The sequence below is a fragment of the Actinomadura sp. NTSP31 genome (genome assembly GCF_041951385.1).
Classification (GTDB): Bacteria; Actinomycetota; Actinomycetes; order Streptosporangiales; family Streptosporangiaceae; genus Spirillospora; species Spirillospora napierensis.
On the sequence record NZ_JBGNUT010000025.1, the window covers coordinates 57,275 to 148,080 of the forward strand.

At 73.5% G+C, this 90,806-nt stretch carries 76 protein-coding genes, 2 tRNA genes and 1 pseudogene (1 of these 79 cut by a window edge); 41 read left to right on the forward strand and 38 right to left on the reverse strand.

All coding sequences use genetic code 11. The features are described 5' to 3' along the window. Together ACA514_RS34080 and ACA514_RS34085 are read right to left on the reverse strand one after the other, a co-directional pair. Window positions 1-1,321 carry the 5' portion of a tetratricopeptide repeat protein gene (locus tag ACA514_RS34080; protein ID WP_375045373.1) on the reverse strand. Its footprint begins 1,238 nt before the window's first position, so 1,321 of the gene's 2,559 nt are visible here — the first part of the coding sequence; the start codon lies at window positions 1,319-1,321; the stop codon falls past the left edge of the window. 90 nt (window positions 1,322-1,411) lie between these two features. Then, the gene (locus ACA514_RS34085; RefSeq protein WP_375045374.1) at window positions 1,412-1,990 is read right to left on the reverse strand and encodes a YceI family protein; all 579 of its coding nucleotides are present in this window, start codon (window positions 1,988-1,990) and stop codon (window positions 1,412-1,414) included. A 121-nt stretch (window positions 1,991-2,111) separates the two neighbouring features. Between ACA514_RS34085 and ACA514_RS34090 the strand changes: the two genes are divergently transcribed. Together ACA514_RS34090 and alaS are read left to right on the forward strand one after the other, a co-directional pair. Further along, window positions 2,112-2,498: a winged helix-turn-helix transcriptional regulator gene (locus ACA514_RS34090; protein WP_375045375.1), complete on the forward strand. Its 387-nt coding sequence runs from the start codon at window positions 2,112-2,114 to the stop codon at window positions 2,496-2,498. A 229-nt stretch (window positions 2,499-2,727) separates the two neighbouring features. Beyond that, window positions 2,728-5,346, forward strand: a complete 2,619-nt coding sequence (gene alaS / locus ACA514_RS34095; protein ID WP_375045376.1) for an alanine--tRNA ligase — start codon at window positions 2,728-2,730, stop codon at window positions 5,344-5,346. Window positions 5,347-5,388: 42 nt separating this feature from the next. Here the strand turns inward: alaS and ACA514_RS34100 are convergent, their stop codons facing one another. Together ACA514_RS34100 and ACA514_RS34105 are read right to left on the reverse strand one after the other, a co-directional pair. Then, window positions 5,389-6,429 (reverse strand): NAD(P)-dependent alcohol dehydrogenase, encoded by a 1,041-nt coding sequence (locus tag ACA514_RS34100; RefSeq protein ID WP_375045377.1) that lies wholly within the window; start codon window positions 6,427-6,429, stop codon window positions 5,389-5,391. Between the two features lie 407 nt (window positions 6,430-6,836). Then, window positions 6,837-6,907: transfer RNA gene (locus tag ACA514_RS34105), tRNA-Gly, on the reverse strand. Between the two features lie 161 nt (window positions 6,908-7,068). Here ACA514_RS34105 and ACA514_RS34110 point away from each other — a divergent pair. Then, window positions 7,069-7,142, forward strand: a tRNA-Pro gene (locus ACA514_RS34110). Between the two features lie 284 nt (window positions 7,143-7,426). Here ACA514_RS34110 and ACA514_RS34115 read toward each other — a convergent pair. After that, window positions 7,427-7,705, reverse strand: coding sequence for a hypothetical protein (locus ACA514_RS34115; protein WP_375045378.1), 279 nt, complete (start codon window positions 7,703-7,705; stop codon window positions 7,427-7,429). Window positions 7,706-8,016: 311 nt separating this feature from the next. Continuing rightward, window positions 8,017-9,372, reverse strand: coding sequence for a cytochrome P450 (locus ACA514_RS34120; RefSeq protein WP_375045379.1), 1,356 nt, complete (start codon window positions 9,370-9,372; stop codon window positions 8,017-8,019). A 377-nt stretch (window positions 9,373-9,749) separates the two neighbouring features. Here ACA514_RS34120 and ACA514_RS34125 point away from each other — a divergent pair, with 377 nt between their 5' ends. Both ACA514_RS34125 and ACA514_RS34130 read left to right on the forward strand, forming a co-directional pair. Then, window positions 9,750-11,045 carry an amidohydrolase family protein gene (locus ACA514_RS34125; RefSeq protein ID WP_375045380.1) on the forward strand — a complete coding sequence of 432 codons (1,296 nt, stop codon included), beginning with the start codon at window positions 9,750-9,752 and terminating at the stop codon, window positions 11,043-11,045. Window positions 11,046-11,189: 144 nt separating this feature from the next. Beyond that, window positions 11,190-11,771, forward strand: coding sequence for a TetR/AcrR family transcriptional regulator (locus tag ACA514_RS34130; RefSeq protein WP_375045381.1), 582 nt, complete (start codon window positions 11,190-11,192; stop codon window positions 11,769-11,771). Window positions 11,772-11,787: 16 nt separating this feature from the next. Here ACA514_RS34130 and ACA514_RS34135 read toward each other — a convergent pair whose 3' ends face one another. After that, a complete protein-coding gene (locus tag ACA514_RS34135) occupies window positions 11,788-12,984 on the reverse strand; it encodes a cytochrome P450 (RefSeq protein WP_375045382.1) in 1,197 nt (398 codons plus the stop codon). Window positions 12,985-13,094: 110 nt separating this feature from the next. On the opposite strand from ACA514_RS34135, the gene ACA514_RS34140 reads away from it, so the two are divergent. From ACA514_RS34140 to ACA514_RS34165, 6 genes are all read left to right on the forward strand, one after another. Further along, complete coding sequence (locus ACA514_RS34140; protein ID WP_375045383.1) at window positions 13,095-13,838, forward strand: SDR family NAD(P)-dependent oxidoreductase; 744 nt, start codon at window positions 13,095-13,097, stop codon at window positions 13,836-13,838. After that, entirely contained in the window at window positions 13,835-14,605 is a 771-nt protein-coding gene (locus tag ACA514_RS34145) for an SDR family NAD(P)-dependent oxidoreductase (RefSeq protein ID WP_375045384.1), read from the forward strand. Before ACA514_RS34140 ends, ACA514_RS34145 begins: the two co-directional genes overlap by 4 nt. A 68-nt stretch (window positions 14,606-14,673) precedes the next feature. Further along, window positions 14,674-15,507, forward strand: a complete 834-nt coding sequence (locus tag ACA514_RS34150) for a TauD/TfdA dioxygenase family protein (protein ID WP_375045385.1) — start codon at window positions 14,674-14,676, stop codon at window positions 15,505-15,507. After that, window positions 15,507-16,088, forward strand: a complete 582-nt coding sequence (locus tag ACA514_RS34155; RefSeq protein WP_375045386.1) for a nuclear transport factor 2 family protein — start codon at window positions 15,507-15,509, stop codon at window positions 16,086-16,088. Before ACA514_RS34150 ends, ACA514_RS34155 begins: the two co-directional genes overlap by 1 nt. Further along, complete coding sequence (locus ACA514_RS34160) at window positions 16,085-18,094, forward strand: PKD domain-containing protein (RefSeq protein WP_375045387.1); 2,010 nt, start codon at window positions 16,085-16,087, stop codon at window positions 18,092-18,094. The genes ACA514_RS34155 and ACA514_RS34160 overlap by 4 nt, the downstream gene beginning before the upstream one ends. Before the next feature lie 92 nt (window positions 18,095-18,186). Beyond that, a complete protein-coding gene (locus ACA514_RS34165; RefSeq protein WP_375045388.1) occupies window positions 18,187-19,113 on the forward strand; it encodes a TIGR03564 family F420-dependent LLM class oxidoreductase in 927 nt (308 codons plus the stop codon). Window positions 19,114-19,194: 81 nt separating this feature from the next. Here the strand turns inward: ACA514_RS34165 and ACA514_RS34170 are convergent, their stop codons facing one another. Continuing rightward, the gene (locus tag ACA514_RS34170) at window positions 19,195-20,109 is read right to left on the reverse strand and encodes an alpha/beta hydrolase (RefSeq protein ID WP_375045389.1); all 915 of its coding nucleotides are present in this window, start codon (window positions 20,107-20,109) and stop codon (window positions 19,195-19,197) included. A gap of 112 nt (window positions 20,110-20,221) precedes the next feature. Between ACA514_RS34170 and ACA514_RS34175 the strand changes: the two genes are divergently transcribed. After that, entirely contained in the window at window positions 20,222-20,884 is a 663-nt protein-coding gene (locus ACA514_RS34175; protein WP_375045390.1) for a TetR/AcrR family transcriptional regulator, read from the forward strand. Here ACA514_RS34175 and ACA514_RS34180 read toward each other — a convergent pair. The 3 genes from ACA514_RS34180 to ACA514_RS34190 are packed head-to-tail and all read right to left on the reverse strand — an operon-like array spanning window position 20,881 to window position 24,346. Next, a complete protein-coding gene (locus tag ACA514_RS34180; protein WP_375045391.1) occupies window positions 20,881-21,567 on the reverse strand; it encodes a nitroreductase family protein in 687 nt (228 codons plus the stop codon). The genes ACA514_RS34175 and ACA514_RS34180 overlap by 4 nt on opposite strands. After that, the gene (locus ACA514_RS34185) at window positions 21,564-23,000 is read right to left on the reverse strand and encodes an acyl-CoA reductase (RefSeq protein WP_375045392.1); all 1,437 of its coding nucleotides are present in this window, start codon (window positions 22,998-23,000) and stop codon (window positions 21,564-21,566) included. The genes ACA514_RS34180 and ACA514_RS34185 overlap by 4 nt, the downstream gene beginning before the upstream one ends. Further along, on the reverse strand, window positions 22,997-24,346 hold the full coding sequence (locus ACA514_RS34190) for a hypothetical protein (RefSeq protein WP_375045393.1): 1,350 nt from the start codon (window positions 24,344-24,346) through the stop codon (window positions 22,997-22,999). The genes ACA514_RS34185 and ACA514_RS34190 overlap by 4 nt, the downstream gene beginning before the upstream one ends. Window positions 24,347-24,455: 109 nt before the next feature. Here ACA514_RS34190 and ACA514_RS34195 point away from each other — a divergent pair, with 109 nt between their 5' ends. The 3 genes from ACA514_RS34195 to ACA514_RS34205 all read left to right on the forward strand — a co-directional run bounded on the left by ACA514_RS34195 (window position 24,456) and on the right by ACA514_RS34205 (window position 27,158). Then, window positions 24,456-25,103 carry a TetR/AcrR family transcriptional regulator gene (locus ACA514_RS34195; RefSeq protein WP_375045394.1) on the forward strand — a complete coding sequence of 216 codons (648 nt, stop codon included), beginning with the start codon at window positions 24,456-24,458 and terminating at the stop codon, window positions 25,101-25,103. Between the two features lie 22 nt (window positions 25,104-25,125). Beyond that, window positions 25,126-25,998: an SDR family NAD(P)-dependent oxidoreductase gene (locus tag ACA514_RS34200; protein ID WP_375045395.1), complete on the forward strand. Its 873-nt coding sequence runs from the start codon at window positions 25,126-25,128 to the stop codon at window positions 25,996-25,998. An 80-nt stretch (window positions 25,999-26,078) separates the two neighbouring features. After that, window positions 26,079-27,158 (forward strand): hypothetical protein, encoded by a 1,080-nt coding sequence (locus ACA514_RS34205; RefSeq protein ID WP_375045396.1) that lies wholly within the window; start codon window positions 26,079-26,081, stop codon window positions 27,156-27,158. Window positions 27,159-27,199: 41 nt separating this feature from the next. On the opposite strand, the gene ACA514_RS34210 is transcribed toward ACA514_RS34205, so the two are convergent. The 11 genes from ACA514_RS34210 to ACA514_RS34260 form a co-directional block, all read right to left on the reverse strand. After that, a complete protein-coding gene (locus tag ACA514_RS34210) occupies window positions 27,200-27,685 on the reverse strand; it encodes a hypothetical protein (RefSeq protein WP_375045397.1) in 486 nt (161 codons plus the stop codon). 114 nt (window positions 27,686-27,799) lie between these two features. Beyond that, window positions 27,800-28,666: an SMP-30/gluconolactonase/LRE family protein gene (locus tag ACA514_RS34215; protein WP_375045398.1), complete on the reverse strand. Its 867-nt coding sequence runs from the start codon at window positions 28,664-28,666 to the stop codon at window positions 27,800-27,802. Continuing rightward, entirely contained in the window at window positions 28,663-29,601 is a 939-nt protein-coding gene (locus tag ACA514_RS34220; protein ID WP_375045399.1) for a sugar kinase, read from the reverse strand. Before ACA514_RS34220 ends, ACA514_RS34215 begins: the two co-directional genes overlap by 4 nt. Then, entirely contained in the window at window positions 29,598-30,236 is a 639-nt protein-coding gene (locus ACA514_RS34225; protein ID WP_375045400.1) for a bifunctional 4-hydroxy-2-oxoglutarate aldolase/2-dehydro-3-deoxy-phosphogluconate aldolase, read from the reverse strand. The genes ACA514_RS34220 and ACA514_RS34225 overlap by 4 nt, the downstream gene beginning before the upstream one ends. Next, window positions 30,230-31,375, reverse strand: a complete 1,146-nt coding sequence (gene dgoD, locus ACA514_RS34230) for a galactonate dehydratase (protein WP_375045401.1) — start codon at window positions 31,373-31,375, stop codon at window positions 30,230-30,232. The genes ACA514_RS34225 and dgoD overlap by 7 nt, the downstream gene beginning before the upstream one ends. Continuing rightward, a complete protein-coding gene (locus tag ACA514_RS34235) occupies window positions 31,372-32,121 on the reverse strand; it encodes an SDR family NAD(P)-dependent oxidoreductase (RefSeq protein ID WP_375045402.1) in 750 nt (249 codons plus the stop codon). Before ACA514_RS34235 ends, dgoD begins: the two co-directional genes overlap by 4 nt. Beyond that, window positions 32,118-33,092 (reverse strand): DUF4380 domain-containing protein, encoded by a 975-nt coding sequence (locus ACA514_RS34240; RefSeq protein ID WP_375045403.1) that lies wholly within the window; start codon window positions 33,090-33,092, stop codon window positions 32,118-32,120. The genes ACA514_RS34235 and ACA514_RS34240 overlap by 4 nt, the downstream gene beginning before the upstream one ends. Continuing rightward, on the reverse strand, window positions 33,089-34,189 hold the full coding sequence (locus ACA514_RS34245; RefSeq protein WP_375045404.1) for a zinc-binding dehydrogenase: 1,101 nt from the start codon (window positions 34,187-34,189) through the stop codon (window positions 33,089-33,091). The genes ACA514_RS34240 and ACA514_RS34245 overlap by 4 nt, the downstream gene beginning before the upstream one ends. Window positions 34,190-34,207: 18 nt before the next feature. Continuing rightward, window positions 34,208-35,230, reverse strand: a complete 1,023-nt coding sequence (locus ACA514_RS34250; protein ID WP_375045405.1) for an ABC transporter permease — start codon at window positions 35,228-35,230, stop codon at window positions 34,208-34,210. A gap of 16 nt (window positions 35,231-35,246) precedes the next feature. After that, window positions 35,247-36,743 (reverse strand): sugar ABC transporter ATP-binding protein, encoded by a 1,497-nt coding sequence (locus tag ACA514_RS34255; protein ID WP_375045406.1) that lies wholly within the window; start codon window positions 36,741-36,743, stop codon window positions 35,247-35,249. Window positions 36,744-36,762: 19 nt separating this feature from the next. Then, entirely contained in the window at window positions 36,763-37,749 is a 987-nt protein-coding gene (locus tag ACA514_RS34260; protein WP_375045407.1) for a substrate-binding domain-containing protein, read from the reverse strand. A 135-nt stretch (window positions 37,750-37,884) separates the two neighbouring features. Between ACA514_RS34260 and ACA514_RS34265 the strand changes: the two genes are divergently transcribed. Continuing rightward, a complete protein-coding gene (locus ACA514_RS34265; RefSeq protein ID WP_375045408.1) occupies window positions 37,885-38,583 on the forward strand; it encodes a FadR/GntR family transcriptional regulator in 699 nt (232 codons plus the stop codon). Between the two features lie 10 nt (window positions 38,584-38,593). On the opposite strand, the gene ACA514_RS34270 is transcribed toward ACA514_RS34265, so the two are convergent. Together ACA514_RS34270 and ACA514_RS34275 are read right to left on the reverse strand one after the other, a co-directional pair. Further along, a complete protein-coding gene (locus ACA514_RS34270; RefSeq protein WP_375045409.1) occupies window positions 38,594-39,364 on the reverse strand; it encodes a class I SAM-dependent methyltransferase in 771 nt (256 codons plus the stop codon). A 245-nt stretch (window positions 39,365-39,609) separates the two neighbouring features. Continuing rightward, window positions 39,610-40,092, reverse strand: a complete 483-nt coding sequence (locus tag ACA514_RS34275; RefSeq protein ID WP_375045410.1) for a DUF3237 domain-containing protein — start codon at window positions 40,090-40,092, stop codon at window positions 39,610-39,612. Between the two features lie 144 nt (window positions 40,093-40,236). On the opposite strand from ACA514_RS34275, the gene mftR reads away from it, so the two are divergent. Then, window positions 40,237-40,878: a mycofactocin system transcriptional regulator gene (mftR, locus tag ACA514_RS34280; protein ID WP_375045411.1), complete on the forward strand. Its 642-nt coding sequence runs from the start codon at window positions 40,237-40,239 to the stop codon at window positions 40,876-40,878. Here the strand turns inward: mftR and mftG are convergent, their stop codons facing one another. After that, window positions 40,879-42,420, reverse strand: coding sequence for a mycofactocin system GMC family oxidoreductase MftG (mftG, locus tag ACA514_RS34285; protein ID WP_375045412.1), 1,542 nt, complete (start codon window positions 42,418-42,420; stop codon window positions 40,879-40,881). 114 nt (window positions 42,421-42,534) lie between these two features. On the opposite strand from mftG, the gene mftA reads away from it, so the two are divergent. The 6 genes from mftA to mftF are packed head-to-tail and all read left to right on the forward strand — an operon-like array spanning window position 42,535 to window position 47,673. Further along, entirely contained in the window at window positions 42,535-42,657 is a 123-nt protein-coding gene (mftA, locus tag ACA514_RS34290; RefSeq protein WP_375045413.1) for a mycofactocin precursor MftA, read from the forward strand. A 10-nt stretch (window positions 42,658-42,667) separates the two neighbouring features. Further along, a complete protein-coding gene (gene mftB, locus ACA514_RS34295) occupies window positions 42,668-42,955 on the forward strand; it encodes a mycofactocin biosynthesis chaperone MftB (RefSeq protein WP_375045414.1) in 288 nt (95 codons plus the stop codon). After that, window positions 42,952-44,205 (forward strand): mycofactocin radical SAM maturase, encoded by a 1,254-nt coding sequence (gene mftC, locus ACA514_RS34300; protein WP_375045415.1) that lies wholly within the window; start codon window positions 42,952-42,954, stop codon window positions 44,203-44,205. Before mftB ends, mftC begins: the two co-directional genes overlap by 4 nt. A gap of 27 nt (window positions 44,206-44,232) precedes the next feature. Then, the gene (mftD, locus tag ACA514_RS34305; RefSeq protein WP_375045416.1) at window positions 44,233-45,435 is read left to right on the forward strand and encodes a pre-mycofactocin synthase MftD; all 1,203 of its coding nucleotides are present in this window, start codon (window positions 44,233-44,235) and stop codon (window positions 45,433-45,435) included. Between the two features lies 1 nt (window position 45,436). After that, window positions 45,437-46,174 carry a mycofactocin biosynthesis peptidyl-dipeptidase MftE gene (gene mftE, locus ACA514_RS34310; protein WP_375045417.1) on the forward strand — a complete coding sequence of 246 codons (738 nt, stop codon included), beginning with the start codon at window positions 45,437-45,439 and terminating at the stop codon, window positions 46,172-46,174. After that, the gene (gene mftF, locus ACA514_RS34315; RefSeq protein ID WP_375045418.1) at window positions 46,171-47,673 is read left to right on the forward strand and encodes a mycofactocin biosynthesis glycosyltransferase MftF; all 1,503 of its coding nucleotides are present in this window, start codon (window positions 46,171-46,173) and stop codon (window positions 47,671-47,673) included. Before mftE ends, mftF begins: the two co-directional genes overlap by 4 nt. A gap of 2 nt (window positions 47,674-47,675) precedes the next feature. Here mftF and ACA514_RS34320 read toward each other — a convergent pair whose 3' ends face one another. After that, window positions 47,676-48,482, reverse strand: coding sequence for a mycofactocin-coupled SDR family oxidoreductase (locus tag ACA514_RS34320; protein WP_375045419.1), 807 nt, complete (start codon window positions 48,480-48,482; stop codon window positions 47,676-47,678). Between the two features lie 487 nt (window positions 48,483-48,969). Here ACA514_RS34320 and ACA514_RS34325 point away from each other — a divergent pair, with 487 nt between their 5' ends. After that, window positions 48,970-51,285: a LuxR C-terminal-related transcriptional regulator gene (locus ACA514_RS34325; protein WP_375045420.1), complete on the forward strand. Its 2,316-nt coding sequence runs from the start codon at window positions 48,970-48,972 to the stop codon at window positions 51,283-51,285. A gap of 88 nt (window positions 51,286-51,373) precedes the next feature. Then, the gene (locus tag ACA514_RS34330) at window positions 51,374-52,822 is read left to right on the forward strand and encodes a sugar porter family MFS transporter (RefSeq protein WP_375045421.1); all 1,449 of its coding nucleotides are present in this window, start codon (window positions 51,374-51,376) and stop codon (window positions 52,820-52,822) included. Window positions 52,823-52,827: 5 nt separating this feature from the next. Here ACA514_RS34330 and ACA514_RS34335 read toward each other — a convergent pair whose 3' ends face one another. The 3 genes from ACA514_RS34335 to ACA514_RS34345 are packed head-to-tail and all read right to left on the reverse strand — an operon-like array spanning window position 52,828 to window position 54,674. Next, complete coding sequence (locus tag ACA514_RS34335; protein ID WP_375045422.1) at window positions 52,828-53,412, reverse strand: N-acetylmuramoyl-L-alanine amidase; 585 nt, start codon at window positions 53,410-53,412, stop codon at window positions 52,828-52,830. Between the two features lie 23 nt (window positions 53,413-53,435). Further along, window positions 53,436-53,675, reverse strand: coding sequence for a hypothetical protein (locus tag ACA514_RS34340; protein WP_375045423.1), 240 nt, complete (start codon window positions 53,673-53,675; stop codon window positions 53,436-53,438). 6 nt (window positions 53,676-53,681) lie between these two features. Further along, the gene (locus tag ACA514_RS34345; RefSeq protein WP_375045424.1) at window positions 53,682-54,674 is read right to left on the reverse strand and encodes a hypothetical protein; all 993 of its coding nucleotides are present in this window, start codon (window positions 54,672-54,674) and stop codon (window positions 53,682-53,684) included. A 310-nt stretch (window positions 54,675-54,984) separates the two neighbouring features. Between ACA514_RS34345 and ACA514_RS34350 the strand changes: the two genes are divergently transcribed. The 5 genes from ACA514_RS34350 (at window position 54,985) to fdh (ending at window position 62,969) form a co-directional block, all read left to right on the forward strand. Continuing rightward, window positions 54,985-55,521, forward strand: a complete 537-nt coding sequence (locus ACA514_RS34350; protein ID WP_375045425.1) for a MarR family winged helix-turn-helix transcriptional regulator — start codon at window positions 54,985-54,987, stop codon at window positions 55,519-55,521. Window positions 55,522-55,719: 198 nt separating this feature from the next. Continuing rightward, window positions 55,720-56,928: a PP2C family protein-serine/threonine phosphatase gene (locus ACA514_RS34355; RefSeq protein ID WP_375045426.1), complete on the forward strand. Its 1,209-nt coding sequence runs from the start codon at window positions 55,720-55,722 to the stop codon at window positions 56,926-56,928. A 32-nt stretch (window positions 56,929-56,960) separates the two neighbouring features. Next, the gene (locus ACA514_RS34360; RefSeq protein WP_375045427.1) at window positions 56,961-57,707 is read left to right on the forward strand and encodes a hypothetical protein; all 747 of its coding nucleotides are present in this window, start codon (window positions 56,961-56,963) and stop codon (window positions 57,705-57,707) included. A 174-nt stretch (window positions 57,708-57,881) separates the two neighbouring features. Continuing rightward, window positions 57,882-59,639, forward strand: a complete 1,758-nt coding sequence (locus ACA514_RS34365) for a hypothetical protein (RefSeq protein WP_375045428.1) — start codon at window positions 57,882-57,884, stop codon at window positions 59,637-59,639. An 81-nt stretch (window positions 59,640-59,720) separates the two neighbouring features. Next, the gene (gene fdh / locus ACA514_RS34370; RefSeq protein ID WP_375045429.1) at window positions 59,721-62,969 is read left to right on the forward strand and encodes a formate dehydrogenase; all 3,249 of its coding nucleotides are present in this window, start codon (window positions 59,721-59,723) and stop codon (window positions 62,967-62,969) included. Window positions 62,970-62,981: 12 nt separating this feature from the next. Here the strand turns inward: fdh and selD are convergent, their stop codons facing one another. From selD to selA, 3 genes are read right to left on the reverse strand one after another with little or no spacing between them, the layout of a single operon-like run. Then, the gene (gene selD / locus ACA514_RS34375) at window positions 62,982-63,995 is read right to left on the reverse strand and encodes a selenide, water dikinase SelD (RefSeq protein ID WP_375045430.1); all 1,014 of its coding nucleotides are present in this window, start codon (window positions 63,993-63,995) and stop codon (window positions 62,982-62,984) included. After that, complete coding sequence (locus ACA514_RS34380) at window positions 63,992-65,752, reverse strand: SelB C-terminal domain-containing protein (protein ID WP_375045431.1); 1,761 nt, start codon at window positions 65,750-65,752, stop codon at window positions 63,992-63,994. Before ACA514_RS34380 ends, selD begins: the two co-directional genes overlap by 4 nt. 2 nt (window positions 65,753-65,754) lie before the next feature. After that, window positions 65,755-67,095: an L-seryl-tRNA(Sec) selenium transferase gene (selA, locus tag ACA514_RS34385; protein WP_375045432.1), complete on the reverse strand. Its 1,341-nt coding sequence runs from the start codon at window positions 67,093-67,095 to the stop codon at window positions 65,755-65,757. 159 nt (window positions 67,096-67,254) lie between these two features. Between selA and ACA514_RS34390 the strand changes: the two genes are divergently transcribed. The 3 genes from ACA514_RS34390 to ACA514_RS34400 all read left to right on the forward strand — a co-directional run bounded on the left by ACA514_RS34390 (window position 67,255) and on the right by ACA514_RS34400 (window position 70,214). After that, window positions 67,255-67,806, forward strand: coding sequence for a MarR family winged helix-turn-helix transcriptional regulator (locus tag ACA514_RS34390; RefSeq protein WP_375045433.1), 552 nt, complete (start codon window positions 67,255-67,257; stop codon window positions 67,804-67,806). Beyond that, window positions 67,803-68,645: an EamA family transporter gene (locus ACA514_RS34395; RefSeq protein WP_375045434.1), complete on the forward strand. Its 843-nt coding sequence runs from the start codon at window positions 67,803-67,805 to the stop codon at window positions 68,643-68,645. The genes ACA514_RS34390 and ACA514_RS34395 overlap by 4 nt, the downstream gene beginning before the upstream one ends. 270 nt (window positions 68,646-68,915) lie before the next feature. Continuing rightward, the gene (locus ACA514_RS34400; RefSeq protein WP_375045435.1) at window positions 68,916-70,214 is read left to right on the forward strand and encodes a helix-turn-helix domain-containing protein; all 1,299 of its coding nucleotides are present in this window, start codon (window positions 68,916-68,918) and stop codon (window positions 70,212-70,214) included. A 22-nt stretch (window positions 70,215-70,236) separates the two neighbouring features. Here the strand turns inward: ACA514_RS34400 and ACA514_RS34405 are convergent, their stop codons facing one another. The 3 genes from ACA514_RS34405 to ACA514_RS34415 form a co-directional block, all read right to left on the reverse strand. Continuing rightward, window positions 70,237-72,000, reverse strand: a complete 1,764-nt coding sequence (locus tag ACA514_RS34405) for a fatty acyl-AMP ligase (RefSeq protein WP_375045436.1) — start codon at window positions 71,998-72,000, stop codon at window positions 70,237-70,239. Window positions 72,001-72,032: 32 nt separating this feature from the next. After that, window positions 72,033-73,049 (reverse strand): acyl-CoA desaturase, encoded by a 1,017-nt coding sequence (locus ACA514_RS34410; RefSeq protein ID WP_375045437.1) that lies wholly within the window; start codon window positions 73,047-73,049, stop codon window positions 72,033-72,035. Window positions 73,050-73,145: 96 nt separating this feature from the next. After that, window positions 73,146-74,420 carry a lipase family protein gene (locus ACA514_RS34415; protein ID WP_375045438.1) on the reverse strand — a complete coding sequence of 425 codons (1,275 nt, stop codon included), beginning with the start codon at window positions 74,418-74,420 and terminating at the stop codon, window positions 73,146-73,148. Window positions 74,421-74,682: 262 nt separating this feature from the next. Between ACA514_RS34415 and ACA514_RS34420 the strand changes: the two genes are divergently transcribed. The 3 genes from ACA514_RS34420 (at window position 74,683) to ACA514_RS34430 (ending at window position 77,826) form a co-directional block, all read left to right on the forward strand. Continuing rightward, the gene (locus tag ACA514_RS34420; protein WP_375045439.1) at window positions 74,683-76,386 is read left to right on the forward strand and encodes an ExeM/NucH family extracellular endonuclease; all 1,704 of its coding nucleotides are present in this window, start codon (window positions 74,683-74,685) and stop codon (window positions 76,384-76,386) included. 114 nt (window positions 76,387-76,500) lie between these two features. Next, a complete protein-coding gene (locus ACA514_RS34425; protein ID WP_375045440.1) occupies window positions 76,501-76,779 on the forward strand; it encodes a hypothetical protein in 279 nt (92 codons plus the stop codon). Window positions 76,780-76,818: 39 nt separating this feature from the next. After that, a complete protein-coding gene (locus ACA514_RS34430) occupies window positions 76,819-77,826 on the forward strand; it encodes an LLM class flavin-dependent oxidoreductase (RefSeq protein ID WP_375045441.1) in 1,008 nt (335 codons plus the stop codon). A 79-nt stretch (window positions 77,827-77,905) separates the two neighbouring features. Here the strand turns inward: ACA514_RS34430 and gabT are convergent, their stop codons facing one another. After that, window positions 77,906-79,276, reverse strand: a complete 1,371-nt coding sequence (gene gabT / locus ACA514_RS34435; RefSeq protein WP_375045442.1) for a 4-aminobutyrate--2-oxoglutarate transaminase — start codon at window positions 79,274-79,276, stop codon at window positions 77,906-77,908. A gap of 95 nt (window positions 79,277-79,371) precedes the next feature. On the opposite strand from gabT, the gene ACA514_RS34440 reads away from it, so the two are divergent. Together ACA514_RS34440 and ACA514_RS34445 are read left to right on the forward strand one after the other, a co-directional pair. Then, a complete protein-coding gene (locus ACA514_RS34440; protein WP_375045443.1) occupies window positions 79,372-80,868 on the forward strand; it encodes a PucR family transcriptional regulator in 1,497 nt (498 codons plus the stop codon). Between the two features lie 4 nt (window positions 80,869-80,872). Continuing rightward, the gene (locus tag ACA514_RS34445; RefSeq protein ID WP_375045444.1) at window positions 80,873-82,300 is read left to right on the forward strand and encodes an aldehyde dehydrogenase family protein; all 1,428 of its coding nucleotides are present in this window, start codon (window positions 80,873-80,875) and stop codon (window positions 82,298-82,300) included. Window positions 82,301-82,339: 39 nt separating this feature from the next. On the opposite strand, the gene ACA514_RS34450 is transcribed toward ACA514_RS34445, so the two are convergent. Next, complete coding sequence (locus tag ACA514_RS34450; RefSeq protein WP_375045445.1) at window positions 82,340-83,422, reverse strand: alpha/beta hydrolase; 1,083 nt, start codon at window positions 83,420-83,422, stop codon at window positions 82,340-82,342. Between the two features lie 122 nt (window positions 83,423-83,544). Then, entirely contained in the window at window positions 83,545-88,179 is a 4,635-nt protein-coding gene (locus ACA514_RS34455; protein ID WP_375045446.1) for a hypothetical protein, read from the reverse strand. A 571-nt stretch (window positions 88,180-88,750) separates the two neighbouring features. Between ACA514_RS34455 and ACA514_RS34460 the strand changes: the two are divergent. The 3 genes and pseudogenes from ACA514_RS34460 to ACA514_RS34470 all read left to right on the forward strand — a co-directional run. Further along, window positions 88,751-88,861: pseudogene (locus tag ACA514_RS34460) on the forward strand (acetoacetate decarboxylase); the annotation flags it as partial. A gap of 85 nt (window positions 88,862-88,946) precedes the next feature. Continuing rightward, window positions 88,947-89,132 (forward strand): acetoacetate decarboxylase family protein, encoded by a 186-nt coding sequence (locus ACA514_RS34465; protein ID WP_375045447.1) that lies wholly within the window; start codon window positions 88,947-88,949, stop codon window positions 89,130-89,132. A 514-nt stretch (window positions 89,133-89,646) separates the two neighbouring features. Beyond that, the gene (locus ACA514_RS34470) at window positions 89,647-90,567 is read left to right on the forward strand and encodes a LysR family transcriptional regulator (RefSeq protein ID WP_375045448.1); all 921 of its coding nucleotides are present in this window, start codon (window positions 89,647-89,649) and stop codon (window positions 90,565-90,567) included. The last annotated feature ends 239 nt before the right edge of the window (window positions 90,568-90,806 follow it).

Consider the following 90,806-nt stretch of genomic DNA (forward strand, 5'->3'; position numbering starts at 1 on the left):
CGACGGCCGCGTCCCGCTCCTCCTCGGCGTCCTCCCGCTCGGCCCGCTCCTGCGCGTACAGCCGGACGAGGTCGTGCAGCCGGTAGCGCATCCGGCCCGTCGCGTCCGTCCCCGAGCACTCGGCGAGCTGCGCGTCCACGAGGGCCTCCAGCAGGTCCTCGCCCTCCAGGTCCGACAGGCCGAGCAGCGCGCCCGCCGTCCACGCCTGCACGTCCGGGGCCGCCTGGACGCCGAGGGTCCGCAGCAGCCGGCGCTGCGTCGGGCTGCAGTCGTCGTAGCTGAGCGCCAGGCTCGCCCGGACGCCGTGGTCGATGCCGTGCTCCAGCTCGCCGAGCCGGCGCCGCTCGTCGCGCAGCCGGCCGGCCAGCACCCGCGGCGTCCAGCTCTCGCGCGCCGCGAGCCGGCCGCCGCAGATGCCGATCGCCAGCGGCAGCCGGCCGCACAGCTCGGCGATCTCGGCCGCGGCGTCCGGGTCCGCGCGGATCCGGTCCCGCCCGGCGAGGCGGCCGAGCAGTTCCACCGCGTGCTCCGCGGTGAACTCGCGCAGCCGCCGGTCCACGTCGTTGAGCAGGCCGAGCGGCTGCCGCGAGGTGACCAGCACCGCGCAGCCGCCGCCCGGCGGCAGCAGCGCCCGCACCTGCCCGGCGTCGCGGGCGTTGTCGAGCAGCACCAGCAGCCGCCGCCCGCGCGTCCACGTCCACCACAGCTTCTGCAGCTCGGGCAGCCCGCCGGGGTCGGTCGCCAGCCGCACCCCCAGCGCCTGCAGGAACGCCGGCAGCACGTCCTCCGGGCGGACCCGCGCCCCGGCCGCGCCGCGCAGGTCGAAGTACAGCGCGCCGTCCGGATACGCGTCGGCGATCTCGTGCGCGAACCGCGCCGCGAGCGCCGACTTGCCGACGCCCGCCGGGCCGTGCACCGACACGACCAGCGGCGACGCCGGCGACCCGGACCCCGCGGCGACGGCGCGGCGCAGCTCGGCCAGCGACGCGTCCCGGCCGGTGAAGTGCGCGATCACCGGCGGCAGCTGCGCCGGCGCCACCCCGCCCGCGGCCGGCTCCGGCGCGTCCCGCCCCGCCGGCCCCTGCGCCTGCTGCGCGCCCCACGCCGCGACCCCGGCCAGCAGGGCGACGCCGCCGGTCAGGGCGATCTGCGCCGGGGCGGGCAGGCTGAGCGCGTCCAGCGACGTCGTCACCGCCGTGATCACCGCGGTCAGCCCGCCGACGAGCCAGGGCGCCGCCAGCCGCGCCCGCCGGTCCCCCGGAGCCGGGGCGGCCTCGTCCGGGGCCCGCCGCGTGCGGGCCCCGGACGTCCCGTTCGGCATCCGCGCCCCCTCCGTCCTGTCCCCTCCGATCATGGGACGCCGGGCGCGCGCGGCGGCGGAACCGGCGGGGAACAGGCGGTTAACAGCGGGTTAGTCCGTGCGCAGCACGGCCTCGATCTCCAGGACGATCTCGATCTTCTCGCCGAGGCCGAGCTTGCCGCCCGGCACGGTGGCGGCGTCCCCGACGCCGAACTCCAGCCGGCTGATCTCGCCGGTCGCGGTGAACCCGGCGCGGGCGCCCTTGAACGGGTCGTCCTGCCGGAACACGTCCGGGCCGAACCCCTCGACCACCAGATCCAGCGAGACCGGCTTCGTGACACCGTGCAGGGACAGCTCGCCGTCCAGCACGAACCCGTCGCCGGCGGCGCGCACGCCGGTGGAGCGGAACGTCATCTGCGGGTACTTCTCGACGTCGAGGAAGTCGGCGGACCGGACGTGCTCGTCGCGCTGCGCGTTGCCGGTGTCGACGGACGCCACGTCGATCGTCGCGGTCACCTCCGACCGCAGCGGATCGTCGCCGGTCACGACCGTCCCCTCGAAGGTTCCGAAGCGGCCCCGCACCTTGCTCACCATCAGGTGCCGGACCGTGAACCCGACGCCGGAGTGGAGGGGGTCGATCGTCCAGGTGCCGGCGATGTAGTCCGGGATCTCGACAAGCTCCGCGGTCATCGTGTCTCCTTGGTTATGACCAGTAAGGCGGTTCCTCATCGGAACCGTCTCCATGGTGCGGATCTCCGCGCCACCGGCACAAGAAGGCACTTTTTCCTGCCTCGGTTCCCTGGAGATAACCATGAACGTCAACGAGCACACCGCCGCCGGCTGCCGGGGCCGCGAGATCCTCGAGCGGATCGGCGACAAGTGGTCGCTCCAGGTGATCGCGGTGCTCGGCGGGCGGACCCGCCGGTTCACCGAGCTCAAGCGCGAGATCGAGGGCATCAGCCAGCGCATGCTGACCGTCACGCTGCGCGGCCTGGAGCGCGACGGCATCGTCACCCGGACCGTGTACCCGGTGGTGCCGCCCCGCGTCGACTACACGCTCACCCCGATGGGCGCGACGCTTCTGGACGCCGCCATCACCATGGTCTCCTGGGCCGAGAACCACCTCCGCGAGATCGACGACGCCCGCGCCGCCTACGACGCCCGCAGCGCCGAAACCGAAGCCCTCAAATCCCCCTGAGCCCGCGTGGCGTTCGCTGCGGCGGGGGGCTCAGCGGGATTTGCGGGTGCGGGGCGGGGGGCGGCTCGGTTAGCGTTATAAGGCAGGTGTCCGCGAACGGGAAAGCGTCCGATGGTCTTTCACGAGGTGGGGCGGCGAGCTAGCCGCGCCGAGCTGGGGAACGAGCAGTCGTGCCCGGCCCGGCTCGGCGGTGTGCGCCGTCATCCCATCGACCTCGTGAGGCCGTCCCATGCGCTCTTCTGAGATCCGTTCCACCTTCCTGGACTTCTTCCGGGAACGCGACCACCGCGTCGTCCCGTCCAGCTCGCTGATCCCATCGGATCCGACGCTGCTGCTGACGAACGCGGGCATGAACCAGTTCAAGCCGTACTTCCTCGGCGAGACCGCGCCCGAGCATCCGCGCGCGATGTCCGTGCAGAAATGCGCGCGGACGTCCGACATCGAGAACGTGGGCCGGACGACCCGGCATTCGACGTTCTTCGAGATGCTCGGCAACTTCTCGTTCGGCGACTACTTCAAGGCGGAGGCCGTCGCCTGGGCGTGGGAGCTGTTCACCCGCCATTACGGCCTCGACCCGGAACGCCTCTGGGTCACCGTCTACCTCGACGACGCGGAGGCGGAGGACCTCTGGCGCCGGGTCGGCGTCCCGGCAGAGCGCATCCAGCGGCTCGGAATGGCGGACAACTACTGGTCGATGGGCGTTCCGGGCCCCTGCGGGCCCTCGTCCGAACTGCACTACGACCGCGGCCCGGCGTTCGGGCGCGAGGGCGGGCCCGCCGTGGACGGCGAGCGCTACCAGGAACTCTGGAACCTCGTGTTCATGCAGAACCTGCGCGGCGAAGGGACCGGTAAGGGCGATTACCCGATCCTCGGCGAGCTGCCCGCGAAGAACATCGACACCGGCCTCGGCCTCGACCGGCTCGCGGCGGTCCTCCAGGACGCGGACACCGTTTGCGAGACCGATCTCCTGTCCCCGACGCTCCGGCTCGTCCAGGAACTCGCGGGACGCGAATACCCCGGACGCGACGGCGGCGAGGAGTCCATGTCGTTCCGCGTCGTCACCGAGCACGCGCGGTCCATCGCGTTCCTCATCGCGGACGGCGTCCTGCCCGCGCGCGACGGGCACGGCTACGTGCTGCGCCGCCTCATGCGCCGCGCGATCCGGCACGCGCGCCGGCTCGGCATCGACGATCCCGTCCTGGCGTCCCTGACCGGCAGCGTCATCGGCAACCTCGGCGCGGCGTGGCCGGAGCTGGAACGGCAGTCGGAGCTGATCGAACGGGTCGTCGCGGCGGAGGAGGACGGATTCGAGCGGACGCTGCGGCAGGGCACCCGGCTGCTGGAGTCCGCGATCTCCCGGGCGGACTCCACCCTTTCCGGACAGACCGCCTTCGAGCTGCACGACACCTACGGCTTCCCGATCGACCTGACCCTCGACGCGGCGAAGTCCGCGGGGCTGACCGTCGACGAGGACGCGTTCGCCGAACTGCTGGAGGACCAGCGACGCCGGGCGCAGCAGGCGGGCCGGGACCGCAAGGGCGACGCCGTCGCGCGGCAGGACCTCTACCGGCGCGTCGTGGCCGAACACGGCCGGACCGGCTTCCTCGGCTACTCCTCCACCACCGCGGACACGCGGGTGATCGCGCTCCTCGACGGCACCGGCCTCGTCCCCGTCGCGGGCGAAGGCGACGAACTGGACGTGATCCTCGACCGCAGCCCGTTCTACGCGGAGGGCGGCGGCCAGGTCGGCGACACCGGCACGATCCGCACGCCGGGAGCCGTCATGCAGGTCCTGGACACCCGCTCCGGCATCGACGGCCTGCACGTGCACACCGTCCGGATGGTGGACGGCGAGGTCCGTCCCGGTGACGAGGCGGAGGCGGTCGTGGACGCGGACCGGCGCGCCGCGACCGCCCGGTCGCACAGCGCCACGCACGTCCTGCACGCGATGCTCCGCCGCGTCCTCGGCGACCACGCGGCCCAGCGCGGCTCCCGCGTCGAACCCGGCCGCCTGCGGTTCGACTTCGCGCACTTCTCCGCCGTGCCGGAGATCGGGACCGTCCAGACGCTCGTCAACGAGTACCTGGCGGACGACCCCGAGGTGCGCGTGTGGGAGGCGTCCCGCGCCGGCGCGGAGGCGGCGGGCGCGCTGGCGCTGTTCGGCGAGAAGTACGGCGAGGACGTCCGCATCGTGGACATCGGCGACGCGTCCCGCGAGCTGTGCGGCGGCACCCACGTCGGGCACGGCTCCGCGGCGGGCCCCGTGCACATCGTCGGCGAGTCGTCCATCGGCACCGGGCTGCGCCGCATCGAGGCGCTCACCGGCCTGGACGCCCTGCGGCACTTCGACCACGAACGGGCGCTGCTCGCGGAGCTCGCCGCGCTGCTGAACGTCCGTCCCGACCAGGCGCCCGACCGGCTGCGGCAGCGCCTCGACCTGCTCGCCGACACCCGGCGGGAGCTGGACGCGCTGCGCCGCGCCGACCTCGACGCGCGGGCGCGGACCCTGGCGTCGCAGGCGGAACCGGTGCCCGCCGGCTGGCTCGTCGCGCGGCAGGTCGACGCGATGCCCGCCGCGGACCTGCGCACCCTCGCGTCGGCGGTCGCCTCCTCCGGCGACGGCCGCGGACTGGCCGTCCTTGGCACCGCGTCCGGCGGAAAGGCCCAGCTCGCCGCGGCCGCCGGACCCCGGACCGGCGTGCGGGCGCGCGACCTGCTCACCGACGCGGCGCGCGAGGTCGGCGGCGGCGCGGGCGGCAAGGGCGCCGTCGCGAACGCGGGCGGCCGCCGCCCGGAGCGCCTGGCCGCGGCGATCGCGGTCGCGGCGGCGCACGCCCGGACCCTCTGAGGATCCCCGGGCGCACCGGCGTCCCCGCCGGTGCGCCCGGGTTCACCCGTTCGGCAGGATCACCGCGCGGCCGTTGACCCGGCCCGCGTGCAGCCGCTCGTACGCCTCCGGCGCCTCGTCGATCGAGTACGTCTCGACGTGCACGTCCACGACCCCCGCCCGCGCCAGCTCCAGCACCTCGACCAGCTCGGCGCGGCTCCCCCAGTACGGCGCCCGGACGGACGCGTCGTACGGGAAGATCCCGAACCCCACCTGCGCGACGCCGCCGCCGATCCCGACGATCACCACGTCCGCCTCCACCGCCGCGACCCCGGTCGCCGTCGCCACCGTCGGCCCCACCCCGACGAAGTCGAACACCGCCTGCGCCCCGAGGCCGCCCGTCAGCTCCCGCACCCGCGCGGTCGCCCGCTCGTCCGACAGCACCGTCTCGTGCGCGCCGACCGTCCGGGCCAGCTCCAGCTTGTCCTCCGACACGTCCAGCGCGATCACCCGCGCCGGGCTCAGCGCCCGCAGCACCTGGATCGCCACGTGCCCGAGCCCGCCCGTCCCGATCACCACCGCGGCGCTGCCCGGCACCAGCTTCGGCAGCGACCCCTTGATCGCGTGGTACGGCGTCAGCCCCGCGTCCGTCAGCGGGACGTTGCGCACCGGATCGAGACCGTCCAGCGGCACCAGGTGCCGCGGATCGTCGACCAGCAGGTATTCGGCGATCGCGCCCGGCGCGCCCAGCCCCGGCGGCCGGATGCCCAGCTCGTCCGCCCGCAGGCAGTAGTTCTCCTTGCCCTGCGCGCACATCACGCAGGCCCCGCACCCCCACGGCCCGTACACCGCGACCGACTCCCCGACCGCCACCCCCTCGACGCCGTCCCCGAGCGCCTCCACGATCCCGGCGCCCTCGTGGCCCAGCGTCAGCGGCAGCGGGTACCCCAACTGCTCCGCCGGCCAGCTCATGACCGCGATGTCGGAATGGCACACCCCCGCCGCGGTGACCTTCAGCAGCACCTGCCCCGGACCCGGTTCGGGATCCGGCACGGTCACCACCTCCGGCGCCCCGCCCACCTCGCGATACTGCACCGCTTTCATGCTTCCCCCTCAACGACGGCCGCCGCCCCACGCCGCAGGCATGCCCCGAACGCCCCCGCCCCATCCATCCCACACAAACGCCTCCGGCCCACCGTCCTCGAACGGCCATCACGCCGCTGCGCGGCTGACCCGCCGCGCTGTCCCACACGGCCACCACCCGCAGAGCCCGAGCGGCACAGGCCCCGCCAGCCCGAGCCGGTTCCGCCCGAGCACCAGGCACACCGGCCGAGCACCAAGATCGGAACAGGGCGATCGCAGCGGCACTGGGGGCGTTCAAGGTGGCTCGGGCCAGTGACAAGGGTGACAAGAGCACCCCGAAACGATCGGGCACGAAGGCGAAAGCGATCTTGAGAAAAACCAAGGCCCAGGTGGGGAAACAGGGTTCCTGCCTGGGCCTTCTCAGTGGGAGCGGGCGACGGGAATCGAACCCGCGTAGCCAGTTTGGAAGACTGGGGCTCTACCATTGAGCTACGCCCGCGAGATGGAGGGTGCGGGGCCCTCGATCGCCAACCGTAGCTTACAGGGTGGCAAGGGGCGAACGGGTTTGCGGGCGGTCCGCGGGCGGAATGCCGGGTCGGGCGAGGCGGACGGGCCTGATCGGCACTAGACTTCACGGGTCGCCGGGGACGGCGGCGGTCGCGGGCTGTAGCGCAGTTTGGTAGCGCACTGGCTTTGGGTGCCAGGGGTCGTGGGTTCGAATCCCGCCAGCCCGACCGAATGAGGCCGGCAGATGACGGTTCGCTGGCGCGGAATGTCGTCACGCACGGCGGGCACCATGCGATCGCCCATGACGAGCTCGTCGCACTTTGTTCCAGATGCGCCGGAAGCCCGAGCGCCAGAGCTGACCGCCCCGAGGGACGACGAACACCCGGCCGTCCGGCTCCTCCTCGGCGAACTCGTCCAGGTGCGGGACGATCTCCAGCGGGATGGACGCCACGCGCCGACCGGCCCGGTGCTTGGGCGTGTCCTCCAGGAGCTTGCGCCCGCCGCCACTACTTCACAGGTCGGCCGTGTCTGCCCGCCGGCGGAAGAGGCATACAACGCCTACCCGCTCGCCGGTCATCGCCTTGGCCTCGCAAGCCGACATCCGGTCCATGAGCCACCCTTCGGACTCGATGGCTTCGATCTGCTCTGCGACCCGGCCCATCGGACCCGAGACTCCGCTGTTCGTGATCTGCTCCATCAACTTGGCCACGTAGACCGTGTGGCCTTCGCTGAAGGCTCGAGCGGCATGCTGGGTAGCCTGATCGGCTACCTGCTTCTTGATGAACCCCATGATTCATCCCCCCAGACCAGGCTACGACCGTCACTGGTGGCACGACAGAGGCGGTGAGCAGGCGCTCCAGCCTTCTGATCGGTTACAAGCCTGCTCCGGTACAGGAGTGGTGCAACTTGGCCTGGAAGGGGGCGGGGCTCCCTCGACCCCGGGCGGTTGAGGATGGCGGCGAACGGAATCTGTCAGGGGGCTACGCCGCTCCTGTCGCCTCCAGCAGTTCGTCTCAACCGTCCGCTCTCAGGTTGTTCCAACTCGCGATGCGATCAAGGGCGGCTTGCGGTAGCCGAAAGCGGCTTGAGCCGCTCCGGGGTTCACAGTTGTGCTCTTGCTTTGCGTTTGGTGACGGGGTCGGCCAGGCGCTGTTCGTCGCAGGCGCGCTGCAAGGTGTCGAGGGTTTCGTCGAGGCCCGGGCCGAGTCTGGGGCCCGGGGTGAAGGTCGCCGGTAGGTTGCGCATGCCGTTGATGACGCCGATCGTCTCGTAGTGCACCGCACCATTGGGGTCGCAGACGAAGTCGGGCATGCGGTCGAGCACCTGCGTGAGCATTCGCTTGAAGACGGTGCGGGCGACGTTGGAGCCGATGCAGCGGTGGATGCCGAGGCCGAAGCTGGCGTGTCTGTTGCCCGTGCGGGCCAGGTGGATCGTGTCCGGATCGGGGAACGCGGCCGGGTCGCGGTTCGCCATGGCCCACGACAGCCACAGGCGGTCTCCTTCTTTGAAGCGGGTGCCGGCGACCTCGCAGTCGGCGGAGATCGTGCGCCCGTCCCCGGGAGCGGGGGTGTAGAAGCGGAGGAACTCTTCGGTCGCCGAGTCCAGGAGGGTGTCCCGTTCGTCGTTCAGGCGCTGTCGTTCGGCCGGGTTCTCCGACAGCCATTCCAGTGCGTGGGCCGTCAAGGCGGTGGTGGTGTCGAAGCCGCCGCCGATGAGCAGGGTGAGGACGCCGACGAGTTCGTCGTCGGGCGGGTTCTTGCCGTTGATGTCGGCGTTGATGAGCGCGTCCACCAGCCCGGGGCGTGGGTCGCTGCGGATTTCCGCGAGGGTGGCCATCAGATCCCCGTGCATCTCGATGAGCATCTCCAGGACCCGATGCATCGCGGGTGAGTCCGGCGGGGTGTAGATGGACGCGTGCGCCGGCTCGTTGTACAGGGCCCATTTCTTGAGCGGGATCCCCATCATGGCGAGGGTGAACACGGCGGGGACCACGTTGGCCAGGTCCTCGACGAAGTCGATCCGGCCGTCCTCGATCTTCTCGTCGATGCAGGCGCGGACGACCTCGTCGATCAGCGGGATCCAGCGCTGGACCGCCGCCGGGGACAGGTAGGGGTTGAGGGCCTGCCGGTAGTGGCGCTGCTCGGGCGGGTCCATCTCCAGGAAGCCGCCCTGAGCCGAGAACTCGGAGGTGGGGATGGTGATCCCCTTGTATCCGCGCCGTTCGTTGCGGACGTCGTGGTCGTTGGACAGGTACTCGACCGACCGCGCGGCCAGTTCGAACACCTCGCGGTTGCCGGCGGCCACCCAGTGCCCGCCGTAGGTGTCCGACCAGGCGACGGGACACCGGCCGTGCATCTCCTGGGTGATCGCCTCGAACCGCTGCCGGTACTCGGGCGCGTGCCTGTCGAAGTCGTACCGGTGCTTCATTGAGTCGTCGTCAGGGACCTTCGTGCTCACGTGGGTCTTCTCCTCGATGCCGATCGACGTCCGGTTCAGATCTGGTGGGCCCCGGCGTCCACGCATGCTCTGCTGGAAGGCCGTGGTGCCCTTCGTGGTCCTCGACCGCGATGATGCCGGCCGCCCCTCCTGCACCAGCCGTAGCGCGTGGCCCCCATGCGCGCCGCCCTCTCCGCTACGGGAATGATCGTTCTCAAGCTGGAAGGATGACGCGCCAAGACCTCCTGTACAGGCGTATAGTGCTGGGCCTTGATTTTCGCATAAGAGGCTGATTCTCTCTAGTGAGACGAGGGTTCCGATCGCGATCAGGGGACGGCCATGTCGGCTGGGGCGTCCCGGCGCGCCGCGACCTGCTCGGCTGAGGAAAGGGAGGCGTCATGGACCGGGAGGACATGATCCTCATCAGCGTCGACGACCACATCGTCGAGCCGCCCGACATGTTCGTGAACCACCTGCCGAAGAAGTACCAGGAAGAGGCCCCTCGGCTGGTCCACCAGGACGATGGCAGCGATGTGTGGAAGTTCCGGGAGACCGTCATCCCCAACGTCGCGTTGAATGCGGTGGCGGGGCGTCCGAAGGAGGAGTACGGGCTGGAGCCGCAGGGGCTGGATGAGATCCGGCCGGGTTGTTATGACGTGAACGAGCGGGTCAAGGACATGAACGCCGGGGGGATCCTGGCGTCGATGAACTTTCCGTCGTTCCCGGGGTTCGCGGCGCGGTTGTTCGCCACCGAGGACGCCGACTTCTCCCTGGCCCTGGTGCGGGCCTACAACGACTGGCATATCGATGAGTGGTGCGCGGCGCATCCGGGCCGGTTCATCCCGATGGCGCTGCCGGTGATCTGGGACCCGCAGGCCTGCGCGGCGGAGGTGCGGCGGGTGGCGGCCAAGGGCTGCCACTCGCTGACCTTCAGCGAGAACCCGGCCGCGATGGGCTACCCCAGCTTCCACAGCGACCACTGGGACCCGCTGTGGCAGGCGCTGGTGGACACCGGCACCATCCTGAACGTGCACATCGGCTCCTCGGGCCGGCTGTCGATCCCGGCGGTGGACTCCCCACCCGATGTGATGATCACGCTGCAGCCGATGAACATCGTCCAGGCCGCCGCCGACCTGCTGTGGTCGCGCGTCATCAAGCAGTACCCCGACATCAAGATCGCGCTGTCCGAAGGCGGCACCGGCTGGATCCCCTACTTCATGGAGCGGGTCGACCGGACCTTTGAGATGCACGCGACCTGGACGCTGCAGGACTTCGGCGGCAAACTGCCCAGCGAGGTGTTCCGCGAGCACTTTTTGACCTGCTTCATCAGCGACCCCCTCGGTGTGCGGCTGCGGCACGACATCGGCATCGACAACATCTGCTGGGAAGCCGACTACCCGCACAGCGACTCGATGTGGCCCGGCGCCCCCGAAGAACTCCACACCGTCCTGCAACGCTGCGAGGTACCCGACGACGAGATCAACAAGATGACCCACCAGAACGCCATGCGCTGGTACAACTTCGACCCCTTCCTCCACATCCCCCGCGAACAGGCCACCGTCGGCGCACTCCGCAAAGCCGCAGAAGGACACGACGTCTCCATCCAGTCCCGCAGCCACCGCATCGTCTCTCCGGAGAAGAAGCTGGAGGCCTTCCACTCCCCCTCGACATGGGGCGCGGCCCCTACGCGCTGAGCGTTTTCCCAGGGCGCGGGCGCAGGCAGTTCCGGGACCTGTGCCCGTCGTCTTACTCGCCCGCTCACCGGACGTGACCGGCCGGTCTGCAACAATGCCCATGCAGCGTGAGAGCGAGGTTCGTGCATGGCATCCCCCCGGCGCGTGGGCACCGAGACATCCAAGACGCGGGATCTCATCCTCAACTGCGTCGAACGGTTGATGCTGGAGGCGGGCTACGCCAGCGTCACCTACCGCGCCATCGCCGCCAAGGCGGGGGTCACTCCCGGCCTGGTCCAGTACTACTTCCCGACGCTGGACGAGGTGTTCGTCGCGGCCGTCCGGCGGCGGTCGCAGCAGAACCTGGAGAAGCTGGCCGAGGCGCTGCGCACCCGCGCCGACCAGCCGCTGCACGTCCTGTGGGACTACAGCCGCGAGGAGTCCGCGGCGGCGCTCACCACCGAGTTCCTCGCTCTCGGCAACCACCGCAAGTCGATCCGCGCGGAGATCACCGAGTGGACCGAGCGGGTACGGCGGCTCCAGGTCGAGGCGCTCGACGAGGCGGTCCGCAAGCGGCCCGTCACCCTCGGGCCCCTGTCGCAGGGGACGCTGCTGTTCCTGGTGACCGGCATACCGAAGCTGATCCGGCTGGAGGAGGGCGTGGGCATCGCGTCCGCGCACGCCGAGGTGGTGAAGGAGTTCGAGGAGTTCCTCGACTCGGCGGAGCCGGAGGGCGGGCGCGGCTGAGCGCGCCCACACGGGGTCACCTCTGGCCGATGATCGCGGGCATCGTGTCCCAGCCCCGCACGGTCGTGGTGGGCGAGCGGCGAGCGCCGGCCATGTCGATCTCCCAGTCGGGGAAGCGGTTCAGGATCTCGTCGAGGGCGACGCGTGCTTCCATGCGGGCCAGCGCGGCCCCCAGGCAGTAGTGCGCGCCGTGCCCGAACGTGACGTACGTGCCGATGGTGCGGTGGATGTCGTAGCGGTCGGGGCTCTCGAAGCGGCGCTCGTCGTGGTTGGCCGAGGCGACCATGAGCAGCATCGCCGACCCCGCCGGGACCTTGGTGCCGTGGTACTCCACGTCCTCGGCGACGTAGCGCGCGACGTGCGGGCCGGGTGGTTCGTAGCGCAGTAGCTCCTCGATCGCGTTGGGGATGAGTGACCGGTCGGCGGCCAGTTCGCGGCGCTGGCCGGGGTGCTCGGCCAGGACCTTGCCCATCCAGCCGAACAGGCGCCCGGTGGTCTCGACGCCGGCGCCGGCGATCACCGTCAGGAACGTCACGATCTCGTCCTTCGACAGCTTGCGGACGGTGCCGTCGACGTCCTCGAACTCGACGCCGAGCAGTTCGGTGATGAGGTCGTCGGAGGGGTTCTTCTCCCGCCACGCCACGTATTCGGCGTACATGCCGCCGTCGAAGTACTGCTCCTTGTTGATCGGCAGCGGCCGGCCGGGTTCGTTGCGCAGGTTGCGCTGGGCGTGGTCGCGGACCTTCGGCTGCTCGGCGTCGGGAATGCCGACCAGCATGCCGATGGCCCGCATGGGCAGCTCGTCCCCGAGATCGGTCACGAAGTCAAATCTGTCCGAGCCGGTGAACGGTTCGAGGCATGCGACGCAGAATGCGCGCACCTTCTCCTCCACCATTCTCATCCGCCGCGGTGTGAAAGCTCGCGAGACCAGGGCGCGGTGGACGGTGTGCTGCGGCGGGTCCTCGTGGATGAACACCCCGGGCGGCATGACCGGATCGGCCTTGACGACCTCGAGGATGTCGCCCTTGGCCGAGCTGAGCCGCTTGACGTCCTTCAGGGCGGCGTCGACGTCCGCGAAGCGGCTCAGTCCCCAGAAGTCGTGGCGTTCGTTGTAGTACAGCGGCGCCTCGTCCCGCAGCCGCCGGTAGGTGGGGTACGGGTCGCGGTCGATGTCGACGTCGTAGGGGTCGTAGTACAGGCCGTCGTCGCTCACTGTTTCTCCCTCGAGCCGGTGTTGTACGGTCGTATAGTCTCTTGCTATACATTCGTATAGCACACGCGTTTCGGCTCGGAAAGGGCCGGCCGTGGAAACGGAGGAACGACGTGAGTCGTACAGCGGTGGTGACCGGCGGCGCCTCCGGGCTGGGGCGGGCGATCTGCCAGCACCTCGCCCGCCAGGACCGGCCCGTCGCCGTCCTCGACCTCGACGGCGACGCCGCCGAACGCCTGGCCGGCGAACTGCGCGGGAAGAAGCACCGGGCGGTCGCCGTCCAGGTCGACGTGGCGGACCGGGTCGCGGTCGACAAGGCCTTCGACGAGGTGCGCGCCGCGCTGGGATCGGTCGGGATCCTGGTCACCAGCGCGGCCGTCTCCGGATTCCTGCCCTTCGAGCAGGTCACCTCCGGCGACTGGACCCGCACGATCGCCGTCAATCTCACCGGGACCTTCAACTGCCTGCAGTCGGCGATCCCCGACATGACGGCCGAGAGCTGGGGCCGGATCGTCACCATCTCCTCGGCGGCGGGCCAGACCGGCTCGCTGCGCCAGGCGCACTACGCGGCGTCCAAGGGCGGCGTTATCGCCCTGACCAAGACGGTCGCGCTGGAGTACGCAGCCAAAGGGATCACCGCGAACACGATCCCGCCGTTCACGGTCGACACGCCGCTGCTGCGCGCCGCGCAGAAGTCCAAGCTGCTGCCGGGCTCCGAGGTGCTGGCCCGCATGATCCCGGCGCGGCGGCTCGGCACCGGCGACGACATCGCGGCGATGTGCGCGTTCCTGTGCTCGGACGAGGCCGGTTACATCACCGGCCAGGTCATCGGGGTCAACGGAGGTGCAGTGACATGAGCGACCGGTTCTCCCTGGACGGCCGGGTGGCCGTCATCACCGGCGGCGGCACCGGGATCGGCCGCGGCACGGCGCTGGTGCTCGCCGAGCACGGCGCCGACGTCGTGCTGGCGGCGCGCCGTCCGGAACCGTTGGAAACCACCGCGAAGGAGATCCGGGCGCTGGGGAGGCGTGCCCTCGCCGTGCCGACCGACGTCAGCGACCCCGACCAATGCCGGCGGCTCGTCGACATCACCCTTCGCGAGATGGGTCGGCTCGACATCCTCGTCAACAACGCGGGCGGCGCAAAGACCAAGTCGCCGATGAAATGGACCGACGAGGAGTGGCAGCACGTCCTGGCGCTCAACCTCGGCAGCGTGTTCTTCCTGTCGCGGGCCGCCGCCGAGCCGATGCTCGCCCAGGGCAAGGGCGCGATCGTGAACATTTCCTCAGGAGCGAGCCTGCTCGCCATGCCCCAGGCCGCGCCGTACGGCGCGGCGAAGGCAGGGGTGAACAACCTCACCGGCTCGCTGGCTGCGGCCTGGACCCGCAAGGGCGTCCGCGTGAACGCCATCGCCGTGGGAGCCGTCCGGGCGGCGACGCTGCTGGACGAGGCGGAACGGCACGGCCTGGACCCCGAGGCCATCGCGATGACCAACGGCTCGGGCCGCCTCGGCGAACCCGACGAGATCGGCTACGGCGTCCTGTTCCTCGCCTCCGACGCCTCCAGCTTCTGCTCGGGCCAGACCCTTTACGTCCATGGGGGCCCGGGCATGGCCGGCGTCTGACGAGAGGCTTGCTCTCTTGAACGGCGGAATACATTCTTATACGGTCGTACAACAACCTTGGAGGTGCGATGACCGCTGCGTTCGCCCCGCTCAACCCGTTCGGCATGGAGATCACCGGCGCGTCCGGCGAGGCGCTGGTACATCGGAAGGCCGCGGACCGGTGCCTGGAGCTGCTCGCCGAGCACGGTGTGGTGATCTACCGCGAGCTCGACATCGGCGACGACGACCTCGTCGCGTTCACCCGCCTCCTCGGCGAACCCGAGGTCGCCAGGACCAGCGAGCACCGCCGTCCCGAGATCGACACGATCACCCTCGACCCGGCGAAGACCAACGCCACCCTCGCGGGCTACCGGCGCGGGAACTTCCACTGGCACATCGACGGCGCCACCATCCAGATCCCGCAGAAGGCCACGCTGCTCACCGCCCGCGAGGTCGATCCGGCCGGCGGCGACACCGAGTTCGCCAGCACCTTCCTCGCCTACCAGGCCCTGCCCGAGGCGGAGAAGGCACGCCTCGACGGGCTCACGGTGGTGCACAGCTTCGCCGCCGCGCAACTGCGCGCCAACCCCGACCCCTCCGAGAAGGAACGCGCCGCCTGGGACCGCGTGCCGTCCCGCACCCACCCGCTGGTCTGGACGCGCGGCAACGGACGCAAGTCCTTGCTCGTCGGCGCCACCGCAGGCGAGGTCGTGGAGCTGCCAGGCGAAGAAGGCCGGGCACTGCTGGAACGCCTGCTGGAATGGGCGACCCAGCCGCAGTTCGTCATACGCCACCAGTGGCGGCGCGGCGACCTGGTCATCTGGGACAACACCGGAATGCTGCACCGCGCCCTGCCGTTCGAGCCCACATCCCGGCGGCTGATGCACCGCACCACCCTCGTCGGCGAAGAGGCGGTGGCCTGATGACCGACGACTTGGAAGCGCTGCGGCGCGACGTGCGGTACCTCAAGGACCGCGCCGAGATCCTCGACTGCATCGCCCGCCACGCGCGCGGCTGCGACCGCCACGACGACGCCCTCATCACCAGCGCCTACCACCCCGACGCCACCGACGAGCACGGCTTCACCACCAACTCCGGCACCGACTATGCCGAGTGGGCCAACCCCGCGCACGCCGCGACCTCGCACGCCCACCTGCACAACATCACCACGCACTCGTGTGACATCGACGGCGACACCGCCCACTGCGAGAGCTACTCGCTCGTCGTCCTGCTCGGCAAGGACGGGCGCACCGCCCAGATCATCAACGGCCGCTACCTCGACCGCCTCGAACGCCGCGACGGCCGCTGGCGCATCGCGCTGCGCCGCTCCACCGTCGAAGCCATGTTCACCGCGGACGCCTCCGTCCTGAAATCCCCCTTCTTCACCGACCAGGGCTACCTGAAGGGGACGCGCGACACCGGCGACCTGTCCTACCAGCGCCCGCTGACCCTGGAGCAGACCGGATCCCGCTGGTCGTCCACGGCCCCGGCGAGCTCCCGATGATCGGGCTTCGCGCGCTCGCCGTAGGCGGTTCCGTCCTGCTCAGCGCGGTGATGGTGCCGGGCACGCCGGCATCGGCCGCGCCGTCTCCGCAGTGCGCCCAGCCGCAGCCCAACGGCCCGATGCAGGTCACCGCCGACTGCGTCGACCCGCTCTACGGCCATCCCGTCATCGACGGCGAGAAGGACCTGACCACCCCGGTGCCGCATCACCAGGTGTCCGGGCATTTCGGGGGCACCAGCGTCAAGTTCAACCTCTACCTCCCGCAGGCGAGCCGCTGGGACGGCAGGTTCTTCCAGCTCGTCTATCCGCTGCAGAACGAGAACGCCGACCCCCCGTCCATCGCCTTCGGGGCCGACAGCGGCGCCTACACCGTGCAGACCTCGGGCACCTCGGGCTACCGCGCCGACGCTGCCGCCGCCAAGTTCTCCCGCACGGTCGCCGCGAAGTACTACCGCTCGTCCCGCCGGATCCACGGCTACATCTACGGCGGCAGCGGCGGCTCGTACATGACGATCGGCGCGATGGAGAACACCACCGGCGTGTGGGACGGCGCGGTGCCGTTCATCCCCGGGGTCCCGACGTCGATCCCGAACAACTTCTTCGTCCGCGCCTTCGCCCGGCTGGTGCTGCTCGGCAAGGCACCGCGGATCGCCGACGCGGTGCGCCCCGGCGGATCCGGCGACCCGTACGCCGGTCTCACCGGCGCAGAGAAGGCGGTGCTGCGCGAGGTCACCCGGATGGGCATCCCGCTGCGGGCCTGGGAGAACTACTCCTACGTGCTCGGGCTGGACGATGCGCAAGGACTGCTCGGCTTCGCCGGCACCGTCCGCGCCATGGACCCGACCTACGCCGACGACTTCTGGAGCAAGCCCGGCTACCTCGGCACCGAGCGGTCACCGCTGGGCGACCTGGTCCGCGCCGCCCGGATCGACCAGACCGCCGCCATCACCCGAGTAGAGCGCGACGCCCACAACGTCCCGACCAAGATCACCCTCGACCGCGCAGCCGCGGACCCGAAGAAGACCGGCTTCGACTTCACCGCCTACCGCGCCGACGGCACCGCGATCGGCGCACTCACCGGCTCACTCGACCCCGCCACCAAGACCTTCACCATCGGCACGGGCAACTCGTCCGAGACGCTCGACGCCATCAGCGCGGGCGGCAAGCTGCGCATCGACAACCGCTGGAACCTGGCGCTGCTGACCTACCACCGCCACCAGGTCCCCGCACGGCCCGGCTTCGCCGCCTGGGACCAGTTCCGCGACCCCGCCGGCGAACCGATCTATCCGCAGCGCGCCCTCGAGGTCGGCCCCGTCATCTCCGGCCAGGTCAGCGGCGGCGGCACCCACACCGGAAAGATCACCGGCAAGGTCATCGAGGTCGCGAACCTCCTCGACACCGACGCCTTCCCCTGGGACGCCGACTGGTACGCCCAGCAGGTGAAGCAGGCCCTGGGAAGCCGCTACGACGACGGCTTCCGCGTCTGGTACAACGACAACGCCGACCACATCGGCGCCCACGAGACCAATCTGCTCGACTACACCGGCATCCTCCAGCAGGCCCTCCGCGACGTCAGCGCCTGGGCCGAAAAGGGCGTGCCGCCCCCGCGCTCGACCCGCTACGACGTCACCGGCGGCCAGGTCACCGTGCCCGCGACCGCGGCCCGACGGCACGGCGTCCAACCCGTCGTCACCCTGACCGCCGACGGCCGTCACCGGATCGACGTCCCCGCCGGAAGGCCGGTCACCTTCACCGCCACCATCCAGACCCCGCCCGGCACCGGGAAGATCGTCTCCACCGGATGGGACTTCACCGGCGCCGGGACGTTCACGTCCTCGGCCTTCGGGCCTCCCCGCGCCGACGTGCGCGTCCGCCAGACCCACACCTACCGCGAACCCGGCACCTACTACCCGGCCCTGCGCGCGACCGCCCAGCGCGACGGCGACACCGCCACCCCCTTCGCCACGATCCCCGACCTCGGACGCGTCCGCGTCGTCGTCCACTGACCGAGGCGTCCCGAACCCGCGATGACCACGAGTGCCTCGCCCCGCCCGGCCGAAACCTTCCGCGCGGGGCGCACCGGCAAGGAGGGACCCCCATGCGCATCGGCCTGACCGGCGGCGCGTCGACCCCCGACAAGATCGTCCAGCAGGCGCGGCGGGCCGAGGCCGACGGCTTCTCCTCGCTCTGGTACGCGAGCATCGTGACCGGCGACCCGCTGACCCCCATGGCCCTCGCCGGACGCGAGACCTCGACGATCGAACTCGGCACCGCCGTCCTGCAGACCTACCCCTGCCATCCGCTGCTGCAGGCGAACCGCGCCGCCTCGGCCGCCGCCACGATGGGCCGCCCGGGCCTGACGCTCGGCATCGGCCCCTCCCACGAGTCCGTTGTCCGCGGCGTGTACGGCATGTCCTACGACCGTCCGGGCCGAAATGCCGAGGAGTACACCCGGATCCTCACGGCACTTTTTCGCGGCCAGGTCGTGGACTTCGACGGCGAGGACTGGACGGCCCACAGCGCCGGCAGCATGGTCGCCCTCCCCCACCCCGTCCCCGTCCTGCTGTCGGCCCTGTCGCCCAGGCTGCTGCGCGTCGCGGGCCAGTACGCCGACGGCGCCGTGCTGTGGATGGCGCCGGCCAAGGCGATCGACGGCCACATCGCGCCCCGCATCCGCGCCGCGGCCGCCGATGCGGGGCGGCCCGCGCCCCGCATCGTCGCCGGGCTCCCCGTCGCCGTCCACGACGACGTCACCGAAGCCCGCAACGCGGTCGCCGCGACGGCCGGCGCCTACGCCGGCATGCCCAACTACCAGCGCATCCTCGAACTCGGCGGCGCCGCGTCCCCCGCCGACGCCGCCATCGTCGGCAACGAGTCCTCGGTACGCGCCCAACTGCAATCCCTCCTGGACGCCGGAGCCACCGACATCTGGGCCAACATCGTCCGCGCCGGCACCGACCCCGCCGCCTCGGCCCGCCGCACCCGAGCCCTCCTCAGCGAACTCGCCACCGAGCCCAACGCATAAGGCTCAGGCCGGGGCGTCCGCTCGGGTCGCGTGAGGGTCGCGCTCGACCGGGAGCGGCGGAGACGCGGCGGCCGCCATGCCTCAGGAATCGGCCGGCGGCTGATCCAGCAGGTGGCGGCGCAGGAAGGACAGTTCGGCCGCGACGGCCTGCTCGTGTCCGCTCAGGAACGGCTGGTAGTGCCCGCCCGGCACCGTGACGAGCTCGCCGCGGGGGGCGCTGCCGGCCGCGGCGACGGACGGCGCGACGAGCGCCGACCGGTCCTGGTCGCAGACCAGGACCAGCAGCGGGCAGGTGATCCGGGACGCGCGGCGGCCGGGCCGGTAGAAGCCGAGGCTCAGCGCGAAGCGGGCGGCGGCCGCCTGGTGCCAGTCCGGGTACCGGTTGTCGGGGTTGAGCGCCTTGTCGGTATCAAGCGCGTCGGGCGTGGTGAGGAACGCGACGGTACCCGGCTCGCCGTTGAGGGGAACCAGCAGCGGCGGCCGGCCGACCAGACCGCCGAGGGCGTCGAGGACGCCCCGGCCCGTCAGGCGCAGCATGGCCGGCGGCGTCTGGTGTCGCGCGGCGTTGCGGACGATGGCCTGGCAATCGGCGTTCGGCGTCTGCGCGATCGCCGCGGCGACCCGCCGGTCGCGCGCCGCCATGTGCAGGACGTGACCGCCCGACAGCGAGAATCCCCAGAGCGCCACCTTGCCCGGATCGACTCCCGGCAGCGTCGCCGCGAACCCGATCGCGGCCTGCCAGTCGGCGAGCTCGTCCTTGATGCGCACCACCTGACGCGGCCTGCCGCCGCTGTCCCCGAGACGGCGATGGTCGAAGGCGAGGACGGTGAACCCCGCATCGGCGAAGCGCTTCGCGAACGGATCGGTGCCCGGCCCCTTGGTCACCGCGAACCCGCCCGCCATGACCACGCAGCCGCCGTTCGTGCCCGGATAGTGCCAGGCGCCGCACTCGACGTCGCCACTGGCGAAGCGGATCTTCTCTCGATTCACGGACATCTGCGTGCTCCCGTCTCCGGTGGTCGGGCGACCCCTATGGTGAGGCACCCCTCCGGTTCATTCCGACGGTACCACGAACATGAGGCATGCCTCACGTAGGTATTCTCGAAGCATGCCGCCGCCCGCCGAATCCTCCGGTGCTCCCGCCCGACCGCGGCGCCGCGACGCACAGCGCAACCGCGAGCGCTTCATCGCCGCCGCCCAGGCCGCGTTCGCCGAGCACGGCGCCGACGCCTCGCTCGAACGGATCGCCCGCGACGCCGGCCTGGCGATCGGCACGCTCTACCGGCACTTCCCGACCCGCCTCGACCTGCTGACGGCCGCCTTCGAACCCAAGGTCCAGGAGCTGGTCGCCACCGCCGAACGCGCCCTGGCCATGGACGATCCGTGGGAGGGCTTCTGCGCCTTCCTCGAATCGCTGTTCGGGATGCAGGCCGGCGACCGCGGGTTCAACGACCTCGTCTCGATGCGCTTCCCGGCCAGCGAGCGCACCGAGGCGCTGCACGAGCGGCTGTACCAGCTCATCGAGGCGAACCTGCGCCGAGCCCAGCAGCACGGCCACGTGCGCACGGACGTCACCGAGGCCGACATCATCACCCTGGTCTGGGCGAACGGCCGCATCCTCGAAGCCACCAGCCACACCGCACCGCACGCCTGGCGGCGCAACCTGCACCTCATGATCGACGCGTTCCGGGCCGCCAACCGGCACGAACTGCCGGAACCCCCGCTGACCGGCGAACAGCTCTACGCGGCCATGGTCCGCCTGAGCGCCTAGCGTTCCGGCCGCGGACCGGGAGCCGGCGCACGGGACTCGGTCGCGACGGCGGAGTCCGTCGGCTCTCCCCACCGGTCCATGTAGACGACCTCTGCCATGGGGCGGCGACGCACCGGGCCGTGCTTGCCCCGAGGCCAGCCGACGACGATGTGCCCGGCGAGCATCCAGTCGTCGGGCACTCCGACGGCCTCGCGCAGGAGCGGCTCGCCTCCGTACGCGGCCCAGCTGGTCATGCAGGCGCCCAGCCCTTGCGCGCGCGCCGCCAGCAGGAAGTTCTGCATCGCCGGAAAGATCGACCCGCCGAGCAGCAACTCGGACGCCGTGGGAAAGCGCTTCTGGCTGAACAGCACCGACGTGAACTCGCCCGCACGGTCGTGCAGCTCGTACGTCGCCCGGGCGGTTCGTGCGCGGCGGCTGTGGTCATGGTCATCGGGACGGGTCATCCCGTAGACCGGTTCGATCACGCGCAACGACTGCTCCGCCGCCTTCGCGACCGCGGCGCGCGACTCCGGCGACCGGAGCACGATGAACCGCCGTTCCTGCGCGTTCGCACCGGATGGCGCCCATGCCGCCGCTTGCAGGCAGCGGTTCAACGTCGTTTCGTCGACCGGCTCGTCGGTGAAGCGGCGGATCGTCCGCGCCGTCGACATCACCGTCCACACATCAGTGGCCGTTCGCGTCATTCCTGCTCCCGTTCTCCCGCCCCACCGTCCTCATGGGCCATCCAGTGGACGAAACGGTGCAGTGGATACATGGCGTCGTGCGGGTTGCCGATGGTGCTGGGGCCGGCTTCGCCCAGGCGGACGACGCGTTGCGCGCCGCCGCTGGCGAGGCGGTCCCGATAGTCGGCCATTCTTGCGAAAGGGTAGAAGCCGATCGTCTGCGTCGCCACGTTGACGTACTTCACGGCTTGGTCGAGCGAGTCGACGCGGACCACGTTGGCGGTCTTGTTGACCGGATGGAAGCCCACGGGCTCGTCGGAGCGGATCACCAGGCCCCTGCCGTCGGTCCTCCCCCAGACCCGGAACTCGTCGTCGAGCATCCTCAGCGTGTCGATCTCCTCGCGCAGGTCCCGGTCGAGCGGCCGGGCATCGCCGGACGCCGCCGCCTTCGCCGAGATGTGGCCGTGCAGCCGCGCGCAGAAGCGGTCGGCGTCCGCCTCGTCCGCCTCGACGTAGACGAAGCGGCTCGCGACGCATGCCTCCTGGTTGAGGACCATGACGTCGGACGCGGTGAGCGCGGCGGCCAAGTCGAGGGTCTCCGCAGACGCGAACGCCTCCCGGCCGACCATCGAGATCGAGGTCTTGGGGTCGAAGGAGACCAGCTGCAAGCCGGGCCCGAGGTACTTGACCACGTTGTCGATGGCGTCACCGCCGCCCCATGCGACGATCTTGTCGAAGTACTGGGGCCGGTACAGGACGCGCTCGACCGCGTCGTCGCCGCCGCGCCAGTAGACCGCCGACATCGACCGGACGATGGGGTGGCCGGGGTCGATCTCGGCCATGGTCCGCAGGATCGCGACCGTGGTGAACGGGTCGCTGGACGACATCTTGAACAGGTTGACGGCCTTGACCATCGCGCCCTGGGCAATGGACTTCACGGCCACGCCCGGGGAGTTGCCCGGCAGCACGTGGACGAGCCGGGGCGCGAACGCCCGCACGTAGCTCTTGCGGCCGGTGAAGTCCTGCTTCGGGATCCACTCGTCCAATGCCCTCGGGTCGGGGAAGTTCTGCTCGACCACGGTCCGCAGCAGCCGCCGGTCGAGGTACGCGGCAGCGCCGGTGACCTGCGACTCCAGCACCGCGCGCGGCAGTACGTGGGTGGCCGACATGCGGTCGACGCACTCGCGCATGAGGGGGTTGCGGGGGTCGCGGATCCGCTCGCCGGTCTCGACGAGGAAGTCGATGATCTCCGTGAGCGGGACGTTCAGCAGCGGCGGCACCTCGCCGCGCGGCTGCACCACCCGGTCCAGGTCGAGGCGCGGCGTCGCGAAGGTGACGCCCAGGTCCCGCGACCTGTGGGTGGTGTCGGCGCCCGCGGCGAGCTCGCCGCGCTGGAAGAACGGCGCGGACACGACCGCGTCGGTGCTCTCGGGGCGGGCAGGGGTCACGGTCATGACAGGCCTCGCACGTAGGCGTCCACGGTGCCGGCGCAACCGATCTTGTCGTCGCCGGCGAGGTCCGCGTAGCGGACGATGTCGTTGCGCACCGACGGGCCCTTGTTCCCGCAGGCGCAGGGGCCGAAGTCGAGCGCGATCCTGTCTCCGGTGATGACCCCGCCCCAGCGTCCGTCGAGGGAGAGGTCGAAGAAGGCGGCGCGGCCCTCGACCTCGCCGTCCTCGTGCGGCAGCAGGGTGTCGCCCGTCTCGTCCAGGACGAAGGGGACGATCCACGGCGGCACGTGGTACCGGTCTCCCTTCTGGCACTTGGGCATACCGGAATTGAGCTCCTGCATGGAGTAGTTCTGGAAGTCCCTGTCGGCCGGGATGTTGAACGTCCGGTGGACGAATTCCTGGTAGTCCGCCGGCAGCTTCGCGCGTTTGAGTCCGCCGCCGACATAGAGGCAGTTGTCGGGATGGAAGTCCTTCGCCGAGTAGCCCATCTCGCGGACGGCCTCGGCCACCTGGTACAGCGAGTTCCACATTCCGGCGATGTAGAGCTTGTCCGCGCGGTACTCGACGAGGGCTTCGGCCACGGCGCCGACCGACCGCCGCATCAGGTCCTGCCGCTCCTGCGAGGTCCGCTCGAATTCGGCGAGCTCCTCTGGCAGCGCGCTTCCGTCGGCGATCTTCTTGCGCAGCACCACCATCGCGGTCAGCGAGCCGACGGTGATCGGCGGGACCGGCGGGCGGAAGGCTTCCTTGGCCGGGTCGCCGAAGGCCTCGCGCTGGGCCTCGGCGGTGATGAGGTTCTTGGGGACGGCGGCGGCGGCACCGGTGCCGATGATCCGGCGGTCCCGTGCGGGCCGCACGCCCGAGCCCCAGGAGAAGACGTTGACGGTGTCCTTGCGCGTCCAGTCCATGTCCCGGCCCGAGGCCAGCAGCATCGCCGACTTTCCGGTCGTTCCGCTGGAGCACGACACATGGTGGCCCTCGGCCTGCAGCCGCGTGATCCAGTCGTCGATGCCGGCGATGCCGGCGGTCTCGATGGGAGCGATCGGGTACGGCGAGACGGTGCCCAGCCACTTGGCGAGCCGGTCCCACCTCTCCTCCAGCAGGAAGCTCTCCGGGTAGCTCTTGTAGGCGGTGTGCGGGAACAGCAGCGGCACCACGTCCGCGCGACCGCGGATCTCGGTGACTCCGGACTCCTCGGCCCGGTGGCCGAGCAGCTTGATGCGCCCCTTGCGTTCCTGGAACCGCTCGTCGAGGGCGGCCGTCTGCGTCTCGCGCAGCTCGGCGTGGGAGTGGTCGAAGCGGTCCGGCGCGTCGGCCAGCCGCGTGAGCCTTTCTGTCGCGGAACCCACCAGGGCATCCTTCCCTGTGTCGTCGCCAGGCTCGCCGAAATGGCACCTGGTGCGTATCATTATGTCCGAGGGGAGCGAGGATGCAAGAGATGGTCTCCGGGAGGCCGGCATGACCGGCGCCGGCCCGTCGGTCCGCCGGGGAGCCGGGCGGCCCACCCGCGAGCAGGCGGAGGCGCGCAACGAAGAGCTGCTCGACACCGCGCTGGACCTCTTCCTGGAGCACGGCTACGAGGCGGTGACGATCGAGATGATCGCCGCCCGGGTCGGCATGACCAAGCGGACGATCTACGCCCGCCACTCCGACAAGGCCTCGCTGTTCCTCACCGCCGTGCTGCGCGCCATCGAACGGCAGGCCCTGCCGCGGGAGGCGCTGGAAGAGCTCGACGGCGGCGACCTCGCCGGCACGCTGGAGGCGGTCGCACGGCTGCGGATCGGCCAGGTCATGACCCCGGACGGCCTCCGCCTGCAACGGATCATCAACACCGAGGGCTACCGCTTCCCGGAGATCTTCGTCGCCGGATACGAGCTGAGCACCGCGCGGGTGGTCGAGTTCGTCGCCGACGTCCTCGACCGCGCCGCCGCGCAGGGCCGCATCGCGCCGACCGACTCGGACCAGGCCGCGCGCGCCTTCATGAGCATGGTGGTCGGCGGTCAGGTGCGCGCCATCGTGGCCGGCCGCCCGCCGACACCGGAACAGATCGAGAAACGGGTCGGGTTCACCGTCCGCCTGCTGCTGGACGGCCTCCGGCCGCGCTGAACACGACAGAAAGGCGGAGGCGTTGACCTTCGACGCGAACCGGCCCGTCGCGGTCGTCACCGGGGCCAGCTCCGGGATCGGCAGATCGACCGCCCGCAAGCTGATGGAGCGCGGCTGGCAGGTGGTCGGCGTCGGCCGGGACCCGCGACGCTGCGCCGAAGCCGAAAGGGAACTCGCGGCCGCCGGAGGCGGTGGCGGCTTCGCCGTGCTGCGCGGAGACTTCACCCTGATGGCCGAGGTCAAGCGCGTGGCCGACGCGATCGGAGACCGGATCCCGCGCCTCGACGTGCTCATCAACAACGCGGGCGGCGTGCGGGACCGCCGGATCGTCACCGCGGAGGGCACCGAGGCGACCTTCGCCGCCAACCACCTCGCCCCGTTCCTGCTGACCCGGGAACTGCTGCCGGCGCTGCGGACGAGCGCGGCCGCCCTGCCGCCCGGATCGGCGCGCGTGATCGCCGTCTCCTCCAGTGCCCACCGGATGGGCAAGGGACTGCGGTGGGACGACCTCCAGAGCCTCCGCGATTTCCACCCGGCGGGGGCCTACGGCCAGGCGAAGCTCGCCAACATCCTCTTCACCCGCGAGCTGGCCCGGCGGACGGCTCCGGACGGGATCACCGCGCACGCCATGCATCCCGGCAAGGTGGCCACCAACTTCGCCTCCCACGGAGACGCCGCCATGCGGGAGCACATGGCGGCGGCCGACACCGTCCCGCCCGACGAGCCGGCCGAGACGCTGGTCTGGCTGGCCGCCGATCCCGAAGGCGGCCGCGACGGCGGCCGCTACTTCCACGGGAAGGCCGAGGAGACACCCGCCGAGGCCGCCCGCGACGACGCGGCCGCCGCACGCCTCTGGACCGAAAGCGAACGTCTTCTCGCCGGGCTCGGCTTCTGACGCACGAAGCCGCGCCGCACCCCGCGTGCCGCCATCATGGCGTGTGGCCGGTAGCGGGTGCCGCCAAGGAAGGGGGAGCTGTGACCACATACGCCTTCGACGAGGACCGTCGCGCGATCGTCGCGTTCTGGGAGACCGGCTCGAGCTGGACTGCCTCGACCGTGGCCGATGTACCCGGTGACGTCCCCGCAGACGCGGTCCAGCACCTCGCTCAGGCTCTGACCCGGTTGTCCGCCCAGGCGTGGCGCACCTACACCCACCCGGCCTCCGCCGCGGACGAGCAGGAGGTGAACACCGAGGGCTGGCGGCGGGCACAACACCGAGAGGCGTTCGCGACGGTGGCGGAGGCTATGACCAGGCCGAACCTGCCCTCTGACGGCATGCTGGCGGTGTCGTACAACCCCGTCGAGGAGTGCGCCCACCAAGTGGGCCGTGCCCTGCACGGCATCGACAGTCCGGACTTGAGCAGGCGGGTCGGCGCCGAAGCGCAGGCCGAACTGGGCGCCATCGAACAGGCGGAACTCGGCGATCTCACCGGCCGCGCCCGCCAAGCCCTGGCTCTCACGCGCGCCGACGCGTCACCCGTCCAGGTGCAGGCCGCCGATCAGATTCTCAACAGGGACCCGCTCGGCAGCCCGGGGCTGTTCACGGAGATCGAACCCGTGGCCGCCGCCATCGCGGCGGCGCACTGGCTCCAGGCCGCCGCCGACGTCACGGCCGAGACGACCGGCTACGCGCCCACCGAGATCATCCAGGAAGCGGACGACATCGAGGCCCTCGCACACGAGACCCCGACCCTCGTGCTCGAACGGCTCGAACTCGGCCTCAGCCCCTACGAAACGGTCACCGCCCTGATCCGCGGCGCGATGACCGTCGCCGAGGGCCGGATCCCCGACCTCGACGAACTCCTTGAGCACGTCACCGAGGTCGAAGAACTCGCCCGTCAACAGCAGGATCCACGACTGCGCAGCGCATTGCTCAAGGAACTCCGCAGCACTCCGCTCGACCCCAAACGCCCCGCCCAGGACCTCCTGGAGGACATCCTCGACGGCATCCGGGGCTGCTGGCTCATCTACCAGGAAGACGCCTCAGAAGACGACAACGACTTCGCCGACGAAGTCCGCGCGGAAGCCAACGCCAATCGAGACCGGCTCACCTGACCAGCGCCCCGCCCCCCGCTCCTGTGGACTCAGCCGGAAGGTCACAGATTTCGCTGGATGTACGGATCCAGCGCCAGCCGTAGTGCATCGCGTGCCTTATCGGTCGAACCGCGTCCGATTCGCGCTTGCCGGGAGATCACGAAGCACCAGAGGGTCGTCGTCTCGACCGTTCCGTCCTCGCGTCTCCACAGCAAGCTCGGAACATCGCCCGCGAGCAGGGCGAACCTAGAGCGATCGCGCTGGAAACCGAGGAGTTGCGACAGCGGAATCGTGCGGGTGCCGACGATCCCCCTGTAACGCACCGAGTCAAAAGTGACGACAACCTGAGCGAGCATGGCGCGGACGCCGAAAAGCATGCACGCCGCAGCCCCTGCCCCGGCGAGGGCTATCAGCACCGGACCAGGCGAAGGCCGATCGAGCGCGACCCCGAGAACCAACATCGCTCCAACGGACGCCGCAACCAAGTTCATCGCCCGCAGATACCACGGCTGGGCGAAAACATCGGGTTCGTTCTGGGCGGCCGACATCCCGGTCGATCCTACGCCAATCCGAAATCGGTCAGCTTGGCCGTGCCGTCGCGGATGAGCAGCACGTTGGAGCGCTACGACACCGGACGCCGCGCCACCTTGTCCGCTGCTACGTCAGGCTTCGCCGGGGGCGTTCGGGGTCGGGCGGAAGGGGGCTGCCGGGTAGCCGGCGACGGTCGTCTCGGCGGTCAGGACGCGGCCGTCGGCCGGGGCGGGGGCTTTCAGGCCGTGAGTGGCGGTGGTCACCAGGACCCGGTAGGGCGGTTCCGGCGAGAGGCACACGCTGGTGGGCTGGCTTGCGGGAAGGGCGAACACCTTCAGGAGGTCGCCGGACGGGGCGTAGCGGTGCACGGCGGACGCGCCCCAGACCGCCGACCACAGGCACCCCTCGGTGTCGACGGCCATGCCGTCGGGCGAACCGTCCGGCACGCGGGCGAAGACCTCGCGGTCGCCCAGATCCCCGGACGACGGTTCGACGGCGATGCGGTAGATGACGCCGCGGGCGCTGTCGGCCAGGTACATGGTCCGGCCGTCGGGGGCGAAGACGGGGCCGTTGGGGATGGTCAGGCCGTCCATGGCGGTGTGGACGGTGCCGTCGTGGTCCACCCGGTAGAGGGAGCCCGCGGCGGGTGTGCCGTCGTAGGCCATCGAGCCCGCCCAGAAGCGTCCGGACGGGTCGGCCGTGCCGTCGTTCATGCGCATGGGCGTGGGGGCGCCGTCCTCCGGGCGGGCGAGCCAGTCGACGGTGCCGTCGCCGTTCAGGAGGGCGATGCCGGTTCCGGCGGCGGCGATCCACGCGTCCGAGTCCTGGACCGGGGCGACCGCGCCCAGCGGGAACGGCACCGATGCCAGGAGCGTGGTGGGCTCCAGGCGGTGGAGCCTTCCGGCCAGGAGGTCGACGGCGACGAAGCCGCCGGGCGTGGCCCGCAGCCCTTCGCCGAGCTCCCACGGGCCGGCGTTCTCCAGGACGGTCCAGGTCATCGCAGCGCGGCTCCTCCGGGAAGGCCGATGAGGTCGAGTTCGTCGCGGCGGGGCAGGCCCTCCCAGTCGCCGCGGGTCAGCACCGCGAACGCGCCGACGGTGTGGGCGCGGCGGAGCCGGGCGTCGGTGTCCAGGCCGTCCAGCAGGCCGGACAGGTATCCGGCGACGAAGCCGTCGCCCGCGCCGATCGAGTCGACGGGGACGACGCGGTGGGCGGGCACCGCGTGCACGCCGTCCGCGGTGTACGAGCGGGCCTCGCCGCCGTCCTTGACGACGACCTCGGCGGCGCCGCCGTCCAGCAGCCGGGCGGCGATCCGGTCCGGCGGGCCGTCGCCGAGCAGGGTCAGCTCGTCGGGGGACGCGATGACGTGGTCGGCGGCGGCGGCGAGCGGGGCGAGCGCCTCGGCGGCCGCCTCCCGGCTCCACAATCGCGGCCGGTGGTTGAGGTCGAGGCTGATCCGCGCGTTCCGGGCGCGGGCGAGGCGGCACAGCGCGGTCACGGCGTCCCGGCAGGACGCGCCGAGCGCCGGGGTGATCCCGGTGACGTGCGCGATCCGCGGCTCGAACGGCAGCGCCTCGACGTCCTGCGGGCACAGCCGGGACCCGGCGGACCCGGTGCGCAGGTACTGGACGCGGGTGACGTCCGGCAGCCGCTGCTCGAACATGATCACGCCGGTGGGCGCGGCGCCGTCGCGGCGGACGGCCGAGACGTCCACGCCCTCGGCGCGCAGCGTCCGGGTGACGAGGTGCCCGGGCTCGTCCTGGCCGACGCGTCCGGCCCAGGCGGCGGTGTGGCCGAGGCGGGCGAGGCCGATCGCGACGTTGCTCTCGGCGCCGGCGATGCTGGTGGTGAAGCCGGAGCCGAGCCGCACCGGGCCGGCGGCGCGCAGCGCCATCATCGTCTCGCCGGCGGTGAGGACGTCCACCCGGGTCATGCGGGCGCCCCGGCGGCCGCGGCGAGGAAGGCGCGGGCCCGGCGCCGCAGTTCGGTGAGGTCGCCGCCGCGCGGCGCGTCCCCGCACAGCGGCGAGCCGACGCCGACCGCGACGGCGCCGCGCCGCAGGTACTCGGCGGCCTCGGCCTCCCCCACGCCGCCGACCGGGACGAACGGGACGTCCGGGAACGGGTCGCGCAGCGCGCTGAAGTAGCCGGGGCCGTGCGCGCTCGCCGGGAACAGCTTGACGGCGGTCGCGCCGGCGGCGACGGCCGCGGCCACCTCCGTCGGGGTGAGCGCCCCGGCGAGCACGGGAAGGCCGAGCCGCAGCGCCTCGTCGACGCCCGCGCCGAGCGCCGGCGTGACGGCGTACTGCGCGCCCGCGTCGCGGGCGCGGCGCGCGTCGCCGGCGGTCAGCACCGTGCCGGCGCCGATCCGCGCGGTGCCGGGAGCCTTGCCCGCGACCTCCTCGATGACGTGCAGGGCGCCGGCGCCGCTCAGCGACACCTCGATCAGCGTGACGCCCTCCTCGGCGAGGGTGAGGACGGTGCGGGCGGCCGCCGCCGGGTCCGGGCCCCGGACGATGGCGACCAGCCGGCGCAGCCGCAGTTCCTCCGCGATCGTCGTGTTCACCATTCCGCGTGCCCTCCGTCCGGGTGCCGCCAGACCGGCGGGCGCCACCGGTGCCCGGTCCGGTCGGCGCGGCGCACCTCGTTCTCGTCGATCTCTATGCCCAGGCCCGGCGCGTCCCAGCGCTCGATCGAGCCGTCCACGAACGCGAACGGCGACCGGTCGGCCAGGTAGTCGAGCACCTCGGCGCCGTCGTTGTAGTGGATGCCGATGCTCTGCTCCTGGATCAGGAAGTTCGGCGTCGCGAACGCCACCTGCAGGCTCGCGGCGAGCGACAGCGGGCCGAGCGGGCAGTGCGGGGCGAACAGCGCCCCGTACACCTCCGCCAGCGACGCGATCCGCCGCACCTCGGAGATCCCGCCGGCGTGCGACAGGTCGGGCTGGACGACCGCGACCCCGGCCTGCAGCGCGGGCAGGAACTCGGCGCGGGAGAACAGCCGCTCCCCGCACGCGATCGGCGTGGTGGTGGACGCGACGACGTCGCCGAGCCGGTGGGTGAGCTCCGGCAGCACCGGCTCCTCCACGAACATCGGGCGGTACGGCTCCAGCAGCGGGATGAGCCGCCGCGCGGCGGGCAGCGTGATCCGGCCGTGGAAGTCGACGGCGAAGTCCGCGTCGTCGCCGATCGCCTCCCGCACGGTCGCGGCCCGCCGCACGATCGCGTCGATCTGCGCGGCCGGCGGCAGCGCCCCGGCCCGCCCGGAGGCGTTGATCTTCACGGCGGTCAGGCCGGCGGCGATCTGCGCGGCGGCCTCGTCGCCGACCTCGCCGGGCTCGTCCCCGCCGACCCAGCCGTACACCCGGACGCGGTCGCGGACCGCGCCGCCGAGCAGCTGGTGCACCGGGACGCCGAGGGAGCGGCCGAGGATGTCCCACAGCGCCTGGTCGAGCCCGGCGACCGCGCTGGACAGCACCGGGCCGCCCCGGTAGAACGCCGCCTTGGTCATGGTCTGCCAGAGGTCCTCGACGCGGCGCGGGTCGGCGCCGACGAGCAGGTCCGCCAGTTCGTGCACGGCGGCGCGGGTCGTCTCGGCCCGGCCCTCCACGACCGGCTCGCCCCAGCCGACGAGCCCGTCGTCGGTCTCGACGCGGCAGAACAGCCAGCGCGGCGGGACGAGGAACGTCTCCACTCTCGTGATCTTCATGCGGATCCCTTGGTGATGCTCCAGCCCCCGTCCACCCGCAGCGAGACGCCGGTGACGAACGAGGCGTCCGGGCCGGCGAGGAACGCGATCGCCGCCGCGACCTCCTCCGGCCGCCCGAGGCGTCCCGCCGCGGTCTCGGCGGCGCTGCGCCGCCGGTCCTCCTCGCCGATCCCGTCCCACTGCGCGGTGAGTACGGGGCCGGGCAGCACGGCGTTCACCCGGACGCCCGGCCCGTACTCGGCGGCGAGCTGCCGGGTCAGGCCGGTCAGCCCCGCCTTCGCCGCCGCGTACGCCGGCCGTCCCGGCAGCCCGAACGCGGCGTGCACGGACGACACGATCACGATGGCGGCGCGGTCGCTGGCGCGCAGGTCGGCAAGGGTCGCGCGGACGCCGAGGAACGTCCCGGTGAGGGTGACGTCGAGCTGGGCCCGCCAGGACTCCAGCGAGATCTCGTCCGCCGCGCCCGGCTCGTAGCGCAGGGCGTTGGACACCAGGACGTCCACCGGGCCGAGTTCGGCGCGGCAGGCGCGGACGGCGCGGTCCCAGTCGCCGGGGTCGCTCACGTCGCAGCGCAGGCCGAGCGCCTGCGCGCCGTCCGCGGACAGCTCGGCGGCGACCTCGTCCACCTGCGCGGACACGTCGATCAGCGCGACCGCGTACCCGTCGGCGGCGAGCCGGCGGGCGGTGGCGGCGCCGATCCCCTGCGCGGCGCCGGTGACGACGGCGACCGGACGTGCCGCGGTCACGGCGTCCCACCTCCCTCGCCGGTCCGCGCGACGGTCACCCGGATGCCGAGGGCGGTCCGCTCGCCCGGGGCGAGCGTCTCCCACGGGCCGAGCGCCTCGCACTCGACGATCCGGGCGGGCGGGGCCAGCCCGCCGAGGTGCTCCAGCGGGCGGTCGAGGGGATGCTCCATCCACACCTCGGCGCGCGAGCCGCCGTCGGGGTACGGGGCGTCGTCGTGGACGTCGAACTCCATGGTCAGGCGGTGCCCGTCCCGCGTGTAGGCCAGCCGCCCGGCGGCGTGCGGGAAGCCGAGCTTGCCGACGGCGTCCTGCGCGGGGACCTCGACGGTGTCGGGGCGCGGCCGCGTCCAGGCGGGCGCGGCCGTGCCGACCGCGAGCTCGACGGGTTCGCGGAAGCCCGGCCTCACCGCGACATGGACCGTTCCACCGCCGGGGTACTGGGCGACGTTCCACACCGCCCACCGCACCGGCGCCGACGACGCGTTGACGGCCGAAACGCGCAGGTCGTAGCCGGTTTCCCCAGCGCGCACCCGGATCTCGCGGCGCAACCGCAGCCCGGTGCGCGGATCGTGCTCGCTCTCCAGGACCACCGCCGCGCCGCCGGTGCCCGTGCGCACCTCGCACGTGTACGGGCCCGAGTCGAGCACCGGGTCGGGCGGCCCGGCCCACTCCCCCGGCGACGACCAGCCCTGCGGCGCCGGCCAGGTCTTGTCGCCGCCGTAGTTGCGCCAGTTCGCCATCGGCCCCGAGGTGCGTTCCGGCCGGTGCCCGCCGGCCGGGTGCAGCCGGTCGTCCAGCAGCGCCGGGTTGCGCCACAGCAGTTCCCCGCCGTCCTGGACGAGGCTCAGCAGCCGCCCGCCCAGCGCCGGGACGATCCCGAGCCGGAGCGTCCCGTTGTCGACCCACACCACGTCGTACGGGCCGGATGTATCGGTCTCGACGCGGACGGCTCCTGCCGCATCAGCCGTCACTGCGCCGCGTCCGGAACGAGCACGACCTTGCCCTTGCTCGTGCCGGCGGCCAGCGCGTACGCCTCGTCCGCCCGCGACAGCGGGAAGATGTCGCTGACGGCCTTCTCCGGCCGCAGTCCCCAGTCGACGAGGTTGCGCGCCAGCTCGCTCATCGCGGGCAGCGACGTCACCCACGACGCGTGGATCGTGAGCTGCTTGTGCAGCAGCGTGTCGGAGACCTCGGTGCACAGGTCGCCGCCCTCGCCCACCAGCGACACGTGCCCCCATTCGGCCGCCGCCTCCAGGGCGAGGCTCCGGCCGGGCCGCGTCCCCGAGCAGTCGATCGTCACGCCCGCGCCGCCGCGTCCGGTGAGGTCCGCGACCGCTTCGGCCGCGCCGTCGCCGGCGGGCAGGGTCGCGTCGAACACGCCGAGCGTCCCGGCCCATTCGCGGCGCGCCTCCGACGGCTCGACGCCGATGACCTTCCGCGCCCCCATGCCGCGCCCGATCATCCCGGCGGCGAGCCCGACCGGGCCGAGCCCGACCACCAGCAGGTCGGTGTCGCCGCTGACCCCGGCGCGGCGCAGCCCCTCGTAGGCCGTGCCGAACCCGCACGCGATCAGCGCGCCGTCGACGTAGGACAGCTCGTCCGGCAGCGGCACGCACGTCCGCTCCTCCGCCAGAAGGAACGGGGCATGGCCGCCGTCGCGCTGCCACCCGTAGGACTCGCGGCCGGAGTTGCAGCTGATGTAGTGGCCGCGGCGGCAGTTGTCGCAGAGCCCGCAGCCCACGATGTGGTACACGATGACGCGGTCGCCCACGCCGAACCGCCGCACCCCCGGCCCGGCCGCGACGATCCGGCCCGACGGCTCGTGGCCCGCGATCACGCCCCGGTATGCGGGGCCGTCCACACCGCGGTACCCCTTGTACTCGCGGTAGATGTAGCCGATGTCGCTGCCGCAGATGCCGGACGCGCCGACCTCGATCAGCACCTGTCCATGGCCGGGTTCCGGCACGGGGAACTCGCGCAGCACCGCCGTCGAGTCCCCGGGCAGGAACACGCCCCGCATCCGCTCGGGCATCCCGCCCGGAACCGCCGGCCGCGTCGTCGAAGTCACGGTCACCACCGCCCCCTCTCAGGCCGCCGCGCCGGCGCGTCCGCGCCGCGCGACCACCACGTTGATCAGTACCGCGCCGACAATGATCACGCCGCGCACCACGTTCTGCAGGAAGGAGTCCACGCCGAGCAGCACCAGCCCGTTGCCGATCACGGTGATGAACACGACGCCGAGCAGGGTGCCGAGCATCCCGCCGCGGCCCCCGGACAGCGCCGTCCCGCCGATCACCACCGCCGCGATCACGTCGAACTCCAGCCCGGACGCCGCACCGCCGCTGCCGGAGCCGAGCCGGGCCGCCAGCAGGACCCCGGTGACCGCCGACAGCAGCCCGGTCGTGGCGAACAGCAGCACCCGGATCCGGGTCAGGTTGATGCCCGCCAGCCGCGCCGCCCCCGCGTTGCCGCCGATCGTGTAGACCGACCGCCCGTACGCGGTGAACCTGGCGACGTAGGCGAACACCCCGAACAGCACCAGCATCACGATCGCCGAGGTCGGGATCCCGGCGACGTCGCCGCCGAGCACGTCGAACACGCCGCTGTCGGGCAGCGTCACCGGCAGCGCGTCGGTGAGGTAGAGCCCGAGGCCGCCGAGGATGCTCCACAGGCCGAGCGTCGTGATGAACGACGGCACGTCGAACACCGCGCGCAGCCAGCCCGCGATCGCGCCCCACACCACGCCGAGCAGCAGGGTCACGGCGATCGCGCCGCCGACGCCGAGGCCCCATTCGGTGGCGCCCTTGGCGACCAGCACCGAGGAGAACGCCGTCGCCGGGCCGATGCTGATGTCGATCTCCCCGGCGATGATCACCAGCGTGACGCCCCAGGCGGCGATGCCGACGGTGGCGGCGTCCCGCAGGATGCCGAGCTGGTTGTGCACCGACAGGAACCCGGCGGCGGAGGCGCCGAGCGCCACGTACAGCGCGACGATCGCGACCAGCAGGCCGATCTCGTTCAGCTGGTGCGACCGGCCGTTCAGCAGCCGAGCCGCCACGCCGGCGCCGCGCGTCCCGCCGGGCGGCGGGACGGTCCGAGTGGTGGTCATGGTCTCTCCTCGTTTCTCAGGCGGCCATCGCGGCGGACAGGACGGCGTCGACGGTCACCCCGTCGCCGCTGAACTCGGCGGCGACCGTCCCGCCGCGCAGCGCGATGACGCGGTCGCACACCAGCGGCAGCTCCTCCAGCTCGCCGGACACGAACAGCACGGCGGCGCCCCGGTCGGCCAGCTCCCTGACCAGCCGGTAGATGCCCTCCTTGGCCTCCACGTCCACGCCGCGGGTCGGCTCGTCCAGCAGCAGGATCCGGCTGCCCGCGTGCAGCCACCGGCCGATCACGGCCTTCTGCTGGTTGCCGCCGCTCAGCGCGGCGATGGGGGTGCGGGTGGACGCGGTGGCGATGGACAGCCGCTCGATCAGCCCGCGGGCGGCCCGGTCGACCTTCGCCGGCAGCACGGACGTGCCGCTGCTCACCGCGCCGAAGTCCGACATCACCATGTTCTCCCCGACCCCGAGCAGCGGGACGATCGCCTCGCTCTTGCGGTCCTCCGGCGTCAGCCCGACGCCGCGGCGCTTCATCCCGGCCGCGGTCACCCGCGGCACCTCGCGGCCGTCGACCCGGACGGTCCCGGCGGCGGCCGGCTCGAACCCGGCGATCGCGCGCAGCACCTCGGTGCGGCCCGAGCCCATCAGCCCGGCCAGCCCGAGGATCTCGCCCGGGTACAGGTCGAAGGACACGTCGGCGACCTTCGGCGGGACGCTCAGCCCCGACACCGACAGCAGCGGCGTGGCGTCGCGGTCCACGGTGCGGGCCTTCGGGCGGACGGCCGCCTCGTACGCCGAGCCGAGCATCATCGCGACGGCGTCGTCGGTGGAGGTGGTCGCCATGTCGACGGTCCCGACGACCTCGCCGTCCCGCATGACCGTCGCGGTCCGCGCGATCCGGCGGATCTCGTCGAGCCGGTGGCTGACGTAGATCACCGCGACGCCGCTCCCGGCGATCCGCCGGACCGCCTCCAGCACCGTCTCGACCTCCGCCGCGGCGAGGGCGCTGGTCGGCTCGTCCAGGATCAGCAGCCGCGGCTCGCGGCGCACCGCCCGGCAGATCTCCACGAGCTGCTGCTCGGCCAGCGGCAGCGCGCCGACCTGCGCGTCCGGGGCGATGTCGAGGCCGAGCCGGTCGAAGATCTCGCGGGCCGCGCGGCGCATCGCGGGATGGTCGACCCGGCCCGCCGCCGACCGCGGCCACGCGCCGAGGAACAGGTTCTCCGCGGCCGTCATCCCGGGGACGAGGCTGAGCTCCTGGTGGACGGTCCGCACGCCGAGCTCGTTCGCGCGCCGGACGCCGCCGTCGCCGAGCGGGGCGCCGCCGACCTCCACGGTGCCGGCGTCGGCGCGCTCCACGCCGGACAGCACCTTGATCAGGGTGGACTTCCCGGCGCCGTTGCGGCCGAGGAGCGCGCGGACCTCGCCCGCCGCGATCTCCAGGTTCGCCCCCGTCAGCGCCCGGACGCCCGGGTAGTGCTTGGTGACGTCGGCGACGCGTACCAGCGGAGTGCTCATGCGGCTCCTCTTCTCGGGGTTACGGGATGCCATCGGAGTGCTCCTGGAGCCAGCGCGCCCCGTCCTTGGCGCCGAGGTAGCGGTCGATCGGGGCCGGGACGACGAACTTGTCGGTGGGCCTGCCCGCCAGCACGTCCCGCGCAGCCCGGCCCGCCAGCCGCCCGACCTTGATGCCGGAGATGTCGGCGACGCCCTTCAGGACCCGCCCGTCCTGGAGCTTCTTGGCGGCCTCGACCGACATGTCGCCGCCGAACACGGCGGTCTTGCCGGCCTTGCCGCGCGCCTCGACGGCCTTGACCGCGCCCAGCATCTGCGACCCGGCCTCGCCGTAGAACGCGTCGATGTCGGGATGGGCGGTGAGCAGCTGCTCGCCCCGCTCGACGGCCTCGTCCAGCGCGAGGCCCTGCTGGTTCGCCACGATCTTCGCGCCGGGCACCTTCGCCTTGAGCGCCTTCTCGAAGCCCTGGCGGCGCTGGATGCAGACCTCGAACTGCTCGCAGTTGATCACGCCGACCTTCGGGGCGCGCTTGCCGGCGGCCAGGAAGTAGGCGGCCATCTGCTCGCCGCTGACCCGGCCGAACTCGGCGGGGTCCCCGAGCACGAAGGAGTGCACGTACTTGCGCGCCTGCGCGTCCTCGATGCAGGTGTTGTAGCAGATCACGGGGACGCCGCTCTCCTTGGCGAGGCGCAGCGCCGGGATCGACGCCGTCGCCGAGGCCGGGGACACGATCAGCGCGTCGACCTTCGCCGAGCTCATCGTGTTGATGAACGAGCTCTCCTTGGCGGGGTCCGACTGGATGTTGGTCTGGACGAGCTGCGGATCGCCGTCCCCATGGCCGAGCGTCGAGCGCAGCCCGCGCTCCACGCCCGCGTAGTAGCCCTCGGCGTTCAGGTAGACGACGCCGATGCGCCCGTGCTCGCCCACTCTGCCGCAGGCCGCGGTGACCGCCAGGACCGCCGCGACCGCCATGAGCACGGCCACCAGACGGCGCTTGGCATGCTTCATCGACGTACTCCTCGTTCCGGCAACCTGCTGACCTTGTCTAATGCCCCCGACCCGGTGCTGTCAATATTAATTCCTAATTTATGATTACTCTGTGAGGGCTAGGGTACTCGGCGGACGAGCGAAGGGGGGCCTTCCGTGGTGCGCTACTCGGAGCGCGGGCTGCACGGCCAGACGGTGCAGGAGATCGCGCGACGCATCCTCGGCGGGGAGCTGAGCCCCGGCGACACCATCGACGTGGCGGCCCTCGGCGCCGAGCTGGAGGTCAGCCTGACCGCGCTGCGCGAGGCGCTGAAGGTGCTGGCCGCCAAGGGCCTGGTCGCCTCGCGGCAGAAGCGCGGCACGTTCGTGCGCCCCCGCTCCGACTGGAGCCTGCTCGACCCCGACGTCATCCGCTGGCAGTTCGCCAACCGCGACGACAACGCGTTCCTGCAGAACCTTGCGGAGGTCCGCGGCATCATCGAACCCCAGGCGGCGCGCTACGCAGCCCTGCGCCGCACCCCCGACGACCTCGCCGCCTTGGACGACGCCCTCATCGCCATGAAGGCCGCCGACGGCGACCTGTCCCGTGCCGTCCAGGCCGACCTTGACTTCCACCGGGGCCTGCTCACCGCGACCCACAACGAGCTGCTGGAGCGGATGGAGGTCGTGATCGAGGTCGGCCTCGCCGAACGCGACCGCCTCGTCCACGGCGTCCGCCCCCACGACGACCCGGTGCCGAGCCACCGCGCCGTCCTCGACGCCGTCCGCGACGCCGCCCCGGACCGCGCGGAGCAGGCCATGCACGACCTGCTCTCCAAGGCCGCGCGCGACCTCGACGACATCGGCCCCGGCTGACCACCGGCCGTCACTGCGCGCACGGGACCGGGCGTCTGGCCGCGTGGACGAGCCGCACGGAGATCTGCCCGGAGGCGAACAGGCGCGTGAAGGTCTCGGCCTGGCGGACCGCCAGCGCGTGCGCGCGGTCGGCCCCGTGCCCGGCCGCGACGACCGCGGCGATCCGCTCGGCGCGCCGCGACCACGACAGCGGCACGCCGCCGGGCAGCCCGGTCTGCTCGACCAGATCGAACCCCGCGCCGTCGAGCAGCCCGGCGAGCCGCCGCCGGGTGGGGAAGAGGTTGCCCTCGGGAGCCGGCAGGGCCCGCGTGCTCCGGGCCACGACGGCCAGCAGCCCGAGGGGCGCCCCGGGGAGCAGCACCCGGTGGATCTCGCGGAGCACCGCGGCCTTGTCCCGGACGGTGTCGAGCACCCCCAGGCACCAGACGGCGTCGACCGACCCCGCCCGCAGCGGGATCCGGCGGCCGTCCGCCGCGATCACCGGCAGCCCGAACAACCGGGCCGCGGCCCGGCACGCGGCCGGCATCGGCTCGAGCAGGACCGGCCGGACCCCGAACCGCTCGGCCGCCCAGGCCGCCGGACCGCCGATGCCGGCGCCCACGTCCAGCAGCCTGCTCCCGGCACGCAACTCGCACGCCTCCGCCAGCCACGCCAGCGCCGCCGGATTCGCGCTGCCCCGGCAGGCGGCCGGGATCGCGTACCCCTCCCCCAACCGCTCGACCGCGTCGGCGGTCCACCCGGCGACATCGTCGAACTCCGCGGTCATCGCCGGTTCGGTCATGGCGGACTCCCCACGGTCGAATGCGCCGCTCGGCTCATCGGAGCGGACGGCCGGTCACGTGACGGGGTCGCCGCCGGCCGGTCGGCGTGATCTCGCCGAGCGTCTTCTCCTCTGGGCATCCCTTGCCGTCCGACTACCGGCTAAGACAGGGCTCCTCCTCATTCTGTGACAGCTCCGCCAAAAGATTCACCAAACCGGCGCTTTCCGGCCTTCGGCATGTCCGCCGCCAGAGCGCCGGCGGGGGCTCAGAGCAGGGCGTACATGCGGATGGCGACGGCGTCCTCCGCCACGCCGCGCGCCAGGCCGACGAAGACGGTCTGCGCGAGCCACCGGTGCGCCGGCGCGTCGGTGCGGAAAGCGGGCGAGGTGCGGTAGTACACGCCCGGCCAGCTCACCTGGAGGTCCCCGTCGTACTGCTCGGGGCTCTTGGCGTCCTCCTCGTGGTAGTAGCCGCGGTTGACGATGTCGATGACCGCGCCGTCCTCGGCCTGGATGAGGTAGCGCGCGTCGAGTTCGCAGACGCGGCCCCGGGTGTTGGACCAGTCGCCGCCGCCCGGCAGGACGGTCCCGCGCAGCAGCGGGCCGTCCACCGTGCCGCCGGTGATGGGGGTGAACTCGGTCTTCTCCCCGTCGCCGTGACCGACGTGGAGGCTCGGGGACAGCTCGGCGCGGATCTCGAAGGCGAAGGTCAGGGCCGGGGTGAACGCGGAGGTCTGAGTCTCGGGCATGGCGGCAGGCTAGCGAGGGCGGCGAGGAAATACAACAGCGTTGTACATCACTGTTGTACATCCGTGGGACGCCCCGGCGCCGGTGCCGTTCCGCGTGCCCGCCTTCCGGGTGCGGGGGTGTGCGGGGCGTGGGAACCTTGTGCCGTGACCTCGGAAGGTGGGACGGCCGCTTCCCAGCGGGCCATGGGCAGGCCGCGCGCGACGTCGCCGGCCGTCCTGGAGCGGCTGGCGTTCGAGCTGTTCGCCCGCAAGGGGTTCGACGAGACCACCGTGGACGACATCGCGGGGGCCGCGGGGATCGCGCGGCGGACCTTCTTCCGCTACTTCTCGTCCAAGAACGACCTGGTGTGGGGCGACTTCGAGGGCCAGCTGCGGAGGCTGCGCGCGCTGCTCGACGAGACGGACCCGCGCACCCCGATGATGGACGCGGTCCGCCGGGCGGTGGTCGAGTTCAACCGGTTCGACCCGCAGGACGTGCCGTGGCACCGGCAGCGCATGCAGCTCATCCTGGGGGTGCCGACCCTGCAGGCGGACGCGACGCTGCGGTACTCCTCCTGGCGGTCGGTGATCACCGCGTTCGCGGCCGAGCGCACCGGCGAACCGGCGTCCGCGCTGGTCCCCCGGCTCACCGGCAACGTCGTGCTGGCCGCCGCGGTCTCGGCGTACGAGCTGTGGCTGGCGTCCGGGGAGGAGACGGTGCTGGCCGACGTGCTGGACGAGGCGCTCCGGCGGGTGGGCACCGGCCTGTCGGCGGTGCCGGACGGCGCCGGCTCCGCGCCGGACTGATCAGCCGCCCCGGCGGACGGCGCCGGCGATCACCTCGCCGATGAGGACGGCCGTGGCGGCCGGGCCGCGCAGCGGGGCCGTCGGCAGGATGGACGTGTCGGCCACGCGCAGGCCCGCCAGGCCGTGCACCCTGCCGTGCCCGTCGACCGCGCCGCCCATCGGCACGGTGCCGCAGGTGTGCTGGGACGTGCCGAGCCGGGCGCGGATCCACGCGTCGAGCAGGTCGTCGTCGTCCCGCAGCGCGGGCTCCGGATCGGCGAGCCGTTCGCGGATTTCGCCGAAGGCGCCGGACGCCACGACGGCCGCCGCCACCCGCACTGCCTCGCGCATCCGGCGCCGGTCGGCGCCGGTCTCCAGGTAGCCGTAGGAGATGCGCGGCGGGACGTCCGGGTCGGCGGAGACGGTGCGGAGTCCCCCGGACGTCCGGGGCGTCTGCACCGACACCAGGAACGGCAGCGGCGCGCCGGGCGCCACCGCCTCCCCGCCGACGAGGGCCATGGTCGGCACGAGGGACTGGAGGATCTCCAGGTCGCCCGCCGCGTCGCCGCCGGAGGAGGACGGCAGGTGCAGGGCGCCGCCGAGCCAGCCGCCGGACGGTGCGGGCATCGGCCGCCGCGGCGTCCACTCCACGACGGTCTGGGGGTGGTCGCTGAGGGCGGCGCCCACGGCGGGAAGGTCGTGGACGACCGCGATGCCGTGCCGGGCGAGGTCGTCGGCGGGGCCGACACCGGACAGGTGCAGCAGGTGCGGCGACGACAGCGAGCCCGCGCACAGGATGATCTCGCCCGCGTCGAGGACCGTCCGCCGCCCGCCGCGTTCGACCACGACCCCGGTCGCCCTGCCGCGGCTGATGACGACCGACCGCACCACGCACTCGCCCAGCACGGTGAGGTTGGGCCGGTGGGCCGCCGCACCGAGCAGGTAGGCGACGCCGGTGTTGATCCGCCGGCCATCGCGCGTGTTCGTCGGCACCGGCCCGAAGCCGGGCGTCCCCTGGTCGTTCTTGTCGGGATCGTCCGGATACCCGAGCGAGCGGGCGGCGGCCTGGAACGCGGCGGCGGCGGGATGCCCCAGATCCGTCCGCCGGACCGGGACGGGGCCGTCGCCGCCGTGCAGCGCCGTCGCCCCGAGGTCGAGGTCGGTCTCCAGCGCGCGCATGGCCGGCAGCACCCGGTCGTAGGACCAGAGGTCGCCGTGGGCCGACCAGCGGTCGAAGTCCGCGCGCCGCGCCCTGACGAAGTAGCCGCCGTTGACGGCGGTCGACCCGCCGAGGAACCGCCCGCGCGCCGCCGCGTACGGCAGTCCGGGCGTGAGCAGGGCCGGGAACGTCCGGACGGCGGCGTGGCCCGGCTGCGCGCCCGGGACGAGGCGCGCGTCCAGCAGCCCGGCGGGGAAGTCCGGCAGCGCCCGCGGCGCCGGCCCCGCCTCGGCGAGCAGCACCTCGCGGCCGGGGTCCTCGCTGAGCCGGGCCGCCAGGACGGCACCGCTGCCGCCCGCGCCCACCACGAGCACGTCGGGGCGGCGCCCGGAGGGGGTGATCACGCGGGATTCCGGCGGATCATGGGGCGGAGCCTTCCTTTTTGACACTCGATGCATTTACTATCCGTCCAGGACCGATGGTACGAGCCGCGCGGCATGCCGCCGGAAGGAGGACCCATGGAGACCGACGCTCCGCAGGCGCAGGACGCGGACCGGGCCGACGAGCGGGCCCAGGACGTCGACGTCGCCGAGTCGCTGATCGAGGAGGTCTCGATCGACGGCATGTGCGGCGTCTACTAGGCCGCACGCGATGACCGGGCCCGTGCCGGACCTCGACCTCGACCGCGCCTGGGACCTGCACCCGCAGGTCTCGGTGCGGCCCGAGGCCTTCGGCGCGCTCCTGTACCACTTCGGGACGCGCAAGCTGTCGTTCCTCAAGGACCGCCGGCTACTGGACGTCGTGCGGTCCCTCGGGGACGCGCCCACCGCCAGGGAGGCGTGCGCCCGGGCGGGCGTGCCCGCGACGGACCTGCCGAGGTTCGGCGCGGCGCTCGGCGCCCTCGCCGGCTCCTCCATGCTCGTGGAAAGGACCCCATGACCACCACGACGAACCGGCCCGCCCCGCACGGTCCGGCGAAGCAGGGAACGCGGCTGGTCGACCTGTTCGAGTACGGGCTCGACGCGCCGATCTGCCTGACCTGGGAGCTCACCTACGCCTGCAACCTGTCGTGCGCGCACTGCCTGTCCAGCTCCGGACGGCGCGACCCGCGCGAGCTGAGCACCGCGGAGGCCAAGGCCGTCATCGACGAGCTGGAGGCCATGCAGGTCTTCTACGTCAACATCGGCGGCGGCGAGCCGACGGTCCGGCCCGACTTCTGGGAGCTGCTGGACTACGCCACCGCCCACCACGTGGGCGTGAAGTTCTCCACCAACGGCGTCCGGATCACCCCGGAGGTCGCCGAGCGGCTCGCGGCCAACGACTACGTGGACGTGCAGATCTCGCTGGACGGCGCGACCCCCGAGGTCAACGACGCGGTGCGCGGCGCCGGCTCCTACGACACCGCCCTGCGCGCGATGCGCAACCTGCGCGACGCCGGGATGAAGAACTTCAAGCTGTCGGTGGTGTGCACCCGGCACAACATCCCGCAGATGGACGCGTTCAAGGCGATCGCCGACGAGTACGGCGCGCAGCTGCGGCTGACCCGGCTGCGCCCGTCCGGCCGCGGCGCCGACGTGTGGGACGAGCTGCACCCGCGCCAGGAGCAGCAGCGCGAGCTGTACGACTGGCTGGTCGCGCACGGCGACAGCGTCCTGACCGGCGACTCGTTCTTCCACCTTTCCGCCTACGGCAAGGCGCTGCCGGGCCTGAACCTGTGCGGCGCCGGACGGGTGGTGTGCCTCATCGACCCCGTCGGCGACGTGTTCGCCTGCCCGTTCGCGATCCACGACGAGTTCCTCGCGGGCAACATCCGGCAGCCGGGCGGGTTCGCCCGCGTGTGGCGCGAGTCGGACCTGTTCCGGAACCTGCGCGAGCCGCAGACCGGCGGCGCGTGCGCGTCCTGCGGCTTCTACGACACGTGCAAGGGCGGCTGCATGGCCGCCAAGTTCTTCACCGGCCTGCCGCTGGACGGCCCCGACCCCGAGTGCGTCCAGGGGCACGGCGAGAAGCTGCTCGCGCAGCGTCCCGAGGACCGTGCGGGGCTCCCGAGGCCGTCCGCCGACCACTCGCACCGCACCTCGCCGCCGCGCCGCAGGCCGGTGCCGGTCACGCTGATGACCAGCCGCCCGGAGCGCCCGCCGGTGAGCGCCTGCGAGGAGAACCCGCTGGCCGGACTGCGGCTCCCCTAACGCCCCACCCATCCAGGAGACATCGAGATGTTCAAGAACCCGTGGTTCGAGACCGTGGCCGAGGCGCAGCGCCGGGCCAGGCGGCGGCTGCCGCACATGGTCTACGGGGCGCTGGTCGCGGGCTCGGAGCGCGGCCGGACGATCGACGCCAACACGAAGGCGTTCGGCGACCTCGGCTTCGCGCCGCGCGTCGTCGGCCACAAGGCGGAGCGCGACCTGTCCACCACCGTGCTGGGCGTGGAGACCTCCATGCCGGTGCTCATCTCCCCGACCGGCGTGCAGGCCGTGCACCCCGACGGGGAGGTGGCGGTGGCGCGCGCCGCCGCGAACCGGGGCGTCATCATGGGGCTCAGCTCGTTCGCGAGCAAGCCCGTGGAGGAGGTCGCGGAGGCCAACCCGAACGTCTTCTTCCAGATGTACTGGAGCGGCGACCGCGACGCGATGATCCAGCGCCTCGACCGCGCGAAGAAGGCCGGTGCGAAGGCGCTGATCGCCACGCTCGACTGGTCGTTCTCCAACGGGCGGGACTGGGGCAGCCCCATGATCCCGGAGAAGATCGATTTCAAGACGGCCGCGAAGCTCGCGCCCGGCGTGCTGCCCCACCCGGGCTGGCTGTGGAAGTTCGCCAAGGAGGGCCGGATCCCCGACCTCACCACCCCGAACCTCAAGCCGCCGAACGGCCCCGCGCCGACGTTCTTCGGCGCCTACGGCGAGTGGATGCAGACGCCGCCTCCCACCTGGGAGGACGTCGAGTGGCTGCGCGCGGAGTGGGGCGGGCCGTTCCTGCTCAAGGGCGTCACCCGGGTGGACGACGCCAAGCGCGCGGTCGACGCCGGGGTGACGGCGCTGTCGGTGTCCAACCACGGCGGCAACAACCTCGACACCACGCCCGCCACGATCCGCGTCCTGCCGTCGATCGCCGAGGCGGTCGGCGACCAGATCGAGGTGCTGCTGGACGGCGGCGTGCGGCGCGGCGGCGACGTCGCCAAGGCCCTCGCGCTCGGCGCGCGGGCCGTGCTCATCGGCCGCGCCTACCTGTGGGGCCTGGCCGCCAACGGGCAGGCCGGGGTGGAGAACGTCCTGGACATCATGCGCGGCGGCCTCGACTCCGCCGTCCTCGGGCTGGGCCACTCCTCCGTCCACGAGCTCAACCCGGAGGACCTCGTCGTCCCGCCCGGCTTCGCGCTGACGCTCGGCGGCGGCTCGGTCGCCGACGCGCCGGCGGGCTGACGTGCCCGCCGCCGGCGACCTGGCCGGGGCCGCCTGGACGGACGTCCGGGCGGCCCCGCTGGTCCTGGTGCCGGTGGGGTCGTGCGAGCAGCACGGGCCGCACCTGCCGCTGTCCACCGACACGGTGATCGCCGAGGCCGTCGCCGGGCGCGCGGCGGACGCGCTCCGCCCGGACACTGAGGGGCAGGTGCTCGTCGCCCCCGCGATCGCGTTCGGCGCGAGCGGCGAGCACGCGGGCTTCCCCGGCACCGTCTCGATCGGGCACGAGGCGCTGAACGCGGTGCTCGTGGAGACCGTGCGGTCGCTCGCGCTGTGGGCGGGGCGGGTCGTCCTCGTCAACGGGCACGGCGGCAACGTGCCCACGCTCGACGCCGCCGCCGGCCGGATGCGGGCCGAGGGGCACGACACCGCCTGGGCCGGCTGCGGCGTTCCGGGGGGCGACGCGCACGCCGGGTTCACCGAGACCTCCGCCATGCTGCACCTGGCCCCCGGCCTGGTACGGCCGTTCGGCACGGTCGCCGGGGAGACCCGCCCGCTCGCCGCGATCATGCCGGAGCTGGTCGCGGGCGGGGTCCGCGCCGTCTCGCCGTCCGGCGTGCTCGGCGACCCGTCCGGCGCCTCCGCCGAGGCGGGCCGCGAGATCGTGGACGCCATGGTCGCGTCGGTCGTCCGGCGGATCGGTGGCGGGCGCGCGGACGAGCGCGGGCGCCTCATCGACACGGCGGCCCCGCGGCCATGAGCCGCCCGAAGGACCGGTTCCGGCTGCCCGGCGGCTTCCCCGTCGCGCTCGCCCGGGACACCTCGCTCTGGTCGGGCGGGCGCGTGGCCACCGGCGGCTCGCCCTGGAAGGTGGTACGGCTCGCGGACGCGGCGCGCCCGCACCTGGCGGCGCTGCGCCGGGCCGGCGCGGCCGGGCTCGCCGATCCCTCGCCGGTCGGGCGGGCGCTGGCCCGCAGGCTCCTCGACCTCGGCATGGCCGACCCGCTCCCGGCGCCGCGTCCCGGACCGCACGGCGTGACCGTCGTGATCCCGGCCTACGAGCGGACCGGCGAGCTGGAACGCTCCCTGGCCGCGGTCGGGGACGTCCCGGTCATCGTCGTGGACGACGCGTCGCCCGACCCGGAACCGCTGCGGCGGGTCGCGGAGGCGTACGGCGCGCGGCTCGTCCGGCATGCCCGCAACCGGGGCCCCGCGGCGGCCCGCAACACCGGGCTTCGCCTGGTGGAGACGCCGTTCGCCGCGTTCGTCGACTCCGACTGCCGCCCGATGGAGGGCTGGCTCGACGTCCTCGTCCCGCATTTCGACGATCCGCGCGTCGCGGCCGTCGCCCCCCGGATCGTCCCGCTGTCGGACGACACCGGAGTGCTGGCCCGCTACGAGACCGCCCGGTCGGCCCTGGACATGGGGATGCGGCCGGCGCTGGTGCGTCCGGGAGGCAGGCTCGGGTTCGTGCCGACCGCGACGCTGCTGGTGCGGGTCGCGGCCGCGGCCGACGAGCCGTTCGACGAGGACCTGCGGCTCGGCGAGGACGTCGACTTCGTCTGGCGGCTGGGCGACCAGGGGTGGAACGTCCGCTACGAGCCCGCCGCGCGGGTCGCCCACACGCCCCGCCTGCGTCCGGTGGCGTGGGCGCGGCGGCGCCACGAGTACGGCACGTCCGCGGCCGACCTGGCGCGGCGGCATCCCGGCAGGCTGGCGCCGGCGCGCCCGTCGATGTGGAACCTCGCCGTCCTCGCCCTGCTCGCCCGGGGCCGTCCGGGTGCGGCGGCCGGCGTCGCGGGGGTGACGGCGGCGCTGCTGGCCAGGCGGCTGTCCGAGCTGCCCGCCGACTGGAGCCTGGCCGCCGCCATCGTCGGCAAGGGCGCCGTCGCCGACGCCGCCGCGATCGGGCACGCGCTGCGCCGCGAGTGGTGGCCGCTCGGCCTGCTCGCGCTAGCCGCCTGCCGCCGCAGCCGCCTCGCCCGCGCGGCGGCCGTGGCCATGCTCGCGCCGGTGGCGCTGGAATGGCTGCGGCAGCGTCCGCCCATCGACCCCGTGCGCTACACCGTCCTGCGGCTCGCCGAGGACGTCGCCTACGGATCCGGTGTGACGGCGGCGTCGGCTCGCGCGCGCTCGGCCGCTCCCCTGCTCCCGGACGTCCGGTTTCCGGAGTCGTTCTCCTCCGTCCGCGAGCGGGCCCGTTCCGCCGCCGGACGGTGGACCGCGGCCGTCCGTGCGGCCGGCCGCGATCCGCGCTGAGGTCAGCGGTTCAGCGCACCGAGGTCGACGGGCAGCTGGGCGCCGGTGATGTACTTGCCCTCGTCGGAGGCCAGGAACGCGACGATGTTCGCGATGTCCTCCGGCTCGACCATCTCGTAGGGCAGCGCCGGCATGTAGATGGGCCCGAGCAGCGGGCTCTGCTCCAGCAGCTCGGTCATCGTCCCGCTGGTCATGCCCGTCCGTACCCCGTGCGGGTGGACGGTGTTGACCCGGATGTCGTGCTCGCCCAGCTCGTTGGCGAGGACCTTCGCCAGGCCCACGACGCCGTGCTTCGAGGAGGCGTAGTGCGCCAGGAACGGCAGCCCCTTCAGGCCCGCCACCGAGCTGGTAATGATGATCGAACCGCCCTGGCCCTGCTCGATGAGCGTCGGCACGGTGGCCTTCACCGTCTTCCACACCCCGGTGAGGTTGGTGTCGATGACGTCCTGCCACTGCTCCTCGTCGAGCTCCCAGGTGCGGCCGTAGTTCACGATCCCCGCGTTGGCCACCACCACGTCGAGCCTGCCGAGCTCGGCGACGCCCTCCCGGACGGCCGCCTGCAGCGCGGCCAGGTCCCGCACGTCGGCCTTCCGGGCCACGATCCGGCGTCCCTGGTCGGTCACCAGCTTGGCGGTCTCGTCAAGGTCGTCCTGGGTGGGCGGCTCGTAGGGGACGTAGGAGCTGACCGCGCCGACGAGGTCCACCGCGATGACGTCCGCGCCCTCGGAGGCCAGCCGGACGGCCTCCGCGCGCCCCTGCCCGCGCGCCGCGCCGGTGATGAAAGCGACCTTGCCTGTCAAACGCGCCATGGGTTCTTCCTCCACGTTGGTCAGACCCGGAGGCGCAGGGGTGGAAGGCCTTTTCGGCCGGACGACGGCTGCGCCGCCATCGGGCCGATAAGCGGTCACCGCCATAGTGGCACTCAGTGCCAAAAGGGGCAAGACCCTGCTCATCGCCCCCGGCTCGTCCCGCCGCGCCCGGCTCCCCTGAAGCCCGCCGCCGCCACCGGCGCCGACACACGGTGACGGCGGCGGGGACCAGGGCCCCCGGCGGCCGGGGGTTCCCCCCGGATCCCCGGCCGCCGGACCGGCGGACCGCGCGGGAACGCCGGTGCGGGGCGGGCCGCCGGAGGCACCGCCGCGCGATGCCCATCCTCACCGGGCCGGCCGCGACCGGACATCGGTAGATGAACCGATCCGCGTACCGATTCACGGTCGCCTTCCGTAGCACCGCAATTACAATCCAGGCGTACCCCCAAGTCGCCGGACGTCCGGCGGGAGCTGACTCGGAGACGGCGTGGCGCTGGAAATGACGCTGGAGCGGCAGACGGGACGACTGCCCGCGGAGTTCACCAGCTTCGTCGGGCGGAAGACGGAGCTGCACCAGGTCCGGAGGCTGATCGACGGGCACCGCCTGGTCACGCTGACCGGGCCGGGCGGGGTCGGCAAGACCCGGCTCGCGGTGCGCACCGCGGCGCGGGCGAGCGACGCCTTCGACGGCGGCGTGTACTTCGTCGGCCTGTCGAGCCTCACCGAGCCCTCGCTGCTGGCGCAGGCGATCTGCGACGCGCTCGGCCTCGCCGGGCAGGGCGGCGGGCCGGCCGCCTCCCGGCTCGCCGACCATCTCGCCGACCGGCGGGTGCTGCTCGTCCTCGACACCTGCGAGCACCTGCTCGACGCGTGCGCGGCGCTGACCGAGGTGCTGCTGCGCTGCGCCCCGGGCCTGCGCGTGCTGGCGACCAGCCGGCAGCCGCTCGACGTCCTGGGCGAGCACACCATCAGCGTCGCCCCGCTGGGGCGGCCGGAGCCCGGCGGCCCGGACGCCCCCGACGGCGAGGAGTGCGACTCGGTCCGGCTGTTCGCCGAGCGCGCCGCCGCGGCCGTCCAGGGCTGGACGCTCACCAACGGCAACCGGGACGCCGTCGCCCGGCTGTGCCACCGCCTCGACGGGATCCCGCTGGCGATCGAGCTCGCCGCGGTGCAGCTGCGGACGTTCTCGGCCGACCAGGTGCTGAGCCGGCTCGGCACCCGGCTGTTCCAGGCCCGCGGCGCGCGCACCAGCGTGCCGCGGCACCAGACGCTGCGCGCGGCGATCGACTGGAGCCACGCGCTGTGCTCGGCCGAGGAGCGGCTGCTGTGGGCGCGGCTGTCGGTGTTCGCCGGCGACTTCGACCTCGACGCCGCCGAGCACGCCTGCTCCGGCGACGGCCTGCCCGCCGAGCACGTCGTGGACGTGCTGACCGGCCTGGTCGACAAGTCCGTCGTGCAGCGCGCCGACCGCGGCGGCCGGGTCCGGTACCGGATGCTCGACAGCCTGCGGGAGTACGGCGTCGAACGGCTCGCCGCCGGCGGCGGGCAGGCCCGGCTGAGGCGGCGCTGCTTCGACTGGTACGCCGGGCGGCTGCGGCTCGCCCGGGCGGAGCTGGCGGGCGCGGAGCAGGCCCGGTGGCTCGACTGGTTCGACCGCGAGCGCGCCAACATCCGGGCGCTGCTCGGCGACGTCGTGACCACGGCCGAGACGGCGACCGCCCGGGACGCGCTGGACGCCCTCGGCCGGCTCTGGATGCTGCACGGCATGGCGGGCGAGTGCCGGCACTGGATGGACCGGCTGCTGGAGGCCCGCGACACCACGGGCGAGGGCTGGGCGCGCCTCCTCGGCCTCGCCGCCCTGACGATGACGCTCCAGGACGACCTCGGCGCCGCCGGCGAGCTGCTGGACCGGGCGTCGGCGCAGGCGCGGGCGGAGGGCGACCGGGACGCGGTCGCGCTCGTCGCCTGCTGCGAGGGCGTCAGGGCGCTGTTCGCCGGCGACGTCGACCGGTCGCTGCGGCTGCTCGGCGCCGCCGACGAGCTGGGCGAGCAGGCCGACGACGACGTCCTCCTGCTGCTCGTGGAGGTCTTCCGCGGCGTCGGGTACCTGTTCAAGGGCGACCACCCGGCGGCCGTCGAGCACGCCGGACGGGGCGCGCGGGCCGGCGAGGAGCACGGCGAGCTGTGGGTGCGCTCCTACGGCATGCTGGTGTGCGGGCTCGCGCTGTGGCTCGCCGGCGACCTCGACGCCGCCCTCGAACGGCTCCGCCGGTCGCTGCGGATCAAGCGCGACCTCGCCGACGAGCTGGGCATGACGCTGGGGCTGGAGGCGATCGCCGGATGCCTGTGCAGCGGCGGCGAGTACGTCCGCGCCGCGCGGCTGCTCGGCGCCGCCGACCGGATGCGCGAGTCCACCCAGACGGCCTGGTTCGGCCCGCACCACGCGATGCTGCGGGAGACCCACATCGGCGAGGCGGTGCGGGCGCTGGGCGAGCGGCGGTACCGCGCGGCCTTCGAGGAGGGCGGGCGCCTCGCGGCGGCGCACGCGATCCGGGACGCGTTGGGCGAACCCGCGGTGTCCGGGGCGGGCGCGGGCGCGTCCGGGCAGGCCGCCTCCCCGCTCACCGAACGCGAGCTGGAGGTGGCTGCGCTGGTGGCCGAGGGGCTGTCCAACCGCGACATCGCCGACCGGCTGACCATCGCCAAGCGCACCGCCGACTCCCACATCGAGCACATCCTCGCCAAGCTCGGGTTCTCCTCCCGCGCGCAGATCGCCGTCTGGATCACCGAACAGGGCACCTGACGCCGCCTCCGAGCCCGGTGCGTGTGCTCCCGATCACGGAGGGTAGGCCGGATCTGCACGCGCGACGCGGATCGGGGAGGCAGCGGGGATGCAGGGGTTCGCCACCGCGACGGTCTACGAGGGCCCGCTGTCGGAGGTGCCGCCGGACGGGCTGCGCAGGATCTGGGTCTGGGCGGTCCTGATCGCGGTCGGCGGGTTCCTGTTCGGGTTCGACACCGGGGTGATCTCCGGGGCGCTGCTGTACATCAGGACCGACTTCGGGCTGAACTCGTTCGAGCAGTCGAGCGTGGTCAGCGTGCTGGTGCTGGGCGCCATGGCCGGCGCCCTCGGGTCCGGGCGGATCGCCGACCGGATCGGGCGCCGCCGGATCCTCGGCCTGGAGGGGCTGGTCTTCCTGGTCGGCACGGTGATCGCGGTGCTGTCCACCGGCTACCCGATGCTGGTCGCCGGCCGGCTGGTGCTGGGCCTCGCGGTCGGCGGCGCGTCGGCGACCGTCCCGGTGTACCTGTCGGAGATCTCGCCCAAGGAGATCAGGGGCCGCACCCTGACCCTCAACCAGCTGATGATCACCATCGGCATCCTGACCGCCTACCTGACCAACCTCGCGTTCTCCGGCGCCGGGGACTGGCGGGCCATGATCGGCGTCGGCGCGGTGCCCGCGCTGGTGATCGTCGCGGCGTCGCTGTGGGCGCTGCCGGAGTCGGCCGCGTGGCTGGTCGCGCGCGGCCGCCGGGACGAGGCGCGCCGGCTGGTCGCCTCCGTCACCAACGAGGCGACCGCCGACCGGCTCCTGGAGCGCTACGACCGGGGCAGGGCGCGGGACGGGGGCGACGGGGGCGGCGACGGGGGCGGCGACGGGGGCGAGCGGACCGGGTGGCGGACGCTGCTCGGCTCCGGCGTGCGCCCGGCGCTGGTCGTCGGGCTGACGCTCGCGGCCGTCCAGCAGTTCGGCGGGATCAACACGATCATCTACTACGCTCCGACGATCATCGAGGAGACCGGCCTGACCGCGTCGAACTCGATCGTCTACTCCATCGCCATCGGCGTCATCAACCTGGTGATGACGCTGGTCGCGATCCGCGTCATCGACCGGTCCGGGCGCCGGCCGCTGCTGCTGTTCTCGCTCGGCGCGATGGCCGTCATGATGGCGCTGCTCGGGCTGTCGTTCGTCGCGGGCTGGTCGTCCGGCCTGTCGCTGGTGTTCATGGTGCTCTACATCGCCGGCTACGCGGTCGGGACCGGGCCGGTGTTCTGGACGCTGATCGGGGAGGTCTTCCCGCCGCGCGCCCGGGCGGCCGGGGCCAGCGCGTCCACCGCGGTGAACTGGCTGGCGAACTTCGTGGTCAGCCTGGTCTTCCTGCCGATCGCCGGCGCCCTCGGCCAGGGCGAGACGTTCTGGATCTTCGCGGTGATCGCGGCGCTCGGCTGGGTCTTCGTGGGCCGGTTCGTGCCCGAGACGAAGGAGCGCGACTTCACCGAGGTGGACGCCGACCTGCGGTCCCGGTTCGGACGGCGCGCCCCGGCGGAGACGGGCTGACCCGGCTATCGGGCGGCGTGCTCGCTCATCAGCCGCTCCCAGTGGCGCCGGACCCGCGTCCAGGGGAACCGGGGTCCCGGGTCGATGCGGCGGCGGACCAGCACGGACGGGTCGTCGGACGCGGGGATCATCTGCTGGTCCAGGTCGCTGTGGCGCACCAGATGGACGAGGCCCGGGTGGGTCTCCTTCAGGACGGCCAGCAGTGCCACGAGGGCGTCCGTCTGCGCCGCCGGGAAGTCCTCGGCGGGAACCTGCGCGCGCGAGTCGAAGTGGTCGGGATGGCGGCCGGTGTTGACCAGCTCGATCCCGATCGACGCGGTGTTGTGACCGGCCGCGTGGGCGGCGACGCGGTCGAGCGGCACGAACCGGTGACAGCCGCCGTCGCGGTCGACGTACAGGTGGCCGCACACGCCGGTGCCGTCCGCGGATCCGTCCGCACTGCGCTCGGCGTAGTCCCACGCCTTGGACAGCGTGGGGATCTCGGTGGCGTGCAGGACGACGGTCGTCACCGATTCCGGCGATCTGCGGCGCAGCGACGCCCACCACGACACGAGCCTGTCGTCCACCGGAGGACCTGCGGAGACGCCCATGGCCCGATGGTATTCGCCGACGCCTACCGCGAACCGGGATCGGTCAGCCGTGCGGCGAGCCGGTGGGCGATGCGGATGTGCCGGTAGGTCGTGTTCGCCTCGGCCGGGCGCGGCAGGTTGTGCCGCTCGGTGCCCGACTCGGAGTCGCCCCCGGGCTCGGCCGCCGTCCGCTCGGTGACGTCCGCCGGCTCGCGGACGACGAGCTCGTCCGCCTCGACGGACGCGCTGATCTCCACGTCCGGTTCCCGTTCCGCTTCGCCCATCGCTCCTCAGCCCCCCGGCAGGCGCTTCAGGACGCCGCCGATCAGGTCGCGGCCGGCGCGCACGGACTTCCTGGTCAGCGCCGCCGCGAGGTCGCCCGCCCCCAGGTCGTCCGGCCGGTCCGGGACGTCGCGGCGCGGCTCGCCGCGAGGGGCGGGGCCGGCCGGCGGGGCCGGCGGCGCCTCGGTCCGCCGCCGTTCCGGTCCGGGCTCGCGCCCGACGTGCGGCCGGTGCGGCGCCCTGCGGGGCTCCGGCCCGGGCCGTCCGGTGTCGGCCGCCTGCCGCGCGGGGCCCGTGACCCCGTTCCCGGCCGACCGGCCGGCGTCGTCCCCGATGACGTTCCCCGCGTTCCCGCCGGCGTCCCGCACCGCCCGGCCGGCGTCGCCGCCCACGTCCCGCACCGCACGACCGGCGCCGCCGCCCACGTCCTGCACGGCGCGGCCCGCGCCGCCGCCGACCTCGCCGACCGCCCGTCCCGCGCCGGCCCCGACGTCCTGGACGGTCCGGCCTGCGCCGCCGCCGACGTCCTCCACCGCCCGCCCGGCGCCCGACCCGACCTCGCGGACCGCGCCCCCGGCGCCAGTCCCGACGTCCCGGACCGCGCCCCCGGCGCCAGTCCCGACGTCCCGGACCGCGCTTCCGGCACCGCGGCCGACCTCCCCGGCGGCCGTGCCGAGCCCGCGCGTCACGTTCGCGAGGATCTCGGGGTTGCTGTCGACCGTGTCCAGCACCCGTTCGATGATCCGGGCGACGTTGTCGAGGCGCACCTTCAGCAGTGCCTGGGCCTCCACCCCCTTGAGGGTGAGGCTGACCCGGCCGAGCGTGACGTCCGCGCCGACCCCGAGGTCGAGCAGGTCGAGCACGGCGGCGCGCAGCGACACGTCGGCGCGCAGGTCGTCGACCTCCAGCTCGATCTCGTCGACCTTGACGACCGGGACGTCGAGCAGGACGTCGGGGTCCTCGCGGGGCGCGCCGTCCCCGGCGGCGTGCGGCTGGTCCATGGGGTCCTCCTCCGGTGCGGCGGGGCGGCCGGAACGCACGACCGGCCCGATGACCCCTTACCGGCATCAACCCGGTCGAACCCGAACAAGGCCCGGCTTTGCCCGGATATGGCCGCGAGATTCCGGATCCATCGCACTCCGGAACGCCTGGACCCGCGCCCCCCTCGCGCTCGCGGGCGGCCACGGCGGCGGTCGTCGTTTATCGTTGTCTACCGTCTGCGACGCGCCCCGTCCCGCCCCTCCGCGGCGGAACGCGCGAGCCGGTGCCGCGGGTGGCGAGGCCAGGGAACTCCACGAGGAAGGCGGGGGCGTGACTCAGCGACGACCGCGGCTCTCGGCCGACGACCCGGTGGCCGGGGAACCGGCGGCCGGCGGGACCGGCGAGGTGCCGGACGACGTCACCGCCGCCGTCGAGCGGGTGCTGAGCGCGGCGGCGCTGCTGTGGAGCCGCGCGGACCAGGGGCTGGAGCCGGCGGTGTCGCCGATCCAGCTGCGCGCCGTGGAGGCGATCGCCCGGTTCGGCCGGCCGAACCTCGGCCGGCTCGCCGAGGAGCTCGGCGCGATCCCCTCGTCGACGAGCCGGCTGTGCGACCGGCTGGAGGCGGCGGGGCTGGTGGTCCGCGAGAGCGCGCTGGCCGACCGGCGGGAGATCATCGTCCGGCTGAGCAAGCAGGGCGAGCGGCTGTACTCGGAGCTGACCGGGCGGCGCCGCGCGGCGGTGCGCGAGGTGCTGGCGCAGCTGACGCCCGCGTCCCGGGGGCGGCTGCTCGACGCGCTCACCGAGTTCGATCTGGCGCGCGAACGGCAGGACGGCTCGACGGAGGCGCTCGGCTCGCGGACCGCCTGAGCCCGGTTCGCCCCCGTCCGGCCGGTTTCCGCGGAGACCAGGTGAAGCAATTCCACTGCTCCTCGACATCAAGTATTTGCCATGTGGCAAGCTTTTTGACAGTCTTCCCCTGCGGTTCTCCGGCCCGGTCCGGACGGGCCCTGCGGAGGAACCACACCCCGGGAGGTGGACGGCCCGGACCAAGGAGATGGGGTCGCAATGAGCACGCACGGCCGCGCGGCCGAGGTCGAACGGGCGCTGCGCCTCGCCCCCGCGCACGCGCTCCCGGAGACGCTGAGCGCGCTGTTCCGGCAGGACCCGCCGCGGATCCGCGCGGCGCGGCTGCTGGTGAACGACTACCACTCGCGGGTTCTGCTGCCGGTCGAGCCCTACCGCGCGGCTCCGGCGCGGCCGGCGGGAGGGGAGCCGGCCGCGCCGATCCGGATCCAGGGCTCCGCGGCGGGCCGCGCGTTCGTCTCCCGGCGCCGCGTCGTCGACTCCGGGTTCGCCTTCGTCCCGGTCACCGCGCGGGGCGAGCGGCTCGGCGTGCTGGAGTTCCGGGCGCCCGGCGGCGGCTGGGACGACGCCGCGCTGGACGAGCTGGAGGAGGTCGGGGCGGTGTTCGGCGCGGCCCTGCGGGTCGCCTGGCACCACACCGACCGCTACGAGCGGGCCCGGCGCAGCCAGCGGCTGACCCTCGCCGCCGAACTGCAGTGGCAGCTGCTGCCCGGGCACGCCTGCGCCGGCGACGGCTACAGCCTCGCCGGGCACCTCGAACCGGCCTACTCCATCGGCGGGGACAACTTCGACTGGTCCGCCGAGCACGACCATCTCGCGCTGACCGTCACCAACGGGTCGGGCACCGGCATCCAGGCGGCGCTGCTGACGTCGCTGACGGTCGGGGCGCTGCGCAACGCGCGCCGCTCCGGCGCCGACATCGGCGAGCAGGCGAGCCTGGCGAACGACATGGTGCACGTCCGCTACGGGGGCCGGGAGTTCACCGAGACGCTGGTGATGCGGATCGACCTCGCGGACGGGACGGTGCACGTCATCGACGCGGGCTCGCCGCGGATCCTGCGGCTGCGCGGCGCCGAGGTGACGCGCATCCCGCTGGAGCAGCAGCTGCCGCTCGGCATGTTCCCCGACACCGAGTACCGGCCGCAGCGGTTCCGGCTGGAGCCCGGCGACCGGCTGGTCATCGTCAGCGACGGGGTGTTCTCCGCGCGGTCGGGGCGCGGCGAGTTCGGCACGCACGCGCTGGAGCAGGCGACCCGCCGCAGCCGGCTGCAGGACCCGGCGGAGGTGCCGCTCACCATCGTGAACGAGCTGATCGAGCACCACGAGGGCGCCGATCTCGCCGACGACGCCGTGGTGGTGTGCCTCGACTGGCACCGCCCCGCCGCCCGCACGAACGGCGAGCGGGAGTAACCTCCCGCTTACCGGCGAGCGGAGGAGGCGCGATGGGCGGGCAGCTGGACGCGATGGAGACCGTGCGGGCGGCCGACAGGACCATCCACGACGTGGGCGCGGCGTGGATGCTCGACCCGGCGACCGCGGAGCGCGGCAAGGAGGCCGGGTACGCCAACCCGTTCGCGTTCTACTTCGCGGGCCGCGGCGGGGTCCTCGGGGACGTGGACGCCGACGTCGTGTCGGCCGCGATGGGCTGGTTCCCGCCGCAGGTCGTCCGGCTGTTCTGGGACGAGGGCGTCGCCGTCGCCGGAGCGCGCGAGGCGGCCCGGCGGTACGCGGCGACCTGCGTGCAATGGGGCCGCGACCGCATCGGCGACGCCGGCGGCGAGCGGCTGTGCGAGCTGGCCGCGCGGGTCGTCGACGCGGCCGAGGGGTCCGGGCTGCCGCTGTTCAGCGGCTGGCGGGCCGAGCCGCTGGCCGACGACGTGCCGGGCCGCACCGCGCAGCTGGTGCACGTCCTGCGGGAATGGCGGGGCGCGCTGCACCTGGTCGCGACGACCGCGGCCGGGCTCGCGCCGCTGGAGGCCGTGCTCGCCAACGACACCGAGGACCGGGCGCGCTTCCTCGGCTGGCGGGGCGACCTGCCGGACTGCTCCGCGCTGAAGGGCCGCCGCCTGGAGGCCGAGGACACCACCGACCGGCTCGCCGCCGCGGTGTACGAGCGGGCGCTGTCGCCCTCCGAGCGCGCCGAGTTCGCCGGACTGGTCGGCGCGGTCCGCACCGCCGCGCTCGGCTGACCGCCGCGCCCTCCTGGCCAGGCCGCCGCGCCGCGCGCGTTCCGCGCGGTGCGGCGGTTTTTTGTCGACCGGGGACAGAAACGGCGCGGAAATTGTGTCAGCGGGCGACTGTCGCGGCGGCAGAACGGCGTTCATTGTTGCCCCGTATCCATCAGCGTCCGGAAGGAGAACGCGATGGGGCGACCACCCCACCCCCTCGTTCGCCGCCCCTCGCGCCGGCTCGGCGGGCTCGCCCTGCTGGGCGCGTCGGCGCTCGTCGCGGCCGCGGTGGCGGCGCCGTCGCCGCCCGCGGACGCGCGCGCCGCCGACCGGGTCGAGACGCCGGTCGCCACGGGCTCCCCCGTCACCGGGGTCGCCGAGTCCCTGGTGCGCGTCCGCGTCCCGCTGCCGGCCTCGGCGGGCCCGCACCCGGAGGCCTGCGACTGGCTGTCGTACCTGCGGTTCCGGGACTCCGGCGGCCCCGCCGCCCCGGCCCAGGCCGACAGGATCCTCGTCGCGCAGCCCGGCATCCTGGAGGGCGCGGGCGCCTTCGACAGCGTCGCGCGCAACACCGTCGCCGCCGCCGCGAAGAACGGCGAGCACATCGAGTTCTGGGCGCTGGACCGCCGCTCCAACTGCCTGGAGGACCGCACCGGTGTCCAGGCCGGCCTCGCCGCGAAGGACGTCCATCTCGCGGTCGACTACTACTACCGGCAAAAAGAGGTGGACGGCCGGAAATTCGCCGGGTACCAGTCCAACGACCAGGTGAAATGGCTGCAGAACGTCGGGCTGGAACAGACCGTCCGCGACGAGTACGACCTGATGGCGAGCGAACTGCCGGACCAGAAGGCGCGCAAGCAGAAGATGCTGTGCGGCGGCCATTCCCTCGGCGGCGTCCTGACCGCGTTCTTCGCCGAATGGGACTTCGACGGGAACCATTCCACGACCGATGACGCCGGCTACAACCAGTGCTCCGGCTACTTCGCCCTCGACACCCGCATCAGCACGAACCTGCCCGGCATGGACGGCCAGCTCCCGACCGACCTGATCCCGCTGCTGCAGTTCGGCGCGGGCGCCGTCCAGGCCGGGCTGGAGAGCGGTGTCGTGCCCCGCGCGCTGTCGGCCCCCGCACTGATCAACTCCGAGACGATGAACCTGCTGTCGATCGCGGGCCTGGCCGCCGACATCGCCCCGGCGGGCCTGTCCGACCTGGCGACCTACGTGCCGTCCTCGTTCAACACCGACACCACCTACCGGCTGCTGTTCTCCAAGGACTACCCGACGTTCGTCAAGGGCTCGCCGACGGTGAAGGACTTCCGCATCACCAACGCCGCCGCGCTCGGCGGGCTCCTCGACGACAACTCCCAGCCGCTGGCGTTCCTGCAGGCCAGCGTCGGGTTCTGGGACGGCGGGAAGATCGTCGACAAGGAGTTCCCGGCACCGAACGACCTGGACTCGATCGGCCTCGGCGGCCTCGCCCAGCTGCTCGGCCCGGACAAGAAGGCCATCCCCGACCAGCCGAACGGCCCGCTGTACACCTGGCGGAACTACGACCGCGTCGGCGCCCCCGACGACCCCGGCCACACGTCCAAGGACGGCACCCCGTTCACGTCCGCCGCCAAGGAGGTCACCGACATCGGCGAGCTGGCCCGGAGCCTCGCCGAGCAGCCGCTGGACTTCACCGAGCACTACTTCCCGACCAAGATGGTCACCGACATCGCGCTGGCCGCCTCCCCCGGCATCGCCGACGACGCCGTCCACACCGGCGGCCCGACGGCCAACCCGATCATCAACCTGGAGGCCGGCGACGGGCTCGGCGGCCGGACCCCGCAGCCCGGCGACGTCATCGCCCCCGGCTACCAGCACATCGACGTGCTGACCGCCTCCGCTCAGCAGAACGGCGGCAAGCCCGAGATCGTCTCCACCAACCTGGCCGCCTTCGCCGCGAAGTGACGCCCCGCCCGCGTCCCGCCCCCGGTGTTTCGGGGTGCGGGACGCGGGTAGCAGACGGCCCGATGAGGTGAGGGGGTCGAGATGGGCGTCCGCCAGTGGATCGGATCGTGGCCGGTTTACCGGCAGGTGACCGGGGACGATCCGCTGGGCCGCGGGGCCGCCGCCAAGAGCGGGGCCAGCGGGCGGCTGAGGCCGCGGGTGAGCACCGCCGACCAGGTCGTCAAGTCCGTCTGCCCGTACTGCGCGGTCGGCTGCGGCCAGAACGTGTACGTCAAGGACGACAAGGTCGTCCAGATCGAGGGCGACCCCGACTCCCCCGTCAGCCGCGGCCGGCTCTGCCCGAAGGGATCGGCGAGCCTCCAGCTGACGACCGGCCCGGCGCGCGAGCACCACGTGCTCTACCGCCGCCCGCACGGCACCGAATGGGAACGCCTCGACCTCGGCACCGCCATGGACATGATCGCCGACCGCGTCATCGACGCCCGGCGGCACGGCTGGCAGTGGGAGCAGGACGGCAAGCGGACGCGGCGCACCCTCGGGTTCGCCAGCCTCGGCGGCGCCACGCTCGACAACGAGGAGAACTACCTCATCAAGAAGCTGTTCACCGCGCTCGGCGCCGTGCAGATCGAGAACCAGGCGCGCGTTTGACACTCCTCCACCGTTCCCAGTCTGGGAACCTCGTTCGGACGCGGCGGCGCGACCACCTTCCAGCAGGACCTGCAGAACGCCGACTGCATCGTCATCCAGGGCTCGAACATGGCCGAGTGCCATCCGGTCGGGTTCCAGTGGGTCATGGAGGCGAAGGCGCGCGGGGCCAAGCTGGTGCACGTCGACCCGCGGTTCACCCGCACCAGCGCGCTCGCGGACGTGCACGTCCCGCTGCGCGCGGGCAGTGACATCGCCTTCCTCGGCGGGATCATCAACCACGTCCTGTCGAACGAGGCGTACTTCCGCGAGTACGTGCTGGAGTACACCAACGCGTCGGTGATCCTGAACGAGGACTTCCGCGACACCGAGGACCTCGACGGCGTCTTCTCCGGCCTGGACCCCGAGTCGCGCAGCTACGACCCGGGCACCTGGCGGTACGAGGGCCTGGAGATGCAGGCCGCCGCGGGCGAGCGCGACATGGAGTACGAGGACCGTGTCCCGTCGAGGGAGACAGCGCGCGGCGAGTCGCACGGGTCCGGTGGCGCCGCGCTCGGCGAGGGCGACCCCCGCCGCGACCCGTCCCTGGAGGACCCGCGGTGCGTGTTCCAGGTGCTCAAGCGGCACTTCTCGCGGTACACCCCGGAGATGGTGGAGCGGGTGTGCGGCGTCCCGCGCGAGCAGTTCCGGCAGGTCTGCGATCTGGTGACGGAGAACTCCGGGCGCGACCGCACCACCGCGTTCGCCTACGCGGTCGGCTGGACGCAGCACACGGTCGGCGTCCAGTACATCCGGACGGCCGCGATCCTGCAGACGCTGCTCGGCAACATCGGACGTCCGGGCGGCGGCATCCTGGCGCTGCGCGGCCACGCGTCCATCCAGGGCTCGACGGACATCCCGACCCTGTTCAACCTGCTGCCCGGCTACATCCCGATGCCGCACGCGCACGCCCACGAGGACCTGGACGCCTTCATCGCCGCGGAGGCCGCGCGCAAGGGCTTCTGGGGGCACATGCGCTCCTACCTCGTCAGCCTGCTGAAGGCGTACTGGGGGGACGCGGCCACCGGCGAGAACGACTTCTGCTTCGACTACCTGCCGAGGCTGACCGGCTCGCACAGCACGTACGAGACGGTGATGGCGCAGATCGAGGGCCTGTGCAAGGGCTACTTCCTCCTCGGCGAGAATCCCGCCGTCGGGTCGGCGAACGCGAAGATGCAGCGGCTCGGGATGGCGAACCTCGACTGGCTCGTCGTCCGGGACTTCTCCCTCATCGAGTCGGCGACGTGGTGGAAGGACGGCCCGGAGATCGAGACCGGGGAGATGCGCACCGAGGACATCGGCACCGAGGTGTTCTTCATGCCCGCCGCCGCGCACACCGAGAAGGACGGCAGCTTCACCAACACCCAGCGCATGCTGCAGTGGCACCACAAGGCCGTCGAACCGCCCGGGGACGCGCGCAGCGAGCTGTGGTTCATGTACCACCTGGGCCGGATCATCCGCGAGAAGCTGGCCGGCTCCTCCGACGAGATGGACCGTCCGGTGCTCGACCTGACGTGGGACTACCCCACCGCCGGAGACATCGCCGAGCCGGACGCCGACGCCGTTCTCGCGGAGATCAACGGCCAGGACGCCGAAGGGCGGCCGCTCTCGGCCTACACCGAGCTGAAGGAGGACGGCTCCACCTCGGCCGGCTGCTGGATCTACACCGGCTGCCGGGCCGGCGGCGTGAACCAGCCCGCGCGCCGCAAGCCCGGCAAGGACCAGAGCTGGGTGGCGCCCGAATGGGGCTGGGCGTGGCCGGCCAATCGCCGCATCCTGTACAACCGGGCGTCCGCCGACCCGGACGGCAACCCCTGGAGCGACCGCAAGGCGCTGGTCTGGTGGGACGCCGACGAGGGGAAATGGACGGGCCACGACGTCCCGGACTTCATCGCCGACAGGGCGCCCGACTACCGGCCGCCGCGCGGGGCCACCGGATCCGACGCGCTCGCCGGGAACGACCCGTTCATCATGCAGGCTGACGGCAAGGCGTGGCTGCACGTCCCGGCCGGCCTCATGGACGGCCCGCTGCCCACCCACTACGAGCCGCAGGAATCGCCGTTCACGAACCCGCTGTACAAGCAGCAGCGCAACCCCGTCCGGCACCTGCTGGCCCCGCATCCGGCGAACCTGTACCAGCCGAGCGGCGACCAGCCCGGCTCGGACGTGTTCCCCTACGTCACGACCACGTACCGGCTCACCGAGCACCACACCGCCGGCGGCATGTCCCGCTGGCAGCCGTACCTCGCCGAACTGCAGCCGGAGTTCTTCTGCGAGATCTCGCCGGAGCTCGCAGCCGAGCGCGGCCTCGAGCACGGCGGCTGGGCCACCATCGTCAGCGCCCGCGGCGTCATCGAGGCCCGCGTCATGGTGACCGACCGGATGTTCCCTCTGAGGATGGACGGCCGCACCCTGCACCAGATCGGCCTGCCCTATCACTGGGGCTCCAACGGCTACAGCACCGGCGACGCCGCCAACGAGCTGCTGCACCTCTCCTTGGACCCGAACACCCACATCCAGGAGGCGAAGGCGCTCGCCTGCGACATCCGCCCCGGCCGCCGTCCGCGCGGCAAGGCGGCCCTCGCGCTGGTCCGCACCTACCGCGAACGGGCCGGCATCACCGACCGGACCGGCACCGAGGTCTGACCCCGGACCAGGTCAACGGACGAGGAGCGGGTGGTCGGTGGCGGGGATGAGTTCGCCTATGACGGGGTGCTCCGGGAGTTCGGCGGCGACCAGGAGGCCGCCGGAGGTCTGGGCGTCGGCCAGCAGGAGGCGGTCCTCCTCGGCGGTGGCGCCGAAGTCGGTCCGGGGCGCGACCCAGTCGAGGTTGCGGCGGGTGCCGCCGCTGACGTACCCGGCGCGGACGGCGTCGCGGGCGCCGTCCAGGTAGGGGACGGAGGCGGCGTCGATCACGGCGGTGACGCCGGACGCGCGGGCCAGCTTGTAGAGGTGCCCGAGCAGGCCGAAGCCGGTGATGTCGGTGGCGCAGACGGCACCGGCGCCGAGCGCGGCGGCGCAGGCGTCGCGGTTGAGCGCGGCCATGGACGCGACCGCGTGCGGGAACACCTCGCCGGTCGCCTTGTGCCGGTTGTTCAGGACGCCGACGCCGAGCGGCTTCGTCAGCGTGAGCGGCGTGCCGGGCTTGCCCGCGTCGTTGCGGAGCAGGCGGGCCGGGTCGGCGACGCCGGTGACGGCCATCCCGTACTTGGGTTCGGGGTCGTCGACGCTGTGGCCGCCGCCGACGTGGCAGCCCGCCTGCGCCGCGACGTCGAGGCCGCCGCGCAGCACCTCGCGGGCGAGGTCGAACGGGAGGACGTCGCGGGGCCAGGCGAGCAGGTTCACCGCGACGAGCGGGCGGCCTCCGACGGCGTACACGTCGGACAGCGCGTTCGCGGCGGCGATGCGGCCCCAGTCGTACGGGTCGTCCACGACGGGGGTGAAGAAGTCGGCGGTGGCGACGACGGCGGGGCCGCCCGGGGCGTCGGGCAATGTGACGACGGCGGCGTCGTCGCCGGTGTCGAGGCCGATGAGGAGGTCGCCGTTCGGGTGGGCGGGCCCTGCACCACGGCTCGGGGCGAGGCCCGCGACGACGTCCTCCAGCTCGCCGGGCGGGATCTTGCAGGCGCAGCCGCCGCCGTGCGCGTACTGGGTCAGCCGCTTGCCGGTCATGGGGTCCTTTCGGTGCAGCGGCGGCGCAGGTCGTCCACGCGGACGGTGCGGCCCTGGTCGTCGAGGCGCTCCAGCAGCGGGACGGCGACGCGGCGGGTGGTGCCGAGGGCGCGGCGCGCCTCGCTGAGGGTGAAGGGCTGGTCCAGCCTCGCCAGCAGCGCGGCGGCCTCGGCGTCGGCGCCCGGCAGCAGGACGATGCCGTCGGCGATCCTGAGCAGCGCGCCTGCCGAGGCGGCGGCGGCGATCAGCTTCGGGGTGAGGCCGAGCTCGGTGAGCCGTCCGGCGTCGGGGGCGTTGAACGGGGCCTCGGACAGGTCGCGGCGGACGGCGTCGACCGCCTGTCGGACGTGCGCGGGCAGTTCGGGTGCCCTGGCGGTGCCGTAGAGGCGGCCGTCGCGGCGGTGCAGGCCGGTGGCGAGCGCCTCGACGAGGGCGCGGTCGGGCAGGCCGAGGGCGCGGCGGGCGGCCTCGGCGGGCAGGCCGGGGTCGGTCGGGTGCTCTTTCGCGTGTTCCTCGACGGCGTCGTGGAGGCGGCGGCGCAGGTCGTCCCAGTGGCCGGGGTCGGCGAGCCAGTCCCCCGCGACCGGGTCGGACGGCACGGGCACCCCCATCGCGATCAGGTCGGCGCGGCGGACGAGCCCGCGGCGGCGCAGCTCGGCGGCGCCGTCCGGGCGGCCGGTCATCGCGGCCAGTTCCCGCGCTCGCGACGCCGCCGCGCCGCGCCGGGTGAACGGCTCGGGCCGCACGTCCAGCACGGTCACCCCGGCCGCGACGCGATGCCGGCCGGGGTCGCGCAGCAGCGCGACGTCACCGGCGCGCAGCGGCAGCGCACGTTCCAACGCCAGGCGCGCGGTGTCGTCGCCGAGCGCGCGGACGTGCACCGGAACCGCCGCCGACCCCACGTGCAGGACGAGCCGCCGCGGCAGGTCGCGCGCCGGGTCGCCGCGCAGCCGGACGTCGACCAGCTCGGTGGCGAGCCAGCGTCCCGGGGTCAGCAGCGCGTCGCCGCGGCGGACCTCCGCGCCGCCGTGCAGGTTGACGGCCACGCGGGCGACGGCGCCGACCTCGTCCCGCTGCTCCTTCAGGCTCTGCAGGCCCCGCACCCGGACGGTTCCGCCGCCGGCCTCGAGCCGGTCGCCGACGCGGATCGTGCCGGCGCCGAGCGTGCCGGTCACGACGGTGCCGCGGCCCTGGACGGTGAAGACGCGGTCGGTCCAGAGCCGCACGTCGGCGGCCCGGTCGGGGTCGGGAAGCGATCCGGTGAGGTCGCGCAGGGCGGCGCGCAGGTCGTCCAGGCCCTGCCCGGTGGCGCCGCTGACCTCGACCGCCGCGACCTTGCCGAGGGACGTCGCGGCGATGCGGTCGCGGGCGTCGTCGCGGACCCGTCCGGCTGTCGCGGCGTCGGTGAGGTCGGTGCGCGTGACGGCGAGCAGGCCGTGCCGGACGCCGAGCGCGTCGAGCACCGCGAGATGCTCCTGCGACTGCCGCTGCCAGCCCTGGTCGGCGGCGACGACGAACAGCGCGGCGGGCGCGGGGCCGGCGCCGGCCAGCATGGTGGCGACGAGCCGCTCGTGCCCGGGGACGTCGACGAACGCGAGGGCCCCGCCGCCGGGCAGGTCCGTCCAGGCGAAGCCGAGCTCGATGGTGAGGCCGCGGCGCCGCTCCTCCTCCAGCCGGTCGGGCTCCATCCCGGTCAGCGCGCGGACGAGCGTGGACTTGCCGTGGTCGACGTGCCCGGCGGTCGCGACGACGTGCATCCTCACCGTCCTCCCGCCGCGGCGAGCACCGCGCCGGCGACGGCGCCGTCCTGGTCCGGGGGGACCGAGCGCAGGTCGAGCAGGCACCGGCCGTCCTCGACGCGCCCCATGACCGCCGGGGTGCCCTGCCGGAGCCGCGCGGCGTACGGTTCGGGCAGCGACACGGCCGCGCTCGGCAGGACGACGCCGGGCGCGCCGCCGCCCCCGACGGCGGCGTCGCTGTCGACGGCCGCCGCGTCGACGCCCTGCTCGCGCAGGCGCTGGGCGAGGTGGCGCGCACGTTCCCGCAGCTTGTCGACGCCGGCGTGCAGCGCCTCGGCGGTCGGGGTCCGCGGGCCGCGGACGGTGGCCTCCAGCGCGGCGAGCGTCAGCTTGTCGACGCGCAGCGCCCGCGCCAGCGGATGCCGCGACAGCCGCCGCACGAGCTCCTCCCGGCCGAGGAGGAGCCCGCACTGCGGGCCGCCGAGCAGCTTGTCGCCGCTGGCGGTGACGAGGTCGGCGCCCGCCTTCAGCCAGGTGGACGCGTCGGGCTCGTCCGGCAGCAGCGGCTCGGGTCCGAGCAGGCCGGAGCCGATGTCGGCGACGACCGGGACGCCGAGACCGGCCAGTTCGGCGACGTCCGCCGAACGGGTGAAGCCGGTGACGCGGAAGTTGGACGGGTGCACCTTGAGTATGAAACCGGTGCCGGGGCCGATCGCCGCCGCGTAGTCGTCCGGCGAGGTCCGGTTCGTGGTGCCGACCTCCCGCAGGCGGGCGCCGGTCGCGGCGAGCAGTTCCGGGATGCGGAACCCGTCGCCGATCTCCACCATCTCGCCGCGGCTGACGATGATCTCGCGGTCGCCGGCGAGCGCGGTGGCGGCCAGCACGAGCGCCGCCGCGCCGTTGTTCACCACGTGCGCCGCCTCGGCCGCCGGCACCGCCTCCAGCAGCGCGGCCAGCGCGGACCGGCCGCGCCGCGCCCGCGCCCCGGTCGAGAGGTCCAGCTCGACGTCGGTCGCGCCGGACGCCACGAGCATCGCCTCCCGCGCGGCGTCCGACAGCGGCGCCCGCCCGAGGTTGGTGTGCAGCAGCACGCCGGTCGCGTTGAGCACGGGCCGCAGCCCGGCGGCGGTGCCCGGCAGCGCCCCGGCCGCCGCGTCCGCCACGGCGCCGGCCGGGATCTCGCCCGCCCGCGCGCGCCGCTGCGCCGCGACGACCGCCGCCTTCACCACGCCGCGTCCGAGCCGCGCCGCCGCTTCGGTGAGCCGCGGATCGGCCAGCAGTACGTCCGTGCGCGGGATGCGCCGCCGCCCGTCCTCTCCGCCGGATGGCGCCGCTGGAACCGGTGCGGGCTCACGATCCATTCAGGCGACCTCCATGGCGGGCGGCGGGACGCCGGTACGGCACACGAGACCAGCAACCACTACCCCGCAGGCCCGCGTGCAAAACGACCGCGCCCGGTCGTTCCGGCGCTTCCCGCAGAAGGGTTGCGCCGGCCCCGCCGCGCTTGTTATGCATGAGTCATGCATGATCGTCTCGCGAACCTGCTCGGCGCCGCCTCGCTGGCGGTCACCGACCTCGTGCTGGCCGAGGCGACCCGGGCCGCCGAGGTGAGCGCCAGCGGCGCCGGCGCCCTGGTCGTGCTGGCGGGCGCGCCCGGCCTCGGCGTCACCGAGCTGGGGCGGCGGGTCGGGCTCACCCAGTCCGCGGCGGCCCGCATGCTGGACGGGCTGGAGGCCGCGGGGTTCGCCCGGCGCGACCGCGGCCCCGGCCGCGCCGTCCGCGTGCGGTTGACGACGGCCGGCGAGAGGGCGGTGGACGCGATGCTCACCGCGCGCGGCACCCCGCTCGCCGCCGCCCTGTCCGGCCTGGACGCCGGCGAGCGCGACCAGCTCGCGACGCTCCTCGGCAAGCTCCTGACCCGCCTGTACGCCGAGATCGGCGACGCGGACGTCATGTGCCGCCTGTGCGACCGCGCCTGCTGCACCCGCGGCGCCGTCTGCCCCGTGGGGCAGGCCGAGCGCGACGCCCACGCGGGCGGGGCAGGCGGTGAGACGAGCCCGGAGCCGTCGTGACGGGGCCCCTGCTCGCACTCGCGTCGGCGCTCTGCTACGGCATCGCCGACGTCACGGGCGGGCTGCTGTCGCGGCGCGCGGATTTCCGCGCGGTCGCATTTCTCGGCCAGATAGGCGGGCTGATCTGCGCCGTCGCGGTGGCCCTCGCCGTTCCCGTCCGGGAATTGATGTGGCAGGACGTCGCGTGGGGCGCCCTTTCCGGAATCGGGACGGGAATCGCCATGGTGTTCCTGTACCGGGGCATCGGCCAGGGAACGATGAGCGTGGTCGTTCCCGTCAGCGCGGTCGGCGGTGTCGCGCTTCCCGTCCTGGTGGGCGTGGCGTTCCTGGGCGACCGGCCCTCCCTCACCGCCTGGGCGGGGATCGCGGTGGTGCTGCCCGCCCTGTGGCTGGTCTCCCGATCGCGGTCGGACGAGCGGGACCGGGTCCGGTCGGCCGTCGTCAACGGGCTGGTGGCGAGCGCCGGGATCGGCGTGCAGTACCTCGCGCTCGCGCGGGCCGGGCACGACGCGGGCCTGTGGCCGGTGGCGGCCGGACGCGTCGCGGCCGTCCTGGCGATCGCGCCGATGGCGCGGGCGCACACCCGCCGGCTCCCGGGCAGGGCGACGCCGCCGGGGGCGCTCGCGACCGGCGCCGTCGCGGCGGCGGCGCTCGCGTTCTACCTGCTCGCCACCAGGGAGCAGCTCGTCGTCATCGCGGTGGTGCTGTCGTCGCTGTATCCGGTGGTGCCGGTGCTGTGGGGCGTCACCGCGCTGCGCGAACGGCTGTCGGCCGGGCAGGTGGCGGGTCTCGCCGCCGCCGGCGCGGCCGTGCTGCTCCTCACGCTGCCGCCGCCGTAGGCGTCGAAGCGGTCACGGAATCCGGCGAAGACCTGACGGCGGGAGCGATCCCGGCGGTAATCTTCCAGCCGCCCTTTCCACGAAAAACAACAAAACACGACCGCGTTTCTTGTGTTTTCCTGCCCAAAACCGCTCGTCTTCGCCTTCCGCTGCGCGAAATCAGTCCGTCTCGCACCAAACAAGGGGGCGGCTTGTCACTCCTGTGAGTGTCGCGGGTGCCGCGGGATATCTAGCCTGGCGGCCCGGGTGTCCGCTCATGGAGGTGACACTTTGACGGAGCTGCACGAAGGGTCCACCGGGACAGACGACCTGTCGGCCCAGCCCTGGCGCGACGTCCCGCGCGAGGAGGCGCAGTGGATGCGCCCGCACCTTCCGGATCTGGTCGACACCATGGTGGAGGGGGTGCTGCGGAACGTCCCCGAGTACGGCCGGCCGGACGATCCCGTCTACACCGAGGTGATCCGGGACGCGGTGGCGCAGGGCATGGGCCACTTCGTGCAGATGATCGCCGACCCCGACACGCCCTGGCGCGAGGTCCACCAGCTCTTCTTCGACATCGGGTACGGCGAGGCGGTCGAGGGGCGCAGCCTGGAGCACCTGCAGAACGCGCTGCGCGTCGCGTCCCGGACCGCCTGGCGGTACCTGTCGCGGGAGGCCGACCGGCTGAAGAAGCCCCGCGAGCTGGCGATCGCGCTGACCGAGGTGAACTTCGCCTACCTGGACCTGCTCGCCTCGGCCGCCGCGCAGGGGTACGCGCGGGCGCGGGAGAAGGCGGCCGGCGAGCGCGAGCAGCGCCGCGCCCGGCTGCTCGGCCTGCTGCTGTCGGCCCCGCCCGCGCCCCGCGACGTCATCGCGGAGCAGGCCGGGCTGGCGGGCTGGCCGCTGCCGGAGCGGATCGCGATGATCGTGCTGGACCCGCGCCCCGGCACCGGCGGCGAGGGCCCGGCGGGGCTGCCGCCGTTCCTGCTGAGCGGCGTCGACCGCAGCCGCCCCTGCCTGGCGATGCCCGACCCGGACCGGCCCGGCGGGCCCGACCGGCTCACCGCCACGATCGCCGGCTGGACGGGCGCGGTCGGCCCGTCCGTGCCGCTGGAGGAGGCCGCGGTGTCGCTGCACTGGGCGCACCGGACCCTCGACCTGATGGCCGCCGGCCGGCTCGGCGGCGCCGGCGATCCGGCCGGCCCGCCGGACCGGCCGCCCGGGCGGGCCCGGCGGGGCGCCGCGGCGGCCGGGCGGCTCGTCCGCGCGGACCGGCACCTGCCCGAGCTGCTGCTCCAGGAGGGCTGGTCGCTCGCGGAGGCGACGGCGCGGCGCCGGCTCGCGCCGCTCACCGAGCTCGGCCCGCACCGCGGCGGGCGGCTGGCGACGACCCTGCTCGAATGCCTCAAGCACGGGTTCAACGCCACCGACGCCGCCGAGGCGCTGTGCGTGCACCCGCAGACGGTCCGGTACCGGCTCGCGCAGCTGCACGACCTGTTCGACTACGACATCGAGGACCCGGCGCTGCGGCTGGAGCTGATGCTGCTGCTCCCCGTCTGGCTGCGCGACGCCGACGACGGGGAGCAGTGACCCTCCTCCTGCACGGCGGCGGCTACTCCTCGCGGGCGGGCACGGTCACGTACGGCAGCGTGCGGTCGAGGTAGGCCTGCCGGCACGCCGAGCGGGCGATCTTGCCGCTGCTGGTGCGCGGGATGCCGCCCGGTTCGATCAGCACGAAGTCGTGCACGCGCAGGTCGTGCTGCTGCTTGACGGCGGTCCGCACGGCCTGCGCGACCTCGTCCACGTCCAGCAGCGCGATCGGCACCCGGCGGTTCCGCTCGGCCACCACGACCAGGCCCTCGGTGTCGCCGGTGTCGACCGACACCGCCGCGGTGTACTCGCGGCGGACGCCCTTGTGCGCGTTCGACACGGTGAACTCGATGTCCTGCGGGTAGTGGTTGCGGCCGTCGACGATGACCAGGTCCTTGATCCGGCCGGTGACGAACAGCTCGCCGCCGTGCAGGACGCCGAGGTCGCCGGTGCGCAGCCACGGCCCGCGCGGCAGGTCCCCGACGTCGTCGCCGGCCAACTCGGCCTGGAACGTCTCCTTGGTCGCCTCCGGACGCCCCCAGTAGCCGGCCGCGACGTTCGGGCCGTGCACCCAGATCTCGCCGACCGAGCCGTCCGCCTTCCGCTCGCCCGTCTCGGCGTCCACGATGATCGTGTGCTGGCCGAACGACGTGCCGCACGCGATCAGCTGGATCGCGCCGGGCGCGTCCGGGGCGCACGGCTCGGCGGTGCCGCGGCGCAGCGCCTCGTGGTCGAACGCGGCGCGGGTCGGCTCGCGGAACCGCGACGACGCCGACACGTACACGGTCGCCTCGGCGAGGCCGTACGCGCACACCTGCGCCTCCGGCTTCAGCCCGCAGTCCTTGAACGCCTCGTAGAACCCGGTGAGCGTGCTCTCCCGGATCGGCTCCGCGCCGTTCATGAACACCTGCACGCCGCTGAGGTCGAGCTTCGCCTTCTCCTCCGCGGTGACCTGCGCGGTCAGGTACTCGTAGGCGAAGTTCGGGCCGCCGGTGAAAGCGTGCTTCTGCTGACTGAGCAGCTCCAGCCACCGGACGGGCCGCATCACGAACGCCACCGGGTCCATGATCACGCCGGGGTTGCCGTAGACGAGCGGCAGCGCGACCGTCGTGACCAGCCCCATGTCGTGGAACACGGGCAGCCAGTTCACGCCGGACGACTCGCGCGGGATCCCCTCGAACGTGCGCCACAGTTGCTCGGCGTTCGTGGCGAAGTTCCCGTGCGTGATGATGACGCCCGCCGGGGTCCGGGTCGACCCGGACGTGTACTGCAGGTAGGCGACGTCGTCGGGATCGATCGGCTCCGGCGCCCAGTCGAGCGAGCCGTCCACCTCGTCCGCGACGATGATCTCCGCGGGCTCGCGGACGCCGTCGCCCGCCAGGAACGTCCGGACGGCCGGCAGCGACGCGCTCGTGGTGATGACGACGTCGGGCTCGGCGTCCTGGTAGACGGCCAGCAGCCGGTCGCCGTGGCCGGGCAGGTCCGGGGAGAACAGCGGGACGCCGATGACGCGGGCGTACATCGCGCCGAGGAACCCGGTGACGTAGTGCAGGTCCTGCGGGGCGAGCAGCGCGACGCGCCGCCCCGGCGAGGTGGCGCGGCGGATCGCGGCGGCGATCGCGCGGGCGCGCCGGTCCAGCTCGCCCCAGGTGACGTCGGTGGCGACGCCGTCCGGGTCGGTCATGTAGTCCATGAAGGTGTAGGCGCGGTCGTCGGGGAAGTCCTTGGCGAACCGGGCGAGCCGCTCGATCAGCGGGGTGCGGTCGAGCGCGGGGAGTTCGGTCATGCTGAGAAGGCTCCTGGTACGGGAGGGACGAGTCAGGAGGAGACGGCGGCGTCGGCGACCGGCTCGGCGGCCGGGGCGCCGGCGGGCTCGGCGGCGGGTTCACCGCGGCGGACGCGGCGGTTCTCGAGCCGCTCGTAGTCGGGCCAGCGGACGTCCCAGACCCAGCCGAGCCGCTCGAAGAGCCAGATGACGCGGGCGCTGATGTCGATCTGGCCCTTCAGCACCCCGTGCCGCGCGCAGGTGGGGTCGGCGTGGTGCAGGTTGTGCCAGGACTCGCCGAACGACGGGATGGCCAGCCACCACACGTTGCGGGCCTTGTCGCGCGTCCGGAAGTCCTCGTTGCCGAACACGTGGCAGATCGAGTTGATCGAGAACGTGACGTGCTCGCCGACGAACACCCGCATCAGCCCCGCCCAGAACAGCGCGGTGACCGCGCCGTGCCAGGACCAGGTGAGCAGCGCGCCGAGCCCCATCGGGACCAGGAACGTCGACAGCACGATCAGCGCGTAGACGGGGTCGAGGGACAGGAACCGGATGTCCTTGTCCCTCAGCAGGTCGGGCGCGAACTTGCTGCGGGACGTGCGGTCCTTGCTGAACAGCCAGCCCACGTGCGCGTGGTACAGCCCCTTGGTGAGGCCCCACACGCCCGGCCCGTACGCCCACGGGGAGTGCGGGTCGCCCTCCTGGTCGGAGTACTTGTGGTGGCGGCGGTGGTCGGCGACCCACCGGACGACCGACCCCTGCATCGCCTGCCCGCCGAGGATCGCGAGCGCGATCCGCAGCCACCTTTTGGCCTTGAAGCCGCCGTGCGTGAAGTGCCGGTGGTAGCCGACCGTGATCCCGAGGGCGTTGAACGGGTAGAGGAGGGCGAAGATCGCGATGTCCGTCCAGCCGATCCCCCACCCCCACAGGAAGGGGACGACGGCCAGAAACCCGATGATCGGGGCGGCCACGAACACCACGACCGCGATGCGCTCGGGCAGCGGCACGGTGCCGGAGATGTCCGGCTGCGGAGTTCTGCTGCCGGCGTCGGCGACACCCGCTGTCATTGCGGACTCCTTAGAGACGAGAGTGCGGAGGCCCCGCCCGCCGGTGCCGGGCGGCCGGTCGTGCCGGCCGCCCGTCCCCGCGGGCGGGGCGCTGGTTCAGCAGTTGCTCTGGGCGGGCTTGCCGGCGAACCGGTCGCCGAGGAAGTTCGTCACGTCCCCGGCGGCGCCCCAGTCGGTGGACAGGTGCTCGGTCGGATAGGTGTTCTTCCAGGTCGTGTTGATGCCGGCCGCGCAGTAGGCCGCGCGGGTGCCGTCCTCGGTCTCGTGCGGGATGATCTCCTCGAGCCAGCCGCGGTACTGGAACACCGGGAAGCCGATCTTGTACTTGGCGGTGGAGGACGCCGGCCCGATGTCGGTGCCGAGCTTCTGCCGGTCGACGACGTCGCCCCAGGTGGTGCCGTCCGGGCCCTTGAGCGCGTAGATCTGGTCGAGGGACAGGCCCTGCTTGGAGAAGTTCTCGACCTTCGCGCCGAGGAACACCGCGAGCGTCCCGTACAGGCAGTTGGCCTTGACGTCCTTGATCGCCTGGACGCCCTTGTCGTTCATCAGGTCGTCGAACGGCATCTCCGGGTAGGCGGCGTGCAGGCCGACCAGCGCGTCGGCGAGGAACCCGGCGAACAGGCTGCCGTTGAGCTGCTTGGCGGTCAGCTTCAGGTCACCGGGCACGCCGCCCGCCGCCGCGCCGACCACGTTCAGCTCCGGCGCGTACGACGCGGCGAGCTGCGCGCCCCACAGCGCGGCGGCGCCGCCCTCGGAGTAGCCGGAGATGCCGACCTTTCCGTCCGGCCTGAGCGTTCCGCCGGGGATCTGCCGGGACGTGCGGACGACGTCGAGCAGCGCGTGCCCCGCGTTCGCGCCGATCATGTAGGTGTGCACCTGGCCGTCGAGGTAGCCGACGCCGTCGGTGGCGGCGACCGCGTATCCGGCCTTCAGCATCAGCTGCAGGTTGCCGCCCTCGTACATGTCGACGTACTGGCCGGCGAGCTGCTTGGAGAACGCGCACTGCAGGCCGGAACCGAGGGTGCCGGGGTTGAAGGCGACCGTCGGCCGCGACCCGCCGCCCTTCCATTCGGCGTCCGGGACGGCGACCGTGCCGGACACCGCGATCTTCTGCCCCTTCGCGTCGGTCGAGACGTACCTGACCTTCCAGGCGTGCATCGGCAGGTCGCCGGGGATGTTGGTCAGCTTCGCCGGACGGCAGGCGAGCAGGTCGCCCGGGTTCCCGGTCACCGCCGCGGAGGCCGCGTAGATCTGCGCGTCCGTGGCGTCGCAGCCCGGCGGCGCGGCCTCGGCCTGCGCCGCGGGGAGCACCGCGGGCACGGCCAGGGCGGCCCCCAGCGCCGCGGTGGTGAACAGGGTCCGAAGTCGCATTCCTCACTCCTGGGGTGGGTCCGGAAAGTGAATGCTGATGACTGTCCCCCACGGGCGCCGCGCCGTGGAATGAAGTCGCCTCACAGGGTCGCGGGCCCTGATTAGCAACCAAGTCAAAAACGGCGGCCCCGTCCGGGGCCGCCCCGCGCCGTCCCGCCCGCGGGTCATGCGCCGTCCCCAAGTGCGACAAGCCATTGCAAATTGGTGGAGTCTTCATTAACGGTTCGCCGGTTCGGGGCGGCCGGGCCGTACCGTCCCGCGCATGCGCCGAACAGCAGCAGCACTCGCGACCGTCCTGGCCGCCGGCATGGCCGTGAGCACGGCCGCCGGCGTCGGGCCGGCCAGCGCGGCGGAGCCGCGGACCTGCGGCACTCCCGCCACCCACCAGATCGCCGAGGTGCAGGGCACGGGCGGCACCTCGCCCCTGCGCGGGCAGACCGTCCGCGTCGAGGGCGTCGTCACCGGCGACTTCCAGGCCGCCGACCAGCTCAAGGGCTTCTTCGTCCAGGACCCGACGCCGGACGACGACGCGCGCACCTCCGACGGGCTCTTCGTCTACTCCACCGAGGAGGTGAAGCCGGGCGACCGCGTCCTCGTCACCGGCAAGGCCACCGAGTACAACGGGCTCACCGAACTGTCGCCGGCCACCGCGGTCGACGTCTGCGGCCGGGGCAAGGTCCAGCCCGACAACGTGCGGCTGCCGCTGGAGGACGGCGCGAACCTCGAGCAGTACGAGGGCGAGCTGCTCCGCTTCCCGCAGAAGCTCACCGCCACCGAGACCTACCAGCTCGGCCGCTACGGCGAGATCACCGTCTCCGCCGGCGGCCGCCTCTTCCAGCCCACCGACGGGCACGGCTCCACGCAGGCGGACAACGACGCGCGCCGGCTCCTGGTGGACGACGGGTCGAACGTCCAGGACCCGGCGACGATCCCGTACACCGACCCGCGCGTCCTGCGGGCCGGCGACACCACGGCCGGGCTGACCGGCGTGCTCACCTACCAGTTCGGCGCCTACGCGCTCCAGCCGACCGAGTCGGCGCACTTCGCCAACGACAATCCCCAGCCGGACAAGCCGCAGCCGGTCGGCGGCGACGTCCGCGTGGCGAGCTTCAACACCCTCAACTGGTTCACCACGCTGAACCAGCGCGGCGCGAACACCGCCGAGGAGCGCGAGCGGCAGCTGGCCAAGCTGGTCGCCGCGCTGAAGGGCCTGAACCCGGACGTCGCCGGGCTGATGGAGGTCGAGAACAACGGCGACACCGGCGCGCTGAAGGCGCTGGTCGACCGGCTGAACGAGGCCGTCGGCGCCGGGACCTACTCCTGGGTCGAGAACCCGAACCCGGGCACCGACGCGATCCACGTCGCGATCATCTACAAGCCGGCGAAGGTGACGCCCGCCGGCGCGGCGCACTCCTCCGACCAGCCGGTGTTCGAGCGCCCGCCGCTCGTCCAGGCGTTCCGGCCGGTGGGCGGCGGCGCGGCGTTCACGCTGATCGTCAACCACTTCAAGTCGAAGGGCTGCACCGGCGCGACCGGCGCCGACACCGACCAGGGCGACGGGCAGAGCTGCTTCAACGCCCGCCGCGTCACCCAGGCGAAGGCGATCGCCGCGCTCGCCGCGCAGGAGGAGAACCCGCTGGTCGTCGGCGACCTCAACAGCTACACGGCCGAGGACCCGATCAAGGCGCTGACCGGCGCCGGGCTGGTCGGGCAGACCGAGCGGTTCGTCCGGCCCGAGCAGCGCTACTCCTACGTCTTCGACGGCACGTCGGGCGAGCTCGACCACGTGCTGGCCGGCGCGGCGCTGTCCCGGCGGGTGACGGGCGCGACGATCTGGCACGTCAACAGCGACGAGCCGACGTTCCTCGACTACAACACCGAGTACGCCCAGCCGCGCTTCTACCGGCCGGACGCGTTCCGGTCCTCCGACCACGACCCCGTCCTGATCGGCCTGCGCCTGCGCTGAGATCCCGGGCCCGGACGTCCGATCACCGGACGCCCGGGCCCTTTTCGCCGCCGTTCGCGGAGCGTATGATCCAGGTCACACTTTCCTTGATCGGTGCTAGTGAACGGTGCGCGCATGAGCGAAACAGCCCCCCGTCTGGCGTTCGGCATCGGGCCCGACGGGTCGTACACGCGGGGCGGGCAGGCGGCCGCGTTCATCCTCGGCCTGTTCACCACGATCGCGTTCCTGCCGCTCGTCGTGGTCGGCGCCCTCCTGTACACCAAGGCCGAGGCGACCTTCCCGGCCGACGCCGACCGGGCCCGCAGGCTGGTGAACTGGTCGTGGGCCAGCATCTCCGTGCCGGTCGTGATCGGGGCGGCCGTCTCCGTGATCGTGGCGGCCGGGCAGCTCTGACCGGGAAGACGGCGGGGCCGGAGCGGGTTTGCACTGTCTATGAGCATTCCGTTCTCCGTCCTCGACCTGGCGCCCGTGGTCAGCGGCTCCAGCTCCGGCGACGCGCTGCGCAACACCCTCGACCTGGCCCGGCGCACCGAGGGGCTCGGCTTCCACCGGTACTGGCTGGCCGAGCACCACACGATGCCGGGCATCGCCAGCTCCGCGACCTCGGTGCTGATCGGCCAGGTCGCGGCGGCCACGTCCCGGATGCGGGTCGGGTCGGGCGGGGTGATGCTGCCGAACCACGCGCCGATGGTGGTCGCCGAGCAGTTCGGGACGCTGGAGGCGCTGTTCCCCGGGCGCATCGACCTCGGCCTCGGCCGGGCGCCCGGCACCGACCAGGCGACCGCGCGGGCGCTGCGCCGCTCCGCCGACGCGCTGTCGGCGGACGACTTCCCCGAGCAGGTCATCGAGCTGCGGAACTACTTCGCCGAGGACAGCACGGTGACGCCGGCGGCGGGCAACGAACCGCCGGTGTGGCTGCTCGGGTCCAGCGGGTACAGCGCGCGGCTGGCCGGGCTGCTCGGGCTGCCGTTCGCGTTCGCGCACCACTTCAGCGCGGAGAACACGCTCCCGGCGCTGGCGCTGTACCGCGACTCGTTCCGCCCGGGGATGCTGGACGAGCCGTACTCGATGATCGGCGTGTCGGTGACGGCCGCGGAGTCCGACGATCGGGCCCGCGAGCTGGCGGCGCCGCAGGCGCTGGCGTTCCTGCGGCTGCGGCAGGGCCGCCCCGGGAAGATGCCGACGCCGGAGGAGACCGCCGCGCACCCGTACACGCCGCTGGAGCGCCAGATGATCGACTCGCGGCTCGGCGACCAGGTGATGGGCGGCCCGGACACCGTCCGGCGGCAGCTGGACGCGCTGATCGAGAGGACCGGCGTGAACGAGGTCATGGTCACCACGCAGATGTTCGACCACGCCGACCGGATCCGCTCCTACGAGATCGTCGCGGAGCTGTACGACCTGAAGACCGTCGAGCCGCCCGCCGTCAGCGTGCTCTGACCCCGAAGCCGAAGGGAGCGGTCCCGGCGTTGGCGCGAAGACCGCCGGCGCCGGGCGCCGGCGGTCTCCCGGCAGGGGGCTAGCCCGCGAACGCCTCCTCGATGACGTCCAGGCCCTCGTTGAGCAGGTGCTCGGGGATGACGAGCGGCGGCAGGAAGCGCAGCACGTTCCCGTACGTCCCGGCGGTCAGCACCAGCACGCCCTGGGCGTGGCAGCGGCGCGCGATCTCCGCCGTCAGCTCCGGGTCGGGGTCCTTCGTGCCGGGCCTGACCAGCTCCATCGCGATCATCGCGCCGCGTCCCCGGACGTCCCCGATCGCCTCGTGCTTCTCCGCGAGCGCGCGCAGCCGGGGCAGCATGACCTCCCCGATCCGGCGGGCGCGCTCGGTGAGCTTGCCCTCCTCGATCTCCTCCAGCACCGCGAGGGCCGCCTCGCAGGCGAGGGGGTTGCCGCCGTAGGTGCCGCCGAGCCCGCCGCCGTGCACCTTGTCCATGATGTCGGCGCGCCCGGTGACGCCCGCCAGCGGCAGCCCGCCCGCGATGCCCTTCGCCGTCGTGACCAGGTCGGGGACGATGCCCTCGTGCTCGCAGGCGAACATGTCGCCGGTCCGCGCGAACCCCGTCTGCACCTCGTCGGCGATGAACAGGATCCCGTTCGCGCGGCAGAACCCGGCGATCGCCGGCAGGAACCCGGGCGCCGGCTCGATGAACCCGCCCTCGCCCTGGATCGGCTCCAGCAGCACCGCCGCCACATTCGACGCGCCGATCTGCTTGGTGATCTGGTCGATCGCCTGCGCCGCCGCCTCCGGACCGCAGTTCTCCGGCCCGGTCGGCCACCGGAACGGGTAGGCGAGCGGCATCCGGTACACCTCGGGCGCGTACGGGCCGAACCCCTGCTTGTACGGCATGTTCTTCGCGGTCAGCGTCATCGTCAGCAGCGTCCGGCCGTGGTAGCCGTGGTCGAACGCCACGACCGCCTGCCGCCCGGTCGCGTACCGGGCGATCTTGACGGCGTTCTCCACCGCCTCCGCGCCGCTGTTGACCAGGATCGACCGCTTCTCGTGGCCGCCCGGAGTGATCCGGTTCAGGTTCTCGCACACCGCCACGTACGACTCGTAGGGCGCGACCATGAAGCAGGTGTGGGTGAACCGGTCCGCCTGCTCCTTCACCCGCGCGGCGACCCGCGGATTGGCGTTGCCGACGCCGGTCACCGCGATGCCGGAGCCGAGGTCGATCAGCGAGTTGCCGTCGACGTCGACGACCACCCCGCCGCCCGCGTCCGTCACGTACACCGGCAGCACGCTGCCGACGCCGGGCGCCACCGCCGCGGTGCGGCGCTCCTGCAACTCCCGGGACCGCGGCCCCGGGATCTCGGTCACGACGCGTCGCTCCTGCGGCAGGCGGTGCTCCTGCGGCAGGCGCTCGCCGCCGCTCAGATCTTGGCTGGTCATGGCGCGAACATAAGCCGAACGCCCCCTACGATGAACCGTACGGGACGGCGAAATCCCGCAAAAGATTTGGACGTGCTGAACACCAGGGGGTGCGCGTGCCGCCGACACTGGCCGCCGTGGCCGCCCTCCCCCAGCTCGGTCTGCGCTCCCTGACCGGCCCGCTCCCGGACGCCCCCGTCGTGTGGGTCGCGGTCAGCGAGCTGGAGGACCCGACCCCGTTCCTGGAGGGCGGCGAGCTGGTCCTCACCACCGGCATGCGGCTCACCTCCGGCGGCGCCGCCGGCTACGTCGACCGGCTGGTCGGGCGCGGCGTCGCCGGGCTCGGCTTCGCGGTCGGCGTCATCCACCCCGGCGTCCCGCCCGAACTGCTCGCCGCCGCCCGCGACCGGGGCCTCGCGCTGCTGGAGGTGCCGCGCCCGACGCCGTTCATCGCGATCGGCAAGGCGGTCTCGCGGATGCTGGCCGCCGAGTGGTACGAGGACGTCACCCGCGCGTTCCAGGCCCAGCGCGAGCTGACCCGCGCCGCGCTCACCGGCCCGGCCGCGCTCGTGGCGCGGCTGGCGCGGCTCCTCGGCGGCTGGGCGCTGCTGCTCGACGCGTCCGGCGCCGTCCGGCACGCCGAGCCCGCCGCCGCCCGCGACCGCGCCGCCGCCCTGGCCCCCGAGCTGGCCCGGCTGCGCCGCCGCCCCGCCTCGGGGTCCTCGCCGGCGAGCATGGCGCTCGCCGTCCCCGACGACCACATCGTCCTGCAGCGGATCGGGCTCGGCGGGCGCCCGCGCGGGTTCCTCGCCGTCGGGACGCACGCGCCGCTCCCGCACGTCGCGCACACCATCGTCGGCGCGGCCGTCGCGCTGCTGACGCTCCAGTCGGAGACGCCCCGCACCGGGCGGGACGCGCGGGCCGCGCTCGCGGCGCTGCTCGCCGGACGCCCGGCCGCCGGGCCCGCGGTGCCGGACGGACCCGTCCGCGTGCTGGCCTGCGCGGGCGGCGGCACCGTCCTGGACGCGCTGGAGTCCGATCCGGCCGGGGAGCGGTGCCTGGCGGCGCCGCTGGCCGGCGGCACCGCCGTGATCGTCCCGGACGACCTGGCCGGTCAGGTGACGACCCTGCTCACGGCCACCGGCCCCATCGGCATCAGCGGCCCGGCCGCCGTCGAGGACGGGCGGGCCGGTGCCCTCGCCGGAGCGCTCCGGCAGGCGGAGGACGCGCTCGCGGCCGCGCGCCGCGCCGGGCGTCCCGTCCTGCACCACGCGGACCTGCCGGGGCAGGGCGTCCTCGGCCTGCTGGAGCCCGCGGCGGCGCGCGCGTTCGCCGCCGCGCTGCTCGCGCCGCTGCGTGCCGAAGGCCTGGTCGGAACGGTCCGCGCCTACGTCGCGGCGAACGGGCAGGGCGAGGCGGCGGCGCGGGCGCTCGGCGTGCACCGGCACACGCTGCGGTCCCGGATGCGCAAGGCCGCCGAACTGCTGGACCGCGACCTCGACGACCCGGCCGTCCGCGCGGAAATGTGGATCGCACTGGCCGTGACGGACAACGAGGACGGCCCGATTGGCCGTCCTGGAGACTCCCCATCCGGCCCGCCGGAGATAGCGTGAGGTCATGAACGTGACCCCATTCTGGCTGGCCGGTCGCCCCGAGACCGGTGACGGTGAGCTGACCGTTACGCACCCCTACGACGGCCGGGTCGTCGGGACCGCCGCCGTGCCGACGCCCGCACAGGTGGAGGAGGCGGTCGCGGCGGCCGACGCGGTCCGCCGGGAGGCGGCGGCGCTGCCGCTGCACGTGCGCGCGGACGCCCTCGCGCACGTGTCCGCGCGGCTGGCCGAGCGCGCCGAGGAGGTCGCCCGGCTGATCACCGCCGAGAACGGCAAGCCGCTGCTGTGGGCGCGCGGGGAGGTGGCCCGCGCGGTCTCCACGTTCCGGTTCGCCGCCGAGGAGGCCCGCCGGTTCAGCGCCACGACCCAGCGCCTGGACACCGACCCCGCCGCGGAGGGCCGGATGGCCTACATCACCCGCGTGCCGAAGGGCCCGGTGCTCGGCATCTCGCCGTTCAACTTCCCGCTGAACCTCGCCGCCCACAAGATCGCCCCGGCGATCGCGGCGGGCACCCCGATCGTGCTGAAGCCGGCGCCCGCCACGCCGCTGTCGGCACTGCTGCTCGGCGAGCTGCTCGCCGAGACCGATCTGCCCGCCGGGATGTTCTCCGTCCTGCCGGTCCCGAACGACCGCGCCGCCGCGCTGGTGGACGACCCGCGGCTGCCGATCGTGTCGTTCACCGGGTCCGTCCCCGTCGGCTGGGCGATCAACGACCAGGTGCCGCGCAAGCACGTCACCCTCGAACTCGGCGGCAACGGCGCGGCGGTCGTGCTGCCGGACGCCGACCTCGACTGGGCCGCCAAGCGGATCGGGCTGTTCGCCAACTACCAGGCCGGGCAGAGCTGCATCGCCGTCCAGCGCGTCTACGTCGACCGGTCGGTGTACGAGGAGTTCGTGCCGAAGCTCGTCGAGCAGGTCGGCTCCCTCGTCACCGGCGACCCGTGGGACGACAAGACCCAGGTCGGCCCGCTGGTCAGCCAGGACGCCGCCGAGCGCGTCGAGGCGTGGGTGGACGAGGCCGTCGCGGCGGGCGCGAAGGTCCTCGCCGGCGGCGTCCGCGAGGGCGCGACCTACGCCCCGACCGTCCTCGCCGACGTCCCGGCCGACGCCAAGGTGTCGCGCGAGGAGGTCTTCGGCCCGGTCATGCTCGTCCAGCCCGTCGACGGCGTGGACGAGGCGTTCGCGCTGGTCAACGACTCCAAGTTCGGCCTGCAGGCGGGCGTGTTCACGCGCAACCTCGACATCGCGTTCCGCGCCCACCGCGAGCTGGACGTGGGCGGCGTCGTGATCGGCGACGTCCCGTCCTACCGCGCCGACCAGATGCCCTACGGTGGCGTGAAGGACTCCGGCGTCGGGCGCGAGGGCCTGCGGTCGGCGATGGCCGACTACACCGAGGAGAAGGTCATGGTCTTCACCGGCCTGCCCCTCTGACCCCCGCCCGGGCTCGGCCTCACTTGGTGGGGCCGGGCCTCACCCGGTGGGGCCGGGCCCGCCTGCGCGCGCGGACGCCTCGGACAGCCGCAGCCCGGTCCGCAGCGCGCCGGCGGCCTCGGCGAGGGCCTCCTGGAACCGGCCGCCGAGCCCCCACATGTTCGCGAACCCGTGGATCAGGTCCTCCTGCCGCCGCAGCGCGACCGGCACCCCGGCCTCCGCCAGCCGCTTCCCGAACGCCTCCCCCTCGTCGCGCAGCGGGTCGAACCCGGCGGTGACGAGGTAGGTGGCGGGGAACCGGCTCACGTCCCCGGCCAGCAGCGGCGACGCCTTCGGGTCGGTGCGCCGCTCCACGTCCGGGCAGTAGTGGTCGCTGAACCAGACCATGTCGGCGTCGGTCAGGTAGAACCCGTCCGCGAACAACTCCCGCGACCGGCGCCGCACCGACATGTCGGTGGCCGGGTAGAACAGCAGCGCGAAGTCCGGCCGGCGCTCGGCGAACAGCCCGGTGACCGCGGCGAGGTTCCCGCCCGCGCTGTCGCCGCCGACCGCGATGGCGCCCGGGTCGGCGCCGAGCACCGCCGCGTTCTCCACCGCCCACGCGTACGCCGCGAGCGCGTCGTCCGCCGCCGCCGGGAACCGGTGCTCGGGCGCGAGCCGGTAGTCGACCGACAGCACCCGCACCTCCGCGTTCACCGCCAGGTACCGGCAGACCGAGTCGTGGGTCTCGATGTCGCCGATCACCCACCCGCCGCCGTGGAAGAACACCAGCAGCGGCGACCCCTCCGCCAGCCCCTTCGGGGTGTACAGCCGCGCGGGGATCGCCTCCGCGGCGGTCAGGTCCCGCGTCAGCACCGGCCGCTCCGGCACCCGGTCGATGTACTGCGCCCCGCGGGCGAGCCCCTGCCGCGCCTCCGGCACCGTCCCCGCCGGCCCGGCGAGGCTCGCGCCCTCCAGCCGCGTCATCAGCAGGAGCAGCTGCGCGTCCAGCGAGAGCCGCTGCCCGTCCCGCACCACCGGCCGGCCGGCGATGACCCGCCGCACCGGGTCCGGCAGCGCGAACACGGCGCGGAGCACGGCCCCCGCGACGGACGGCGGAACCATTTCGGTGAGCTGCGGCATCGATCCTCCAACCACGCGGACATTCCGGACACCGTACTCCCGGGTAGCCCTCGCGCGGCAGCCCCAAGCGACCCGTGAGCGGGCGGCCCGAGGCGGCTGGAGACTTGCGGCGCGGCGCGCGGTCAGGGGCGGCGGGCGGTCCAGGCGGTCGCGAACATCTCGTGCAGGGGGCGCGGGGGCAGCAGGCGCGTGAACGGGCCGCCGACGCTCTTGCCGCGGACCTCCGTGGCCAGGTGGGTCTCGAGCTTCGCGGTCTCCACGGGGAGTTCGGGGGCCTTGAGCGTGCTCCATTCGCCGGGGACGAAGGCGGTGCGGCCGGCGCGGGGCCGCTTGTCCTGCTGGACAAGGGCGCGGTCCACGAGCTCCGCTTGGGCCGCCTTGTGCCGGGCGGCCGTCCAGCCGTTCCACTTGCGGACGTTGCGGTCGGTCGGCCGGACCAGGGTGAGCAGCTGCAGGTAGAGGACGGCCGCGTCCTCGCTCGTGCCGATCTCGGCGGCGGCCTCGGCGACCAGGTCGGGGACGCCGAGCAGGGGGTTCGCCTCGTAGCCGCCGGGCGGGACGGGCGTGGCGGCGGCGCGGGCGACCATCCGCTCGACGGCGTCCGCGCGCAGCCCGGCGGCGTCGACGCGGCGGAGCAGGTCGTCCAAACCGTGGTCGGCGCAGAGGCGTTCGAAGCGCGCGCGGACGGCCGGGTCGGCGAGCGCCGCCGGGCGCAGGACGACCGGCGCGAGCGGCTTCCGGCCCTCGACGATCAGCAGGCCGTCGTCATAGGCGAGGGGGTCCTCGGCCGGCGAACCGCCGGAGGTCACCGTGCGGACGGGATGGACGTCCGGTCCGAACAGGCGCTTCCGCCGCTCGGTGTCGCCGAGGGAGCAGGAGCCGAGCGGGAACAGCAGGCCGGGGGCGGCCAGCCGGGCCTTCAGCCGCGCGGCGAGTTCGGGCACGCCGGGGATCGCCGGGTCGCCGACGGGGCGTTCCGTCAGCGCCCACACCAGCACGGACGCGAGCGCGATGTACGGGTCGTTGTACATGCGCCGCGTGTTCACCGTGCCGTCGGGCGAGACGGTGTGGACGCCGATGCCGTACGGGTCACGGTCGGCGACGACGCAGGTCAGGTCCTCGGCGGCGATCGGGGACGCGGCGGGGTCGGCGAGGGCGGTGACCCACTGGCCCGAGAAACCGAGGTCGCGTTCCAGGTCGGCGACGAGGTCCTCGTCCACGGCGGTGCGGTGGCCGAGCAGCTGCGACCACGCCTCGGCCATGCGCGCGGCGGCGGCCGCGAAACCGCCGTCCGCCCACAGCTCGGCGGGATCGTCGGGCATGCCGGCGGCGACCACGCGCTGCCGACCCGGAACGCCGAGGCGCTGGGAAAAGTCCTCGGCCTCCCGCGCGACCTCCTTGGTCGCCGAGTACGGCTTGGTGCGCAGCATCTTCTCGTGGGCGTCGAACCGGGTGACGAGGTCGCCGCCCTCGTAGGCGCGCCGGGGCAGGCCGTCCAGGACGAGGGTCGCGATGGAGCGGCGGACGCCGGTGCCCTGGACGAACCTCGCGACGGCGCCGGCATCGGGCGCGAGCGGCCCGTGCCGGTCGTACAGGTCGAGGAGGCGGCGGAGCCGGGCGGCGTCGTCACGCGCCACGGTGACGGTCTCGGCCTTCTTCGCGCCGGCCGGCTCCGGGGCCTCGGCCCGCTGGACGAACCGGTAGGCCCGCTCGGGGTCGATCGGCCCGTCGGCGGACGGGACGACGCCGACGACGACGGTCGCGTCCAGCCCGGCGAGGGCGGCGCCGGTGGCGTAGCCGCGCCGCCAGGTGCCGGGACGCGCGAACGGCTGGTCCGCCCAGGTGCGCAGCAGCGCGGCGAGGGACGCGCGGTCCGCGCCGCTGGTCGACGGCGCGACGAGCCGCCACGCGGCGGCGTCGATCGCGCCGAGCAGCGGCGCCCAGTCGAGGGGCCGCGCGGGCGGGCTGGCCAGCCGGGTCGTGTCGTCGATCTCACCGGCGAGGAACCGGCCGTCGGCGGCGATCGCGGTCACGGTGGCGGGGCGCGGCGACCGCTCCTCGCCGTTGAGCCGGGGCGGCGGGGGCAGCAGCCCGAGCAGCGCGTCGTCGAGGTCGGTGTCGGGGACCTCGGCCGGGGGACGCACCGCCGCGCCGGACCGGACCACCTCGACGCGGCGCGAGATCGCCCGGCGGCGGCGCAGCACGCCCGCGGCCCGCAGCACGGTGCCGACGACCCCGGCGACGATCGCCGGGTCGGTGACCTCGGGCATCTCGCGGGCCAGCGCGTCCCGCACCGCCTCCGCCGACGGCGCGGCGTCCAGCAGGGCGCGGGCGGTCTCCTCGCCGGTGCGGCGGAGCGCCAGCGAGGAGGCGGCGTCGCGCGGGGCGAGGAAGTGCCAGAAGGCGGGCGGCGGGAGGAACGGCCGGTTCTTCGGGTCCCGCCGCGGCTCGGCCTCGCCGCCGGGGAAGGCGCGCCCCTCCCACAGCAGCGAGCCGTCGGACGCGTCGTGGCAGCGCATCTCCCGGAACGCGCTGTACCGGACGGAGGCCATGACGAGGTCCGGGCCGCCGGGCACGCGGAGGATTCCCCACGGATCGCCGCCGTCTTCCACGTGATCGAAGCGGGCGGTGCGCCCGTCGGTGCCCTCGATCGTCCAACCGGACGGCGGGCGACTCCGGTCCTTCCCGTGCTCGGCGACGCGGAAGCCGGCGAGGCCGCCGGAGTCGCCGAGCGGCGAGCCGGTCACGCCGTCCGGGAGCCGGACGAGGCTGCACTGGTCGAAATCCCAGGCCGCGTCGTCGCCGGGCGGGTCGGCGGCGAGGAAGTCCGGGAGGGCGCCGGCAGCCCGTTGCTCGCCCGACGCCGTGTCGAGGACGGTCCACTCCTCGATCGATTTCGCGTAGGTCGGCGCGCTCCAGATCCGGGCGCCGTCGGAGAACTGCCGCTCGTAGTGGCCGATGCCCTCCCGGCCGCCGGGACGCAGGACGCGCTCGCCATCATGGCGCCCGCCGCCGGCCTCGAACTGAAAGCCGAGCACGCCGTCGTGCGGCCCGCGCCAGGCATGCATCCCGATGTTGGCGACGGGTTCGAAGACCTCGCCGGGAGCGCTCGCCCAGAACGCGTGCGCGGCGGGGCTCGTCGAGGTCTTCTTCGACCACCCGACCAGGAAGTCGCCGCCCGCGTAATGGACCGCGTGCGCGGCCGTCCCCTCGGGCAGGGCGAACGCGCACTCGCCCCGGCGTCCCGCGTGGTCGATCGCGATGGCGCGGCTCCGTCCGTAGACGGTGAGGACCGGCCACGTGGACGTGACGCCGGCCGGGTCCTCCCCGAGGTCGGCGAGCGCCTCGTCCAGGGCACGCCAGCCGAGCTCGGCAGGGATCCCGGAACGCAGCGTGCGCGCGAGCGGGACGGCGAGGTCGAGCGCCGCGAGCGCGTCCCCGAGACCGTCCAGCGCAGCGGCCGTCGGCGGGTCGAGCAGGCCTTCGAGGACGACCGCGGCCTGCTCGGCGTCGCCGAGCCCGCCCTCGGCGACCCGGTCGATCCGCGCGGCGACCCGGGCGTGGACGGCCTCCTCCACACCGGGCGTCTCGGGCAGCCGGGAGATCGCGGTGCCCTGCCGCAGCCCCGCGTGGACCGTGCCCTCCAGCCGGGGGCCGAACACCGGGTCGGCGGCGATGGCCCGCAGGTCGCGGCGGGACCCCTCGCCCCAGAACCTCAGCCGCGCGCCCTCGCCCGGATCCTGCACGGCGACGCCTTCGGCGAGGCACGCGTCGACGAGATCGGCGTCGAACGGCGAAGCGCCCCGGTAACGCGACTCGTGCAGCCGCACCGGCACGCCCTCCGCGCGCAGCCGGGCCGCGAACCGCGGCAACGCGGCGAACAACTCGTCCGGCATGGGCTGCGCGGTGATGCCGCCGTAGGGGACGCGGACGTAGGAGTAGTGCGCGGCGAACGCGCCGAGCCATCCCGCGAGCCCGCCTGACGGGCGGACGGCGCCGTCCGCCATCGCCTCGATGATCCCGGCGGCGTCGAGCATCCGCAGCCAGGCCGAGCCGTCGACGGCGCCGGCCGGGAAGATCTCCGCCAGCGCGCCGCGCAGGGCGGCGGGCGGCGGCGCCTGCGCGAACACCATCGCGGCGCCGTCGAGCAGGCCGTCCGGGACGGCGGTGCCCCGCGCATCGGCGAGCGCCTGCGCGAGGATCTCGGCGTCCTCGGCCGGCCCCAGCCCGGCGGCCTTCGCCGACCTGCGGACACGGGTGTGCAGGTCGGCGGGCGGCGCCGCGCCGCTCCCGCCCCAGGCGGCGACGAACCGGGCGAACTCGCGGTGCGCGCGGCCGGCCGGGTAGGTCGCGGCGAGCCACTCCTGATGCTCGCGGATCCGGGTGGCGCCGATCGCCCCGCCGCGGGCGAACAGCAGGGCGTTGTCCACGCGGTACCCGTCGTCGACCGGAAGCGCATGCCGCGCCTCGGCGTCGCGGGCGTCGGCGTAGGCGGTCGCGGCATGCCTGGGGGCGCGCCCGATCAGCCGGTGCCCCACCGTGTCCCAGAACCAGGGCAGGTGCGCGGCCGGCAGCCCGCGCACCTGGCGCTTCATGTCGTCCAGGAACCGGCCGGGCCGCTCGTACGCGCGCACGAGCCCGGCCTTGACGGTCGCGAACAGCTTCTCCGCGTCGGGCGCGGCGTCGGGATCGGCCTCCTGCACCCAGTCCAGGTACAGCGTCGAACGGAGCGGATCTGAGGGGAGCTGCGGGGACATGCCGGGCAGTATGGCAGCGTCCCCCGACATCACACGCCGGAAAGGATCAAGCCGGCGTGACGGACACCGTCACCCCCTTGATCCCGTCGACGAAGTCGAACCGCACCCGCCTCACCGACCCGGACACCCGCCAACCTCGTCGCGGTTCGCGGTGCGGCAGAGGTGGCAGACCGGCGACGCCCAGCGCAGAAACTCCTCCACCGCGACCGGCATCAGCCCCGGCTCGTCGCGCAGCCGCTCCGCCGGCTCCCGCCCGTACCCGAACACCTCCAGCGCCGCCGGGCTCGTAGGCGTCGCCGAGGCAGGACACGATGCCCGGCTCCAACGGGAGGGTCGCCAGTGTCCCCAGGTCGGGGCGCACGCAGATGCTGGGGGAGCCCCGCATCGAGCCCGCCCGCGACGTCCACCACATCGCCCAGCGGACTGCTGCGGGCCCACGCGCTAGCTCCCCGATTCGTTTGGTCTCAAGCCACATGGCGGCCGTCGACTCCCGACAAGAGTCCCGCAGGGCCGGACGTACTCGCGCTGCGTCTACATCTGAATCGACAAGGACTTCGCCATCGCCCCCGGCGTGCAGCAGGGCTATCCGAAGAAGCTCGGCTCCATCCACCAGACCCGCCCGCACCCCCACGGCAAGGGCGCGCCCCGCATCGCCGCAGGCGGCCGGTTCGGCGCCACCCTCGCCGCCGCCGACCACCGCCTCACCGAGGCCGTCGTAACGCTGCGCGAACCGTCCGAGACCAACGGCTTCGTCAACGGCCACCCCCATGGCCCACCACCGCCACCTGCCATCGATCGAACCCGGCCGCCCACGGCCCTGGACGGGCGACGCCGACCTGCGCCTCTTCGACTGCACCACCGAGGAACTCGCCCGCCTGACGATCGAGGAACCCATCGCCGCCTACTACCGCCAGGTCGGCGTCACCTGGAACGGCGGCCGCATCCTCGCCTGAGGGCTCCGCCAGCAGCGCGGGCCCGAGGCTCGACCGCACGTACGCCATGCCCTCGGCGTACTTCGGGTCCATCGCGCGCTCGCCGAACTCCTCGGGCATCAGGTCGGCGAGCCACTCCTGGATCCGCCAGTCGTTGCCCAGCGGATCGCGGACACACCCGACCCTGTCACCTTAGAAAAGCTCGGTCGGACGGGTGACGACGGCCGCCCCGCCGCCACGGCGCACCCAACGACCGCGCTGGCGCCCCCACGAACAACCACAGCAAACCGGGCATCTCGACCGGGAACGGCGAGTCGAAAATCAGCACCACCGAGTCACCGATCCGGACCTCGGCGTGCCCGATCCATCAGCGCCGCACTGTCCCGCGTGACGATCCACCGGGTGACCGTGCCGCAACTCCCAGGCGCTTGGAAAAGTCCGCAGCCATGCCGTTCTCCCAACCAGCGGCATCTCCCCTCCCGCATGGCAGAACAGCGTGATTCGTTCCGCAACCCGTGAACTAGGGTCGGGCGACGTGGACCTAGAAGCCGTGCGGACGTTCGCCGCCGCCGCGGACGCGGGCCGGTTCCAGTACGCCGCCGCGGAACTGTCGATCACCCAGCAGGCCGTCTCCAAGCGCATCGCCGCCCTGGAAAAGGAACTCGGCGTCCGCCTGTTCACCCGCACCGCGCGCGGCTCCCGCCTCACCATCGACGGGCAGGCGTTCCTCCCCCACGCTCGCACCCTCCTCCAGGCCGAAGAACGCGCGATCGCCTCCGTGCGCCCCGGCAGCCGCGCGCTCCGCGTCGACGTGATCGGCCGCCGCCTCGCCCCGGCCACCCTGCTGCGTGACTTCCACCGCGCCCACCCCGGCACCCGGCTGGACGTCGTCACCCTCTTCGACGCCGGCGCCGCCATCGACGCGATCGCCTCCGGCACGATCGACGCTTCCTTCCGCGCCATCACCGCACCCGGTCGGCTTCCCGGCGGCATCGAGACCGCCCGCGTCCTCGACGAGCCCGTCCAGCTCATCACCGGCCCGACCCACCCCTTCGCCGCGGCCCGCGCCGTCCGCCCCGCCGACCTCGCCGGACACCGGATCTGGATGCCCGGCATCGTCGCCGGCACCGAGTGGGCCGCCTTCTACGACGACCTCGCCACCGCCTTCGGCCTCACCATCGACTCCGTCGGCCCCCACTTCGGCCTCGAGCCCCTCCTGGACACGATCGCCGACTCCGCCACCCTGACGACCTTCGTCGGCGACCGGACCCGCCTGGTCTGGCCCGCCGACTACGGCCTGCGGCGCATCCCCGTCCAGGACCCGACGCCCGTCTACCCGCACTCGCTGATCTGGCACCGCGACAACCCACACCCCGCCCTCACCGCCCTCCGCGACCACCTCGCCCCGCCACCGCCCACCCCTGACACCTGGACCCCGAAGTGGTCCCACCCCTGAGCCTGATTCCCGCACCCCACCCACCACCGTGCACCTCAACCCCGTGCACTCCTTGGGGACGTTGGGGGCCCAGATGAAGCGGTGAGGGTGTCCAGGACGATGCGGCGTGGGTGTTCGGATGGTGGATGGGAGGGGTGTTGGCGGAGGGGTCGGCCGTGCGGTGGGGTGGCGCTGGCGTACGGGGCCGCCCCTCCAAAGTCAAGGGCGCCTTCGGCGTCGCTTCGCGATGGACTTCGTCC

Bases quoted from the DNA above. Each gene is read 5' to 3' on its own strand.
- ACA514_RS34170 (WP_375045389.1), bottom strand. From the start codon at position 20,109: ATGTCCGTGAATCGAGAGAAGATCCGCTTCGCCAGTGGCGACGTCGAG.
- mftB (WP_375045414.1), top strand. From the start codon at position 42,668: ATGACCGGGCCCGTGCCGGACCTCGACCTCGACCGCGCCTGGGACCTG.
- ACA514_RS34345 (WP_375045424.1), bottom strand. From the start codon at position 54,674: ATGGACCAGCCGCACGCCGCCGGGGACGGCGCGCCCCGCGAGGACCCC.
- ACA514_RS34260 (WP_375045407.1), bottom strand. From the start codon at position 37,749: ATGAAGCATGCCAAGCGCCGTCTGGTGGCCGTGCTCATGGCGGTCGCG.
- ACA514_RS34415 (WP_375045438.1), bottom strand. From the start codon at position 74,420: ATGCGACTTCGGACCCTGTTCACCACCGCGGCGCTGGGGGCCGCCCTG.
- mftC (WP_375045415.1), top strand. From the start codon at position 42,952: ATGACCACCACGACGAACCGGCCCGCCCCGCACGGTCCGGCGAAGCAG.
- ACA514_RS34165 (WP_375045388.1), top strand. From the start codon at position 18,187: ATGCGCATCGGCCTGACCGGCGGCGCGTCGACCCCCGACAAGATCGTC.
- ACA514_RS34455 (WP_375045446.1), bottom strand. From the start codon at position 88,179: ATGTCCCCGCAGCTCCCCTCAGATCCGCTCCGTTCGACGCTGTACCTG.
- ACA514_RS34355 (WP_375045426.1), top strand. From the start codon at position 55,720: ATGAGCACGCACGGCCGCGCGGCCGAGGTCGAACGGGCGCTGCGCCTC.
- ACA514_RS34445 (WP_375045444.1), top strand. From the start codon at position 80,873: ATGAACGTGACCCCATTCTGGCTGGCCGGTCGCCCCGAGACCGGTGAC.
- ACA514_RS34405 (WP_375045436.1), bottom strand. From the start codon at position 72,000: ATGACCGAACTCCCCGCGCTCGACCGCACCCCGCTGATCGAGCGGCTC.
- ACA514_RS34450 (WP_375045445.1), bottom strand. From the start codon at position 83,422: ATGCCGCAGCTCACCGAAATGGTTCCGCCGTCCGTCGCGGGGGCCGTG.
- mftA (WP_375045413.1), top strand. From the start codon at position 42,535: ATGGAGACCGACGCTCCGCAGGCGCAGGACGCGGACCGGGCCGACGAG.
- ACA514_RS34360 (WP_375045427.1), top strand. From the start codon at position 56,961: ATGGGCGGGCAGCTGGACGCGATGGAGACCGTGCGGGCGGCCGACAGG.
- gabT (WP_375045442.1), bottom strand. From the start codon at position 79,276: ATGACCAGCCAAGATCTGAGCGGCGGCGAGCGCCTGCCGCAGGAGCAC.
- mftF (WP_375045418.1), top strand. From the start codon at position 46,171: ATGAGCCGCCCGAAGGACCGGTTCCGGCTGCCCGGCGGCTTCCCCGTC.
- ACA514_RS34195 (WP_375045394.1), top strand. From the start codon at position 24,456: ATGACCGGCGCCGGCCCGTCGGTCCGCCGGGGAGCCGGGCGGCCCACC.
- selA (WP_375045432.1), bottom strand. From the start codon at position 67,095: ATGGATCGTGAGCCCGCACCGGTTCCAGCGGCGCCATCCGGCGGAGAG.
- ACA514_RS34125 (WP_375045380.1), top strand. From the start codon at position 9,750: ATGGACCGGGAGGACATGATCCTCATCAGCGTCGACGACCACATCGTC.
- ACA514_RS34250 (WP_375045405.1), bottom strand. From the start codon at position 35,230: ATGACCACCACTCGGACCGTCCCGCCGCCCGGCGGGACGCGCGGCGCC.
- ACA514_RS34145 (WP_375045384.1), top strand. From the start codon at position 13,835: ATGAGCGACCGGTTCTCCCTGGACGGCCGGGTGGCCGTCATCACCGGC.
- ACA514_RS34275 (WP_375045410.1), bottom strand. From the start codon at position 40,092: ATGCCCGAGACTCAGACCTCCGCGTTCACCCCGGCCCTGACCTTCGCC.
- dgoD (WP_375045401.1), bottom strand. From the start codon at position 31,375: ATGAAGATCACGAGAGTGGAGACGTTCCTCGTCCCGCCGCGCTGGCTG.
- ACA514_RS34365 (WP_375045428.1), top strand. From the start codon at position 57,882: ATGGGGCGACCACCCCACCCCCTCGTTCGCCGCCCCTCGCGCCGGCTC.
- ACA514_RS34160 (WP_375045387.1), top strand. From the start codon at position 16,085: ATGATCGGGCTTCGCGCGCTCGCCGTAGGCGGTTCCGTCCTGCTCAGC.
- ACA514_RS34115 (WP_375045378.1), bottom strand. From the start codon at position 7,705: ATGGGGTTCATCAAGAAGCAGGTAGCCGATCAGGCTACCCAGCATGCC.
- ACA514_RS34185 (WP_375045392.1), bottom strand. From the start codon at position 23,000: ATGACCGTGACCCCTGCCCGCCCCGAGAGCACCGACGCGGTCGTGTCC.
- ACA514_RS34175 (WP_375045390.1), top strand. From the start codon at position 20,222: ATGCCGCCGCCCGCCGAATCCTCCGGTGCTCCCGCCCGACCGCGGCGC.
- alaS (WP_375045376.1), top strand. From the start codon at position 2,728: ATGCGCTCTTCTGAGATCCGTTCCACCTTCCTGGACTTCTTCCGGGAA.
- ACA514_RS34270 (WP_375045409.1), bottom strand. From the start codon at position 39,364: ATGACCGAACCGGCGATGACCGCGGAGTTCGACGATGTCGCCGGGTGG.
- ACA514_RS34225 (WP_375045400.1), bottom strand. From the start codon at position 30,236: ATGGTGAACACGACGATCGCGGAGGAACTGCGGCTGCGCCGGCTGGTC.
- ACA514_RS34420 (WP_375045439.1), top strand. From the start codon at position 74,683: ATGCGCCGAACAGCAGCAGCACTCGCGACCGTCCTGGCCGCCGGCATG.
- selD (WP_375045430.1), bottom strand. From the start codon at position 63,995: ATGACCGGCAAGCGGCTGACCCAGTACGCGCACGGCGGCGGCTGCGCC.
- ACA514_RS34150 (WP_375045385.1), top strand. From the start codon at position 14,674: ATGACCGCTGCGTTCGCCCCGCTCAACCCGTTCGGCATGGAGATCACC.
- ACA514_RS34320 (WP_375045419.1), bottom strand. From the start codon at position 48,482: ATGGCGCGTTTGACAGGCAAGGTCGCTTTCATCACCGGCGCGGCGCGC.
- ACA514_RS34390 (WP_375045433.1), top strand. From the start codon at position 67,255: ATGCATGATCGTCTCGCGAACCTGCTCGGCGCCGCCTCGCTGGCGGTC.
- ACA514_RS34340 (WP_375045423.1), bottom strand. From the start codon at position 53,675: ATGGGCGAAGCGGAACGGGAACCGGACGTGGAGATCAGCGCGTCCGTC.
- ACA514_RS34085 (WP_375045374.1), bottom strand. From the start codon at position 1,990: ATGACCGCGGAGCTTGTCGAGATCCCGGACTACATCGCCGGCACCTGG.
- ACA514_RS34255 (WP_375045406.1), bottom strand. From the start codon at position 36,743: ATGAGCACTCCGCTGGTACGCGTCGCCGACGTCACCAAGCACTACCCG.
- ACA514_RS34335 (WP_375045422.1), bottom strand. From the start codon at position 53,412: ATGGGCGTCTCCGCAGGTCCTCCGGTGGACGACAGGCTCGTGTCGTGG.
- ACA514_RS34465 (WP_375045447.1), top strand. From the start codon at position 88,947: ATGGCCCACCACCGCCACCTGCCATCGATCGAACCCGGCCGCCCACGG.
- ACA514_RS34220 (WP_375045399.1), bottom strand. From the start codon at position 29,601: ATGACCCGGGTGGACGTCCTCACCGCCGGCGAGACGATGATGGCGCTG.
- ACA514_RS34430 (WP_375045441.1), top strand. From the start codon at position 76,819: ATGAGCATTCCGTTCTCCGTCCTCGACCTGGCGCCCGTGGTCAGCGGC.
- ACA514_RS34100 (WP_375045377.1), bottom strand. From the start codon at position 6,429: ATGAAAGCGGTGCAGTATCGCGAGGTGGGCGGGGCGCCGGAGGTGGTG.
- ACA514_RS34155 (WP_375045386.1), top strand. From the start codon at position 15,507: ATGACCGACGACTTGGAAGCGCTGCGGCGCGACGTGCGGTACCTCAAG.
- ACA514_RS34090 (WP_375045375.1), top strand. From the start codon at position 2,112: ATGAACGTCAACGAGCACACCGCCGCCGGCTGCCGGGGCCGCGAGATC.
- mftD (WP_375045416.1), top strand. From the start codon at position 44,233: ATGTTCAAGAACCCGTGGTTCGAGACCGTGGCCGAGGCGCAGCGCCGG.
- ACA514_RS34425 (WP_375045440.1), top strand. From the start codon at position 76,501: ATGAGCGAAACAGCCCCCCGTCTGGCGTTCGGCATCGGGCCCGACGGG.
- ACA514_RS34380 (WP_375045431.1), bottom strand. From the start codon at position 65,752: ATGCACGTCGTCGCGACCGCCGGGCACGTCGACCACGGCAAGTCCACG.
- ACA514_RS34330 (WP_375045421.1), top strand. From the start codon at position 51,374: ATGCAGGGGTTCGCCACCGCGACGGTCTACGAGGGCCCGCTGTCGGAG.
- ACA514_RS34410 (WP_375045437.1), bottom strand. From the start codon at position 73,049: ATGACAGCGGGTGTCGCCGACGCCGGCAGCAGAACTCCGCAGCCGGAC.
- ACA514_RS34180 (WP_375045391.1), bottom strand. From the start codon at position 21,567: ATGACGCGAACGGCCACTGATGTGTGGACGGTGATGTCGACGGCGCGG.
- ACA514_RS34215 (WP_375045398.1), bottom strand. From the start codon at position 28,666: ATGACCTGGACCGTCCTGGAGAACGCCGGCCCGTGGGAGCTCGGCGAA.
- ACA514_RS34210 (WP_375045397.1), bottom strand. From the start codon at position 27,685: ATGTCGGCCGCCCAGAACGAACCCGATGTTTTCGCCCAGCCGTGGTAT.